Origin of the sequence: Bacillus sp. 16GRE42 (genome assembly GCF_019837435.1) — a bacterium.
Lineage (GTDB): Bacteria > Bacillota > Bacilli > Bacillales > Bacillaceae_G > Bacillus_A > Bacillus_A wiedmannii.
The window spans coordinates 922741-1038083 of sequence record NZ_JADAXF010000001.1; the positions used below are offsets into that span (position 1 = coordinate 922741).

Consider the following 115343-nt stretch of genomic DNA (forward strand, 5'->3'; position numbering starts at 1 on the left):
CCTAACAGCTGCAAACTATCATAAAAGCATAATAATACAGATTTCCCGTTACTTAATGTATTAAACGCTTTTGCTTTTCCTTCAACGAAGAAAAATAAATAATCTATCTCTTCATTTTCTCTACAAATAAACTCATTCTTTTTAAAAAATATGAGTTCCATATACGGTTTCATATCATTACTAAAAAATGAATCAATATTATTTTGTTTCATATAATGTGCTAATTTAATTGAATTACATACTTTCTTCATAGTTCCCCCGCCTTTACAACTACTCCCCATTGTAATCAAAATTTTCTCCTTCCACTATGACATATGTCATAGTAATACACAATTTCAGCATGATACAGTCATTACAAATATGAAATACAAAGGGGATATTACATTGTATAACTTTCTTTCTGTCTTTATTGGTGTGCTCATCGCCGTTATGCTTCCATTGAATGGGATTTTATCTGAGTTAATTGGCAAGTACACAGCGAGCGTTGTCATCCACCTTGTCGGTTTAATTGCAGTTATCTTCATTTTAATCATTAACAAAAATAAAATTTATTTTGATAAAAGCATTCCACTTTTTTTATATAGCGCTGGTGCGATTGGAGTATTCACTGTTCTTTTTAATAATATAAGTTTCTCCGTCCTTGGTGCCTCTATTACGATCGCATTAAGTTTACTCGGTCAATCTATCGCTTCCATCGTTATTGACCATTTCGGCTTATTAGGAATGAAAGTTGCAAAGTTTGAAAAGAAAAAACTAATTGGATTATGTTTCATCTCTTCCGGAATTATAATCATGACAATTTATTAATGGAGGCAAGAAAATGTTATATATTACTATCGCTATTTTAGCTGGTGTTTCTATCGTTGTTGCTAGAATTATTAACGCGAATTTAGCAGCGAAGATTGGAAATTGGGAAGGCACGTTTTTTAATTATATTACTGGATTATTTTTCTCTATGTTATTTTTAATTTTCAGTTCAGATTCATTTTATATTCCTAGCCATACGTTGCAATCTATTCCTATCGCTGTTTACTTAGGCGGATTAGTAGGCGTTATCGTCATCTCGTTATCGAACTATATTACGCCTAAAATATCAGCATTTTATTTAACGTTACTCATCTTTATCGGACAATTATTTGCGGGGACTATCATTGATTTCATCTTGTCACACGAACTATCAATGGGAAAAGTTGTCGGTGGCATTTTCGTACTAATTGGGCTAACTTACAATTTACTCGTAGATCGCCCTGTTAAAACTGTGCAGAATAACCAAGTTCAACTATAATACTTTACGCTTACCTATCATATATTAATAGAAAAGCTCTTTATACGAAGTAATAGAGAGGAGAATATTCTATTAAGAAAATCATTTTACTGCTCGGTAGCGCATTGATTATTTTTGGTATCGTATGGTTTTTAAACTCAGGGAAATCTATTCAAGATTTCTATACAGCAAATAAACCAAAGAAGAAAGCTACTATCATTTCAACTCAAAGAGACCCAAATGAGCCCCCTGTCTTTTTAGGAAAACAGGAAATAAAAGATATACATGTCGAGTCAATTAAAACAAAAAAAGATATCTTTCTCACAAAAACAGATGAATTAAAAACATTCATTAACAGTATGGATACCGCCAAAAAAGGAAAATTAACATTAGATGAAGAAGGATCAGATTTAATAGATTGTGATATGTGGATTACTTTCGAGGATGGAACTTATAAAAAATATTTCATATGGGTAGTTGATCATCACAGTAGTGAAGTAATGATCGCTCAGCAAGATACTCTTGATGATGTAAACCTTACGTACTATCAATTAAATGAAGATAATTCAAAAAAAGTTTATAACTTATTTAAAAAAATTATTTAAACGAAAAAGTCATGAGCAAATGAGCTCATGACTTTTGGCACTATATATATTCAGGGAACACTTTACATCCCTTTTCCTGCTCTATATCATGCCCAAAGAAAACAATTGGCTTCTCTTTTATCACAACTTCTTTTAAATGTTTAATTGAAGATAAAGCTAATTCTGGATCAAATCCAGCAAATGGCACTTCATTTTCAAAATTCTCTTTCGTATACGATGCATCAATCGTTAATAATACAGGACCGGATTTTTCTGTCTCAATTAATAGCGATTGATGCCCTGGAGTATGGCCTGGTGTATGCAATACTTGAACTCCTGGTACGACTTCATAATCCCCTTCAATGATTTTGTAGTTTAAATTCGGCAATATACATTCTTTCAAATATTCTTCGCTATGCTGCGCCGCCTCATATTCAGCACGCTGTACAATGATTGGTGTATTTATAAAAGCGCCATTTCCTCCTGCATGATCAAAATGCAAGTGAGAACTAATAATATAAAGAAGGTCATCCGGCTCATAACCAACCCGTTTTAAAATATTCACGATTCTATCTTCTTCAGTCATTTTCGGTAAAACCTGTCCTTCGACAAATGTACCGTTAAAAAGACCTTCATTATTAACTGCACTTTCTGGCATACCTGTATCTACTAAAATAGGCCCCTCTTCTGTCTCCAAAAGATAACACCATACAGGTAAGTTCAATAAATCTCCCGGTGTGAGCGTACTATTAACAGAAGAATGATCTAACATACAACGACCTGCTGGGATGAAATAAAGCTTTTTTACTGACATTATGTATCCACCTTTACATTTAATTTAAGATAAAGTAACACAGTAAATAATTCTGCTTTTTAGAAATAAACTCCTTCCACACTTTCATACCAGCATAAATAAAAAAGAGTGTACTTTTTTACATAATGGCATTTCACCATCTATAATAAAAGAGTAAATGACTCTTACTTTAATGGAGGGAATATAAATGAAAGCAATTGGTTTACATGAATACTTACCTATTGAAGAAGAAAACAGTTTAATTGATATTGAAGTTGAAAGACCTGTTGCTACAGGAAGAGATATACTCGTTAAAATTAACGCTATTTCCGTTAACCCAGTTGATACAAAAGTTCGCTCTCCGAAAGATAAAAAAGAAGATGTAGCGAAAATACTTGGCTGGGATGCAAGTGGTATTGTCGTACAAACGGGCGAAGGTTGTACGTTATTTAAAGAAGGCGACGAAGTGTTTTACGCTGGAAGCATTACGAGACAAGGTACATATAGTGAATACCATTTAGTTGATGAAAGAATCGTTGGTAAAAAACCAAAAACGTTAAGTGATGCTGAATCTGCAGCACTTCCTTTAACAGCTATTACGGCTTGGGAAGGTTTATTCGAACGTTTGGGAATTGATTATAATAAGAAAGATACAAATACATTTAAAAACATTTTAATTATCGGTGGAGCTGGTGGTGTAGGTTCAATTGCAATTCAACTTGCGAAATGGGCTGGACTGAATGTAATCACAACTGCATCTCGTAATGAAACAATACACTGGGTTGAAAAATTCGGTGCCGATTATATCGTTAACCATCACCAACCTTTACAAGATCAAATATTAGAGTTTGGGCTAAAAGATGTAGATTATATTTTCTGCTTAAACAATACAGATCAACATTGGCAAGCAATATGTGAGCTCATTAAGCCACAAGGAAAAATTTGCTCTATCGTAGAAAATGAACACCCTCTTGAAATGGGTATTTTAAAAAGTAAAAGTGCTACATTCGTTTGGGAGTTTATGTTTACAAAAGCGATGTATGAAACTGGCGACATGATTACGCAGCACGAACTATTAAATAAAGTAAGCGAACTTTTAGATGAAGGTATTTTAAAGACTACTTTAAATGAAACATTCACACCAATTAACGCTGAAAACGTAAAGAAAGCACATACACTGCTTGAAAGCGGAAGTACGATTGGGAAAATCGTTTTAGAGAAATTTTAATAACAAAAAGTCCGATTTTCATATGAGAAATCGGACTTTTTACTATCTTTATTTACTTGAAATCTCTTGATCATTTTGAACGTCTAACGGAGGTCGTTTCCCTATTCCGAAAGCATAGAAACTAATTGTTACGATAGCTAAGAAAACAATACCTACAACTAGTGAAATGCGTGTATCATCGTTAAACCACATTCCGATTAATACCATAATTAAAAAGGCAATTGTCAAATAGTTTGTAACAGGAGCAAATGGCATTTTGAACGGATGATCTTTCATCTCTGCCCCTTTTGCTTTTCTAAAGTTAATTTGACTAATTAAAATGACGAACCATGGTACCATACCAGGAAGTACACTCGCACTATATACATACACGAATAAATTTTTCGGTGCAATATAACTTAATACAACACCAACTGCTAAACCGATAATTACGCCAACTGTACCGAATAAAGGTACGCCATTTCCAGAAAGTTTCGTGAAATATTTCGGCGCTTGTCCATTTACACCTAACGTATAAAGCATACGACCCGCACTATAAATACCACTATTACAACCAGACATTGCCGCTGTAATAACAACGAAGTTAATCAGTCCAGCTGCTGCCGTAATACCAACCTTCGCAAAAGTTGCTACGAACGGACTACCAATTGTACTTAATTGATCCCATGGATACACAGTTACAATAACGAAAATAGCACCGATATAGAATATTAAAATACGCCAAATTGTACTTTGAATCGCTCTTGTAAGTGTCTTCTTCGGATCCTTCGCTTCACCAGCAGTAATACCAATTAATTCTACACCTTGGTATGCGCCAACTACAAGTGATAATGCAAAGAAGAATCCTGAAAAACCACCTGTAAAGAAACCGCCATTTGACCAAAGATTAGATATGCCAATCGCTTCTCCGCCGTTACCAATTCCAAAGAAAATAAGTCCAAATCCCGCAATAATCATTAATAGAATCGTAACGATTTTAATCATCGCAAACCAAAATTCAAATTCACCAAATGACTTAACAGAAATTAAGTTAGCTGCGCCAAGAATAACCATTGCGATTACGCCTGGTATCCAAGCTGGTAATTCCGGGAACCAATATTTCATATATGCTCCAACCGCAATAATTTCTGACATCCCAACGATAACCCACTGGAACCAGTTACTCCACGCTGTCATATAGCCAGCTAGCGGATGAATATACTTATGACCGAACGTCGCAAATGAACCTGTACTCGGCTCCATATACAACATTTCACCCATCGCACGCATAATGAAGAAGATAAAAATACCTGCAATTGCATACGCAAGCATTACTGACGGACCTGTCCATTTAATCGTGCTGGCTGACCCCATAAACAAGCCAACACCAATCGTTCCGCCTAAAGCGATCATTTGAATATGACGTGCTTCTAAACCTCTTTTCAATTCTTTGTTTGCCACTTCACTTCCCCCTCTTAGATGATTCATAGCCGCATTTTAAAACAAGATACTTTCCCCTAATTCCTTTCGGCCCTGAAAATGATGAAGCAAACGTCATTTCAGACTAACTTTAAAGCTATCCTAAAATCGTTTTTTGCCTCTTACAAAATTCTCAAAACCTTTCATCTTCCAATATTCTATAAATCTTAAAATTACTTACCTTATATTAATTCATTTGTCTGAAAAGTTCAATTATTTTTTCGGTAAATCATTATACATAGTCTGATTAATTTTCAACTAAATTAACAATAAAATACATCTATTCAATATGATTCCGGTATGAATATTATTACAGTATAAATAACCGAGGAAGATAGGGTCTCCTCGGTTTCATACCGCATATACTTCACTAATTATAGTTTGCACTATAATTACTTACACATGCAATTAACACATCACGCAAAAATTTAATATATTAGTAGAACTACATAGTAACTAGCTTCTCTATCCCATCTCCTACTTTAAGAAATACATCACTACACTTAAAACAATCAACAATACACCGGAAAGCGGAAAACTTTTCTCTTCAGCTTTTATCTTCCCCTCAACAATACCTTTAATTTTTGTTCGTATATCCACTAATCATCTTCATAAAATATAAAAGAGTCTCATTAAAAAATGAGACTCTTTTACCATTTCATATTTAAATCATTTTTGAAGTTTGTTTACCTAAAATAAACACTTTAGTAAACAACATCATGATAACTACTATAACCAGAAAATAAAGTGGCATCACCAGTAACGAGCCCGTATGCAGCTGGCTCATTCCCCAAATTGTCATTGTTACAATTACATAGTATCCTAAGCTAAACAATGCTCCGGCTGTACCAATGACATCTTGAAAATCTACTAATGCTAAACTTAAACAGTTAGGTAACGCTATCCCAATTCCTAATAGCAATATAAACATCGCTACTAAAAATCCAATCATATATATTATGTTTGGATTTGATCCCAGTGAAGTAATAACAGATAAAAGGATAGCTCCCCCAGTCATTACAAGACAACCGATATATATAATCTTCTCTGGTTTATATGTGGCAAGCAATCGTTTTGAAACTTTCGCTCCAATAATAGAAGCAGAAGCAACAACAATTCCTAGAAGTCCATACATACTAGGCGATAACTGAAAGTATTCAATAAAGATAAACGGCGCTTCTGCATAATAGCTAAATAAAACACCATTCGCTCCTCCAATTAATAACCCGTATGTTACTACTTTCGGATTTGTAATCAATCGTTTTAAAACAGAAAACACATTGATTTTATTCGTTATTGCGTTCGTCTTTGTTTCGGGAAGAGAAACAAACGTATACAGCAAAATTCCAATGCTCATAACTACTAAACTCAAAAATACGATTTTAAATCCAAACATTTGATCAAGAAAGCCACCAATTAATGGTCCTATCGCTGGAGTAAAAGCAATGACTGCCGAGATTTGAGCAAACATAACATGCCTCTTATGCCCTTCTACACTTTCACGAAGAATCGTTTGTGTAACAACAGAGCCAGCACTTGCTCCAAACGCTTGAATAAAACGACTTAGCAATAAAACTTCAATGGAATTTGCAATAAAGCATAAGAAACTACCTACACCATATATTACAATTCCAAATAACATTGCCGGGCGACGGCCAATTATATCCGATAACCATCCAATAAAAAATACACCTAAAGCAAATCCAGCGAAATACACACTAAGAGTTAACTGTACCTCATTATTACTTACATGTAGCGCCTTTGAAATGTCAGGTAAAGACGGTGTGTAAATCGTTTCACTAATTTGCGGAAATGCCACAAGAATAATCATTAACAAAATTGATGGTACTGAGACTTTTTTCATTTTTCATACCCTCCTATAACTTTGAAAATCTCAGAAATAAAAAGACTTTCCTAAGCTACGGAACAGGAGGGGCCATTATAGAAATTCGATCATAAAACAACAAAAAAAACACCTCAATTACGTATGTTAATACTTATAGGAGGGTAATATTAACATTAATTTTTAAATATACTTTTTCAATTATATTACATATTGCGGTTCTTTTTCTAGTGTTGAGTCTTGGAGGTTTTGTAAAAAAGACAACTTGATACCACTACCTTTTTATGGAATAATTATAAATAGTTTGAATTTACAGATCTGTTTATGAAACGATAAACTAGCATATTTTAATGTCGCAAAGCTTACAAACAGGAGGCCTTTCGTAATGATTGAAATTTTAAGGACAGTAATAAATTTCCTGATTGCTCTATTCTCAGGAGAATTACCAATTGTATATTATGTGTGGATTATTACCCTATTCCTAATTCAAATAAGCCAATCTACTCTGAATTATAAACTCTTTAATAAGAAAGATAATTTCAGCACTTATACATCGGAAGGATTACTTGCTTTTATTATTTTATTATTTGGAGGTATGTTAGTATCTAAGTTACTTGCTTACATAATAGACGATCCTACTATTAGTATGACAAATGTAACACATTATTTTATTTCTCTTATTATATTAACTATATTTGTCGTCATAAGCTGTCTTAAAGATTTTATAGAAACATCTATCAAAAATAAAAATTTGTCTCTTTTTAGCTTTTTAGTAGTTTCCTTAATAACAAGTATACTTTCATTCAAATTTTTATCACTTTTAATCGAAGGTTCTTTTTCTCTTTCTAAATCTTTTATAAACACTTTAATCATTCTTGTAACTATATCAATTCCTCTATTAATTGCCTTAGAGGAAAAGTATGCAGATGAAAAATAATTCTTGAATTTATAGTTTGAAATTGAGTGTCTATTCTTTTTTAACGGTATTACTATAAAAATAACAGTCATTGAATCGAAAATTAAGCAGAAATGAGGACTACAATTGAGCATTGAACAACAATTATATGAAGCAGTGAAAAATTTAATTGAACAAAGGTATCCGCATAATTGGGGCGGAGCTGCAGCAATCCGTGTAGAAGATGGATCCATTTATACAAGTGTGGCCCCTGACGTAATAAACGCTTCAACAGAACTTTGTATGGAAACAGGTGCAATTTTAGAAGCTCATAAATTTCATAAGAAAGTTACACATTCTATTTGTCTTGCAAGGGAAAATGAGCATTCTGAATTAAAAGTATTATCACCTTGTGGTGTATGCCAAGAACGTTTATTTTATTGGGGACCAGAAGTACTATGCACCATTACAAATTCTAAACAAGATATTATTTTCAAACCGTTAAAAGAGTTGCAGCCATACCATTGGAGCGAAGCATATCATGATGAATTTACAAAAGAATGGAGTACACGATAAAGTGAAGGTTACTCTCAAATAGCGGAGAATAAAGATTATTCACTAAAAAAGCACCGTCACAAATGACGGTGCTTTTTCTATGTAAGAGCTACTAGAAGTTTCCTTCTAGCCTACTCCCATTTATAAGTCCAAAATTGTTCAAGTTGCAGCCATTTTAACGTTGCTGCATCTTTATTTTTGATTTTTGCATGTGTTTCTTCTAACATCGCTTCTGTTTGTGAACGATGCGCACCTAGTGCAGCTAATTTATGCTCGAATACTTCACTAATATTATTTACAACATCCGGCTCACCTAATACAGCTTCGCGATTTCTCGTAATCGCAACTGCATGAATGACTGGACGTTCTTCTTTTTGCATACGTGATACAGCACGAACGACTGCGCGGCCAAATGCATCATGATCTGGATGTACGCCGTGCTCTGGATAAAATGTAATAATTCGAGATGGATTTACTTCTTGAATGATTGCTTCAATTTTATCTGCAACGAAATCAACATCTTCAAATTCTAACGTTTTATCATGAAAACCAAGCATTCTTAAATCTTGAATTCCCATCGCTTCACATGCATCTTTTAATTCTTTTTCACGGATATTTGGAATCGTTTCACGGTTAGCGAATACATTTTTCCCCATGTTACGTCCCATTTGTCCTAAAGTACCACATGCATACGTTACAGGTACTCCTTGATCTGTTAATAAGCGAATTGTTCCTCCCGCCGCAAATGCTTCATCATCTGGATGCGGAAATACAACAAGTACATGTCTCTCCATAAGTTTCCCTCCTTCTTACTTAAATGGTGTTAAGCTTAACTCAAGTGCAACTGCTAAGCGGCCTTGGTTATCATGCCCTGCTAGTAATAAACGCTCTTTATCGTCTACTTCCCAGTGCGTAATACCTTCTGCATATACCCAGCCATGATCCATTTTCAAACCAACTCGGTATGGATTCGTTCCAGTAATCTTCCCGCGCTCAAAGCGAATAATTGCATTTCGAATGAATGCTCCAACTGTCATCATCTTTTCGTTAAAGTGTGACGCATACGCTCCGTTCGTTGTTTCTAAATGAATATATACATCTTTATTTACAAAACGTTCAATTTCATTTTGAATAAGAGAACTATCTTTTACTATTTCCATCGGAATTCACCTCTTTAAACCATTTTACGCAAAAATAATGTAAATTGCTATCTCTATATTAGAGGACAACGCTCACTTTTCCTAATAATTTGCACTGTGTTTTTTATATTTTTTATATGATATGTAAAAATCATATTTTTTCCTTCACTTTGTTAAATAGTTTTCTTTCTTTTTTGAATTTGCTACAATATATTTTATCCCGTATTAATATAGCGAGATACATTTCGACAATTGAATACATACTTTAAAGAAGGTGACATGATTGGAACAATCAGCACATGAAGTAGCAAATTGGCAATATTATTTTGCAATTGCCGTATTTTTAATCACGTACGGATTTATTATTTCTGAGAAATTGAATCGTGCTGTAATCGCACTATTCGGCGCTGCTATTATGATTATTTTTGGAGTTGTAGATTTACATACCGCTTTCACATCACATATTCAATGGGAAACAATCACCCTTTTAATTGGGATGATGATTCTCGTACATATTACGAGTCAATCAGGCGTATTTGAATTTGTGGCTATTAAAGCAGCTAAGGCAGCTGGTGGAAAACCAATCCGCATTTTATTATTACTATCTTTATTAACCGCAGTTGGTTCTGCATTTTTGGACAACGTAACAACCGTCTTATTAATCGTACCTGTTACACTATCCATTACACGTATTTTAAAAGTAAACCCTGTTCCTTATTTGATTTCAGAAGTGCTATTTTCAAATATAGGCGGAACAGCAACATTAATCGGTGACCCACCGAACATTATGATTGGGTCAGCAAATAAGCATTTAGACTTTAATGCCTTTTTACTAAACTTAGCTCCAATCGTAATTATTATTTCTATTGTTACACTTGGCATTATTTACTTTATGTATCGTAACAAACTAAAAACAACACCTGAGCAAAATAAAATATTAATGGCATTGAACGAAAAAGATTATATTAAAGATCAAAGCCTCCTTTTAAAATCCATTTCAATTTTAGGACTAACTATTTTAGGCTTTGTACTTCATTCGATTATTCATGTAGACGCTGCGGTTATCGCGATGACAGGCGCTACAATTCTTATGCTAATTGGCGTAAAAGAACATGATATTGAAGATGTATTTGCCCACGTTGAATGGGTAACCATTTTCTTCTTCGCTGGATTATTCGTTCTCGTTGGCGGGTTAATTGATATCGGGCTCATTTCTTCACTCGCAAAAGAAGTGCTCGACGTAACGAACGGTGATATCGGTTTCGCTGCGATACTTATCTTATGGGTATCAGGCATTGCATCTGCAACAATTGACAATATCCCATTTGTCGCAACGATGATACCACTTATTCAAGATTTAGCTACAGGACTCGGATTATCTGTCGACTCTCCGCAAATTGAAGTACTATGGTGGGCGTTATCACTTGGGGCTTGCTTAGGAGGAAACGGAACATTAATCGGAGCATCCGCAAACGTAGTCGTTGCTGGTATTGCAAAACGTGAAGGACATGCTTTCTCGTATATGGACTTCTTAAAAATTGGTTTACCGTTAACTATTATTGCATTATTACTATCACATGTTTATATATATTTACGTTATTTAATGTAATAGTTGTAGTGGGTGAAATTATATCGATGATTCTACAGAGAATATCGACTTACCGACAAATAACGAAAATGAAAAAGGTATGCAGCTAAATTGCATACCTTTTTTTCGTTCACCAAAATATACCGATAATTGCTAATCCACCTAAAATCATACCGCCAATTTGTCCAACGATTGCTGGCGATAATTGAACACCTTTTCTCACTTCAACAACCGGTCTTTCGTGCCTTAGTTGCTGCACTTCACTTTGAAGTTGATGTACACTTCCGTGTAATTCTTTAATTAGTTCCTTCAATTCAGCGACCTCTTCATTTACTGGTTTTGCTTTTTCTAAATTCATTTTGCATAACTCCTTATAAAATCAATCAGTGCACTGTAAAATTTCGCCAATTACTGGTATATCTCCTGCATACTACATATATAATATGGAATATATTTTTAATCTTGCAGCTCTATCCATTCCTCCCGCAATATCCCCATAATGATACGATCAAAACATTTCCCATCTCTTTGCACCGCTTCTCTCATACAGCCTTCCATCTGAAAACCCATCTTTTTATATAACTTAATAGCAGCTTTGTTATAAGAAATAACATCAAGACCGACGCGGTGTAAATTCAATTCATAAAATGCATAATTTAATATAAGATTGATTGCTTCTCTTCCATACCCCTTCCCTCTATCATTTCCCTCTCCTATACCAATGGCTAATAAACCCATTCTGTTATTCCACTCTATGCCATGAATCGCCACAAAACCAATTAAGCGATCATCTTGAACTGTCCTTACCATGAAAGAAACACTATTCGATCTTCGTCCTTTTAATAGCCCATTACTTGCTATTTCTTGTATCGATTGCGGGAATGCTACATCTGTATCTACATTTCTTAAATACTCACTATCTTCTTGCCACATAGCCATTACTTCAGCATCCGCTTCTCTAATAGCTGATAATTTAATCGTTTTATTTTGAAAAAGATTCATTGTCATTTCAAACTCCCCCTTTATTAAATAACGGGGATACTTATTTCAGCCTATTTATCCCCTCGTTCTATAAACTGCTTTATACACGAGATACTTACAATAAGCGCTGACATTGGCACATCTCCTCTACATTAAATTACATTCATTGTATAATTTTTCATTTATTCTAACAATAAAAAAGACCCCCAAATTTAGAGGATCTTCCTAACAACGAATCGATATTATTTCGTAAACATTTTCTCCGCTTCATCCATTGCCATTTTGTTACCTAAAGCAGAATAGTCAAGCCATGGTTGGTCATTGATAATGTATACACGCTTGCCTTTAACAGCTTTTAAGTCTTTCCAAATTGGTGTTTCTTGAAGTTGCTTAAATGCAGCTTTTGCCTTATCATCTCCGTTTACAACAACGAAAATAGCATCTGCATCAAAGTCAGGTAATACTTCTTGTGAAATGACTTCGAAAGGACGGTTTCCATCAATTTTCTCTACACCGTTTGCAGGTTGCAATCCTAAGTCTTGGAATAAAATTGGCCCCATCGGTCTTTTCGTACTAAATACACGTAATTCTTTTGCAGTAACACGAATTGCCATTACTTTTTCGTTATTACCTAGCTCTTTATCTATTAAATTTTTTACTCGTTTTGATTGCTCTTCGTAATCTTGAATATATGTATCCGCTTCTTTCTCACGGTTTACAAGTTTACCAACTTGTTTTAAATGATCTCTCCACGTACCTTCATCTAAATTGAAAGTATGCGTTTTTGCAATTTTTTCGTATTTCGCTACATCTTTGCCAGCGTATTTTTCATCAACATAAATTTCAGATGGCTTTAATTGAAGTAATGCTTCCATATTTGGATCAGTTACAACACCAAGTTTCTTCGTATCTTTCAGTTGTTCTTTTGCATGCGGTAAGAAATCTTTTAAATCTCCACCAATTACAGAACCTACTGGTGTAATTCCTAATGCAAGTAAATCATTTGTTAAGTGAATAGACATTGAAGCAATTTTTGGGTCATTACTTTTTTCCGTTTTTTTCGTTGCCTCTTCATTAGCTTTCGTTTGACCACATGCTGCTAATACTAAAATACACATCATGCTAAATAAAATAGTAAGTTTCTTTTTCATATGTTCTCCTCTTTGAAGTATTTATTTTGTTTTTGTAAGTAAATAAAGAAAATACGGTGCTCCTAAAGCGGCCACTACTACACCAGCTGGAATAGAGTTTGGCTCAAATATAGAACGACCTATCGTATCTGCTAGCACTAAAATAATCATTCCGATAATACCAGCTAAAAGAAGAAAGTGTTGATATGTAGTACCTACTAACTTTCTGGCAATATGCGGAGCAACTAAACCGATAAAACCAATCCCTCCAGCCATCGATACACTCGCACAAGACAATCCAACCGCTGTAGCTAAAAGTAGTAACCGTTCTTTTTGAACAGAAACTCCAAGTCCTGCTGCCACACTATCACCTAGTGACAATGCATTTAACGTTTTAGATTTTAGCCATGCATATGGAGTTAGTATGAAAATCCAAGGTAATAATGCAAGGACATGAATCCAATCCCTTCCCCACACATTACCAACTAACCATCTAGAAGCGAATGTATACGTTTCATCATTTAACTTAAGAGAGAAAAATAACGAAATCGCACTAAATCCAGCTGAAACTGCAATACCAACAAGAATAAGTCGAATAGGAAGTAAACCTTTTGACCGATCACTCGCAAGTATAATAATTAAAAATGCAGCTAGCACTCCCCCGCCAAATGTAAATAACGGTATTAAAATCGATGCATTCTCATTAATAGAATGAAAGAAAGTAACAAATATAATTAGCCCGAAAGATGCACCTGAATGTAATCCGAGGATACCAGGATCGGCCAGCGCATTGCGAGATAACCCTTGCAAAATCGCACCAGAAATCCCAAGACCAATACCTGCTAACATTGTGATTATAATTCTTGGCATACGATAATCGTATAGCACTGTTGCGCTCTCAAAATCACCATAACCGAAAAGCGTTTGAATTACTTTGAGCGGCGCTATGCTCAATGTCCCTGTATTTAAACTAATTAAAATTACAGCGATACTAATACAACCGAAAATTGTAGTTACAGTAATAGCTCTCTTTTTATCCGTGTTTAAAATCTTCTTCACTTACAACTCCCTCCCAACTTTACGTGCTATATAGAGGAAGAACGGAACTCCAACAAGAGCTACCATAATTCCTATCGCAAGTTCTTTAGGAGGATTTACTGTTCTTGCTCCTAAGTCAGCTAAAACTAATAACATAGCTCCTAATAATGCTGACATAGGAATAATGAGTCGATAATTCACACCAACTAATTTTCTAGCAATATGCGGGATAACTAGTCCTACAAACCCAATAGAGCCAACAGCTGAAACAGATACACCAGCAAGAATGACTACTATAATCATCCCTAGTATTCTCGTTCGGTTCGTTTTTACTCCTAAATTCGTAGCAACATCATCCCCCATTGATATGAGTGAAATAGATCGCCCTAACACTGTCGCAAAAACAATCGTTATGAGAATAATAGGAACTAAAAATTTCAAGTGTTCCCACTTAACTCCTGCAACACCACCAGCGTACCAAAACGCTAAATCTTGGCTTAAATCATAATAAATTGCAACACCTGAACTTAACGAATGTAAAAGTGCGGCCATAACTGCTCCAGCAATCGTTAACCTCATCGGTGTTAACCCACCTGAAGTAGCCGATCCGATAATAAAAATGAGTACTGTACTTAAGACTGCTCCAATAAAGGAAACAATCATCAAATAGGAATACGGCATATGCGGGAAAAAGGCAAAACTAAGTGCTACTACAAACATCGCACCTGCATTTATTCCGAGTACACCCGCATCCGCTAAAGGATTTCGTGTTACCCCTTGCATTACAGCCCCAGCGACTGCAAAAGCAGCTCCTACAACCGCTGCGCCAATTACCCTTGGGAGCCTTAATTCATAAATAATTTGGTGCTGCGTTAATTTCGGATTATAATCAAAAACCGCTGCCCATACTGTTTGCAAATGAATATCCTTTGCACCAAATGCAACGGCCAAAAATATAGACCCAATTAAACATAAAATTGTTAAGCTCATGAAACATATGAACTTAATATGTATCCAGCGATTATTGCTAGCATATACAGCAGGCTTATGTAACATGTTTCATTTCATCCTTTATATTCAGTTGTTTTTTATAATTATTTTTTATTTATAATTATCATTGATAATAATTATCATTTTCATTTAGATATTATATCCTCACTTTTTTTAAATAGCAAACTATTTTTTCACTTTGTTAAATATTAAAATACTTATTACAATTCCTTTCTAAAACTTACAAATACATGAAAAATAGACTACTGGCTTATTTTTAAAATTGTAGTATACTTAGTCATTATTTCGAGTTTTCTAACAAAAATATCGAAGGTGACACAATGTTCTATATAAAACAACTATTACACTTCACTTACGAGCAAGCATTATCTTGCTTATTCCCAGTCGTTATTTTCTTAACACTAGCCCTTTCAAAAATAGTTTCTATCCCAGGGTTATACCGCTACGATTTCATACTCATCGTATGTCTTCTTATGCAGTGGATTATGTACAAGACTGGGCTTGAGACGAAAGACGAATTAAAAGTAATTACTGTCTTCCACCTCATCGGCCTTCTACTAGAAATATATAAAGTACATTTCGGTTCATGGAGTTATCCGGAAGAGGCATATTCAAAAGTTTTTGGAGTTCCACTTTACAGCGGTTTTATGTACGCAAGTGTTGCAAGTTACATATGCCAAGCGTGGAGAAGATTGCATTTACAAATGCATCATTGGCCGAAAGCTATTTTTGCCGTGCCGTTAGGAGCAATGATTTACTTTAATTTTTTTACACATCATTTTTCAAATGACTTTAGATGGGTGTTAACTGTTCTTTTATTCATCGTTTTCTTTCGAACATTTGTAGAATTTTCATTACGAGGTGTTACATATAAAATGCCACTCGTTCTCTCCTTTTTCCTTATTGGTTTCTTTATTTGGATTGCAGAGAACATCGCAACTTTTTTCGGAGCATGGCAATATCCAAATCAACGGGAAGCGTGGAATCTCGTTCACTTAAGCAAAATTAGCTCATGGTTTTTACTCGTTGTTATTAGCATTATGATTGTTACACAACTCAAACGTTTGAAGGAGTCCAAAAAATAACGCTGATTATGTAAAAACAGGTAGCCCATCACTCATTAGAGAGTGATGGGCTTTTTTAATAATATTTTTTAAACCGTCCTTATCAAAGGAGTTATAAATTACAAGAGCATACGCAATTGCACATTATGAACTAGTACTAGCAGAAGATGTTGCAGCAGATGAAGCAGCAATCGTTGCCATCATAGCTGCCTGTTGTGCTTGTATGAGGACTTCTATCATAGTTTGTAAACCTGTGTTGGTAGCTTTACTTTCCTCACCTTTCTGACTTACGAACAGTTGAATAGCAATAAGAATATTCGCATCTGTATGCCAACGGAATAATTTCTCTCCCTGCAATTTTTCAATCAACGCTTTAATAGCATGAACCTCTTTTTCTCCATCCTCAAGTAACGCTAGTAGCCCGATAGCTGGGTAATGCATCTGTTTCACTTTAACTTTTTCTTGTTTTAACAACTTCCATATGTTTGTACATGTTGCAACTAACATTTCTTCACGGACATCCTTCTTTAGTGAGAGGATATGACTTAAAAACTGAAGATCATTCCCTTTACGCAAACCAGCTCTCGCTAGTTTCTGATACAGACGTTCTACTCGGTCCATAAGTGTTTCTACATTCTCTGATTGTCCTGCTAGTAAAACTGCGAGCGGATAATCATTTGTACCTGTAAGAAAAAGATGATCCTCTTTCATGCGTTTATATACTTGCATCGAACGCTGAATGTGCGTGCCATGCTGTTCATTTTCTTCTGTTAAAAGCACAGCAGCTGCGAGATAAGTAAATATACTTCGGCTAAAACCACCAGCAACCAATTGTTCATATAAATCTAAAAACTTCCGAAAAGCTTTCTTGTAATCTGTAAAGTGAATATCTAATGTTGCGGCCACAACAAAGCGATGATAAGACTTTAAGTATGAAAACATCCCTACCTGATTCTTAATATAACTACTAATTTCTAAAAAACGTCCGAGATCAAACAATTTATCACTACCTGCATACATAGCAGCAATCATCATTCCTGTTCGAGAATCACTCGTTTTCCATTTTAGTTCTCCCTTTATCTGTGCATATGTATGTGTGTATTGCTCCAACTTTTGTTCTAATGTAATCATAGTATTCACCCCTATTTCTAGTTCTTCTCTATTATACTTATATTTCATACAGATTTTGCAACCTTATTTTTGTATTATCTTCAATATTTTTCTATTATGTAAAACAAAAAATAATAACTATTCCTACTTCATCAGTATCACGATGATAATCGTTCATAATCCTTCAAAAAGTTCAACAACAAAAAAAGATAGATAATAAATTATCTATCTTTTTTTGTCTTTATATTATTTAACATTACACCTGTATTGTGAAAAATAAGATTGTAACTACTTACACCTCAATTTTCACAAAACATCTGTGATTTCGTTTTTCATATGCAATTAAAACTAAAGAGCCTTAATAATACGTTCCATCGCCTTCATTTGCCCAATATGATCAGCTTCATGATATAGCATCATACCGTATAGCTCTCCTACTGTTTCCAATCCTAGGAATGGCTCTGGCAGTTTATTTTCAAATGCTTCTGCTGGAATTTCGTTAATACGTTTAGCTTGTTCTTTTAATTGAGCCGTTAACACTTCTAACGATGGTCCTTCTGTTTTCCATTTAGACGGTCTTGATCCATACCCAAACATACCTGGATATTCAGTTGGTAATTGTTTAAATTCTTTTCCAAACATGAAAACTTCTGCTGCCGTTAACACGTGACCAATATGCCAACGAATTGTATTGTTAAAACCCTCTGGCTGTGTATCTACAGTTTTATCATCTAACGTTTCCATAAATTTAAGCAGTTCCCCGCGCGTTATTTCAAATTGTTTTAAGCCAACTAGTCTATTCATTTTATCGTTCCCCTTCTTCATGTACCATTTATTATGAACTAAGAATGTTCAACTTATTAAAGTTTCACCTTGTTTAATCTATCAGAAACGATTAAGAAATACATCTAATATGCCTAGTAAAAATAATAAAAAGGTTCACCTCTCGTACATATAGAATTACTTACTACACAAATAGTTTAGTAAATAAAAGAGGAGTGTTAATTTCATGTTACATATTTTAAAACAACAATATAATCTTATTAGCTCTACAAGAGAAACTCTATTTACATTTTTGGAAGAAATTCCACTAGAAAAATTACATAGCACTGTTCCTAATTTCGGGAGCGGTAGTATTATAAAGACGCATATTCATGTAGCCGATTGCTATCGATACTGGCTTGGATCATTTGCATTCAAGCAAAAACGAGCAGATTTTTCATTCGCTAGTGATTATGAAATTGAGCATGCAGATGTGGAGAAAGTCCGTGCTAGATTTAAGTTAGTAGATGAGACTGTACAAAACTTTTTAGATGAATACAATGACCGTTGGCTCGAAAATATAGCAAATGAAGTGAAATGGCAAAAAGAACCTTGGAGTACAACACCGATATGGCTTTTAACTCATACAGAGACACATGAGTTTCATCATAAAGGACAAATTGTATCTATGGCTCGTCACCTTGGGTACACTCCTCCTGATACAGACCTTAGTTAATTCGATTATAAAAAAACTTGTTGATACATTTTGTTGTGTATAAAACTTTTATCATTTGTTTTAGGTATACCATATCATTATAAAATTCATGTAACATCAAAGTAAGACACATACTTTTCAAACAATACACAAAATAAAACTCTTCTTCCATGTAGAGCAAAAATATTTATATACTCTATCACCAAACTTAAGGAGAAATTTATAATGAGATTAGAGAGTGAAAGAATTTATTTAAGACCTCTTTGCGAACTAGATGCCCCAATTATATTAGAAAGTACGATGGATACAGAGATACGTTATATGACTGGAACCAAACCTACTTTTTCATTGGAACAAATAAAGACACATATAGCTCATATAAATAATGATTCGAGTCGCTATGATTTCGCTATTTGTTTACAAAGCAATGACGAAATGATTGGAGAGTTGTCGATTTTAGATATCGATGAGGAGAACAAAAGAGCAGGATTCAGAATATCAATGCTTTCAATAGCACTAACAGGACAAGGATATGGAACTGAAGCTATTACAATTGTTTTAAAATTTGTTTTTGAACAACTATATTTAAATCGGTTACAGTTAGAAGTATTTAGCCATAATTTACGCGGAATTAGAGCTTATGAAAAGATTGGGTTTGTAAAAGAAGGAACCTTACGTCAATCTTTATTTTATAACGATACATTCTCAGATGAAATTATTATGGCGATACTTAAAAGTGATTATAAAGAGATGTCATTGTAAATAACTGTTCTTAAACTATTAACAACTTGAAAGAACCTTACCACACTAAAATGCAATAAGGCTCTTTCATTTTTATATCAAATAACAACTCTTAACTCATGTATTATATTAATACCAAATTGTCTCCGCATAATTATATGCATCACTATTCGGAATGGCATGTTTCCCTTGTGCTTGTGCCTTTCTTGGATCTAAATCATATACCATTGGCGTATAACATGATGTTTGCCCTTTATTCACAACACCATTTCCTCCAGCACTTCCGCAAGTATATGCCTTTCCATCGGTTTTTCTGACTATCCTTGCATCAGCTTCGTTATTATAAACCGCTGCACGAGTTACAGTAACCTTTGCCCACGCTGTTTTACACGTCGTGCTAAATTTTAATTCCACATATGAATTAGAATCAATCCACTTCTTTTCTTTCGTTACTGCTGATTGATCACAGCTATTGTAGTAAGGGCTTTTCCCATCATATGAATGGTCTTCTGCAAATGCTTTATCATTATTCGTCGTACTAAAAACACTAGTTATGACGAGCAATGCCAGACAAAGACATGCGCTTACCTTTTTAAAAAGCTTCATAGAATTCCACTCCTTTATTAATAACGTCCAGTTTTCCCGTAACCATTATTAATCGTCACCGCTTCGGCATCAGCCGTATAACCAAAATCAGCAGTTAAATCAAATACCATTCCTGTATACGTGCTCGTTTGACCTGTTTTTATTGCTCCATTACCACTATTAGAGTCTACTGATTTTTGAAATACACCGTTTTTATATTTATTAATAACAGCGTAAGCATATATCCCTCCAGAAACGGAAGGTGCTGGTTGATCTAAAACAAGCTTAGACCATGCTGCGTGACATTTATTACTGTAACGTAAATACACTGTCCCTACTTTTTTACTCCCCTCATACACCGCTGTAGACTTTGCATTAAATCCATCTGCATCACACGTTGTACTGCCTCCGTATACTTTCGTTGTAGCCGGATTTTTCCCGTCATAGTAACTACTTAAATCAGTAGCTGCAAATGTACTTCCTTGAAAACTAAATAATACACCTACACTCGCTACACTTAACACACATACTTTCATTAACTTTTTAAACATTGCAAATCTCCTCCCCAAAAATAAGTACGTATCATAAAAACAAGCTATACCGCTATGTAAGCCCTCCTTTCATGCTTCCTAGAGGCATCTTACAGAAACGGATAAACGTTGTAAATTTCCTTATGATTATTGGAATATACGAAGAATTTTACTTATCTGTCTAAGAAAAAAAGTTGAGAAATACACATTTTATAGCATTCTTTATTTAAAACATAAAAGAACCGATACTTGTTACATGCAAGCATCGGTTCTTTATACAAAATTGCCATTTTTTCTTTTATATAAAATAAATATTTCTCCACTTAATCTGTTGTAAAAAACTCCCTCGTCACATCAATAAATTGCTGCAGTGGCGCTGTCATCCATTTATCTTTATGCCAAGCAATTTGTGTATAAATCGGTGAAATTGCATTTTCTAAATGTAACTCTTTTATCGTTCCCTCTCGTATATCTTTTTCTACTACTATCGCGGGTAAAACTGCTATACCTAAATCTGCAATAACACATTGTTTAATTGCCTCGACACTAACGAACTCAATTTTATTTGCTGGATACACATCTTCTGTACGAAATAGCTCTTCAAATAAAGTTCTATACGAGCAACCGAGTTCTGTTAACAAAAGTGTTTCCTTCTCTAAATCTTTTGTAGAAACGGAAGTTTGCTCGAGTAAATAATGCCCTGAAGCAGCTACTACTTTTAATTCTTCTTTCATAAGCGGCTCCACATGTAAAGCATCTTCTGTTTTACATTCGTCCAAAATAAAGGCAAGATCGACTTTTCCCTCCATCAATTGTTCCCTCGCATCTTTATTGGAATGTGCTGGTTTAAATATAAGCTTTATTTGAGGAAATTGTGCTTTAAACCTCTTTAATATAGAAGGAAGTCTATATGTACATTGGCTTTCTTGCGCACCGATTATTAACGTACCTGCTATTTCCTCATCATCTTTCACAGCCATTTTTGCTTCGTTACTGAGTGCAATCATCTTGTCGGCATATAGTTGAAACTTTCTGCCTGCTTCAGTTAAAAAAAGACGTTTTCCTAATCTTTCAAATAACGGCGTACCTAACTCTGCTTCTAACGTTTTAATTTGCGCCGTTACACTCGATTGAGCAAAGTTTAATTTCTTCGCAGTTTGCGTAAAATTCAAAGTGTCCGCTGCTACTTTAAATGTAATTAATTGTTTTATCTCCATTTATCGTCCCTCTTTTCAATCGATATTCCCGATTGATTTCATCGAAATAATCCTCTTTGTCTATTGATATTTGTATTGTATGATAAAGAGCATCGACAAACAATAAAAATGGAGGGATTCCATATGAAAGCACTTTGTTTCGAACAGTTCGGAAATCCGGATGTACTACAATATAAAGAAATACATGATCCAATCATAAATCCAAATGAAATTCTTGTCCGCACGAAAGCAATCGGTTTAAATTTCGCTGATATTTATAGACGCCGCGGTGATTATCATCTCGCTGGCAACCCACCATATGTATTAGGTTATGAAGGAGCTGGCGTTGTTGAAAAAGTAGGAGCTGACGTTACGAATATTAATCCTGGAGACCGTATTGCATTTGCTGATGTCCCATTTGCAAATGCAGACCTAGTTGCTGTTCCATCGGAGAAAGCAATTAAGCTTCCAGATTCTATCTCTTTTGAAACAGCCGCTTCTGTCTTATTGCAAGGTCTAACAGCACATTACTTAACGAAAGATAGCTATGAAATAAAACAAGGTGATATAGCTTTAGTACATGCCGCAGCTGGTGGTGTTGGGCAACTTCTTATTCAAATAATTAAACTACTAGGCGGAAAAGTAATCGGCCTAACTTCATCAAAAGAAAAAGCACAGATAGCTACGTTAGCTGGTGCTGATCACGTATTTTTATATACTGAAGCATGGCCTGCGAAAGTACTTGAAACAACAAACGGTGATGGAGTAAATGTTGTATATGAATCAGTAGGTTCTACATTAGAGGAAAGTTTTAGCGCAACTAAAACTGGTGGTACTGTCGTATTTTACGGAATGGCTGGTGGTAATCCTGCGCCCGTTGATCCGCGTATGCTTATGGATACTTCGAAAACTTTAACTGGCGGAGACCTTTGGAACGTGCTTACATCTTATGAAGAGAGAAAAGAACGCTCCTCTCAATTATTCGAATGGATTGCGACCGAAAAAGTAAAAATCACAAGTCCTACTACATTCTCTTTACGAGACGGTGCCCGTGCTCATGAATTATTAGAGAGCCGAAAAAGTACAGGGAAGATTTTATTAATTCCATAATCGTACTAATAAAAAAAGGAAGCTAGAATATATTTCTTCACTTCCTTTTTTAACGTTATTTATGTTCGATTTCGCTTCTTTTCAATTACCCAGTTATTTATATTTTTTCTGTCTATGCTTCTCTTTCTAGGCCCCTCATTTTTAAGTTTATATAATAAACAAATCTAAATATTAAAGGAAAAAACAAACCTCCAAATATCAACGATCCAATAAATACAGTATCAATAAAAGAAAAAACCAAAAATAATAGCATTCCAAAAAAATAAAATACAACTGCACTCCAATAAATAAAACGTGGAAACTTAGTTTGGAACGAATCACCTTTTTCACACGGTTTTCCAAATAACAAATGAACGAATTCAATCAACATAATCACTTCTCCATATAATTGTTAATATTCTTTTCTTCTTAGAACTGAACATAAATCACATACTATGTATCATTTTCTTTTAATTTTCCGACACCAAAGTTATTAACTATGTCGAATACGGTAGCCTTTTACTCATACATTTCATAAATGCAATAATATATTTTTATTTCAATACAAATCGTCTATCCCCTTTATCATGTTGCAATTCAAACAATACTGGATTACTAACAAATCTTTTTAGCAAAACATACGCCTCATAATCAGATATTTCATTAGGAATATTAATTCCACTAAATGATGTTGAGGTAATTAGTGTATGAAAATCATATTTAAATTCATAATCACCAATATACGCTAGTGCCAATTTCCCTTTCCATTCAATTTGATATGTCTGCCCTTCTAATCTAGTAAACTTAATATTATGAAAGGCTGACGCATCATGTCCAAGTAAATAAACGTCAAATGCAGTTAACTCTAAATCTAAGTCCTGCTGCTCATCTTCCGATAAACAATCAATTGCAAATCTCTTCCCATTTAGCGTATCCAAATTAAAAGGCGCCTCATCACTGCCTACACGAAACCCTTTAAAATCCCATTCTTCTGATGACAAAGTGCATCTATGGAAGTTGTTCCATACAATCTTAGCCTGCCAATCATCTTCTTCCTCATTCTCTTCATCTTCTTCATCCAAATCTTCCTCATCATAATCCGCGGTCTCTAAATGCAAATCAAAATACAAACCAGCCATACCATTTAACTCTTCTTCCTCAGCATATTTAAAATGTGCACTCCACTTAAAATTAACAATTCGATGACCATTAGGCCACGGGTTGTCCACAAAATATATTCGATCCATATTCACACATTCCTTACTTTGTTTTATTTCTCGTATACTTATTTTAGATTCCGAGATGAGATGAAATATAAAGCTAGACTAATGTCCCTCCAATACACTACAAACTAATTTGTTGTTCCTACTCCCTAATTATACCATTACAATAATTTTCACAGTTCTTTTTTAACAGAATATTACGATTATAGCTAATAAATGATATATTTAAAAATAAAAAGGAAGCTAGATTTCTCTACCTTCCTTTTCTTATTTTTATATTTCCACACTTTCTTTCCCTTTTGCAACGTAACTCATATCTCCAACAGACTCGACTGTGTATGTTCCGTCTTTATATACAACCTGGGTCACACTAGCATTTTCTACTCCAAGTTTTGTTTTGCTACTGTCTAACATTTCGATTAAGGTAGTAATCAAGAGCCCATGAACGACAACTAAAACATTACCGCCACCATTTGCAGCAGCTTCTTCACTAATTTTATCAATCTCTTCTTTTATACGAGTAGAAAATAATTCCCAATCTTCCGCCTGTTTCGTAGGGTCTGCTGCTCTAATAAGATTAATCACTTCTTGAATAGAAAACTTCATAAGTTCTTCTGGTGATGCAACGCCTGCAGCTTTTCCAACCACATCCCACATATTTTCAAGTTTTTCACCTTCAAAAATACCAAAATTTAATTCTCGTAATTTTTTTCTTTTCTCAAGTTTTAACTTTGATTGCTCACTATATTTTAATACTAAATTAGCAGTTTCAATCGCTCGGCCGCTATCACTACTATACGCATTCGTAAAATGAACATCTTTTAATCCTGTTCCTAAATTAGAGGCAACTTCAACACCTTTTTCTACTAACGGGGAGTCTGCCCAACCTTGCGCGCGATGATTCGTATTTAATATTGTTTTTCCGTGTCTTGTAACATATAACGTAACTACATTCTCATTGCTATCTGTTTCTCGATTCTTCATTCTATTCTCTCCCTTTACATTTCTATATCAATTTTACCACCTTAATTATTCATTGAGCAAAATATACGTAAGTGAATTTGCTAAATAAAAAAAGCTATCTTTCTGTATATCTCTACAAAAAGATAGCATCTTTTATGATTACATTTTTCAACTGATATTCCTACTCAGCAAAAGCACTCGAATACTGAACAACTCCTTCTACACCTTGCAGAGCGTTCTCACTTAGCTCAATCACCATAAACACTTCATCTGGCACTTCAAATGGTGCTTTTATATTCCACTCTCTTGCTTTCTTAAAACCAAATTTCGGATAGTATTCTGGATGCCCTAACACTACAACTGATCCATATCCAAGTTCTTTCGCTTTTTCTAACGCAGCTACAATAAGCTTCCCGCCGATTCCTTTTTTCTGATGGTCCCTAGCAACTGATACAGGTGCAAGCGCTAATGATTCTACAGAAGTTCCATCCTGTTCTATCGTAATTTTGGATAACAGAATGTGACCGACTATTTCCTCATCTACTGCAACGATTGATAACTCTGGAATAAATGCGTCACATTCTCTAATACGTTTTACAAGTTCATGCTCTTTTTTATCACTAAATTCTTCATGTAAAAATGCTTGTTGTACACCTTCTTCTGTTTTTCTATAATCGTTTTTTTGTTCTTGTCTAATCGTTACCATTCTATATTATCCTCTATTCTTTCTTATTTCTTTTTGAATTTTACGAAGCGCTTTTTTCGATCCGCGCTCTATATCATGCTGCATTTTTCTTTCTTTATAATCGACAAATACTGTATTTAAATCATATCCCTCTGGGTATAATTCCTTCGCCGCTACCTCTAACGTAATACGTTTTACATTCACTTCAACAAATTCACCGTTATAATATACAACGACGTTATAGAAATTATCTATTTCCTTATAGATAATACCAAAATCATCATAATCTAATACTTTTACACGATCGCCGATTTTATACTCGTAATGATTTTCTCTTTTTTCTTGCACAAATTTCGGTTTTCTAATTTTACTTTCATTCACTTGTTCTAGAGCGTACTCTTTATTCCCCATATACTCTTTCGCTCTTTGCAGTACACGCTCTCTTACGTTCATTTTATTTGCAATCCAAAGTGCATTACTTTCACCTGATTTTCCGATTACTAATTTATAAAGTGGTTCTAGCGTCTCACTATTAAATTGCATCGCTGCATTCATAAAATCATCATGCATTTCGGAGAATCGTTTGATTTCACCGTAATGCGTACTCGCAACTATAATACATCCTGCAAGATAAAACTCCTCTAAAATAGAAATTGCAAGTGCTGCCCCTTCATTCGGTTCAGTCCCGCTTCCTATTTCATCAAATAACAATAATGTATTATTATTTGATTCCCTCATAATCTCAGATAGATTTTTCATATGAGATGAAAATGTACTTAATGCATTTTCAATACTTTGATTATCACCAATATCTACAAATACATTTTCGAAAATAGCAATTTCTGTTTCTTTATCTCCAGCAATATGCAAGCCTGACATTGTCGCTAAAGTTAACAATCCGATTGTTTTTAGCACAATTGTTTTCCCGCCCGCATTTGGTCCTGTAATAATTAAACTACGATAGTTTTGACCGATTTCAAAGTGTAACGGTACTGCTTTCCCACTTAAAAGCGGATGCTTACAATTTACTAAATGAATGTAGCCATGATCATTTAATTTCGGCTCTATTCCATCGATTGATTTACTAAACTTCGCTTTCGCAAATACCATATCATATTGGCTAATTAATTCCATATTAATTTTTATATGATAAATACTTTCTACTACCATTCCTGATAAAGTCGCTAAAATTTGATACTCTTCCATCGCTTCTTCTGCTTTCAAACTTGCGAGTTCCGCATTTAACTTTGTAACCGTATGCGGTTCTATAAATACAGTAGAACCTTTAGCGGACGCTTCAACTATACTTCCCGCAACTTGATTTTTATAAGAAGATTTAATTGGAATCGTATACCTATCATCCTTCTTACTAATAAAGAATTCTTGAATGTACTTCTTATTTGCACTACTATTTAAAAACTTTGTTAAACGTTCTTTTATTTTCCCATCTACTGAATCAATGTTATTACGAATTCGTTTTAACTCTTTACTAGCAGCTGCATCAATACTATTGCCTTTAATGGAAAAGTTGATTTCCTCTTCAATACTTTTAAATTCAGTCATTGAATTTGCATAAGAAGCTAATACTGGCGCAAAAAATTCTTTATCTAACATAAACTTTTTAATCTTTCTACAGCCGCGTAAAAAGTCTGAAACACTTACTAACTCTTCAGGATCTAAAATCATCCCTTTTTCTAATTTTTGAATTGTACTAGCAATATTTGAAATACCGAAGAAAGGAACATGCCCTTCTGCATCTACTATAGCTCGTGCTTCTGTCGTTTCATTCAAGCGATTCCTCACTACTTTTATACTCGTACTCGGCTCTAATTTATCTAATAATTCTTTACCTAATCCACTTACACAATAAGATTTCACTATATCCTTTAATTCGTTATATTGTAACTTTTCAAAAGTCATCGTATTCATTTTGTTTCTCCTCACTTTGATTGATTTCTATCATAAATGAAGATACCTACTCATTAGATTCCAATGAGCCCTACATTATTCAATTACCATTTTTATACATTTAAAATATATACAAAAAAGCTGCGGGGATACCGCAGCTTTTACATTTACAAGGCATGAGTAATAACATATGAGGAAATAAGCCATAAAAACGGATAGCAATCCCCTTATTACACGCTTTATAAAGTATTGTAGGTATCTTCATAGGTATCGAAATAAATCCATGACAAAATTAGGGGTATGGTATACATAAAAATCCCCTGGTCTTATCCGATTTATTTCATTAAATTTTTCCTATTTAGTACCTACCGCACTCACAAAAAGCACCTCTCATTAATTTATATTATAGTCATTGAAATCTAATTTACTGAAATCATCATACTATATGTTTCGTGAGAAGTAAAGGTGTCAAACTATTCCCTTGCAGATTGTAAAGCTTTCATATAATCAACCTTTTTCTCAAGGGTCTTTTTCGCATCTTCAGCCGTTACTATATAATCTATCGCAATATGTAGTAATACATCCTTATTATCATTTGGCAACTGAATTGTTATATCCTCCACACTACTCTTACTATTTTCAATTGTTTTATTGAATTCTTTTATACTTCTTGCAACCTCCGCTAATGTTTCCATATGTACAGGATTGTTTACATCTGAAATAGTATTACTTCTAAAAACTGCCGTAACATAATGCTTCGGATGTTTCTTCGCTATTCTTTTCTCTGCATCCTTATCGAAAACAATATCTCCCGTCTGCATTTGTTCGAAAGTAAGTATAGTATTATTTCCTTTTTCTTCATAATATGTATTGAATCTTTCTCGTAAATCAATCGCTTCTTTTTTTATTTTATAGTTATCATTATTTACCTTTGGAGAGCTTCGTCCATCGAAGGATATTTGAAATTGCAAATGCGGTTCATCTACTTGCTGTACATAAGCGGTTCGTGTGTCCGGACCTAAAAAACCCTTACCTTGTTCGGGTATTTCAATTCGATCTAGTTTCACAGAAATACCATGCTCCGATTTTGTATAACTTTGTGCTTTTTGTTCAATTTCTTCATCCGATATATCACATGATGTTAATAGTAACAAACTAAACATTATGCTATATTTCATTATTGTTCTTTTCATATTGCCTCTCCTTTTGCTATTACTGCCTATACAAAAATGTCCTTATAGATTTTAAATTACGATTTATATAAAGAACTTCTTCTCATAACCACAAGTGTAAAAACACCCTTTTATTATCACTTTACACTTATAGTGTAATTTCACACTATATTTATTTTATCGTAAAGCAAATATAATATCTATGAAAATCACGTTAAAAACATACTAATATTTAGTTCTATAGCAATCACAATACAGTTTTTTATTGTATCGAACTTTAAAGTACTAACTTTAATTTCGCTGCGAAAAAATTAAATAAGCACCTCCGCTATTGCGAATGTCATTTACTTTCTCTAATACATTTAATAATTATGACAAGCAATCATAGGAGGTTACTATATGAGCGAACAATACATCATTTTACACGGACCTACTCTTGAACCCAATTTAATTGGCCCCACACTACCACCAATTCCACCATTTACATTCCCAACCGGACCTACTGGAATGACAGGACCTACCGGTGCGACAGGTTTTACTGGAATTGGAATAACTGGTCCTACTGGGGTTACAGGATCTACCGGAATTGGAATAACTGGTCCTACTGGGGTTACAGGATCTACCGGAATTGGAATAACTGGTCCTACTGGAGCAACCGGTTTCGGGATACTCCCCGTATTTGGAACAATAACTTCTGAAATAGGTATCGGTTTTTCAGCCGTAGTTAATACAAATGTTAATTTTACCGTTCCAGGACCTGTTAGTGAAACTACTCTAAATCCAGTAGACAACTCCATTACAATTAATACCACTGGTGTATACTCTGTATCCTTTTCAATCGTATTTGCGATACAAGCTATTTCGTCTAGTATATTAAATCTTACAATAAACGATTCTATTCAATTCGCAATTGAAACACGAGTTGGTGGTGGTTCTGGGGTAAGAGCTACATCCGCCAGAACTGATTTATTACCTTTAAACCAAGGAGATGTTCTTCGGGTACGAATAAGAGAAGCTACTGGTGATATTATTTATTCCAATGCATCTCTTGTTGTTTTAAAAGTCGATTAATTCATTTATTAAAATAAAAATCTAGGTATGATAACAATATAAAAAGAAGAGGAAGACTTATATTTCAGTCTACCTCTTCTTTTCTATCACCAATTCACTGCTGAACATATATGGAAACTGATCCTCCACTTACATGGAATTGTCCCCATCCGTCCTTATTAATTGTTACAGTATTTGTTTGATTACCCGTCATATCGTACCATACTTCCCCCGCGTTATTCTTTCCAACTTCCATCCACTTTGATCCTCCTGGTCCATCTGAGATTAATGTCGCTAAACCGGAATCCGCATGTACATCATCCCCTTCTCTTGTCCAGCCAATTACATCTGGATGGTCTAAATAATCACGCTGCGTACCATATGCAAAGTTTTTTCGTGCCGTCAAAATCGGATCAATTTTATTTTTTAATGCTGGAATTTCATAACTACTATTTCCGTTTGTCCCATAGTAATCACCATAGAAAACTGAAGGATACCCCTCTGCACGAGTTAAAATAAATGCATATGCCAACGGTTTAAACCACGGACTTACTACAGATTCCAATGACTGTCCAGGCTGAGAATCATGATTCTCAACGAGAGTAACTGCAAGTGCAGGGTGATTTTGCATTACTGTTCCATTTAAAATATTTCTCATATCATAATTCCCATTTCCTTTTGAAGCATAATGAAAATTGTAATGCAGTGGTGCATCAAATACAGATTGATTATAATTGACTTTCGCTAAATAATTATTTAAAGTTTGGATATCATTTTGCCAATATTCAGCCACTGTAAACATTTCTTTTCCTGTTTGCTGTCTGACATGATTTACCCAATCGCGTAAATATTCATGATCAATATGTTTAACAGCATCTAAACGAAAGCCATCTAAATTTAATTCATTCGCATACCACGTCCCCCAATTTTTCATCTCATTCGCAACATCTGGATGATCAAAATCAAGATCTGCATACATTAAATAATCATAATTTCCATTCTCGCTAGACACCTCCCAGTCCCACGCTTTACCTATACCCCTAAATTTATAAATTCGATTTAATTTCCTCCCTTCATCCCAATCCGTTCCGTCAAAATGATACCATTTCCATTTGAAATTAGAATAAGCTTCTCCGCGCCCAGGAAAGTTAAACCCCGTCCATGCATTAATTTCATAATCACCTGATACCTCAACATTTCGATTGTTACGGTCTACCTCAACAGCCGTTACATTTTCAGTATAATCTGCTCCACCTTTATGATTCATAACTACATCGCCGTATACATCGATGTTTTGCTTATGTAAAGCTTCAATTGCAGATTTCAACTGTGCTTTTGTCCCATATTTCGTCCGCACCGTTCCTTTTTGATTGAATTCCCCTAAATCATATAGATCATACGCTCCATATCCTACATCATTTTGCGTAGTTCCTTTATATGCAGGTGGTATCCAAACAGATGTAATTCCTTTTTGAGCTAAATTTTCAGCATTTGAATGCAAGCGATTCCAATGATTACCATCATTCGGAGCATACCACTCAAAATACTGCATTAACGTTCCATTGTTAACCGTATCTGCATACACTTTACTCCCCACATGTATACTAGGTAAAAACAAAACAACCGACAAGCCGACTACTGTTATTTTTTTCAACATATTTACACCATCTCCTTCAAAGAAAACGTTTGCATAGTTTATCGAAATTATTATAATATTCGTTCTACAATTAGTAAAGTAGTAATCTCTCACTCTCCCACATTATTTTTTAATCTAACTTCAAATATTCAACAAATACTTCAACGTAGTTTTTATTTCACATCTTATTCAAGATTGTTTACAATTTATCTATAAAAGCATAACGGAGGGATTTCTATGACGGACTTTCAAAAACATTTTTTTGCAAGATTACATATAGAAGAAATACACAAAATTTCATTCGAAGATTTACCTAACATTATGTACGCGATGGCACAAACTGTCCCTTTTGAAAACTTAAATATTCTCGAAAACAACTTTACAGAAATATCAAAAGAAAATCTAAAAGAAAAAATTTTAGTAAACAACCGTGGCGGTCTTTGTTATGAACTCAATCCTACTATGTATTACTTCCTTAAAGACGCTGGATTTGATGTTCATCTCGTTTCAGGAACAGTGTACAATGCTGCAAATTCTATATGGGCTGTTGATTCTGGCCATATCGCAACCGTTTTAACACATCATAATGAACTTTATTTAATTGAAGTAGGATTCGGATCATACTTACCTCTTGCACCTGTCCCTTTCTCAGGTGAAGTCATTCACTCCGTTACAGGAGATTATCGTATTCGTAAAGAAATGACCGAAAAGGGAAACTACATGTTAGAGATGCGTAAAAATAATGAGTTTTTGGATCAATCTTCTACTGATGATTGGACGTTAGGCTACGCATTTTATATAGAAGAAGTGGATGAAGAAAAAGCAAATGCAGCACAAGAAATTATCGTTGAACATGAGGGCTCACCATTTAACAAAGTACCTCTTATTGTAAAACTAACTGAAGATGGGCATGCATCTTTAACAAAGGATAGTCTGACAATAGCGAAAAACGGTAAAAAAACGAAAGAAAACGTTACAGATGTACAATATAAAAATCTTTTACATTCAAAATTCGGAATTACATTATAATTTTTTAAGCCTTGCCATTTTAGCAAGGCTTTTCATTTTCCAGCAGGGATTTTTTGCAATTTGTTGTATTTCATAGTTATATAGGAATATAACTACATATTTAGAAAGGAAATGATTATGACTGAACTTAAAGATCGACTACAAGTAGATGATAAAGAGAAATGGGATTTAACGGATATTTACCATACAATTGAAGATTGGGAAAGCGATTTTCATAAAATTGAAGTATTAACGAAAGAATTACATGAGTTTAATGGAAATATTCACGATGGCAATAGTTTATTAGCTTATTTAACAAAGAGTGAAGAAGTTTCTAGCATAATATCTTTAATGTTCGCTTATGCACGATTACAATCTGACCTTGATACACGCGATACTGACGCCCAATCTCTTGTCGATAAAGTATCACAATTACACGTGAAAGTAAGTGCGGCTAAATCTTTCTTTTCCCCATTCTTACTTAGCATAGATGAAAACACATTACATTCTTACATAGAAGAAGCAGAAGGCTTACAATACTATAAAGAAGATTTATTTGAATTATACCGTTATAAAAAACACGTATTGAATAAGGACCAAGAAGAGATTTTATCACAAATGGGTGAAGCACTCTCCTCCCCGCAGCATACATATGGCATGTTAAATAATGCAGATATACTATTTGGTGAAGTGACTACTAATGATGGAGAAAAAGTTACTTTAACGCGCGGAATGTATGCAAAGTTAATAGAAGATGAAAATCGTGAGAAACGTAAAGAAGCCTATAAAGCTTATTACAAACCATACGTTCAATTAAAAAATTCTATCGCTTCTACTTTATCTGCTGCTATTAAAAATAATGTTACTGTTTCAAAGCTAAGAAACTATCCATCAGCTTTAGAAAAGTCATTATTTGGCGACATGGTTCCGAAAGAAGTATATGAAAATTTAATTGAGACGACGAAAAAAAACATTCAATCACTACATACTTATAATGAACTTCGAAAAACAAAATTAAATGTAGATGAACTACGTCAATACGACTTGGGCGTTGACTTAGTAGCGGGTGTAAAACAAGACATTCCATATGACAAAGCGTTTGACATCATGATCGAATCACTAGCTCCATTAGGTGAAGAATATATTGAAACATTAAAAAGCTTTAAAGATAAACGTTATATCGACGTGAGAGAAACGCCAGGAAAACGTTCCGGTGCTTATAACTTTGGTGTACACGGTGTTCATCCTTTCATCCTTTTAAATCATCACGATGATTTAAATAGCCTTTTCACTCTTACTCATGAATGTGGTCACGGCATGCATACACATTACTCACACGGATACCAACCAAGAATTTCTGCACACTATACTATTTTTGTCGCAGAAGTCGCTTCTACAGTAAATGAAGTGCTATTAATTCATCATTTATTAAAAGAAGCAAAAGATGCTGATGTACGTAATCATTTAGTAAACCATTTCATCGATAAATTTAAAGGCACTTTCTTTACACAAATCATGTTCGCTGAGTTTGAAAAAATCACACATGAAATGGCACAGCAAGGTAAACCATTAAATGCCCAAGTCTTTAGCGAAGTTTATGAAAACTTGTTTAGAGGGTATAATGGCGACTCCCTCGTATTTGACGAAGAAGTAAAATACGGCTGGGCTAGAATACCGCATTTCTATCGTCCATTTTACGTGTACAAATATGCAACTGGATTCGCTTCTGCAATCCAAATTGCTGATAAGTTATTGAGCGGCGATCCAAATGCTCAAAAACATTATATTGAATTCCTTAAAGGCGGAAGTTCTGACTATCCATTAAACTTACTGAAAAAAGCTGGAGTTGATTTAACTACGCCAGAACCGATTGAAAGTGCACTAAATCGTTTTAGCTCACTTGTTGAAGAGTTTTCAGCATTATAAAAAGCATGCAGAGTATATACTCTGCATGCTTTTTTCATTTCGGTTACTTTATGCTAAATGTTGCTGCGTCACACAGTGAATCATGCCACCATACGCAAACAGCTCATTTACATAAATGCCGACAATTCTTCTTCCCGGAAACTGCCCTTCAATAATTTGAAGCGCTAACTTGTCATGCTCATCGCCATATATAGGAACCAATACAACCTCATTTCCAATATAAAAGTTTAAATATGAGCCCTTACAATCTGCTTCTTTTACAGCTTTTCTTGTCACCGTTACTGGTATAAGCTGAAATGGTTTTCCATCTATATTTCTTGCTTTTCGCAATTCTTGATAATGCTTTTCGTACGCCTCCAAAAGGTAGGATTCACTCTCCCCGAAAGGATCATATTCATAAAGAATTGTATTTTCATTTACAAAACGTGCTGCGCCATCAATATGGTAATCCGTATCTTCATCATAATTATCCTCACCGCGAATACCAGTTATCCATATAAAATTCGTTACCCCCAAATACTTCGTTAACTCCATTTCAATCTCTTCCTGACTTAGTGTAGGGTTTCGATTTTCATTTATAATAGAAGTTTTTGCCGCCATTAAGGTTCCATTTCCGTTTATCTCTATTCCTCCACCTTCTAGGCAGACACTAGATTTAACTTTTGGAATACTATACATCTTACTTATTTTTGCCGGAATAACAGCATCATTTTCATACGGATATTTATCTCCCCAACCATTAAAAACCCAGTGTGTTAAGCAGAGATTGCCTTCCTTATCTTTTACAAAGATCGGTCCATTATCTCTTATCCACACATCATCCGTCTCTTGAACTAAGAAATCAATTTTATCCATATCCACTTTCGCTTCCATTAACTTCGATTGGACATGTACTTTTTCTTCCTCATCATATACAACAATATGCACAATTTCTCCGTAATGAAGCTCCTTTGCCATCGTTACCCAAATATCATCTAGCTTAGCTCTGTAACCTTCACCTCTATGAGCTTTATCATGAGGCCATTGGAGCCATGTCCCCTCATGTTTCTCCCACTCAGCAGGCATATAAAATAAATTTTTTATCATACGTGTTCACCCCTTCTTTGAATGTAAGTTCAGTCTAAACTTTGACATCGTGTTAAGGTCAACAGATATATATTCATTTACTTGTAACTACTTTATAAGGTGTCTCTTTATTTCTCTTTGTGATACACTACTTCTCCTTGTAAAACCGTCACTAAAACTTTCGCATTCGGAATCTTATCGGCACTCATTTTAGTAATATCTTCATTTAGTAATACCATATCGGCTGATTTACCTACTTCAATTGAACCAGTAATAGTATCAAGACCTAATGCTTTGGCGGGCTTAATTGTATATGCATCAATAGCTGCGTATACATCAGATAAGCCTTTCTCTTCAATACTTAGTGCATTCGAAATCGTCACAAGTGGATTTAGTTCATTTACATCCCAATCACTACTAAGCGATACGTTCGCTCCTGTTTTCCAAATGCGTCCTAACGGCATAATTCGTTTCATCTGTTGATCTGAAAAATACGCACTTGCCCAGCTTTGTTTAGGATCTTCTGCAAAATCATGGCCTACTTGGAAATCAGCACTAATACCTAACTTAGCAAAACGATTTATATCACTATCTTCTACCATTTCAACATGCGTAAGCGTATAAGGCTGATTCGCCCCTTCTTTTTTCGCTGCTTCAATTGCATTTAAACTCTCTCTTACCCCGCCATCTCCAATCGCGTGAATGAGTGCACCGTAACCAATTTTATTAAGTTCCGTCAACCACCACTTCATCTTTTCTTCTGGAATATAGTTCAAACCGTACGGGGTTCCTTTAAACCATTCAAATTTATATTTTTCTAGTATTTTAGCTGTGCTGTTAATGCTAATTCCATCACTATACATTTTCACTTGATTAATAAGCATTCTAGATGATACATCATCACGCTTAATTTTTTTGAAATACTCCATTTGTTCTGCTTCATTTAAATTTGGATATACCCACGGACGAAGTACTACTCGCGACGTTAACTTTTTCTCATCATTAACTTTATTCCAAACGTCTAACCAGCCTCGTTTCCAATAAAGACGTCCATCACCGACTGTAGTAATACCATTCTTCGCCACCTCATCTAAACCGTCTAGCAAACCGTCATAATTTTTTTTAAAGAGATTGGACTGGGCATTCCATGCTTTTTCCATTACGATATCCCCTGCTGTATCATACAGAAGCCCGAAAGGTTCTCCTGTTTCTGGATCCCGGATGATTCTTCCGCCTTGCGGATCTTTCGTCTCTTTATTTATTCCCGCTACTTCCAATGCTTTTGAGTTAACCCATACAGAATGAGAAGTTCTTTCCATAATTAATACAGGGTTATTAGGAAATAACTCATCAAGAACTTGTAATGGCGTTTGTTGTTCTGATTTTTCGTCCATATCTTTTAACAACTCTTCCAAACTAAATCCTGTTCCACTTATCCATTCACTATCTTTCACATCTTTTTTACAAGCTTTTAAATACGATCGTTGTTCTTGCAGCGCAGCATCCGGTGAAACACTACAATTCCCTGCTGCTGGTGATTTTGCTTCAAAAATATGATTATGGTTATCCACAAAACCAGGAAGAATAAAACGCCCTTGTAAATCCACCACTTTCGTATCTTCATTTATAAATCCTTCTACATCCTTGTTTGAACCAACAAAAGTAATTTTCCCTTCTTTAACGGCTACAGCCTCTACAATGTCTTGCTTTCCATTTGAAGTATAGATTGTACCATTTTTAAACACTACATTTTTAGGCAACTGATTAGGTAGAACGAAGCTACCATTCTCACCTTCTCCTACTCCAGGAGTACACGCTGAAACCCATGTCACACTTAGAATCAGACAAATAATCATGATTGTTCTTTTCATATTCTTTCTCCTTTTTATTATGATGAATTACTTACATAAATAGAATAAGGATTGACATAATGTTAATGTCAATCCTTATTCTCAGTCTATTTTCATCACTATAAAACAAATTTGTGTCACATATTCCTCTACTAAACAATCACATTCAGGTCCGATACGATAAACTTAACTAAATCTATACAATTCAATCAAATTTACACAAGTTAGTGCTTCATCGTGTTCTCGCAACCCCGAAGGGACGAGGGGTATAACACTCCACACGAGGCAGTATCGTTACCTCCTATTATCAAGCATTTATTTTACCCATCTTGATAAATTTATCGACGCATTTACATCCCTATCGTGATGGCTATTGCACCCAACACAACACCACTCACGTATTTTTAAACTCCACTGTCCTTCTGGTTGAACTGAATGGTCGTATTTTACTCCGCAACATGAACAAATCTTGCTTGAGGCGAACCATTTATCAGCTTTTACATACTCAATGCCATACTTCTCGCACTTGTATGACAAACATTGAAAGAAGAAGTTTAATTTTTGAAATGAAAATGCTTTCGATAGTTTTTTGTTTTTTAACAGGTTTGAGATAGGTAAGTCTTCCACAACAATCCTCATTGGCTTGGTTTTCACCAATTTAGCTGTTGCTTGATGGATATGGTTATTTCGGATATTCGTAATTTTCCTAGATAACCGCAGGTGCTCAGTTTTAGCTTTTTCATATCCGGCAGATTGAATTTTTACACCTTTTTTAAATCTCCTAGACATATCTCTTTGTGCTGACTTTTTCCTTTTCAAAAGTTTTTTAACCTTGGCATCTTTGTTTATATTTCGTTCTTTCATGCCATTAGAAGCTACAAACAGCTCTTTTAAACCAACATCCACACCAATCGACTCATTGGTTAGTTCTTGTAATTCAAAGTCTTCTTGGAATCCTACACTAATCCACCAGTGACGACCATCAAAGGTAACTCTTGGATTGGATGGTTTTTTGTTTCTTGGTAGTTGTTGGCTTGTTTTCACTTTTCCAATAGACTGAATATGAACTACTTTCTTTCCTATAACCAGTCTTTCATAATTGGCATAAAATCCTTGGATTAAATCTTTTTTAGATTTATAAGAAGTGTGAGAACCATTTTTGTACTTTTTGAACGAATTTTTTCTCGCCGTATCAAAATCTTTTGAAGCCTGTTTAGGAACTTGTGCATTGATGTCTTTTAACCACTCATATCTCTTTCGCTTCTTGATCCTTGTAAATCGTTTCTGTAAAGCTAACTGTGAAACAGATTTTCCAAATAGCTTGTAGTATCTATCACTCATTCTTTTACAATAGTTATAAGCGAATCTTGCAGCACCAGCATGGTTTCTAAGCACTTTTTCTTGTTCAGGCGTTGGAATCAGTCTGACTTTCTTCGCCAATATCATCAGAATTTAACTCCTTTAATGAAAGATTTGTTCTTCTGAATAGTAGCGTGTTCCACCAGCATTTTCCTGAGACTACTCGGATGTAAACCTGTTAATTCCGATACTTGACTAACTCGTAAAATTTCATTATTATTCTTACCTCATTAAATCTATCGTAGCACATACGTTCGATAGGTTCAATGAGGTTTGATAGATTTAATTAAATGTATCTCGTTCAACTAAGGGCGCAATTCCTTAGCCAGTTCTCTTATGAACTTCTCATGTTTTCACATGAGCGCAGACTATATGTTTATCTCTTTAGAGATAGAGGATTTTTCCACCACCATAGGCTTGTGGTGTACTCTCGTCAGTTATACGAGATAGTCGTTGAACGTTCATCTTATCCATTTTGACTTAGATGATTCGAGGCGGAAGACCCATTGTTCTAATGTTTAGGATTTAACCTTGCACCATCTGATTGATTTTTTCTGCTTTCGCGACATTCACGCTCGCCATTTCTAGCCACGTTGTAGTTCAATCAGCTTTAGGGATTGCCCGCAGTTAACCCTCACTACTAGCCAATCACTTGACTAGCAGGGCTTACTGATATATTTAATTAACTTTAGTTATAATTGGTTAAATAAATCGTAACAGTTAGTTACCCTTTACGTAGACCTCATATGGTGAATCATCTATTACATAACCATTTCTTTCAATCCATTTTTCTAACGAAATATAAGCGTAACCTATATAGTCATAACTTCCATAATGCATAGTAGTAACGATTTGATGCGGATTTAATTTTTTTATTTCATATTCTTGTACTACATCTTTATTGTTCCCATGCATGACCGGAATCCTTAATTCAACATCACTTTCATTTGGAATATACTCTTCATCATAAAAGACCGTAGAGGGCGAACCAACTATTTGTAAGTTATGCTTTTGTACTTTTTCATATAAGTCATAAAAATAATCATCCATATCATCTATATTTATTTGCAGTCTTTGAGCAATTACTGTTATTTCATTTCTCATTCCAATAAATATATCGTAATTTCTATGACAAGCAGTATTTAAAGCATGATTCATATTTACCATTTCATTCATTTCTGAAATAACCTGTAAATTTTGTTTTACTTCATGAGATAACTCTATAATTTGTGCTTGCATATGTTTAATAAATGAATCTTGATCTGACGACTGCAGAATGATTTTAATTTTCGGTAGAGGGAACTTATACTCCCTTAACTTTTTTATTTTCAACGCTATTTCTAACTGCCCTTGCTCATAATATCTATACCCATTTTCCGGGTTCACATATGCTGGTTTTAATATATCCTCTTTGTCATAATGCCTTAGCATCCGTGTACTCATTTTACAAATCCGCGAAAATTCAGTAATTGTATACATATACTTACCCCTTGAATACATTTTCTTATACGCTTATTTTAAAACCAATCAAAAATCTTCCTAACTGAAAAATCTTCATTCTGATTGTTCAATCTTTTCATTTTTGAAGGTAACAAATGATGAGGACAATACCACGTTAAACAATTTATTGCGCCTCCCATTGTCGATATTTCTCCTACATGAATTTGAATAGCTTGTTTCTCCGTATGCTTTTGAATATATCGTAACACTTCCCGATCTTTAGCTAATCCAAACTTAGGAACGTAAATCGTATCACATGTTTCTAACATATTTATATACAACCCTTTTGCCGATGCTATTTCTTGATCATATTGTCCCTTTTCTGTATATGATGATGGAACAACTATAAATTCAGCTTCTGGCATTTGCTCTTGAATAACCTCTTGAACATTATATCTAAATTCATGATCTCCTAAAAAATCACTAATAAACATCGTATGTTCATCAATAAATTTAACCATTCCGTCTGCATGCGCAAGTACGTCCCCTTCTTCAGCAGGAATAATAATAACGCGGCTCACATCCAAATCCCATTCCAGTTGCTCTATAATTTCTTCTTCCGTCCAATCATCATTATCATCAAATATGCGTTCCGTTAATATAACAGTATCTTTTTTATTCCAAATAAGATTTCCACCGTCTAATATCAATGGAGACTTCACATATTCAAAGTCGTTCTTTTTCAACCATTTATTAAATTGTTGATCTAAATATCGCCATTGATCTTTCGGTAAGTAATTTGGTTGATATTTAAATTTAACTAAATGATTTATTACAACTGGCGCAACATCCCTTAACCAAATATCATCATACTCAAAAAAGCTTGTATGAAAGCCTTGCTCTTCAACGGATAAAGAAACAAGTTGATCAGTAAATGATTTATTTTCATTTAAATATTCATTAAAATAAATCAGGTCTTCATAAAATGGTCGATAATATTCATTTGATTTATCTGGTATTGCAGTAAAAATAATTCCATTATGTTTTTGTTCCATAATATTTACCTCGCTTTTTAATAATGGTTGAATAACTAATTTCACTATGCCAGCTATTTCCCTTTTCATAACAATTTTCGAAACGTGCACATTTCATGAATGGATTATAGCACGGAGAAATATTATATATTTATATAAAAAATATATAGCCGTGGTTGAGCGAAAAATTGACTCTTGACAGGGTTTTAAAATACAATAATAAAAATTCATATGAAAGTATGAATTTTAATAATAGAATCATAAGCCCTATCATTATGAAACTAGTTAATATTATTCCTTTCAATGCCCTTGCTCCTTTTTGCGAAAAATAAAACATGACAAAATAGATAAAGGTAACAATGTACCTATTTTGTCGGAAGGTTGCTGAATTTCAATCGATTATTTCAATTGAATTGGCTGCTGCTGTGTAACACAATGAATCATGCCACCATTTTTATACAGCTCTCTCACATCAATACCAACTACTTTACGATCTGGGTATAACTTCTGAATCGTATCGTTTGCGATTTTATCATTCGGATCATTATAATTAGGCACCAACACCACAGTATTACCAATATAATAATTGATATACGATCCTTTATAATCGAGAACTTTTCCATTTTCTAAAGCAACTTTATCTTTACTAAGCGGTAAGTATTCATACTTATATTTCTTTCCTGACGCATTTTTTGCATCTAACAACGTATCCATATCTTTGTTTGACAAACCCCATTCGGCTAGGTCATCTTCTTTCATCGTTACAATCGTAGATTTACCATGGAATTTAGCAAAACCATCAATATGAAAGTCAGTAATATCTAAATTAGGCACCCCGTCTAACCAAATAAAGTTTGTTACCCCAAGGTCACTTATATATTTTTCAATTTCCTTTTCTGATAAATCTGGATTTCTATTTTTATTCGTTACAGCACTCCGGGTTAATAATGCTGTACCGTTACTGTCTAATTCAATTGCACCGCCTTCAAGGAAAAAGTTCCCCCAATCAATCCTTTCGATCCCTAATTGTTTACTAACATTCTCACGAATACGAGCATCATTTTTATAAGGAGTTTTCTTCCCCCAACCATTAAATGCTGGATCTAATATTTTAAGATTTTTATTATTGTCATAAACAAAAATTGGTCCACTATCTCTTGCCCATACATCATCAGTAGGGGCGATAAAGAAATCAACTTTATCCATATTCAGTCCTTTATCTATTAAAAGCTTATTAATTCGCTCTTTCTCCTCCTCATCGTATGCAACAATGTGGACTTTTTCACCTTCAGTTAAAGAGCTTGCCATCTTAACCCAAATCGGTTCAACTTCCTGCTTATACTCTTCACCATATGTGTATTCATGAGGCCATTGCAGCCATGTACCTTCATGTTTATCTTTTTCATCTGGCATCGTATATTTCCCAACTTTTTTCTGTACCTCTACTTTTCCATTCTCTTTGCCTTTTACATTTTCTTTACCACCTTCAAAAGAACAACCACTAATAATCGTTGTAGATAATGTAGCTATTAAACAAAACTTTACTACTTTTTTCACCTTTTCATCCTCCTGTTCTTACCTCCAATAATGTAAAGCTTCACATAGTGTGAAGCTCAAGCTTTTTCTTCAATGTAAAAATTCCCAATTATTCTTTACAGTCATATCATTTAACTACCTATATGTATTTATTCAACTACCTTCCTTACCTACTTATTTAGCACGCTGAACTTTACGAAATAAAAAAATCGGTATTGATCATTACATATCAATACCGACTTTTAAAATTATTATTTTCCTTCTATTAAATCATTCGCCATTTTCCTAAACTCCTGATTAAACGTATCATTCATACCATTTTGTACGTTAGAGAATAATATGACAAACGTTCGTTTATCCCGGTTAAAGTTATTAAATGTATTCCAACCAGCTAATACACCATGGTTATGATAATAATCTGGATTAGTATAGAAACTAAATCCATATTTTCTTACAGGTGATGCAGTAAACATATCTGATACACTTTGTTTAGAAATCAACTTTCCATCCATAATAGCCTCATCTAATCTTTTCATATCTTCAACAGTCGTATACATTTCACCACACCCATACAACCAGTTCATTTTTAAGCGGGGTGCAGCTATTAACTCATTATCTTTTTTCATATAACCTTCTGCTAAGAAAATATCTTCAGGGAGAGTTGCACCCATTCCAGATTCATGCATTTCAACAGGCGTAAAAATATTTTCTTTCACATATTCAGCGAGCGGTTTATTCGATATCTTTTCTACAATATACGCAAGCACCATATAATTATAATCTGTATATTTCCACCCAGTCCCTGCAGAAAATTGCAATTTTTGTGCACCAATCCACGTTACTAACTTTAATCGTGACGCCGCATCAACCCTACCTTGTCCCTGATCTGGCAACCCAGACGTATGTGTTAACAAATTTCGTAACGTAATGTTTTTATCTGCCGGAAATGATGGAATATATTTATTTACATTGTCTTCAATATTTAATTTCCCTTTTTCTTTTAGCTGCATAATAGATATTGCAACGACTGTTTTCGTAATAGAACCAATACGATATTTCGTTCTCGGCGTTGTTACTACTTTATCTTTCACATTCGCATATCCATAACCTTTTCGTAAAACCACATGATCTTTACTAGCTACCAGAACACTCCCATTAAACCCTTTATCTTTTAAGTATTGATCTAGTTTTCCAGCTACAACTTCATAGCGTTTTTTCTCATTTGCATCAACTTCTTGCATATCGTCCTTTTGCTTACTATTTACATTAGAAAATGCCTTTATATCATATTTCTTACCTTTATGTGCATGTATTAGTGCAACGACACTCCCACAAAAAATAGCAAAAATAAAGAAAACGATTAACCATTTCTTTAACATACTAGGAACCCTCTTTTATCTAGTTTCAATTAACGTACATCCATTCTGTTCTATATCTTTTAATTTTCAAATATTTTATAATACTACCTATCTATTATTCACCTATTTAAACTAGATTCCTTTTTCTCATATTCAGTTTTTGGCTACTCTCTATTGTATTTCTTTCTTGCAAAATTTCCACCTTACAATCGGATACACCCTACTATAATTTCAACAGCTTATGTAACATTTGTTACACATAATAAAAAATGGAGTTGTTACGATGAAAAATACTGATAAACGCAATCGTTTAAATGATATGATGTTCCATTACAAAGTAACAAAAAATAACATAGTTTTAATTGAATATTACGGAAAACGAATTAAAGTATTAAAAGGAAATGATGCTGAAAAATTTTTAAACAAAATAAATCATGCACATAACGATACAGAAAAACAACTCATTATGGCTAAAGTAACAGGTAATTTCAAAAGAGGCAATGAACGTCATTGAAAACGAATCTCATTTATCTTTTGATTATACAACATATAAAAAAGAAATGTCGCACATTCGGCATTTCTTTAGATTTTCTTCATATAAAATTTACATTACTAACTTTCTTTTATTTTTTGTTTTTACTATATAAACTCACTGCCGAGATACATAGTAATAACACTATACATAACCACGCAGACGTATAGCCTTTTTCATCTACAATATAACCAAATAAAACAGGTGCAACAACAATCGCAATTTGATTGAATGTAAGTGCCAAACTAACTGTTATTCCAACACATTCTTCACTTGCCAATTCAGCAACTTCGACGATAAAAAGACTAAACCATCCAATTGAAAAGAAGCCTAACAATGCACTTACACCATACAATACTCCACTCGTTACTGTATGTATGCACATTACTAACAATAGAATCAAACCGATAGAAGCGCAGACAGCTATAAATAAAGGTATGCGCCGATTCCCCTTATAAAACAAATCACTACTAGCTGCTAATGCAACACGACCAATCATTCCAGAAAAGAACATCACTGAAAATACGGTTCCAGCTACAATAGATGTGATAGATTGTTCCTTTACTAAAAATTTCATAAAGTGCCCAACTAACACCATTTGCAATGAAATCATGCAAATACCCGTTATATAAATTAGATACAACTCTTTTTTGCATATCACTACTTTTAGCTGCGTCCAAAAAGAAATTTTAATATGTTCTTTCCTTACTTCCTCCTGAACATATGGCTCTTTATAAAACATAAAAAATAATAAACCTCCAATTATACAAATGCATGCCATACTATTTATCCCGTAGGTCACATTATATTGTATTGTAAGAAAAGGGATTAATACTCCTGCTAAAGCACCACCAATCGGTATACCCGCTTGCCTTATTCCCATCGCTAACCCACGATTTTCTTTTGAGAACCATTTTAAAATCACTTTACTTCCTCCTGGCTGGGAAACACTATAAAACATCCCTACTAATAAAAGTACAAATAACAGTCCATTAAATCCATTTACTATATTAGTTAGTAAAAGCGAACCTCCTAGCAAAAATGAACTTATAGAAATTAATAATTTTTCATTATATTGATCAAGTAGCCGACCGACAAACAGCATACAAAATAGCGGTCCAATATTTACAACACTTACTAACAATCCACTCTCCGTATTCGTAAGTCCATATTCTCCTTTCCAAAATAACGCCAAAACTCCAACACCATACGTTATAAGTGTCGCTGTTGTTTGAGCAATCGTCGCAACAATTAACATCATCCACTTATAATTTCTATTCATCCTTTCTTCGATTAACAAAATAATCCCTCCATCCACTTTCATTGTATGAAAGTTCTGATATCATATAAAATAAAGATTCATTATATAATCCATCAAAAAAAATGATACCTTTTCGGAGGGATACTACGTGGACATAAAAGATTTAACTGTATTTTACGAAGTTGCGAAGGAAAGTAATATTTCTCACGCAGCTAAAAATTTGAACTATGTACAATCAGGCGTAACAATGCGTATGAAACAACTAGAAAATGAATTAGGTGTGCCTTTATTTTACCGTAACGGAAAAGGTGTAACTTTAACTTCTAACGGTGAAATTTTATTAACATACGCTAAACAAATTATCCACTTAATGAATCAATCTATAAAAGCGGTTCAAAGTAATGGAACTGAGCCAAAGGGCACGTTGAAAATTGGATGTACAGAATCTACAACTGCGGTAAGGCTTCCCTCTATATTAACGGCCTACTATGAGAAACACCCAAAAGTCGAATTGATTTTAGAAACAAATACGACCGAACAACTAATTAGGCTAGTGTTAGAAAGAAAACTAGACGGAGCGTTTATAGCTGGCTCTACTCAGCACGCTGAACTTCATACAAGTGTATTTCGTGAAGAAGAATTAGTTCTCATTAGTAAAAAACCTTTACCCTCTCTTAAAGACATAGAAGATATGAATTTACTCGCTTTTAGTCACGGTTGCTATTATAGAAGTTTATTAGAAGACTGGCTTCAAGAAGTAGGAATCTCACCTAAACGAGTATTAGAGTATGGAACAATTGAAGCGATACTCGCATGTGTAAAATCAAATATGGGCGTAGCAATTATGATGAAATCTATTTTAAATGATCATGCACATAACTTATCATTCAATCCTTTACCAAATAGATTCAAAAAAGTTCCTACTACTTTTATTATTAGAAAAGATCTATATTACTCAGCTGCATTACAAAAATTTATGGAGATGATTCACAATGCGTGAAAAGAAAATACGTGGGATGAAGCGTAAAACAAATACGATGATAAAACGAATTGAAGAACATACAAAAACGTTCCCTTCTGCTTTCTATGACGATGAATATTGGTATATGCTATTACCAGTTTCTCAAGCTTTTATCAATTCATGTAAAACACCTAGCAAAGTAAAACGATTGTGTATACAAACCTTATTAAATCAAGCACAGCATTTAATAAAAATAAAACCGAGCGATACACATACATATCGAGTTGTTGTTTTAATTTCTATAGAAAATTTATGGAGATCGCAAATTATCGTATTTAAAAACGATGACTACTTTCAAAATTTTTTCAATAGAAATAATGAATTTCAAAAATGGATTTCTCTTTCAAATGAGTCTGATTTTTGGAAGACATGGGGAATTTCAATTTGTCCTACTGTCCAAACATTGCACTTTGAAGAAGTCATTTATAATGAGGATGCAATCGATGAAAAAGAGATTTGGTTTGTTGGAGAATTATCTTAAAAGGGGTACTTTCAAATGAAAAACTTCCCTTTTTCCACTTAATAAAATCGCTATATAATGAATTTATCATTTTACTATATAGGAGGTTTTCACATGGTAATCCCTAAATATCCTGATGTCCCTACTCTTACGAAAAAACAAATCTACCAAATTACAGAAATCACTTTTCTAAAAGAAATAACACCACAAAAATGTGATGCCATTTTCGTTTTCGGCGGTTCTCATTCTGGCAATTGGCAAACTCCACTAAAAGCTTATCAACAAGGTTTAGGAAAGCAAATTATCGTTACAGCTGGTACTAGTTTGCATGGCATGAAGCATCCGAGCTGGAATTACGGGGAATTGTCAGAAGCAGAAGTAATTGTAAATAAATTAATTGAACATGGCGTACCAAAAGACGCTATCCTATTCGAGACAAACTCCCTCCATTCTATTGCTAATGTAATTGAAGCGAAAAAGATTTTTGATTTCACAAAGATTAATCGGCTACTATTTGTATGCAAAAGTTTAGGAGCTGGTCGGCAATATAGAGTATTAAAAAAACATCTACCTAAAACTATTACTTGTATCCCATATACATTTGATACAAGTTTCGATGGTGAGTTTATAATGAATAGATATAATTGAATGGAAGATGAAAAGAGTCGCTCTATGATTTTTGGAGAATACTTGAGAAATGTTTGCTACGGTAGAAAAGGCGGTATTGAGCTACCTGAAAAAGAGGTTCAAGGTTTAGAGGAATATGTATCCTACTACTATAATCTAGCATAATAGAAAAAGGTATACCCAAAACGTCGGTATACCTTTTATGCTATCTTACTTATTTTTCTTTTAACACACTATGTAATCGATCAGGGTAATTTGTAAACATTCCTGTAGCACCCCATTTAATTAACAATCTCATATCTGGTTTCTCATTAATTGTATACGGGTGAATTAACAGTCCATTTTTCCTAGCCATTTTCATATATGACTCATCAATAATTAGTTCTCCGTTATCATTACGTAAGTTTGGTCCAATACCAACTGCATACTTTTTAATTTCTTGAAAATCATCATTCGTTACACTTTTCGGTTCATGTGTAATACTAGACCATTCAACAATCTCATTGTTTTCATTTGGATAATACCAAAGCAGTTGAACTAACGGAATATTTTTATTCATACTATGAATCTTTGTTAAACTATCTTTACTAAATGATTGAATCATAACACGGCTAGAAGACATGTTTTGACCTACTAAATTATATTTTTTTAATAAAGCTAATAATTTCTCTTCCATTCCTGGATACACATCTGGCGATTTTGTTTCAATGTAATACTTCATGCTTCTTCCGTACTTTTGGAAGATTTCTTCAAGAGTCGGAACTTTTTGACCAACATACTCTTGCTTAGCCTTTTCTGGATAAGCTTTATTGAACCAAGATCCTGCATCTAAGTTCTTTATTTCACTTAATGTTTTATCTCGTACTTCACCTGTTCCATTTGTAGTACGATCAACTGCTGTATCATGCATTGCAATCAACTGGCCGTCCTTAGTTAACTGAATATCTAATTCCAAATAATCCGCTTTCATTTTTTTCACTAGATCATAAGAAGCAAAAGTATGCTCAGGTGCATGTCCACTTGCTCCGCGATGTGCAATGTTTAAAAATTTATTCGTATTCCATTCATGCTTCCCTTCTGATTTCGCATGAACAGCTCCCCCAGCAAAAATACTTCCCATCGTAAAGAAAATAACTAACACGCTAATAATTTTTCTCATCCTTCTAACCCTTCCTACGTTGTAAATTTCAACAAGTTAATGAGATTTACACGAAATAGAAGATATACTTTCATTATTTTTATAAGCTTATATTAAAATTCCAATCTTACAAATACAATTCCCCTATGTTATTACTATACTATTTATTTTCCATATCCCTCCTATTCACATGTAACTCCTTATTGATTACAGTTCATCAATAAAAAAAGCCATAATTTATTTAGAGAACACTTCTGTATCCCTAAATAAATTTATGGCTTATCTCAAATATCTCCGGCCTCGATTAACTTGTCGAAATTAATCATACCAAACCTATTAATATTTGTGAATATTATTTTTCCAGTAAAATGAAGCATATAAAACAATACTTCCGTAGTTACTTAAAAATCACATAATAAATTACTCATTACCTCCTCCAGCATTACAGCTGGATTTACCACTGCTTTTTCCGAACGCCAACCTATAAAGCCATCTGGTCTAATTAGTACAACTCCTTCATTCTCTATCCCATATAATTCACGAAAAACATTTTCTTGAGCAATAAAGTCTCCACTTACCCCTACTCGATACATTTTAATAATTATTCCTAATTTAAATGAAACATCAAATACAGCTTCAACCCAAGAACTATTTTCTACTTCAGTAAGTAATACAAAATTGTTACCGAATAAGTCTAATATAGAAACCTTCTCCCCTTCATACATTCCAAAAAAATGAGGTGCTCGCGTTCCAGGTCTTCCGTTCAAATCTATGATATCCATTCTATGTGGAGTAGCTGGGTCATCTATTATTACTTTTGAACAATACTGATACCCGACAGTTACAGCTAAACCATCCATATTATTCAAACTACCTTCTTCTCTATTCGCAGCACGGAACAATAAACTACTCGCATACTCCGTCGTTAATTTTGCAACAGTGTATCTCTCTTCATGATATGTTTCCAACAATTTCTGTTTTGCTTTCCCTTTAATAACAGCCGCTAATTTCCAAGCTAAGTTATGCGCATCTTGTATGCCTGTATTTGAACCAAATCCTCCTGTTGGTGGCATAATATGTGCAGAATCGCCAACTAAAAAAATGCGATTATCTTGAAATTTTGTAGCAGTACTTTCAGTCGCTTCCCACGGTAAAACACTTACTATTTCTGACTCGACATTTGTGTTGCCAATTGCTGTGTGAATAATTTGTTTACAACGCTCTATAGTGAAATCCTCTGGTCGCTCTCCTTTTAATGGATCGTAGGATACATGGTAAATCCATTTTCTTTCGTTATCAACTGGAATAAGCGCACCAAGAACTTCCGGATGAAGTACCATAGAAAAACCAAATGCATCTCCTTGTATAAACTCATTTAAATCCGCTTCAAAATAAATATTCATATAATAGCCACCGATTGTACCTCGTCCCTCGGTACTTATCCCTAGCTGCTCACGTATTTTACTTTTTGCCCCATCCGCTGCAATTACATAGTCACAATGAATAATACTTTCTTCTTCCGTTTCACGATTCCGAATCGTTGCTATTACTCCGTGCTCATTTTGTTCATAAGAAACTAATTCATGATAAAAAGATAATTCTCCGCCTAATGTTCTCGCTTCTTGTAACATCATCTCTTCTAAAATAATTTGATAACAAGCCGTTTGTTTTGATGGACTAATCTCTTCTATTTTTTGAAGTAACTTCTCATCGTTTCCATACTGATTCGCCCTCATTTGTGCCAATTCTTCACTATTCACCTCAGCTATTGTATGAACTGCTATTCTTCCTCGGCAATTTTCTAACGCTTTACCCGCCAATCTAATTCTTTGTTCTAAACCTAATTCTCGAAATAACTCCATCGTACGAAAAGTGATTCCACCTGCTTTTGGATGAATTGCAGTAGACGGGTGCCTTTCAACCAGTAAATAATCCACGTTATGTTTTGCAAGGAATAGCGCAGATGCTAATCCTGATAATCCTCCTCCAACAATTAAAACTGGTACGTAATTCGATTTCATAAATTTACCCTCCATATCATTGTTCTGAGCTCAGTGACATAAATATAATCAAAAAAACAACAAAGATATAGACTTATATTTCATTTTAAATTATCATATAGATAGATTACGCCCCAAATTACTTTTACTTTTTCATATATCAATAATCTGCTTGCATTATGCATGTATGAAAGAGTAAAACGAAACAACTCACTTTAGTAAACACCAAAATAATAAAAACATTATAAGCGGTCGTAACCCTGTAAAGTTATAAGGGGTTACGACCGCTTATTTTTTAAAAATCCTTACCCTCTATCATTTATAAACAACGTATTATTAAATCATTTTTTATTTTTAAAACTTCATCCATTTTAATATGCTATTCTTTTCTATCCCCTACCATTTTCAACACATAAAATTTCATTCGTCTCGATTTTCTTTCCCAATATTGCAGCTCATACAACAATCATGTAGCATTACCGTATCGATGTAATGGTTCATCATCTTAAACCTTTCGACTAATTACCAGGAGGTACAGTGATTGAAATGAATAAACAAGAACAATTAAATGTTATAAAAAAAGATTTTATTGATTCTCAAAAAGTATTATTGGCAATTGGCGATGAAACACGTCAAGCTATTTTGTTAGTTCTCATGGAAACGGAATGTCAAACCGGATTACGTGTAGGAGAAATTACGAAACAAACACACCTTTCTCGACCAGCGGTATCACATCACCTTAGAATTTTACGAGAAGCCGATATTATTTTAATGCGAAAAGAAGGTACAAAAAATTTTTATTATATTGATATACGTACAAAATTAGGTGTATTAAAAAATCTTGTACTGGATATTGAAAAGCTATTGCACGACTTTTATTGAAATGTGGAGGTATAAGAAATGAAAGCAATGATAATTGATAAGTATGGAAAAGTTCCTATGCGTATGGCAGAGGTACCTACTCCTGAAATAAATGAACATGAAGTGCTCGCAGAAATTCATGCAGCTAGTATTAACCCAATTGACTTTAAAATACGGGATGGAAAAGTAAAAATGTTACTTAAATATGAAATGCCCCTAATCCTTGGTAATGACTTTTCCGGTGTCATCGTAAAAGTTGGATCAAAAGTGACTCGTTTTAAAGTTGGTGATGAAATATATGCACGTCCAAGAAAAAATAAAATCGGTACTTTCGCGGAATATATAGCCATTCATGAAGATGATATAGCTTTAAAACCAAAGAATTTAAGTTTTGAGGAAGCGGCGTCGATTCCACTCGTTGGCTTAACATCATATCAAGCACTACATGACATCATGCACTTACAAAAAGGACAAAAAATATTAATTCACGCTGGATCTGGTGGTGTTGGTACTTTCGCAATTCAGTTAGCAAAAATAATGGGTGCCACTGTTACAACAACTGCTAGTGAAGCTGGTTCCGATTTAGTAAAGTCTCTTGGCGCAGATGAAATTATTAATTACAAAACAGAAAAATTTGAAGAAATACTAAAAGATTATGATGCAGTATTTGATACAATCGGCGGGACAACACTTGAAAAATCATTCAATATTATAAAAAGCGGCGGCAACATTGTTTCCGTTTCAGGAATGCCAAATGCTCGTTTCGGTAAAGAGTTTGGTTCAGGATTTTTTAAAACATTCTTATTTTCATTAGCAAGTAGAAAACTTACTGCACTTGAAAAGAATCATAATGCGCAATATTCATTTTTATTTATGAAGCCAAGCGGCGATCAATTACGCACTATCGCAAATTATATTGAGGCAGGAAAAATCAAACCAGTAATCGATCGAGTTTTCCCTTTTGAAGATGCTCAAAAAGCAATGGAATATTCAGAGGCTGGAAGAGCAAAAGGAAAAATAATCGTAAAAATTAAGTAATAATAAAAACTCCATTTTTTTAAAATGGAGTTTTTATATTTGCTGTTAAATAGACATAGGGCAATGAAGTCCTTACAATAGATTGCAAGGGGAAATATCATATTATACTTTTAGCTAACTTTACAAAGAATACATACGTACAAATACATAATAAAAAAATAAACAAGGAGGAGATAAAATGACTAAAAATAATGAAGCTGGTTGGAATTTAGATAATAGTTATAAGACTTTACCACAATCATTTTATACAGAAATACCCCCTACTCCAGTAAGTTCACCGGAGCTAGTTAAACTAAATCATTCACTAGCAATATCTCTTGGCTTTAATCCTGAAGAATTGAAAAAGGAAGCTGAAATTGCTATTTTCGCTGGTAATGCACTCCCAGAAGGAGCTCATCCATTAGCACAAGCGTATGCCGGTCATCAATTCGGACATTTTAATATGTTAGGCGACGGTCGTGCTCTTTTAATTGGCGAACAAATTACTCCTTCAGGTAAACGTTTTGACATTCAACTGAAAGGTTCTGGCCCTACTCCGTATTCACGACGCGGTGATGGTCGTGCTGCACTCGGTCCGATGCTACGTGAGTATATTATTAGTGAAGCAATGTATGCACTCGATATTCCAACTACTCGCAGTTTAGCAGTTGTTACAACTGGCGAACCAACATATCGTGAAACAAAGTTACCTGGAGCAATTTTAACTAGAGTCGCTAGCAGTCATATACGTGTCGGCACATTTCAATATGCTGCAGCTCGCGGTTCTATCGAGGATCTTCAATCACTAGCTGACTATACGATAAAAAGGCATTATCCAGAAATTGAGGCTCATGAAAACCGATATACTGCATTACTACAAGAAGTCGTAAAGAAACAAGCAAGTCTCATCGCTAAATGGCAACTTGTTGGATTTATCCATGGTGTAATGAATACTGACAATATAACGATTAGTGGAGAAACGATTGATTACGGCCCTTGTGCATTTATGGACAATTACGACCAAGGAACTGTATTTAGCTCTATTGATACACAAGGTCGCTACGCATATGGGAATCAGCCATATATGGCCGCATGGGACCTTGCGCGATTAGCAGAATCTTTAATACCTATTCTGCACGAAGATGAAGAAGAAGCATTAAAGATTGCTCAAGACGAAATTTCAAAATTTAGCGTACAATATGAAAACAATTGGTTCCTTGGAATGAAAAAGAAATTAGGACTATTTAGCAACGAGGAACAAGATCAATCACTTATTGAGCAACTTTTAAAAATGATGGAGAAACATAAAGCCGATTATACAAATACATTCCGTTCATTAACTCTTCATACGATCGAAAATACAGCTCTATTTGAAAGTCCTGAATTTAACGAATGGTACAAACTATGGCAATCTCGATTAGAAAAACAAGAAGAATCGAAAGAAAACGCCTACGAAATGATGAAAAATAATAACCCATCCATCATCCCAAGGAACCACCGCGTAGAAGCAGCACTAGAAGCAGCTGTCACAAATGGCGACTATAGCGTAATGGAAAAACTTCTTGAAGCTCTATCAAATCCTTATGCGTATACTACAGATCAAGAAGAATACTGCGTTCCACCTGTACCGACGAATCGTCCTTATCGTACTTTTTGTGGGACTTGATTGTGTAATATCTTTTAATGTGCTTTCAATTATTGAAGGCACATTTTTATTTTATTCACCATTCACGAATGAAGGGATTATACTCCAACTTATAATTTGTACCCCTAACAAAATATCTTTTCTATTTTAGAATAACTATTTCCTCTTTTCTTTATGAAATGAAACAAAACACAATACCAATTATTCCGATTACCCTAATAATAAACTTACTTAACAAATGTTGAGAAATAATATTTCCACTTTTAAGTAGTATCATTTCTGTTATTATATTTTATAAGAATATTCAAAAGAGGAGGAACTTTTATGTTTACATCCACTAAAAGTGAACAAATCACACAACTGTTAAATGAATGGTACATAGAAATACGATCTAGACATATAAATAATGCAACTCGCCTTAAAGAGCAAATAGATATTAAAATTAATGAATTAAAAACTACTTCTCAAGAGATTGGACAAGATCAAAATCTTTTGCTTTATTATTCTTTATTAGACTTTCGTTATAACTATTTAATTGATAACTTAGGTGTATCTAAAGCAAGTTTTAATCAAGTTGAATCATTTGAAATCCCAACAAATAATTTCTTATCATATTACTACCATTTCTTTAAAGCAATTCATTCTGACGCAGTCGGAAACTATGTACTAGCAAAAGAGCATTATTATAAAGCCGAAGCTTTGCTTCAATATGTTCCCGATGAACTTGAAAAGGCGGAATTCTATTATAAACTAGGGTATTCTTACTACGATAATCAACAAGCACTTCAAGCTATCAAAGAAGTAACAAAAGCTAAAGATATGTTTTCTAATCAATCTGGATATGAACTGAATACGGCTTTTTGTGATAACATTTTAGGCCTAGCCTGCACATATTTAAAAGAATGGGAACTAGCCGAAGAGCACTTTACAGCTGCAATGGATCAATTCCAAAAAATCAGCGAAAAAAGATTTATTTTAATGGTTCGACACAACTTAGGATGGATGTATGCAACACAAAATCTCTCCGCTTTAGCTATTCGTTATCTTTCGGAAGTTGTTGAACAGTCTCCAACTCACTATAAAGCTATCTATGTTAAAGCAAAAGAACATTACAAAATAAATCAGCCTGATATCGCTCATGACCTTATTGAAAAAGGAATAAATATTTGTAATAAATTAGAACAAAAAGAATATCAACATCGTAATTTCATTTTAAGAGAAATGAACAATAATTCACCAGCTGAAGAGTTAGAAAAAGTAATTCTAGCAGGAATTTCTTATTTTAATAACGAAGAGCTATATGATAATGTTCAAGAGTATTATGAAACTCTAGCAACTAAATTTCATGAAGAAAATCAACACTCTAAAGCAAGTGAATATTTTTATTTAGCATTACAAGCAAGACAAAAATCTTTTGAGAAAGGAGCATTAAAATGAAAAAAATACTATTGAGTCTGATGGGAATTATCACTCTATTAACTTTAACAACTAATGTAGTAAGTGACAATTCATCTAAAAATTCTGACATACAAAGAGTTATGTTATCAGAAGGCGACGGTGGTGGTTGATTTTTATAAGCTTTTATGAAATACTTTTGCAATTCCCACTAAAAAAGAAGCTTATATAAACACAGCTTTCTTTTTAGTGGGAATTCATTTAATAACATTCAACTCTAAATGCTTTGACTAATATACTCACTACCTCATTATTAAACCCATATTTTTTTGATAAAATTAAAAGATTCTTTCATCGCCCCTCTTACTTATTACAAAAAACTTCTCATCAACTCCGCAATCCCCCTACTCCCCTCACTACCAACTTTCTCAAGTTCCTCCACAACTAAATTCCGTCTCTCTACAGAATGATTTTGACTTAACTTCGCTTTTCCTTCTATTTTATTTATCTTTATTTTAAAGCCCACTATACCTTTACTTAATCCTGCCATATAATTCGAATCTACCTCATTTAGCGAGTAGGTACTCTGTGGATCTTCATATTTATGTACTAAATCTTGAAGAGAATCTATTAATTCCTGTTCATCCTCAACAATTTCCAACTCTCCATATACATGCACTGTAACATAATTCCATGTTGGTACTGCATCGTTTGTTTCATACCATGAAGGCGATATGTAACTGTGTGGCCCTTGGAATATAGCTAGTACTTGTTGATTCCCACTATCATTCCACTGTTCATTCGGACGTGCGAAATGGCCATGTAAAGTTAGAGTCTCCATATTTAATAACAACGGCAAATGCGTTGCATATGGTTCCCCGTTATGTTGAGAAAATAATGTCGCAAAGCTATTTTGTTCAATTATTTCGTACTTCATTTCTTCATCTTGTATTGCGAAATATTTTGGTATGTACATAAGCTCCCTCTTTTCCGGTCTTTTATTTCTCATTATATTTAAGTCTCGTAGCATTCAACAGGGCCAGTTTGTATTTGTTTTACAATGGCAGCTTTCAATTTAAAAAGAATAGGCCGCATGTACTCAATGCGACCTTAGTTTATTTCCTCCAGTATACTTGTAATAAATGCCGTCTTACCTTCACTATAACTGGATCGATTTTTTGATTCTCTTGCTAACTCTTTCTTTAAACATCCATATTCAACAGCAACATCGGCATGTTCACGAAGGTAATCCCGAAACGCTATATGTCTTCTTAACTCTTCGCTATTTTTGTCACACACATACAAATGATGTTCCATCCAAACTGTACTTTCCCCGTTCCATGGAACGAAAGCGTCCTTTCTGCCAAATACCTCTCTTCCTTCGAAGCTCCAGTCTGCTTGATGGTAATACCCTATCGTTTCAAGCCCTTTTACTACTTCAGGAAAAATTTCGTACTCTTCTATTACTATATCAATATCTAATATTGGTTTTGCTGCAAGTCCTTTAACAGATGTACTCCCAACATGTTCAATGGACAAAACAAGTTCTTTTATTACATTATTAATGAGCGATTGTAGTTTATAAAATTCACTTTCCCATAGGATATTATATTCTTCGATAGTTATTCTCTGTTTCAATGTATCTCTCTCCCCAAAACAATTTATAACCTTTGAATATGAGTATCTTTAAAACCCGTCTCATATTTCAATCCATATCCAAACATTCGATCCATCCCAATATGTGCTGTCCATATTAAGCCAATCATTATAACGGTATCTATCTTAAAATAGACACCTACGATAGCTATTAATATGGATATAATATATGTGTGACATATATTATAAATTTTAGCACCAACACGATTATTTATACCATACGCTAACATGGATACATCCGGCGCTAAAAGGAAAGCAAAAAATATAATCCAACTAAATTCATATATTGAATACGCATAAATTGTGGCTACGAAAACAACTATTCCTTCAAAATGTACAATACGTTTTTGCATTCTTTATCATTCCTATTTTTCTATATTTACCGATAAATTTTCATCACTGAAAGTATTCTTTGCATTTTTCGACCGGATGGTTGCTAAAATCGGTCCTGCAATGTTATGCCACACTGCTGCTAATACACTTGGAAGTGCGGCAGCTGGTCCAAAATGTGCTGTTGCCAGCGCAACACCTAGGCCTGAATTTTGCATTCCCACTTCTATTGAAATAGCTCTTCTTGTCCCTTCGTCTAGTCTAAGTACGAACGCTGTTACATATCCGAGTAAAAAACCAAATGCATTATGAAGCATCACTGCAATAAAGATAAGAAGGCCTGAAGAAATAATGCTACTTACATTCGCTGAAACAACTGCAGAAACTATAATGATAATTGCTACAACTGATATGAAAGGAATAACAGTCATTCCTTTCGTAACAGTTGTAGGGAAAAACTTCTTCACTACTAATCCTAAAATAATAGGTAGGATAATGACTTGTACTATAGAAAGAAACATAGACATAGCATTCACTGGCATCCATTGTCCTGCAAGTAATAATAAAATAAGAGGTGTAGCAATTGGTGCTAGTAACGTTGATAATGACGTCATTGCAATAGACAACGCTAAGTTCCCTTTTGCTAAATAAACCATAACATTTGATGCAGTGCCACCCGGTACTGAACCGAGTAACACTAATCCAGCTGCTAATTCGGCTGGCAGATTCATAACGTAGGCTAGTACGTATGCGACAAGTGGCATAATAATAAACTGAGCACATACACCGATAATAACTGGCAATGGTTTTGTAGCAATGATTTTAAAGTCAACAGCCTTTAATGTTAATCCCATCCCAAACATAACAACGCCAAGTAAAATTGTTATGTAACTAGTTAACCCGAGAAATGGTCCAGGAATGAAATATGCAATAGCTGCAATACAAATAACCCAAAATGCAAAATACTTTCCAGCTATAGTACTTATCGCTTCTAGTACTTTCACCCAATCATCTCCTATCCTTCAACTGAAAAACTTTATTCGGATTCAAAATATTTTGCGGGTCAAGAGCTTTCTTTATTTTTTCCATTACGAGTAATGCCGCCCCATGTTCCACTTCTTGATACTTCCGTTTTCCAATCCCAACGCCATGTTCTCCCGTACACGTTCCACCTCGTTTAAGAGCATATAAAACGATACTTTCATTTATTTCATCGCCCTTTTCCACTTCTTCTTTATCGTTCGGATTAATCATTAAGAGCACGTGGAAATTCCCGTCTCCTACATGACCAAGAATACCACCGACAAGACCTACTTTATCTAATGTCTCTTTCGCATGTTGGATTGCACCAGCTAATTCTGAAATTGGTACACATACGTCTGTACTCATAAGCTTTTTACCAGGATAGCTATGAACGTAAGAATATGCTAGATTATGCCGTGCATCCCATAATTTATTTCTCGCCGCAGTTTCCGTTTCAAAAGCAACTTCTTTACATTTATGATCAAAAACAATTTCCTTCGTAAATTCTATATCTTGCTTTAGCCCTGCTTCATTACCGTGAAACTCTAAAAACAGCGTAGGCTCTTCTCTGTAACTTGTTTCATTATAATGATTTACTTGTTTCATAGATAATTCATCTACAAGTTCAATTCTCGCAATTGGAATACCCGCTTGTAATATATTAATAACAGCTTCTACTGCATCATTTATAGTTGGAAACGATGCTCTCGCAGCCATAACATGTTCTGGTATGCCGTATACTTTTAACGTTAACTCTGTAAAGCATCCAAGCGTACCTTCTGACCCTACGAAAACACCATTTAAATGGTAACCTGATGATGACTTCGCTGCTAAATTTCCAGTATGTATTACTTCCCCATCAGCAAGAACGACTTCTAAATCACGAACTTGATCACGCATTACCCCATACTTAACTGCTGTCGTTCCGCTTGCATTTGTAGCAGCCATTCCACCTAACGTTGCGTCTGCTCCTGGATCTACACTAAAAAACAATCCATACTTTTTCAATTCTTTATTAAGCTGAGAGCGAGTCACTCCCGGCTGTACTCTCACAAGAAAATCTTTCTCTCTTATTTCGAGTATTTTATTCATGAGCGAAAAATCCATTGTAATTCCTTTTTCATATGGAATAACATGTCCCTCTAAACTAGAACCTACCCCAAAAGGAACGACAGGTTTTCCATGCTCACTCGCTACTTTCATTATCCTACTAACCTCTTCAGTCGTTTTCGGAAAAGCAACTACATCAGGTAAACTACTAGTATGATAAGATTCATCTTTACTATGTAACTCTCTTACTGTCGTATTTACAACTACTCGATCTTCGGGAAGTACACCCTTTAATTCATTTACTAAACGCTCTACCGTTATTTCCATCGTATACTCGCCTACTTCCTATAAATTTGAATTACAAAATATGTTAACTATTTTATAAATAATAATCCGAAAAATTAAATAATTCAAGTTTTATACATATGAAATTCGTTTCTTACTGTCGAATAAACAAAAAGAACTTGCAATAACTATTGCAAGTTCTTTTCTATAAAACTACATTTTAAATGACTTCTTTATTAACAACATAAACCAAACTAAAGTAAATGCCATTAACGAATGGGAAAATCCTACAATATAAGTTAACCCTTTAAAGTCCGCTCCATTTAGTTGAAGCAGCCCTCTCGCTGCCAATGAACCTAACATTAAAATTAATGCAATATTATGTAAAACAAACCACTTATTAAAACTTTTCGCTTCATGAAACGCGAATACTTTTGCTAATCCTAAAGCAATTAAAAAGAAGAAAAAGCCGAGTACAAGTGTATGTGTATGCAAAAGATTTAACAAAGTAGATCCTACAATCCCTTTATACTTTCCATACTCTCTAGCGAAAATTCCTGATAATAAACCGATAATCAAATACGTAAACGATGCATTATATAATTTTTTCATTATGTACCTCCTTGAGTAGAATGTGTAGTGTGTCATATTTAGTAATAATGATAGTTATATAGTAAAAACTCCTAGTTACCTAGGAGTCATTGTATAAGTATCTCACTCTTTACAATCAATCCTAATTATAAAATATCCATTTATACAAAACAAACGAACTTTATGTGAACAAGTAGAGCATAATGAAAATATGTTGCACTTTTGTATTTCGCAATCCATACTAATTGTTATAACTATTTAAGGTGGTGCAATAGATTGATAGTTCTTGAAACTGAACGACTCGTTCTTCGCTGGTTTGATATAAAAGACGCTCCATTTATTCTAGAATTAGTAAACGATCCTGCATGGATCCAGTTTATTGGTGATAAAAGGATTAAAAACTTAGAAGATGCAACCAAATACATCTTAAACGGACCCGTTGATATGTATAATAAAATGGGCTTTGGTCTTTACTTAGTTGAACGAAAAGAAGATCTCACTCCACTTGGTATGTGCGGACTTATAAAAAGAGATTCATTAGAAGATGTTGATATTGGCTTTGCCTTTTTAGAGAAATTCCGTTCAAAGGGGTATGGCTTTGAATCAGCTTCTGCTGTAATAGACTACGGTGTACAGAACCTAGGTATGAAACGAATTGTAGCCATTACTACTATTGATAACATCAATTCAGGAAAGCTTTTAGAAAAAGTAGGATTGCAGTTTGAAAAGATAATTTCAGACTCAGGAGAAGATTTAAAGTTATTTGGGTATAACGTGTAAAAAAGGTCGCCATGAATGGCGACCTTTTTACTATTTCACTTCTACTGTATAATTCCCTGTTCCCCCGCCATATTGATACACATGTAAATAATAGTTTCCTGGATACGTGTAGTAACTTCCTACTAACTTATTCCCTTCTTGCTGGGCATACGTAACATAATTATTTAAATCCGCTTCTGAATAAAGAACCCAGTTTACTCCGATATTATTTTCCTTCGTTACATTAATTTGTAGGTTTTTCGCAGTTTCCACATTTATTTCAAAGTAATCACTCGTATCACCGTTTCCTAAACTAGCACGTAAAACTTGATTTAACTGCAGTTTATTTGCTGTTTGGAATGAATTATTTGGCTCTTTTTCTACACTGTTATCTTCTTTCTTTTGAACCGTTACATTCGTTGTAACAGTATTCGTTAATCCTTTGTCATCTGTTACTGTTAATTTTGCCGTATATGTTCCTTCTTTTGTATACACATGAGTCGGATTTTGTTCATTACTTACAGTACCATCACCAAACTCCCATTTATAAGCAACAATTTTCCCATCTTCATCTTTTGATCCATCGCTTTTAAACGAAATTGCTTCATTTATATTTCCACTATATGGACCATTTATAACTGCAATTGGTGCTTTATTCACAGCACCTTCTTCTGTATTGATACCATGGAATACAACGTCATATTCAAATTGTCCTGATGCATTCACACGATAATTCACAAAGTACGCTGTTACTGTTTTATAGCCTGTCCATTCTTTTGCACTTAAACGTTTTAACGTATCATTCACGTTTTGTGTAATTGTTTTCCAGTCTTCATAGTCCCCTTTCGCAGTAGTACCTGTATACGTTCCTTGTAGTGTAAATGTATTAAAGAACTGTGATTTATTTTTCTTAACTGATACATTGCTTAATTTTGCTTCTGCTGTAATTTCTGCCGCAATATCTGAAACTGGTTTTGGTGCATGAGTTGCTAAATAATCATCTGATACTAATGGAACATTATATTTCTCACGGTTATCGACTAACATTTGCATATAGTCTTGATACTCTTTATTTAAATTCGCATCTTTACTTAATGCAGAACGGTATGCATCATATGCTGTTACATCATTTTTTCTAATAAGATCATGAACTTTGTCAAACATATCGTACCTCTTATTGTACATGTACGATTGTAAAGCGAAGGAATAATTGTAGAAATCCCACGTTCCATACTTTGCATTTAACGTTCGTTCTGCCGTATAACGTTCTGCTGGATTTGAAGATATCCCTCCTATAATACTCTTTCTCGGTACAACATTATCTGTTCTCGTTGCCCCTGCAAAAAACTCCGCATTCCCTTCTTCAAACCAGGATAATCTCTCGTTCTCATACATCTTACCTTGTCCCCAAAGCCCTGGTACTTCATATCTACCTTGCAAGTAATGCGTGAACTCGTGTCGGAACAATTCTTCTAAACTATAAATACTTTCTTCTGGCGTACGTTCATAAGTAAAGAACGTACCTGTTCCTTCTATATAAAGACCTCCGTTATTCGTTTCATACCCGTACAATTGACGGTTAAATTGATACTCAGCTGGACTATTATAAATAACCATCGTTAATACATCATCAGGATTTCCTTTTTCTAAAGGTTGATCACTTTCAACCGTACGATGGAATTGTGCCTTCACTTCTTTTGCCGCCCAATATAGACGTTTTACCTTTTCTTCTGTCACTTTATCTCCAGCTTTTAAAACAATTGCACCATCATCAAACGTATACGTTTTCGGCAAATACTTTTTCTTCCCATCTTCTCGTATTTGATCTAAATTAACAACATTTCCATTTGCATCTTTCCCGCCATAATTCGTCGCGATTTGCTCAGCCGCTACGAAATATTGCTCTCCTAAATACGGATACATTTTCATCGCGTCTGTTACAACTTGCAATCCTTTCGTTCCTGTACTATGGAACGTACCAACTCTACCTGTATAATAAATACCATTATTAATTAACCAACCACTCTTCTCTGTCACCGTTCCAATTAAAGCAAAACGACTTAATTCATTAATATAGCTATCAATTTTTTGGTACCATACTGTATCTTTCGATGCTTTTCTCGTATCGTACAAATACGATTGAATGTCGTAATCAACACCTTGCATAATATCGTAAATCGCATTTCCAGCTGATAGATTGTCTACCAATGTAGAAAAATTATCGTTATATTGTTTGAAAATCTTTGCAGCTGATGTTATCGTTTCCACATCACTCGAAGCATTTCCTATTAATTTTCCGTATGATGATACAACTCTATTTTGTTCTAACGTACCAAGTTTAAAATTCGGGTTATTCGCAATCGTTTTTAATGCAGGTAAGCATGTATCATGATAGCTCCGCTCATTTAGTTTACTTAATTCTGTATGATAAAATCCTAAATAAAACCCTGAACGTAATACCTCTACTAAAGTCTCAATCCCTTTGGAATCATCTTTCGTATAAGCTTGTCCTTGCTGCTTCAATTTATCAATAATTTCCTGCATCCTACTATCATTTTGATAGAATGCAAGACTATCCTTATTAAACTGAAATAGACCCGTAATTTGCTCCCAATTGATTGTTACAAGTAAATCTACTAACTGCTGATTGCTTAATTGATTTAATTCAGCAATTGTATACGTTTTCGCTGCAGCTAATTGCTTACTTTCCTTTTTCACTTCAGGCGGTCTTTGCGACAAATCAGCAAATTGTAGCCTTTTCTCAAAAGACTTGCTTTCAAGCATTTTTGATGAATGAGCTAATTCTTGCACTGGTAGTTGTACACCAACTGGCTCCATTTTGAGCACATTCCGATAAGAAACTTGCTCTCCCTTTGTACTTTCTGCCAATGTGCTCCCTTGAAAACTTCCTAACATTAAACTAGCAAAACTTACCCCTACTAACACTTTTTTTGAATAGCCTTTCATGCTCTCCCCTACCTTACATTTTTTAGTGTCCTGCACCATTATTTTACTATTCTTACTTTTTATTCTGTATTGAGAAAAAATAAGGGAACGTTCACACATGTATCCATACCGCGCAAAATTAACACTTGACTTTATGTGAATTTTATATCAAAAAAAGATAGATAATAGCGAAATTCCTGCTATATCTATCCTCGTTTTCAACGCTATGATTTTAACTTTATAAACGTAACTTCCGGTAATGTTTGCATATGCTGAATAAATTCATTCTTTTCTTCTGACGATATATTTTTCAGCTGCATCCCTACCTTATAAACTATTTCCGTACCTCGCTGTAAAGCTTCCACTTCATATGACAGTATTGGAATGCCTTTCACTTGAAGCATTTCTACTATTTGCTGTACCGCCTCATGTTTATTTATACACATTTGCACTGTTATATTTTGCGGAAATAAAAATTGCACCTTAAAAATACGACTCACAATCTCTAAACCAATTAAAACGAGAATCGTCGCTCCAATGCCTACTACATACATGCCAGCCCCTATTGCTAATCCAATTCCTGCTGTAGCCCATAAACCAGCCGCTGTCGTTAATCCTTTCACTGCCTGTTTTTGAATAATAATTGTACCTGCACCTAAAAAACCTACTCCACTAACAACTTGCGCTGCAATACGGCTCGGATCAAGAGCCATATGTTCTTCATTCATAATATCTGAAAAAGCATATTTCGAAACGACCATTATTAATGCACTTCCTACCGCTACTAGGAAATGTGTTTTTAATCCCGCTTCTTTTGATCGAATTTCCCTTTCAATACCGATTATTGCTCCTAACAAACCCGCAACACCGATTCGTATAATTAAATCAATATTCACACTCACGAGCCCTTCCCCCTTTCATTCATTATAGATAGATAAAACAAAAATTATCACACACATCCATTTATCGATATAAAAACATTTCATTAAAATATACTTAATATCCTAGGTGATTTATGTTAATATTTTCAATATTAACATAAATAGAATTCAGCCCACTTTTTATACGAAAAACCATAAACTTTACTTTCCATTTAAAAACGGGATATGGATTGCATAAAATGAGGTTGAGAAAGTTTAGAAAACGCTTACATTTTGCGCCGTGTTTTTTTATACATACTACATAAATAAAGGAGCTTACTAACAATGAACGTCTCTTTACTTACACCTACTATCGATTTACAAGAAGAATACTTAGATTTTTATAACGAATGGAAAGATAGCGGTGAAACGATGATTCCGTGGGTTATCTCAAAAGATCCCTCTAATTTCACGGCAATGATTCAAGAACTTCACGATGCACATAACGGAATAAACCTCCCTGAATCTTGGGTACCAGACTCTACGTATTGGCTCGTTACAGATGAAAATAAAATTGTAGGAGCTGTTAATATACGTCATAGTTTAACCGAACATTTATTTAACGCTGGAGGTCATATCGGTTATGGCATTCGCCCTTCTGAAAGAAGAAAAGGTTATGCTACGAAGTTATTAGAATTATCGCTAGAAAAAACGAAGGAATTAAACATCGAGAAAGTACTTGTCGTTTGTGACGAAGTGAATACAGGATCAGAAAAAACAATTTTACATAACGGCGGGCTTCGTGATGATGATTTCATTGAGGAAGATGGAAATGTAGTAAGAAGATTTTGGATTAAGCTATGAAAAAGTCATCCGATGAAAATAACCTTGTTATAGAGAAATATAGTAGAAGTAATGAGCTAAAAGTAAAACAATTTATTGATTTATACAATGAAGACTCTTATCTATTTAACTTATTACGAGATAATAAAACAAGATGTGCGTATGTTGCCTACTATAAAAAAGATGTAGTAGGCATCTTTCTCACCTGGAACAATAACTTCCATCCATACTGCACATACTTTCGAATATATACGAACCCTTTCTATTCAGTGCTACACATAGAACAAATTTTATTAACCGAGATTCTAAAACGAGAAAACTTCAAATTACCATTACAAACCTCTATATGGGAAACATCGGCTCATTTAAAAGACTATTATGAAGAACATAATTTTACGGAAATCCGAAGAACATATATGCCGATATTAGACGTACGAAAAATCATAGCTATCGATACAATGCTTCATTCAAATTATGATGTACAAACCTTATCAAACATCTTGTCTAATAATAGCTTCTTTGAAAAGCTAGCTCACTTAGTAAAAACGAATTATGAGGATACTCACTTAGCAAATCCCGTTGCCTCATACCCGCTCGAAACTTGGAAAGAACAGATCTTAACTGATGATGTGTTACTAGATGGGAGCTTTGTAATGATAGATGAAGAGAATAAAATTATTGCGTACTCTTTCCTCCATACATCAGAAAAAGAGAATACGGTAGAACTAGGATGGTGTGGGACTCACACTACAGAAAATTTATCCTTACTGAAACTTCTCGTTTTCAAACAAGCTATGTATGCAAGTGAACATGGTTATTCTTTCATTCAAGGTGAATTCGATTCAACGAGTATATATGCAATGGAGATATTAAAATCCTTTCCTTTCAATCCTTGTGCTACTTGGATTACGTATCAAAAAGAAGTCGGAAAGTGATTATACACCTTCCGACTTCTTTTATGCTGTCTCTATTTCAAACTGCACTGTAATACCACTAGGATCTACTACTGTAAATCCGTTTGTACTTTCGTTTACTTTATGTTGTTTTTCTATTAATCTTTCTTTCACTTCATCTAACGCTTCTTTATGCGGTAATACAATTGTATATACCTTAAGTCCAGTTGCATACGCTGGTGGATGTGGATTATTTACTCCGTTCCACGTATTTGCACCGATATGGTGATGATATCCTCCTGCAGACATGAATAAGCAGTCATCTTCACGTTGTTGCACTTCAAATCCTACTGTCTCTACATAAAACTCGTGTGACTTCTCTACATCCGCTATTCGTAAATGTACGTGCCCAACGACAGTATTAGCAGGCAACCCATCAACCTCATAATCAACGAGTGTTGCCAGTTCTTTTAAATCAAGCGGCGTACTGCCTCCTGCTCCTTCTCCCCATTGATCGCGCGGACGGTCTGCATAAATTTCAATACCATTTCCCTCTAAGTCTTGTAAATAAAAAGCTTCGCTATACGTATGATCACTTGCACTATTAAACCTTGAAATTGGTAAAATTTCATTTGAATATGTATAACGCCCTTCTTGCTCAGCCGGGCTATCAATTACATTCTTATTTCGAATCACACCAAATAATGCCGAAGCAAACGCCTCACGAGTCGGAACTAAAAAGGCAACATGATATATACCAGTCGTACGTGGTTCTTGCAGTACCCCGTCCTCTAACTTTTCAAGAACAAGTAACGTGTTCTTTCCACCTTTTCCTGATAAATATGCTTTATTCGCCTCTTGCTTAATTACTTCTAATCCTACTACATTCTCATAAAAAGCAATTTGACGCTCTAAATCTTGCACTTTAAGTTCAACATGACCAATACGTGTATTCGGATGAATTTGTACCATGAATAACTCCATCTCCTTATCCCGATATTTCCCTATTTCATATAACCGTTACTATGAAGGATACAACTAAAATCATCCTATGTAAATAAGAAAAGTCAGAATTTATACACATTTTTATTTTCATAATAAAAAAAGCCCCCTCTTCTAACTTTCAGAAGAGGGGGCTTTTTAACTCTTATTTCATTTTATGTACTTCAGCAACTAACTTTCCGCCCTGAATGCCCATATAAAGTTTCACAGGTGCATCATTCGTGTTTTCAAACACTAAGTCTAAGTATGGATATGCAATTGTAGCATCTCTTCCTTGTGGAACATAACCTACCGTTTTAGAATGTGTCGTTCTCTCTACCATTTTCAAACCAGCTTGATCTGCTGCATTGTATAATGTTGATGATGTTTGACAAACACCACCGCCGTATCCATCTACTAATTTACCATCTACAATTTCTTTTCCTAATTGATACCCTTTATCTGGCGTTGTATCACCAATTAATGCATTGAAAGAGAAACTGTCTCCTTTTGCTAATACAACTCCATTTATGCTCGCTGCTGACAAACGGATATTCTCAATACGGCCACCTGCTGAGCCACCTAAATTCGTTTCATATCTACCAATTACCGTACCACTTCCTTGCGCATCACTTAATGTTGCGACAGGCTTTTTCTCAACAATAGGTAATTGATATGAAGAATCCCACATACCAACGTTTAATAATTTATTTACTAGCTCTTTTTCCATTAATTCAAAAGAAGGCTTTCCTTCTTGCCAACTTCCGTCAGATGCTAAACGTGAAGGAACCATCTTTTTGTCAACGTTTTTACCAACTTCCTTAGCAACCTTCTCTACCGATTTTTTAAATTTTGCTTCATCTTCAAAATAACCTAGACTCGATAAATCTAGCTTTTTCACTTCCGTACCTGTACGACCATCAACTAAACTAATAGAATCCTGTACTTCTGCTTTAGCCTCTACCGTGTGGCCACCAATGTCACTTACTAATGCAACATCACTTACTTTTGTGCCACAACCACTTACTACAGCTACACATAACACCCCAACTAATATACCCTTTACTTTACGGAACAATAGACTCTCCCCTTTTTCCAAACATTACTTTTATGTATTATTTCATTTTTATGTATGTTTTGTTACAATCATTTTACAATATATTTATAAAATGTTACAAGTTATTTTTTACTCTATATAAATTACTCTTTTCTTTTGTAAATGTCTATACATATTTACATAAAATTTTGAGTTTGATAGAATTGTAACTTTTATGTAACCCCACCCCATTATCCAGTATATACCATAAAACAAAAGAAATACAAATGTAAAAACTCCATATTCTTATTTATAAAGAAACATCCCGTGAGCATAAATAGGTATTTGCCGTGCCACACTCCGCTTTTACACATACATTATGGTGAATTAACCTATTTTAAAGAAATGGAGGATGTTTTTATGTACCCCTACAATCCATACGATCCCTATAACCAAAATGGTTATCAGCCTCAATATGATTTACAAGCACAATACCAACAATATATAGATCCAGCAGAACAAGTTAATCCATATGATCAAAATCGACAATTCCAACTTCCAATCTCTTTTCCTGGTACTGGAAACCGTCAACTAGAAAGACGAGTAAATGAGCTTGAGCAAAGAGTACGTCAATTAGAAAACACGGTTGAGCGTCATACACGTAGATTAAACCGCTTAAACCAACGTTTACGTACAATTGAAAACAGACTAAACATTCCATTTTCAGCATTAGAAGACGGATTTTAATTTCAAAAGTAAAAAATATATAAGGAAGGGGCTCACCCTTCCTTATATAAATTGACGAAAGTTTTTTCCATCTCTATACTGATAAGAGTTAATGAAATGAAACAAGGTGATAAATATGGATTTTGAAATAAATTATCTTTCCTTTTATGTTGTACAAGTAGAAGGAAAAGGTGAAGCTGTTGATAAACGCTACAAACATTTTCAAACGTTAGACGCTGAAGAGTATGAAGATAGCTCCTTAAAAGAATTTTTAAATGGTGAATTATTAAAAATTTCAAAGCGAAAAGTAGAACGTCATGCGAAAACAGAACAAGCTCCGACAAAGATCGGTCGCTTCATTGTAGAAGAAGGGCACGAACTTGATTCAAACCCTCATTACAACCTCTTTAATCGCATTCGCTTTGCGGAAACAAAGGAAAACTTCAAAGATATGAGTGAACCTCTCGTTTATACATATCTGGACACAAGCGCTGTACGCGGTGGTGTATTTTTAATTGCGCAAGCAAAACTACGCAAATACTTTGATGATCCATTCGTTTTCGTTATGAAATGTGACTTCGAACCGAAAGTCGCTTCTATTTCAGATGAATCCACACTGATTCGTAACGTTGAAATGGCCATCACAACAAAAAACATGAAATCTATCCAATATCCGTACATGCCTGAAGAAGGTATGGTCGAAGTGGGTGAGCTAAAAATTCACCAAGCATCACACGCCCGCTACTTTGAAGACTTCTTAAAATTCGTCGAGTACGAACGCTCTATGCCTGAAATTATGAAAACACAAGTAATGGACATGGTATACGACCAAATTGAAGATGTATTTGAAGAAGGTACGGAAGAACGCGAACAATTCGACCAAGCAATGGAAGTATGGGCTGCCAGTCCGAAACGCGAAATTATGGAACAATTTTCAACCGAAGAAGTAATGGAAGCTACTGCTCAAATCGTCGAGCATGCTCCTGAAGTGGAATTAAAGCTAAAAGCAGATCATATCTCTGTGAAGGCCCTGCTTGCTGATTTCGGGGATCAAATACATATCGCAAAGGTAAATGATCGATACGTATTAATGATTGAGGCTGATACACTTACGTTTGAGAAAGGCTTCTCTCCGATTGAGTTTCTGAAGCCAGATGAATTGCAAGATGTGATTGAGCGGATTGAGAATAAGCAGCAGTATTCTTATGATCCGAACGGAATTGAATAAAGTGAAACTTTAATCAGTGGGGGTTTTGTTCATCCCCACTGATTATTAGTTGAGCCAATCGGGCTTTTACGGGCAGTTGCCCCCCCACCTCACTTCGTTGCTTCAGCTGAATTTTAAGGTGGGGGGGTCTTACTGCCCGTTAATGCGGGATAAATCCTTCCATATATCTATTTTTACTGAGCGCTGTTAATAAGCGCTTTTTTATTTTGAACTTAGTTGACGTTTATATTAAAAACCGATTCTACTAAGAAGCGGTTTTTCTACTTTATAACAAAATATGTTTATTTTTAATCCAAGATAACAATTGTTGCAGAATCCAGCAGATTCCTTCCTTGTTGTACAAGCGTATTTCCATTAGAGTAGTCACTATGTATGTTGGTAAAATGAAAATTTCACTTCACTACCTCAAATTTATTGTACTCGTAAAAAGATAATTGAAAACGATATTCTGGATGCTCTCTCACCCAATCGTAAGCTTCTTCTAAAATATCCATTTTATTTTGTAAGTCATTAAGTTCACTACATTCGTCCCTTTTCTGTTTGCACAGAGGGCAGAATCCATTCACTATTTCGGCACTCGTCGCCCTAATAGTTTTACTTTCTAAGTCAACTACTAGACGAAGAAGAAGAAGAGAATGCTCTTCTTTTGTAGTCACGGTCATTTCAGCAATCCCATCCTCATTCCAAAAGACTCCGTTTAATTCCATCTGTACGGCGACGTCTTTAATATCCAAGTCTATCACTATCACACCTCCCTTGTATAAAACTCATATTTACTCTTCGATTTTAATCTTTAATACACCACGCTTTAAAGATATATTAAGCTTTTTCCAATTCTTCTTCTTTGCTATGAAAGGAAGTGTACTTACTGCTAATAGCGTGGTAAATATTATCCCAAAAACTAAAACTGTTACAATGTTAAAGATTGCTTCCATTTAACTCTTTCCTCTTTCATTTCTATGGGCTCTAATTTTATGAATGTATTTAAAAATTCTTACCACACCTTAATTTTCAAAGCAATTATAATGGTCCAATCACAACAAATCAATTCCTATTTAATATGAATACTTTATTCATCCATCAATACAATGACGTTAAATTTATGTAGCTAGAAATAGAGGAGAATGTCATTTAACCTCTACATTCTCCTCCATCTCAGCCAAATACCTAATCTGTCTTTCCGCTTTTCTAACCGCCGTACGAAAATGCTTTTTCAAAAGTTCTACTGTAGCTTCACTTATATAATATCTTTCCGTTATACTTTCCCACGTGTCACTACTTTCAAATGTACTCCAAACGAAAGGACGCTCTGTATTTTTTCTCATTTCTTTAAATACCCATTTTCGCATCTTTTTTTTCGCTTTTTCTGTTAGTTTTCCGTTCTCTACAAGTTCAAGCTCACCATGTCTTTTGTACCGTTTATGAATGTCTCTCTCGCTATATACTTTAAGAAGTATATTCGCTGTATTCTCAGCATCCGCTAAAGCTCGGTGCTGCTTCCCTTCCCACGTTAAACCGAGCTGTTCTACTGCAAATTGTAAACTTGGTGTATGCTCAAATAACTCTTCATACGCTTGGAAAACAAACTTCTGCAAATCAAATTTGCTCTCTTTTTCCATACATGGGCATTCTACACCGTATAACGTACAATCATGAGATAGAAAACGATAATCTTCTCTACCCCATGAAACAAATATAGAGTCTTCTCCGATAAATTGAATAAATTTCTCTATAATTTGTGGGAATTTCTCCACACCAATTAAATCTTTCTTTGTAATTCCCGTTAATTTTGTCGTATGACGAGTGAGTCGTGCACTCGGCTTTACTAACTCCGAAAATTCTCCAATTACCTTCATTGTACTTGCTTCTATTTTTACAGCTCCGATATCAACTATCTCTGACGGATCTTCTGATTTATACGGCCTGAAATTTCTCTCTATATCGAACACAATAAAATGTGTAGCGTTTTCCAATTTATTTACCTCTTTCTAAATTCCTTTTCACACACATACTCTATTTTCAGTATTTATTTATTCATTCATGCACTTTATGCATGAAATACTTCGTCTAATAAACGAAAATTTAATCTCATTATTATATGTACATAGGAGGTTATTCAATAAAAATGCAAAAAAAAGAAGGGCAAGCCCTTCTTTTTTCCGTAATTACTTCTTGTTTACGTTTGTAGCTTGAGGTCCACGGTTACCTTGTTCTACTTCGAAAGTAACTTCTTGACCTTCTTCTAAAGATTTGAAGCCGTCGCCTTGGATAGCTGAGAAATGAACGAATACGTCTTCTCCGCCTTCAACTTCGATGAAACCGAAACCTTTTTCTGCGTTAAACCATTTTACTTTACCGTTTTGCATTTAAAAAATCCTCCTACAATGTACCTATATGTACATATTCATTTTCAACCACTTTACAATAATACTTCAAACATTAAAAAACTGCAACCCCAGAGGAGATTTAACATTGCTATCCTCCTCGGAAGTTACAGCTCATTTAAATCTCTATATTATTAAAAGTAAAATGGTTTAAAGTAACTATATCATATCAATATAATAAAAGTAAAGTTTTTTTTGCTATATAATTTTTTTCTTCCATTGCATCGCTTTTGATTCACCTGATCCAGCTACAACATAACCCTCTTTTTGGTTAACGATGCGCCAGCCATGCCCTTTAACTGAGTCACATACTGTAACAAGTTCTTCTTCTAGAAGTACACGACAAACCGTACTAATCCCCGCCTTATTTTGCGTTGACGTTGTATATAGCACATGTTGATCTACACTCAAGGCTAAATAGCTACTTGCTTTCTGCTCACTTTGACATGTATGCCAATATGTTTTTTCACTCTCAATACTTTCATCTATTTTACAAAAAGAAATATTCCCGCTAATACCCTTGCATGATCCACTCGCTGCTACTATATAAGAATTGTGTACAGTCAACGCTGAGATCATCTGATTCATCACGATTTTAATCCTCTTTAATTTACGTGTCTCCAAATTAAAGAGCCAAACACCACCATATTTAGCATGTATTTTCGTACCGATAAATAAGTAATGTTTATATAAAAATAACGATCGAATAGATGGTGCCCCGCCACCATACTCAAGAAATGGATGAATGGTTTCCCATGTCGAACCAAAATCATTAGAATGATACAACGTTTTATCTCCATGAGCAATGACTGTTCCTTGTACATTACTACAAACATTCCAACTCGTTGCTTTTGTTGGAAAACGCTGAACCGTCCAGTTCTCTCCACCATTCATACTACGAATAAAAATCCCTTCGTCACCTACACCATACACTACATTATCTTCGCTATGTAAATCCCTAATTCGTTTTTGAAAACCATTTAATATTTGTTTCCATTCTCCGTCTCGTTCAATAAATAAGCCATTATATGTAGTAGCTAACATAAGTTTTCCATCTCTTAACTTTGTAATAGCGGTTGCACTTAACATTGTCTCCACGTTGACACTCCCATTCTTAGAACTTCTCAGCAAATGCAATTGCAAAATTACTGCATTTTTCAACATCCTCTTCATCTTCTGGAGCTAGTTCGATTTTCAATCCTTCTTGCACAAGCTCCGCACCGCGTTCTACAAGTCTTTCTTCAAATATCGTTACCGCTTCACAAAATAGTTCATACGCCGTATCACCTGATCCGAATACCGCTACTTTCTTCCCTGATAAATCTATATTTTCTAAGTCCTCATGGAAATCTTCCGCCTCAAACGGTAATTCACCATCGCCCCACGTATAAGATCCTAAAATGATTCCATCATAGGCTAATAATTCTTCAGCATCCATGCCTTCCATTTCTTGCAATACTACTTCATGATCAAAAGCATCTAAACTAACTTTTATTAAATCAGCAATACTCTCTGTATTTCCTGACATACTTGCATAAGCTATTAAAATTTTTGCCACTTCGGCATCCCCCTCTTACAATAAATGATTCTCATTCTCATTATATTAATAATGAGAATCAATTTCAATTATATTTTTCATTTTTATTTATTCCATACAAAAAAGCACAGATGACTATACAATCACCTGTGCTTTTTTATTACTTTTTAAAAATACCAAACGGCTTTCCAACTGGTAATACAACTTTACCGAAGTGTGTATTTAACACTGCTGCTGCTGAACCATAGAAAGATAATAATGAAATACATAGTTCAGAATACGCTGCTAAATTATGCATTGCATGCGGCATAACACCTAAAGTACTTAATGAAAGACCAATAAATAAGAAATCAATAAGGACGAAAATCATAAATAATACTTTATGTGTTTCCATTGCACCAATTGTCATAAAGATTGTGAAAATCAAATATCCAATAAAGGCTACACCCAGCTGTTTTGAATCTGCAGCTTGTGCTAATTTTTCGCCAAATACTCCAAGTTGAATTAACCAAGTCATTCCAACACCTAACCAAAATAGGCCGTATGCACCGAATGCTGTTGTACCGAACGTATTGTTATGCTTTGCATCGTGAATGCACGCAAAGATTTGTGCAAATCCTCCTAAAAAGATTGCCCACGGTAATACAAGTGAAACGCCATCTGTTAAGCCTAACTTTTGAGATGATGCTACAAGTGTTACCATCGCTAATCCAAATAGACCAATTCCAGATGGATCTGCTGTTGTCATTTTCACATGATGTGTAGTAGATTGATTGCTCATATAAACCTCCTGATTATAAACATACTCGAATACAATACTTAAATCAGAAGACTATGTCAATGGTTTTTTTTGTATGTTGTCAGACCTTACTTTTTATAATGATTGAATATGCTTCCGACCACTTCATACGGTTTTATATTCACTTTTTCCAACTCGTGTATCGGCAACCACAACGGAATATAACTCCCTCTATCTTTCAGCTTGAATTCTTCAGCTTTACCACTTCCGAAAACTCCATCTATAATATGGGCATTAAAATAATACTCCGTACCTTTATACTCCACCTTTGCAATCAGTTGCTCCACTTTTATATGTACCCCTAATTCTTCATAAATTTCTCGCTTCGTTGCTTCTTCAGCTGTTTCTCCTTCTTCAATTCCTCCGCCTGGAAAAACATAATATGTTTCCCCTTCTCGAATACGTTTTATAAGAGCAATTTTCCCTTCCTGCACAATGATAGCCCCGCCGCGATTTCTTATCATTTTATTACCTCAATACGAATCGCAACTGTTCCCCACTTTTTTTCTTGTTCTTTCGTATATATTTTGTATGTACTTTCTAGCATTTCCTCTAAACTATCATTTTCACAATCCAATAATTTTTTATCAATTTGTTCGTACATTGCTTTAAAGCTTTCGTATCGTTTTATTTCCGTCACTTTGACAGTCATCGTTGCTGCTGTCGTAAGGTTCGTAAATACAATATGATCGCCTTGTTTTATAAGTTGACGTTTTGCATCGTATAAACGTACTTCATATACTTTTTTCCAGATTTAATTGACTGAAAAGGTTTATTATATAATCCCATTTTGTATATCATTCATTCCACTCCCTTTTTATTCGTTGCACCTACTAATTGTGTATTACCAATTCATACAACACAGTTCGACTTATTCCAAGTTGCATATAATGTTCCATATCCATTACTTGCTTTAGAGAGGATGCTAAATTTGTTATGTTATTTTTAAATCAAAAACCTGAATATAATAAATATGATATTGGTGATTATACTTATAGTAAAGTAGGTCCAACCATTTTTTCTTGGAATGATGAAACGAAATTAAAAATAGGTAAGTTTTGTTCATTAGGAGAAGAAGTCGTTTTCATACTTGGCGGTGAACATCGCGCAGACTGGATAACAACTTACCCATTTAATGCATTTTTTAATGAAGGAGCACATATTACTGGTCATCCTTCTTCAAAAGGTGACATCGTAGTCGGCAACGATGTATGGATTGGTTATCAATCCTGCATTTTATCTGGTGTTACAATTGGTAACGGAGCCATTATTGGGGCAAAGAGTGTTGTCACAAAAGACGTACCTCCATATGCAATTGTAGCTGGTAATCCTGCAAAATTTATTCGATATCGTTTCCCGCAAGAAACGATTGACAAACTAGAGAATCTTGCATGGTGGGATTGGGATATTTCTGTAATAAAAGGAGCCATTCCATTTCTACTTTCCAACAAAATCAACGAGTTTTTTACCTCGCCCGAAAATGAATCTATGTGATTAATACCAAAAGAGCATCCTGAAAGAATAGGATGCTCTTTTTTGTTTTATTTTTTATGTTCGTGCAACTGATTACACGGAGAACATTGAAATGGAATTTTATCTAAGCAATTAAAGTTTGTTTCACAAATTTGTTCGATCGTTGGAGCAAATAGAATGATAACCATATTACTTTCTACTATTTGTGTAACAGGTGGCAATACTGTTCCTACTTGATGTTCGAAACGAATACTCGCTTGATTTATATAATTTTCTGAACCACTTGGCGCGCTCTGAACTACTACTTGGAACGAGACTGTGCGTGCTTCACCTGGATTTAAACTTCCTATAAGAAATCCTGATACTGGATTTACATTTGGCACTAGCGTATTATCAACCTTTACAGTTCCAAGAACAAATCGAACACTACTATCTAACATATCTTGAAAACGAATATTTTGTATGATAGTATCCCCCGTATTTGTAATAACTGTCGTAAACGTAATAACATCTCCTATTGTTGCTGTTTGATGATCCGCTGTTTTTACGACTGTCGTTGAGACATTTTGAGGAATAAACGGGATAACAACTGTATTGCTATCACCTTCAACTACTACAGGCGATTCATTTGGATTCACAGTTGCAAACCCACTCGCTGTCGCTGTATTTGTAACTAAGTTATTGATTTGCCCTCCTGTTATTACAACTTGGAAATTAATAATAGCTGCATCATTTGGCTGAAAATCACCTAACGAAATACCAGTATTCGGATTAGCAAATGGAAAAGGTACATCATTTACTGTTACCGTGCCATTTATAAATAACGTATTCGGATCAATGATATCCGTTAAAACAATATTCGTCACAGGAACTGTACTATCATTTATAACAGCAATTCCGTAAGTGACAACATCTCCTACCATCGCTACTTCAAAGTTTGCTCCTTTTGCAACAAATAAGATTGCAGTATTTACTGTTACAATAACTGTATTACTCGTGTCCATCACTGTAACTGGCGGCTCTCCTGGTACTAAAATATATTCTGCTGATGCCCCAGCAACGTTCACTACTGTACCACCATCTGGAAAACTCATAATCGTAGCTTCATATGTTACAATCGCCGTCTCACCGACTGGAATGTCTAAAATCGTAAATCCAACCTGCGGATTTACTCCCGGACGCGCTACTCCATTTATCGTTACACTATTTGGTACAAAAACAGCTTCCGGAGATAGTACATCAATAAATTTAACATTCATTGCATCAGCCGTACCAGTATTTAATATGCGAACACGGTACGTTACCGTTTCTCCTACTCCAACAATTGAATGATCTACTTCTTTCAGCATATCTAAACTGCCTCTATTTACTGGTGTGACTGTCGTATTACTTGAATTCGTAATTGTAAACGGTGGTTCTCCTGGAATCAATTCGAAATCACCAGTTACTCTCGCTGTATTCATAATACTACTAGAAGGCGGAATTGCGATTACGTTTACTTCAAATGTGATTAATAAGCTATCCCCTACTGCAAGATCAGGTAATGAAAAGCCTACAAAAGGATCTAAACCTACTTGTGGAATCCCATTTATTTGCACACTTCCTGCAACGAATTCTAAACTAGGCGATGGGACATCAATAAACTGAACATTCGTCGCAGTTACCGTTCCCGTATTTGTAACTTGCACACTATACGTTAACGTATCTCCTAATCGCGTTGCTTGCTTATTCACGGTTTTTATAACATTAAAGCGCCCTCTATTTACCCTTGTTATCGTCGTATTACTCGGTTCAGTTACTACAACAGGTGGCTCTCCTGGCACTAAAGTAAAGTTTCCTGTTATATTTGCAACGTTCGTAATTGTTCCTGATGACGGGATGGTTGTAACTATCGCTTGAAACGTCACTATAACGGTTTCACCAACGAGTATATCTCCAACTCCAAATCCAGTAATCGGATTTAAGTTTGGTTGCGAAACTCCATTTACCGTTACACTACTCGATACAAATGACGCTCCTGCTGAAATTGTATCAATAAACTGAACATCATTTGCTGTTACTGTTCCTGTATTCGTTATTTGAACCGTATACGTTAATACATCTCCAACGAGAGTAGCTGCTCTATTTACTTGTTTAATAACATTAAATCGTCCTCTATTTACAGTTGTGAGCGTTGTGTTACTTGGCTGATTTACTATAACTGGTGGTTCTCCTGGTACTAATATAAAGCTTCCAGTAACATTTGCCGTATTGGCAATTGTTCCGTTTGATGGAACACTAACAACGGTTACTTGGAATGTGACTTCTACACTTCCCCCTGGATTTATATCTGGCAGCGGGAATCCATTATTAGGATTGAACCCAGGTTGTATCACACCACCTATCGTTACACTATTCGGCACGAATGCTATAGAGGAAGGTAATACATCACTATATTGAACATTCGTCGCCGTCACTGTTCCCGTATTTTGAACTACTGTCGTATATGTGATTGTATCGCCTACTGCAACAATCGGCTCACTTACTGATTTTAAAACATTCAAACCAGATTCATTTATTTCGGTTAATGTCGTGTTACTTGTCGTCGTCTCAGTAATAGGCGGTTCTGTTTCACTTACAGCAAATGTAGCGGTAACGTCTACAAAGTTAACAACTGTACCACCTTCTGGTATGCTCGTTACCATCTCTTGATATGTGACAAGCACAAAATCATCTACAGGTATATCTGGAACTGTAAAGCCGATGAACGGATCTAATCCCGGTGCTGGTACCCCGTTTATGCTCACACTTCCCGGTACAAATGCTACACCCGCGGAAGTAGTATCTATAAATTGAACATTCGTCGCTGCCACTGTTCCAAAATTAAAAATCAATACATCATACGTTAAAATTTCTCCTACAATCGCTACTTCTTTATCTACTAGTTTTAACGGAAAAATAAACGCTATATTAATTGTCGTAACGACTAAATTTGTTAATATCGTTTCCGTAATCGGTGGTTCCTGCGGATTTGGTTGTGAAGTAAATGTAACGTCTGCATCATTTAATATGACTTCATTATCTGGAATTTCTGTAATCGTCACTCGGAACGTTACCTCAATACTTCCACCATTAATTAATAATGGAGTAACTGTAAATCCTATTTCTGGATTTACACCAAGTTGCTGCACCCCACCTATCGTTACACTATCTTCTACAAATGTCGTTCCTTCTGGTATGACATCTTGGAAGAACACATCTGTAACAGGTATAATTCCTACGTTTGAAATTAGCACGGTATACGTTAATACATCCCCAACCGCTCCAGTTGCAACGTCAACTGTTTTTGTTGCTGTTACTTCACCAGGAGGAGGTAACGGTATCGTAACTACTGTCGTATTACTTGAATTTGTTGTTGTTACAGGGGGCTGTAAAGGATTTAATAAGAAAGTAGCTGTTGCAGATGCGGTGTTTAGTACGGCTCCACGCGTGGATGGTGCAACTACTGTTACTTGGAACGTTACAGTCAATGATGTGCCAGCAGCTATATTAGGAAGCGTAAAACCTATATTTGGATCAAATCCAGGTTGAGGAGTTCCATTTATCGTTACACTATTTGCTACAAATGTTGTTTCTGAAGCAATTGGATCAATGAAAGAGACATTCGTCGCTGTTACCGTTCCATTATTTCTAATGACAACAGAATACGTGTAAATTTCTCCAAGTGCCGCTTGTTGTACAGATGAAGATTTTTGTATATTTAACTGCGCTGTGTTTACTTGCGTCACGACGAAATTGCTATTCGTAACAGTTGTTATTGGAGGATTGGCTGGATTTATAAGAAAACTTGCAGTAACGTTCGATTGGTTTCTTATATTTCCACCACTCGGAACGCTCGTCACTGTAACTTGAAACGTAATCGTAGCCGTTTGCCCGACAGGAATATTTGGTACTGGGAAACCTGCCATAGGATCCGCGCCTTGCTGAACGACTCCATTTATCGTCACACTATTTACTACAAACGCAGTACCAGACGGAATTGGATCTTGAAAAATAATATTCGTTGCAGGAACAGTTCCTGTATTTTGAATACGAATCGTATACGTTAACGTATCTCCTACACCTGCTTGTGGTGTAGTTACACTCTTTATTACATTAATTGATCCTACATTCACTCGTGTCACAACAATATTACTAATCGTTACAATTGTAATTGGCGGCTGCAAAGGACTTACTTGAAAATCAGCTGTTACATTCGCATTATTCGGAAGAACTCTATTTGGTGGTACACTCGTGATCGTCACTTGAAAAGCAACTGTTACCGTTCCTCCTACTGGAATATTAGCAAGCGGAAATCCAGTTGTTGGGTTTAAAACTGGTTGAGACGTTCCGTTTATTGTTACACTATTTGCTACAAATGTTGTTCCAGATGGAATTGGATCAAGGAATGATACATTTGTTGCTGCTACTGTTCCACTATTTTGTATACGAACTGTATACGTTAACGTATCCCCTACACCTGCTTCACTAGCACTTACGCTCTTCATTACATTTAACCCTGAAGAATTCACCACTGTCATAACAGTATTACTTGGCACTGTTACAGTAATTGGTGGCTCTGTTGGATTTACAAGGAAATCTCCAGTGACATTCGCATTATTGACGACATTATTTCCTTGGGGAATTTCATCAATTAATACTTCAAACGTAACAATTACACTCGTGCCAGTAGGCAAATTATTTAATGGGAATCCAAGTTCTGGATCTGCCCCTTCTTGTAAAACACCATTAACCAATACACTATTTTCAATAAATAACGTCCCTTGCGGAATTGAATCTTGGAAAAACACATTTGTAGCTGTTACACTACCTGCATTAATTATTTCGATTGTATATACTAAAACATCCCCTACCGTTGCAACATCCGTATTCACTGCCTTCACAACTTCAAAGTTCCCTGATTGTACTGTTGTATTCACAACATTACTCGGAACATTGATTGTTACTGGTGGTTCACTCGGATTCACTTGAAAACTCGCTGTTACATTTGTTTGATTTAAAATATCTTCATTTTCTGGATCCTGTACAATTAATACGTCAAATGTGACTACAACTGTTTGAGCCGCAGGAATATTTGGAAGAGAAAATCCTGTATTTGGATTCAATCCACTTTGTGGTACTCCATTAATTGTTACAGAATTTGCAACGAATGAAACAGCGGAAGGAATAGGGTCTTGGAAAAATACATTTGTTAACAGTACGTTTCCTGTATTTTGGACGGCAATTGTGTATGTTAAAGTATCCCCTACCGCCGCTTGCATTGTATTCACTTCTTTTATTACATTTAAACCGCCTGTATTAACTTGTGTCACAACTGTATTCGTTTGTCTATTAATCGTTATCGGTGGCTGATTCGGAATAACGACGAAATTAGCAGACACATTTCCACGATTTGCAATCGTACCTCCTGATGGTGTAGATGTCACTCGTACTTGAAAAGTCACTGTCCTACTTCCGCCAGGAGATATATTCGCTACGGTAAACCCAGTCGCAGGATTTGCCCCAGGTTGTGAAACCCCATCTACAGTCACACTATTTAGGATAAAAGTCGTTCCAATTGGGATTGGATCTTGAAAAATAACATTCGTCGCAAGTACATTCCCGGTATTCTCAATTGTAACGGTGTACGTAAGAACGTCATTAACTGTCGCAAAAGCTCTATCTACTGTTTTTCTCGTTCTTATATCAGCTATATTAATTGTAGTAAATACAGTATTACTTGTCGCTTGGCCTGAAATTGGTTGCTGACCAGGCACTGGAATAAAGTTAAATGTTACACTCGCACGGTTTGGAATTGGATTTACAAGAGGATTAGATGTTACTCGAACTTGAAAGCGCACTACAGTCGTTTGCGAAGCATTAATACTTCCAAGATTAATACTACTTGCCGGATTTGCTCCTGGACGCGCTACTCCATTTACCGTAACACTATTTGTTATAAACGTTGTTCCAGCAGGTATACTATCAACAAAAATAACATTATTTGCAGCGACATTCCCATCGTTGGTGACATTCACTGTGTACGTTAATACATCATTAATTGTTGCCGTCTGTAGATCTACAGATTTTTGTAAACTTACATTTGCGCGATTTATCGTCGTCTGTACTGTATTTGAAGAAGCTGTACTTGTGATAGGAGGACTTCCAACAAAAGGACGGAATTGGTATGACACCATCGCACGATTTGAAATTGGATTCGGATTCGGGAATGACGTAACTCTCACTTGAAACGTGACAACTCTTTGAGCATTATTCGGTATCGTTCCTAAATTAATTCCACTAGCTGGATTGGCGCTCGGCTGAGTTACTCCACCTACTGTAACACTGCCTGCTATAAACGTAGTTCCATTCGGAATACTGTCTTGTAATACAACGTTTTCTGCACTTCCTGTCCCTGTATTCGGAACAGTAATCGTATAGGTGAGAATATCACCTACTGCTGCAACGGTTTTATCAACAGATTTAACAGGATTTATAATTGGCCCTGTCGCATCAATTTGAACACCAAAACCAGCTGCAGCATATCCATCTCCATTTGTAACGAAGCGAACAGTCGCTGACGTTTGATTATTTACTAATGATGACGAGGCATCTACATTCGTAATATCCCATCCTTGTCTTCGGACGGCTAAAGCTATCCCTAACGGCTGATTCAAATTTCCAAAGGTGCCAGTTGTATCTAAATTCCCACTATCATTACAAATTTGTGACTGAAAGAAATTATTTGCGGGATTTCTCGGTCCGAATAAAGCAACTGTAGCATTCGCATTCGGTCCAAAGCGAAGTTGATCTCCAACAATGTTAGAATCACCTTCTTGAGCAGTTACAAGTACTCTTCCTGTAACAGAACCTGTAGATGGAGTTGCGAAACCTGAAATAGTAGCATCAACTGGTGGTGATGAAGCATCAATAATTTCTTGGCCTGCATACACTGACAAATTCCGAAGTGGTAAACTTGTATTTTGATAAACTACCTCAAGCGTCCAACCAGCTGAACGACTAACCGTTGGATCAGCAGAAGTTCTTGTAGCCGGTACAGCACCCGTTGTATATGTTCCCGCTCCCCCTGTATTAACAAGATTCGTTACGTTAGCTGAACGTACGTAATAAAACTGGTTCCCTACTGAACCTTGCTGCGCAGTTGCAGGATCTGGTGTAACAGAAAACGTTCCTGCCGGTGTTGTAAATGTAATGTTATCATTTAAAAAAGCTGAAACATCCTCTGTATCGGTCCGGTATGTGCCGGCCCATACTAGTTCTGCGTATAAAATACTACTCCCTGCCGGAAGATTCAAAATTGCACTTGAAGAATTTAATGGCCAGTCATTCGTCGTTCCTGCTGGGAATCCAGGTACTTGGAGCGATGTATTTACCGTTGTAAATACATCAATCGTACCGAAATTATTATTTGGTGCAGGCGATGTAGGACTTAGTCCTAACGTGTTCCCAGTGAACGTGACGGCACCAGTTACTGTTGTTGTAAAGCGATTCATAAAAGGCACACAATCATCTCATTTCAATTATAGTAAAAAGTGCTCTATACTATAAAATGTAGACAAACTATACAATGTACGTTGTCCAACAAAATTCCACATATATGGAGAGGAGTTTACTACACTATGCGCTACGTTATCATAACAGGAACTTCACAAGGTTTAGGTGAGGCAATCGCCACACAATTATTAGAAGAAAATACAACCGTCATCTCTATTTCTAGAAGAGAAAATAAAGAGCTTACTAAACTCGCAGAGCAAAATAACAGTCATTGCATTTTTCATTCCTTAGATCTTCAAGATGTACATAAATTAGAAACTAACTTTAACGAGATCCTTTCATCTATGAAGGAAGACAATATATCATCTATTCATTTAATTAATAATGCAGGCACGGTTGCACCAATGAAGCCAATTGAAAAGGCAGAAAGCGAGCTTTTCATTACAAACGTTCAAATTAATTTACTTGCACCGATGATTCTTACCTCTACTTTCATGAGATATACGAAAGACTGGAAAGTAGATAAACGTGTTATAAACATTTCATCTGGTGCAGGAAAAAATCCTTATTTTGGATGGGGCGCTTATTGTACAACGAAAGCTGGTGTAAATATGTTTACACAGTGCGTAGCAACCGAAGAAGCAGAAAAAGAATATCCAGTAAAAATCGTCGCTTTTGCACCTGGTGTTGTTGATACAAGTATGCAAGCACAAATTCGTGAAACAAATAAAGAAGACTTCATAAATTTAGACCGCTTCATCGCACTAAAAGAAGAAGGAAAACTACTGTCACCTGAATACGTTGCGAAAGCAATTCGTAGCTTACTAGAAACTGAGAATTTCCCGCAAGGTGAAGTCATTCGAATTGATGAATAACAAAAAGGCACGCTCTAATAGCGTGCCTTTTCATTTTATTTCTCTAAAAATATAAGTACAGACTCCGCAATTTTTTCATAACCAATTTCTTGATAAATTTTATTAGACGTAGGGTTTGCTAGATCAGTATATAACGTAGTCGTCTTATATCCTTCATCTAACATACGTTGACTAAGTGCAGCGACACAACTAGATGCGTACCCTTTTTTCCGCGCTTCTTTCGGTGTATATACGAAATTAACTGTTATATTGTTTGTAGTTGGTCTCGTTTTTGCAGCTACAGAAACAAGCTTCCCATCTACTTCTAAACCAAATAGACGACGGTTCGTAATTAATGTATGAGCGGTTTGTTTCGCTTCTTCTTTCGTAGTAGGAAGCCTTACATCTTCGCAAAATTGATAAATCCACTGTTCTATTAATGGTAGCTCATCACTACCTATTTCTCGAAAATCCCCATCCTCGGTCCACTTCTTCTTAACTTGTTGTAATGCATACACACCTTGCTCCATTACAACATTCGTTTTCTTATTTTCTAACACGGCAGTCTCTTCCGCTAATTTCTGTACAATTTTCTTATTACCAATCAATCCAGGAACATTTGAATATACTTTCGTTAATTTTTTTGCAAGTTCCACGATATCCTCTTCCGCAATTTCAGACGTAGCAACAATGATTTGTTTCTTTTCTTCTGTTTGAAGAAATACAACTACAATTTCTTCCTCTTGTTTTGCTACCCCCATAAATATCGGTTGTTGGACCATTTGTAATACACCTAATATGAGATTATTTTCCTGCTCATTCTTTTCTAAAAATGGTGTAACCTCTTCTTTAAAATTAAGAATCTCTTCGTATACATGTAATTGAATCATCGACAATCTCTTCCCTCTATTTATAGTTTCATTAAGTATTGGCGATTAATTCATTAAATCCCTCTTTTACGATTCAATACTATGCGAAGTTAACATATTCAAATCAGTTTCAGCTTGTAAAATTCTCTGTTTTTCTTTTTCAAATACCTCTTCTTCTTTTTGAAATGACTCTTTTCGATTTTTAATCATACGCTCCATTTCTTTTTTACTCGGTCCACCGTATACATTTCTTTTTTGAATAAATGCTTCTGGCGATATAATTTCATTCCACTCTTTTTCCAATAAATGTATTTTGAATTTTTCTTGTAAGTATATATTTACATCTTTTAAATGTAATTCATGCAGCTCCTTTTGCTGCTCCAATGACATATTCGCAATAACACTCGCTGCATGATGCGCATGCCGAAATGGAATGCTATAGTTTTTTGTTAAAACATCTGCGAAATCAGTTATCGTAATTGCATGTTTATAAGAACGACTTTTCAACGTTTCTTCTTCTACTTTCATCGTTCGAATCACTGCATTCATAATACAAAAAACACGAATGGTCTTTTCAATTCCTTTATATAAATACGGCTGCAAATCATCTTCTGTATCGACAATATCACCAAATGGTGTATTATGAATCATTTGAAATACTGTAAATGCTTCTCCTAAAGCGCTACTCGTAATCGCACGGGCGTGTTCAATGGAAACTGGATTTCGCTTTTGCGGCATAATGCTACTTATTTGTACATATGGCTTTGCAACAGTAATACCATCATATTCTTTCGTCGCTAATAATAAAAAGTCATGAATCCATCTGCTCGTATTCGTCATAATTACCATAAGTAACGAGCTAACTTCTAATAAATAATCCGCTCCAGCAACAGCATCATATGAGTTCTCAATTACATTTGTAAACCCAAGTAAATTGGCAACTCGCTCTCGTTTAATTGGGAAACTTGTTGTGGAAAGAGCGGCAGCTCCCATTGGAGACTGATTTATAAGTTTGTACGTTCGTTTCATTCGTTCTAAATCTCTCTGCATCGTATCATAAATAGCTAACGTATAATGACCAAATGTTGTGGGCTGCGCTGGTTGTGTATGTGTATAAGCTGGCATAATCGTTTCCTTATGATCAGCAGCAAGTTGTAGTATACTTTCTTGCAATAACAAATGATGCTCCATTAGTCGTAGTACATATCGCCTTAAACTCATACGATACATCGTTACACCCATATCATTTCTACTTCTACCAATATGCATATTACTTACAAAATCGCATTTCGCTTCTTGAGAAATTAAATGTTCGACTAGAAAAAAGAGATCTTCATGCTGCTCTGTATATAGCAATTGATCTTTTGGAATTCCCTCTATCTTTTTTAGTGCGTGTAATATAACTTTAGCTTCTTCCTTTTTCATTAAATTTTCTTCAGTCAGCATTGTAATATGTGCTTTATGCACTTGAAACATATCTTTTAATAAGTAATTTCGTTGAAAATGAAATACATGTTGTAATACACAATCCACATATGTTTTCCCAGGGAAATCAGCGCCTTCACTCTTTATAAACTCTTCTTTACTTTGTTTCATCACCTTTTCCCCTCTCACTTAAGTATTACTACCCATCATACCCACAGAGAGTAAAAAAGTGCTTGTACATAAAAATAAACTCGGTGCTCTCTGCACCGAGTTTACTTAATAAAAGTCGCATCATACTTATCACTTTGCAACACTTGGAAATGTAAGTTTGCTAAATGTTTCCGTATTTCTGCACTGTCGTCCTCATTTAAATTATTGGCTAAAAACACTATTTCTGTACAGTTCCCGCGTTTATCCATCGCATAAACTGCTTTTGTAACTGTCCATGGCGTATAACCATTCTTTTGCCCTGCATGTCTAAATGTTTTACGGTATTTTTTAGCACTCATATCCGTTTCAACGATATTAGCCCACACTTTTTCTTCGGCCTCTGTTAGGCCACCTTTATGATTTGCCTTTTGAAGCAGTACCATATAATCGTTTGCAGAAGCTGCTGGTAATCGATCTGACCAAATTTTATCGTAACGTTCCTCTAAATAAAGAGGTATTTCCTTCTGTAATAATGGCCCCTTCTTTTTTAAGCGTTCATGAATAATCATGGCATATTCACGATATTGTTCTTGAGACATTTCTTTTAACTTTTTCTCTATTTTATATTTCGGAACATGTAGTTCTTTATGCAAATATCCAGGGATGTATAAAGATGAAACAATCGGAAATAGCGGCTGATGTGCTGGAAGGGATAAACTTTGTAAATTTCGATTAATATTATCTAACCCTAACACTTCCATTAAATATTCAGCATTCGCATTCGAACTAAACTTAACCATTCCTTTTGCCACTTCTTCTAAAGAAACTGCCTCTTCTGTTATCTTGTCTGTCTTTTGCAAATACCTTTGCCATCTATCTTGTGCACCGCCATCTGTATTCGGCACATAATAACGATTTATATCATTAATGGAAACGAAACTAGATGGATCAATTTTTCCTTCCGTAACTTGTTTCGTATATTCAAGCGCCACAATTAACTTCATCGTACTAGCAACTGGCAATACAACATTTGGATTTACAGAATAAACAACTTTATCATTTCTCTTCACGAGAAGCGCACTATTTTTTTCATCTTTATGTTCTTCAATAAAGGATGCGATATACTGTGCATCATCATTATTTGAACTCCACACTTTTTTCACTAAAAAATTACCCGATATTAGCAAAACGAAAATACCCACAATCACTGCGCATACTATAGTTTTTTTCAAGTAAAATTCCTCTCCTATTGTATAACTCTTCTCTATCTATCTCTTACAAACAAAATAATGGAGATGATTATTTTAGTAATCATCTCCATTATTTTAACTTGTATTCTCCTATTATGTCTACGTCATAATTTTCACGAAGTCTTCGAGAAATTTTTTATAATGTAATGACCAACCAATTCGCACCCAATTCTTTAAAGATTTTGCATCAGGTTGTGGACGGAAATCAGCAATACTTTCTCCCTTTGCAATCCCTACTGTATCCACATCGACACGACGGTACACATAATCCAAAATAGACGGATTCGCCGCAACCATCATTGTAACAACGTCATGTACTGGGCTACCTGTTATTTTCGGATTTAACTTTTTATACGCTTTATAATAATACGTAAATATCGGTTCAATTAATTTATTAAAATTCGTTTTAGAGTGTTTCGTAATATATTTCACCATTTCTGGCGTAATAATTGCTTCAGATGTAACGTTAAGTGGCACTAATGTCAAATTCTTGGCATTTTGCATAACTAATTGTGACGCAATCGGATCACCATGAAAATTCGCCTCTGCGACTGGTGTCACATTGCCGGGCATTAAAAAAGCACCACCCATTATATAATATTCTTTCACATACTTCATCATCGGCTTTTCTAAAATAAATGCTGTCGCTAGTGTCGTTGACCTACCAGCATCAACAATGATTAATTCTCCTTTATACTTTTCAAGAATATCAAAAAAAGCACAAAAAGGTTTTATATTTGGCAAAAAAGCTTTTGGAGGTTTAATTGGCCCTAAGCCGTCTGCCCCATGAATTTCTGGATAATACGTTGTAACATCTCCGGATAAAGGAATTTTCGCACCATTAATAACAGGTATATCCTCCCGCCCTGCCATTTGCAGCAAATATGCTGCATTACTTGTCGCCTTTTCTTGTGTTACATTTCCATATCCGGTTACAACACCAACAATATCAATATCAGGATGCATAATTCCATACATGATGGCTAAAGAGTCATCAATTCCTGGGTCTCCCAAAAATAACACTTTTTTCATCGACCTCAACTCCATCCCCTCAATTGTTATTAATTTATGAATAACCTTACATATACAGAATAAAAAAGAATAAATTCACACAAAAAAACGTAGTCCTCTATAAGGACTACGTTCTTCCTCTAACCTATACTGTTTTTCTTCACAGCACTCATACTTCCAATGATATAAGCGATAAACGCAAAACAAATTGGGAAGACAACTGTATGTATACCGAACGGATTTGGATAGAAAAGATGAATACACATATATGAGCCTACCCCAACTAAAATAGAGGCAAGCGCTCCTGTTGCATTTCCTTTTCTCCAATATAACCCTAATACAATTGGCCAAATGAATGCTGCTTCTAATCCACCGAAAGAAAATAAATTTAACCATATTAAAAAATCTGGTGGTTTAATTGCTGCTGCATAAACAAGCAGCCCTACGATACCAGTAATCCACAAACTTCCTTTTCTGATCGTACTGTCTGCTGCATCTTTATTTATGTAATTTACGTATATGTCTTTAATAATTGATGAACTTACAAGTAACAATAACGAGTTTACTGTAGACATAATTGCTGCCATTGGCGCGGCTAAAAAAACTCCGGCTAACCAAGGTGGCAACACTTCCATCGCGAGTAGCGGCATTACTTTATCTGGTACCGTTATACCCGGAAGTACGACTCGTGCAAATACACCTGTTAAATGCATACCAATCATAATTGTACCTACAACAACCGTTCCAATTATTAACGCTTGATGCATAGCTTTTGAATTTTTATAAGACATGGCACGCACGCTAATTTGCGGTAAACCAACAACACCAATTCCAATTAAAATCCAAAATGATGTCACATATGATTTCGTTAAACTACCATCCGCTCCGAATGGTGTAATTAAATTTGGATTGATTTGAATAAGCTCCTGCATAATCTTTTCAATTCCACCACCAGCAATGACAGTAGCAATTAAAATGATTGTCGTTCCAACTAACATAATGATTCCTAATAACGTATCTGATAAAGCAACTGCACGAAACCCACCAATTAATACGTACACAAGTACAGAAAAAGTAAATAAAAATAGTGCTGTTGTATAAGATAGACCCGTTAGCGATTCAATTAATCGTCCACCGCCGACCCACTGAGCTACTGTTGCTGAAAATAAGAAGATAATTATACATAACGCAGAAAGTATAACAACTGCTTTATTATTGTATCTTCCCTTTAAATAATCGATAAGAGTAATAGCTTCCATCTTCCTAGCGATAATTGCAAACTTTTTACCGATAACCGTTAAAACGATATACCCTGTTACAACTTGAATCGCAGATAATAATACCCATCCGAGGCCCATATTGTACGCAATACCTGGACCACCAATAAAGCTACTAGCACTACCGTACGTAGCAATCATTGTCATCGCTAATAATAAACCGCCAAGTTCACGCCCACCAAGAAAATATTCTTGTAAAAATTTATTATTAGCAGTCGCTTGTACGCGTCTTGAAGCATATACACCAATTAAAAACACAACGATAAATGAAATTATCATTGGAATGATTACATACCAATTCATCTATTATTCCTCACTTTTTTCTTCCTCATCGAGTGAAATATCTTGAAATACAAAACGAACAACTAAACTAAGTAAAATAACCATAACGACAAATCCAACGATACAGCTATAAAAAAACCATGCTGGAAAACCGAATACATATGTATATTCACTTGGATTTTTACTACCAAGCCCATAAGCAAATCCGTACCATATTATAAAATTAATAATAGCAAGTCCAAGGCCAATTAACGCTTCTCTATGGGCGATTCGAAAGCGTGGATCATCATGATAATCCTTCATTTTTCTCCCTCCTCTCACGATGTATTATTGTACCATTGTTCTTCTAGTTTTTCCTACTAGAAAGCAAAAACAAGCAGGATTTTTTATAATCATATAGAAGACTCTCTTACATTACATATTTTTTACAATTGTAACACAAATGAAATTTGAATTTTCAGTATTTGTTAATTATGATTAAAATTAGAGGCTTTCCATCTAGTTCCCACATCCTTGATTTCGGAATAAACGCCGTCTCGTACTGCGTTTACATTATATTTTCAAGGGGGTTATACAATGAGTCAACTAGCTGTAAATCTTCATGAAAAGGTAGAAAAGTTTCTTCAAGGTACAAAAAAGTTATATGTGAATGGATCTTTCATCGAAAGCGCTTCCGGTAAAACATTTAAAACACCTAACCCAGCAACCGGCGAAACACTTGCTGTCGTTTCTGAAGCGGGTCGCGAAGATATTCATAAAGCTGTCGTTGCAGCTCGCATGGCTTTTGATGAAGGCCCTTGGTCTCGCATGAGCACTGCTGAGCGAAGCCGTCTTATGTACAAGTTAGCTGATTTAATGGAAGAACATAAAGAAGAGCTTGCACAGCTTGAAACGTTAGATAACGGAAAGCCAATTCGTGAAACAATGGCAGCAGACATACCACTTGCAATTGAGCATATGCGCTATTATGCTGGCTGGGCTACGAAAATTGTCGGTCAAACAATCCCTGTTTCTGGTAATTTCTTTAACTATACACGCCATGAAGCTGTTGGTGTCGTTGGTCAAATTATTCCTTGGAACTTCCCACTTCTTATGGCAATGTGGAAAATGGGAGCAGCGCTTGCTACAGGATGTACAATCGTTTTAAAACCTGCAGAACAAACTCCACTATCCGCTCTATACTTAGCTGAATTAATTGAAGAAGCTGGATTCCCGAAAGGAGTTATTAATATCGTTCCTGGATTCGGTGAATCAGCTGGGCAAGCACTGGTTAATCATCCACTCGTTGATAAAATTGCATTTACTGGTTCTACTCCAGTCGGTAAACAAATTATGCGACAAGCATCTGAATCATTAAAACGCGTTACACTTGAGTTAGGCGGTAAATCACCAAATATCATCTTGCCAGATGCTGATTTATCTCGCGCGATTCCTGGTGCACTTTCTGGTGTTATGTTTAACCAAGGACAAGTATGCTCTGCTGGATCACGCTTATTTGTTCCGAAGAAAATGTATGATAATGTCATGGCTGATCTCGTCCTCTATTCAAAAAAACTAAATCAAGGTGTCGGTCTTAACCCTGAAACAACAATCGGTCCTCTCGTTTCCGAAGAACAACAAAAACGTGTAATGGGCTACATTGAAAAAGGAATTGAAGAAGGCGCTGAAGTACTTTGCGGAGGAAGTAATCCATTCGACCAAGGCTACTTCGTTTCTCCTACAGTATTCGCTGACGTAAATGACGAAATGACGATTGCAAAAGAAGAAATTTTCGGTCCAGTTATTTCTGCAATACCTTTTAACGATATTGATGAAGTAATTGAACGTGCAAATAAATCACAATTCGGCTTAGCGGCTGGTGTGTGGACAGAAAATGTTAAAACAGCACACTATGTTGCAAGTAAAGTACGTGCTGGTACTGTATGGGTAAACTGTTATAACGTCTTTGATGCAGCATCTCCATTTGGAGGATTTAAACAATCCGGTCTTGGCCGTGAAATGGGATCTTACGCATTAAATAACTATACAGAAGTGAAGAGCGTTTGGCTCAACTTAAATTAATGAAAAAAGAACCTGGCCTATCCGGTCAGGTTCTTTTCATTATGTATTCCTTTAAACTTGTAGTCCTCCGCTCACATTCAATACTTCTCCTGTAATATAGGATGCGTATTCTGATGCTAAAAAGGCAGCTGCGTTCGCAATATCTTCTGGCGTTCCAATTCTACCAACTGGAATCGCACCGACCATCTTTTCTTTCACTTTATCTGGTATCGTTTTTGTCATATCTGTATCCATAAATCCTGGGCAAATCGCGTTACACGTAATGCCGAAACTTCCAACTTCTTTCGCTGCCGTTTTCGTTAAACCTACAACGCCTGCCTTCGTAGCCGCATAATTTGCTTGACCTATGTTTCCTTCTCTACTAATTGAAGATATATTAATAATGCGTCCATACCCTTGTTGTCTCATGTAAAGAAGCGCTGGTTGCATACAATAAAAAACACCTGTTAAATTTACTTGCAGTACTTGTTCCCATTCTGGTTTCTCCATTTTATGTAACATAGCATCTCGCGTAATTCCTGCATTATTTACTAAAATGTGCAGTGTACCAAATGTTTGGACAGCGTATTCAATTAAGGACTTCGCATCATTTTGATTACTCACATCACAACGATACTGCTTCACTTCATATCCTTCATCTGATAATTCACGTGTCGTTTTTTGTAGCTTCTCTTCATTTACATCGCTAATTAATACTTTAGCCCCTAGTTTTGCATAAACCCTTGCAATCTCTTTTCCAATTCCCTGTGCAGCTCCTGTTACTACAGCTGTTTTCCCATTTAAAAACTCCATCCCTATCCCTCATTTCTATTACTTATACTGTATATTTCGGCTCTTTACTTCCCAATTCCTCTTTGTATAAAAAAGTCTATTTGTGTCAAACTAACTTTGCAACGTCGCATAAAACACAAGGAGATTGTGTCGAATGAACAAAAAAAATTTCAAGCAAAACAAAGCTGCTGATGGCATTGATGTTGAGTTCTCTCGTGAACTCGCTGACCACAATGACTTAGAAGCAAACGCACGTGCAAATGCCGCTGATGCACGTCAAAAACGCCAGTCAACAGAAAAATAAGGAACGCACAACCTTATTCTTTTCAACAGGGACCTACTACCCAACAAAAATAAACCGAGAGATATCTCTCGGTTTATTTTTGATATTGTTTTATATAATGTGCCAAAGTAAGTAGCGGATATATATGAGCGTAGCTATGGTAATAAATATAAAACCCACCTGGTAAACCTGTTCCGGTAGGATATTTTTCATTCACATAAGGATTCGCAAGCAAATATGAAATACCTTTTCGAATAGCTGGTGTTTCTTTATCATAGTAAGAAATGAGAGCATCTAACGCCCATGCTGTTTGGGATGGTGTACTGAATGGTAAAGTAACGAACTTTTTTTCCACACTACTGTGGCACGATTCCCCCCACCCACCATCTTCATGCTGTATATGTTCCAGCCATAAAGCTGCTCGTTTCATTGATGGATTGCTAGATGGAATTCCGAGTGACCGTAAACCAGTCATAACAGCCCACGTACCATATATATAACAAATCCCCCATTTCCCATACCATGATCCATTTTCTTCTTGCACATTCATTAACCAATTTATCGCACTTTGTTTTTGTTTCTCAGGCAATTCATTTTGCGCGTATGTCCCGAAAAGCTCTAACACTCTTCCTGTAATATCTGGTGTAGAGGGATCTGTAATCATATCGCTTGCATTTTCGATTGGTAAATTTGCTAATAAATTACTCGTCACACCTTTTTCAAACGCTCCCCAACCACCATCATTATTTTGTAATCCTTTAACCCAATTGACCCCTTTCTTCCAAGCATTATCTACATTTTCGTTCCCTCTACTTCTTGCCAACGCTCTTAGCACAGCTGTTGTATCATCGACATCTGGAATTGTCGTATTCACATCCGAAAAACCCCAACCGCCTGGAGTCAGCGCAGGAGCATGTACGCTCCAATCAGCTTTTTTTGTATGCTGTTTTTTTAATACATACGCTGCTGCGTGTTGAATCATCTTATTATCTTTCGAAGTGTAGGCCTCTTGTAACGTATAGCTGAGTAAAGCCGTATCCCATACAGTTGAAGGAGAGTTTTGCAAATGATTCCCTCTTTCCATCTTCCATATATAAGATGTTATCCCTGCTATAGCTTTTTGAATCATTGATGATTGAAGAGAATGTCCTAACGCGAGTAAAGCATAAATCATATAAAATGAGGCAGTTGCGTAACTATATAACGTTCCATTTTCATCAATACGCTCTTTCATAAAACGTTCGACTTCCTCATATCCTTTATGGTGTAAAGAAAGTGGATACGATATGATTTGTTTTACATCACTTAATAACGTTTGAAACAACGGAGACCGCTCCTCCCGAAACCATTCCCCGCCCCCGCCTGCGATATGATTTAAATTTGGCAGTAACTTTTTTCCTACTCGAAATCTTTTATTTAAACAAACCATCATCGGAATTAAATGGATACGTGCTGAGCTACTCAATTCAAATATACTGAGGGGTGAATCATTTTGCAGAAACATAATAGGTGTTGGCAAATGAAAAAGCGAAGGGTATTCATATTCTCCATGAATTGCTAATAAAAACTTCGTCATAAAATGAGCACGCGCCACGCCTCCACGTTCCTTAATAAACATTTCGGCCCGCCTCATATTCGCATCTTCTTTTGTATATTTTTTTGAAGCTAGTAAGGCAGCATAAGATTGAATTGTAGCAGATAAATTGCCACCCACTTCATCTTCATACAATTTCCATGTTCCTTCATTTGTTTGAAGTGATGCTAATCTTTTTACAAACGGTTCTATTTCTTTATCTCTACCTAATAATTTTAATAAAAAAATCATATGGCAATCTGTTAATGGTGCTCCTTCAAAACAAAACTGCCACGTACCATCTTGCCGTTGCATCGTTTGAAGTGCAGTTGTTCTTCTCGCTATTTCTTCATGCACTTTTTCATATAATAACAAGTTACTCACCCACCCTTTCGAAATCCGTATAACGATATTCAAAAAGGTAGCTAAATATGTATGAAAACAAAGAAAAACAGAACATATAAAATGTTCTGCTCATAAGCAATATCCCACTCCGACAATAATCCCTACTAAAGCACCGACTACTACTTCATACGGTGTATGCCCGACAAGTTCATTTAACTTCTTATATTCTGTTTGTCTACCGTGAAAGAACTCATTCAATATTTTCGCTTGTTTACTAACTGCAAGTCTTACTCCTGAAGCATCATACATAACAATTATTGCAAAGATAGCAGCAATAGCAAATAAGGTACTTTCCACACCTTCCACAACGCCAACACCTGTCGCAAGTGCTGTAACAGTTGAAGCATGAGAACTCGGCATCCCACCTGAAGCGAAAAACTTTGCAAAATCAAATTCACCCGTTTTGAATAATTTAAAGACTACTTTCGTTAATTGTGCTAGAAACCATGAAATTACAGCGGCCATAAGCGGATCATTATGTAAAATTGTTTCCACGTTCTCAGCTCCCTACTGACTATAATGGAAATCTATATAGTAACAGTATAAAGAAAAATGCGTAGAAAATACTACGCATTATGATACTTTTGCTGATTTATTTTTTATAAATTTCGGTTGTTTCTGCACTAAAAACTTTGTTTTCGCTATTGAAAACACAAATAATGCAACCCATATACAGAAAAATGCCATCATATGAGTAGATGTGAAATGTTCACCAAATACGAATACACCTAAAATTAAACTAATCGTTGGTGCAATATATTGTAAAAATCCTACCATATAAAGCGGAATAAGTTGTGCTCCTTTTGCAAAATAAAAAAGTGGTAAAGCTGTAACGATACCTGCTCCTATTAATAGTAACGTCGATAACATGGAAATAGATCCAAATGAACCGAATCCATGCGCTCCTGTCATAACGAGATAGATAATCGCAAACGGCGTCACTAACATTGTTTCCATCGTAAGACCAATTGTCGCATCATAGTTTAACAATTTTTTCGTTAATCCATATAATCCAAATGAAAAGGCAAGTGATAAAGAAACCCACGGAATAGATCCGAAACGCACTGTTAAAATGATAACCCCTACTCCAGCTAAACCAACTGCAACATATTGCCAAAAGTTTAACTTTTCCTTTAATACAACTGTACCAAGTAAAATACTAATAAGCGGATTAATATAATATCCAAGACTTGCTTCAATAACATGATTATGATTAACGGCCCATATGTAGACAAACCAGTTTCCGCTAATCAAGACTGAAGCTATTGTTAATGACATTAATAATTTAGGTCGTTTAAAAAGATTCACGAACTCCCCAATAAACTGACGAAATCTCTTCGTAACACCTAATACAAGTAACATAAAAACGAACGCCCAAACAATGCGGTGTGCTAATATTTCATCTGCTGGAACTTCCTCAACCCATTTCCAATAGATTGGTAGGATTCCCCACATCGTATAAGCACCAGCCGCATATATAATCCCTTTTTTTTGCTGTGCTGATTGACTCCCCATCTTCCCTTTTCTCCTCTTCTCGTTTTTCTCCATTATACGGTCCCGCATGCTCACTTTACCAATAATCAATCTGCAATTCTTTCGACATTTCTCATACAGCAAAAAGTAAACATACTGTTATAACGACAAGTAACGGTATACCGAAAACAAATTTCTTTTTATGTGTTTTATGGTGAAACATATACATACCAATCCAAGCACCAACTGCGCCTCCAGCTACCGCTGATAAAAACAACGTACTTTCTGGCGTTCTCCACTGTTTCTTCTTCGCTTTTCGTTTATCAAGCCCCATAAGGCTAAAAGCTATAACGTTAATAATAATAAAATAAATCCATTTCATCGCTTTCTCTCCCTATGAAAAATCCGCTTAATGGTAACATGAAAAAACGATGGAAACAACTGAAGAACTCTTTTTATTAATTAGTTACCTTTATATTTAAATAACCAACTAAAATTGCAGTTAAAGCAATTAAATAGAAAGATATTATGAGCAGAATCTTATATTGCCTTCCCTTCATCCACTACCATATCATCGAAAAAACTTCTCTCAATCTCTTTTTCATCAAAATGCAGAACTACAATTAGTCCTACATATAAAGAAACGAAATTTAGAAACCATTTCCCATTATCATCTTTCTTAGCTAAACATTTAAATATCTCTTGAAATTGCATACGTTCATCTGCAGCAACAACCGGGCGCACACCAAAATATTTCAATACGAAATGTAGGTTCAGCTGCACGGATAATGATAAAATATATTTTAATATCTCCGTATACTCCGCACTATCTTTTTGACTATACAACTTCACAAGCTTTTGATGTAAAGTAGAAATCGATAATTCTTCTTCAGTCACTTTAGTTGCTTCTATCGTTTCAATCATCTTTTTCATATCCATTACATTCATCCCTTCTGCAAAAAAACAAAAGCCAAAGCGTATTTATTTTATAATCAGCAATAATTGAGTATTTCTCATCTCTCGTTCATCTTCACTAACTAAGTCATACTTTTTTAAAAGATGAAAGATATCATTTAATATTTCCTGTGAATGATTCCCTCCCAAAAATCCCTTTAACTCTTTAAAAATCACTTCCGGTAAAAAACTCTTCTGACTTTCAAGCTTATTCATTACATCTTCCATAGAATGATCGATATTACACGCCATACTAAACTTCCCCCTCTATCCTCTATAAATAATATCCTCCGCTAACGATGTAAACACTTCTCCTACAAGAGACTCTTCATCATATACAGATGAACCGTTATTTTCTTCTCGTTTTGCAAAAGGTATTTGTGCAATCACTTCTGTTTGCAATTGTTCTGCAAGCATTTCGCCGCCACCTTTTCCGAAGAGATAATTTTTCGATCCATCTTGTTCTTCATAATAAGCCATATTTTCTACAATACCTAAAATCTCGTGTTTCGTATGTTTTGCCATAACACCTACTCTAGATGCTACGAATGAAGCTACGTTGTGTGGTGTTGTAACGATAATTTCTTGCGCCTGCGGGATCATTGCTGCAACATCAATAGCTACATCTCCTGTGCCAGGTGGTAAATCAAGAAGTAAATAATCTAATTCTCCCCAGTGCGTATTCGCAAGGAAATTTTGAATCCATTTATTTAACATCGGTCCGCGCCACATAACTGGGTTATTTCCTTCCGTAAAAAATCCCATCGACATAATTTTAACACCGTGACTAACAACTGGAATTGCTGTTTGATCAATCATCGTCGGTTTTTGATTCGTTTCCATCATAGCTGGAATGCTAAAACCATACATATCTGCATCTAATATCCCCACTTTTTTGCCCATACGAGCTAAAGCAGTTGCAAGGTTAATTGTCACCGTTGATTTTCCAACTCCACCTTTACCGCTCGTTACAGTAATAAATCGTACCCCTGAATCAAGGCGAAGCATGCTCGGCATTCCAGTTTCTGTTCTACTATTTTTCTTTAACTTCTCTGTTAGCGCAGCTCGTTCTTCTTGTGTCATAGAACCAAATGTCAAATCTACTTTAGATGCACCAATTGCCTGAAGAGACTCTTCCACATCTTGTTGAATTTTTACCTTTAATGGACAACCTTGAATCGTTAGCACTACTTCAAGTTTAACCTCTGTTCCATTCATTTGTATATTTCTAACCATATTTAATTCTACAATACTTTTGTGTAACTCCGGATCCTCTACATGTTTTAATGCGTTCATTATTTGTTCTTGAGTAATCATAGAACTCATCCCTTCTCGTATTCGAATTTATATACAACATCTTCTTGGCGAAAAAGCTTATTATCCCCCACTAACGGGCGGGATTAATGCGACTATATCTCCAGCTTTTATCATCTCTTCATCCGTTACAAACTCTTCATTAACAGCCACAATCACTCTATCAAGCGATTGTAAGCAATAGCTTGCTTTGAACCATTCTTTTAATTGCTGAACTGTCATTTCTTGCTTTTCTAAAATTACTAGTCGATCCGATCCAACTTCCTCACGTAAATTTGCGAACAATAAAATTGTAATCATCTTCTCATTCTTCCTTCTTCGGTTTTCCATCCGGATATGCCGTATTTTCAAGTTGATCTCCAATCCACATCGTTCCATCTTCCCAAAATTCTTTTTTCCAAATTGGGACGATTCGTTTTATACGTTCAATCGCGTATTCATTCGCTTCATACGCTACTTTACGATGCGGTGATGAAACTGCAATAACGACCGCAATATCCATGATTTCTAACCGCCCTACTCGGTGCGTAATTGCTACTTTTGCGTCCGGCCATTTTCCATTAATTTCTTCATCAATTTTCGTAAGTTGTTTTACTGCCATCGGTTTATATGCTTCATACTCTAAATGTAATGTTCGTTTTCCTTTTGTTAACTCTCTCACCGTACCAATAAAAGTTGTAATTGCACCTGCTTCTCTTCTTGCGACTTTATTCGTTACTTCTTCAACTACAATCGGTATATCTACAATCTCAAATAGCGCTTGTCCCATTAGAAACACCTCTCACTTTATAAAATGCCCAAGGCCATTCACTACCTTCGTTATCTTCCAGCAAGAGAACATCTACGAACATATCTTTTTTATAACCTCTCGTACCACCTGGAAGTACAATAAATATATTTGTCTCTGATAGAGAAGAAACCGAGCTAGATTTATCAAACCCTGACGGATAAGCAATTAATTGCCCTTCGTTATATGTCAGTTTTGCTCGCACAAATCTTGTAAATGGATTTGGTTTTAGAAAATCTTCTCCTAATAACGCTTTTTCTCTTTTTACATGTGCTTTCTCACTAAACATATACGTCCGAATACACGGTCTTACAAATAATTCAAATCCTACGTAACAAGCAGATGGATTTCCTGATAAACCAAATAATAACTTGCCATTTAATTGCGCTACAGTCGTAACACTTCCTGGCCGCATTGCAACTTTATTGAAAAGAACCGATGCACCTAACTTTTCGTAAATAGCTGGTAAATAATCGTAATCCCCTACTGATACACCGCCTGTTGTAATGAGCATATCCACTTGGCTTAACGCTTCTTTTACAGCTGTGAAACATGTATGAAAATCATCGCTAAACTTCCCAAAATATTTTACTCTTCCGCCCGCTCTTCGAATTTGAGACAATATCATATACGTATTACTATTTCGGATTTTCCCTGGCTGTAATGAATCATTTACATCCAGTAATTCACTACCAGTCGCTAACAATCCAATTACAGGCTTTCTTGCCACTGGTACCTCACTATATCCGAACGTAGCAAGCAGAGCAGAAATACCTGGATGAATGTATGATCCTTTTTTTGCAAGAACCGTTCCTTTACGAGCATCTTCACCTTGAAAAGAAATATTGTCGCCCATTTTGAATGATCGCTCCACTTCCATATAATTGTTGCCAGCTTCCTCATATTGACGAGTCAACTCTAACATAACAACCGCATCACACCCATTCGGAATTTGTGCTCCCGTCATAATTCGAACTGCTTGAAACGGACCTACTTTCTCGTGGAATATTGATCCCGCACCAATTTCACCAACTACTTCAAACACAATTGGCGTTTCATAACTTGCTACATTCGTATCTTCTGCTCTAATAGCAAATCCGTCATACGGTGAACGATTGAATGAAGGTACATCATGGTCAGCTACTAAATCCTCCGCTAATATACGCCCGTAAGCTAATTCAATAGGTAGTAGCTCCTTTAATCCCTCATTAGCAAATCCCATTACTTTACGAACAGCTTCTTCAACCGTAATTGGCACTCTTCTTTCCATTATTGACAACCCTTTCTATTAACCGAATACGCGATAATATAATTGTTTCGCTTTCGAAATATCATTTGTACCATGAATGAAAACACGACCATCCTGAAAAATAACGACGCGGTAATCATCTAATTGGCAAGATAGTAAATACGGATTCCGATCTACTTTCCCCAGTTTTTTTAATACGTTTTCTATATCGTCAAAATCGTACTTCCTATTTTCTACTGGCCTAATTTGCACTGTATTTCTTCCGCATAAAGCAGCTACCTTCGTTTGGTTTTCGTATGATAAATAAGGATAAGTTCGATTCGAACCGCACGAAGGGCAATCGTCTGTTTTTATTTTCCCTAGTTTTATAAAATGATTTTGATTACTCCATATATCAAACATGAAAAATGTTTTTCTAATTGCTGAGAAATCTCCTACTAAAATTTTGAATGCTTCCGCCACTTGATATGCTGCGACAATTTGAACAGTCGGGCTAATAATTCCAGCTGTATCACATGTCACACCTGTAACAGGAACGTTCTTCAGCACACAATGTAAACATGGGGTCTTTTGCGGAATAACTGTATAACTCATACCGTACGATCCAACGCAAGAACCATATACCCACGGGATATTATGTTTTTGTGATAAGTCATTTATTACAAATCGAATATCAAAATTATCTGTTGCATCAATTATTACATCTACATTTTTTAATAGGTCTTCCATGTTTTCTGCACTTGCATCCATTAAGAAGGCATCTATGTGTACTTCCGAATTAATTCGCTCTAACCGGTTTTTAGCAGCAATTGCTTTCGGCATTTTTTCTCTCGCATCTTGTTCAGAGTACAATTGTTGCCTTTGTAAATTACTCCATTCAACGTAGTCACGATCAATAATCGTCAACTTACCAATACCTGCACGTACGAAACTTTCAGCACTTGCACTTCCTAATGCGCCTGCTCCTACAATTAACACATGTTTATTTCGAATTTTTTCTTGCCCTTTACTCCCAATTGGTTTGAACAACTGTTGTCGTGAATACCGCTCAGCCATTACATACCCTTCCTCTCACGAGCTCTATTTCATATTAGAATGTTGTTTTTGATAACAAGCAAAGTAAGCAAATCCAACAAATCCAGCTCCTCCAATTACATTTCCAATAAAGACAGGAACAAAATTTCTAGCAAGGTCCATCCACGTCAGATGACCTGCAAAAATAACTGCTGAGATGACAAACATATTTGCTACCACTTGCTGAAATCCAATCACTACAAATGCCATAATGGGAATCCAAATTCCGATTATTTTTCCGACAAAATCACTCGTTCCATAAGCGAGCCAAAGCGCCAGACAAACGAGCCAATTACAACCAATTGCTAAAATTAAAGTTCTCCCAAACGATTCATGTAACTTTCCTTCTGCTATCGCTACCGTTTTATTTAAATAATCTCCCTCTGTTAATCCGCCAAGATGACCGAAACAATACGCTACGAAAATAGCTCCCACGAAATTCATGAAAGTAATCCAAATCCAGTTATTTAATACACTTACCAATGTAATTTTCTTTGCATATAGGGCCATAGACAGTGACATCATATTTCCAGTAATTAATTCTCCTCCTGCTAATACGACGAGCATCAGTCCAACAGGAAAAACCGCTCCTCCTAATACATTGACTAAACTCCCCCAGCGCTCAGGTAAATTACCTAAAACGCGAATGTTAAGTAAAAAACCGAGCGAAATAAACGCTCCTCCTAAAAAACCGAGAATAAGCATTGCTGGCAACGTCTGACTTACTTTTTGAACACCGGCCTCAATTACGAGTTCAGCAATTTGTTCCGGTTTATGAAATGCCATTACTAATTCCTCCATTTTCTCCAAATAAAAAAGCAGCTTCAAAAAACCTCCTCAAAATAAAGGTTTTTGAATGCTGCTTAATTTCTCTGCACATCTTTTACAGAGATATCAATCATCATTTTTACTATAAAATAGAAAATCTACAAACGTTGCACATTTTCCATTTTGTATATACTTCATCATAGCGTCACTTTTATATATCAACCACCAATATGTGACATTTCAATTTTAGGTATTCTTTTTTTACTTGTATTATTTAAGCGTTCATCTGAATAACGATCTTCTCTATTGTTCCATATATCGCGTACGATATATGTTATTTCCTCGTCAGTGTATCCAGATCGAAGTAGTTCTCTCAAGTCATTTCCTTTAGAAGCGAACAAACAAGTATATAATTTTCCTTCTGCAGAAATACGTGCTCTCGTACATGATGAACAGAAGGAATCTGTTACTGATGAAATAATACCTATTTCTTCATCACTTCCAATATAACGATAGCGAGTAGCAACTTCACCTGCATAATTCGCTTCTATCCGTTCTAATGGCATAACTTGATGAATGGCATCTACTATTTCTTGTTTCGAAACGACCTCTTTTAACTCCCAACCGTTATAATTCCCAACGTCCATATACTCAATAAAACGAAGAATATTCTTATTTTCCTTAAAGTATTGCGCCATCTGCAAAATATCTTGTTCATTTTTCCCTTTTTGAACGACCATGTTAATTTTAATTTTCATACCAACTTCAGCTGCAGCCTGTATTCCTTCCAGGACCCTTTGCACTTTGCTTCTATTACCATTCAAATAGAAAAACCGATCTTCTTCTAAGGAATCTAAACTAACTGTCACACGTGATAAACCCGCCTTATATAAATCAGGAGCAAACTTTTTCAGTAGTGATCCATTGGTTGTTAAACCGATATCCTCCACACCATCTATTTTATTAAGACGCTCAATAAGCTGCGGAAGACCTCTTCGAAGTAACGGTTCTCCGCCCGTAATTCGTAACTTTCTTACACCTAAAGAAACAAAAATACGTGTTATCCTTTCAATCTCATCAAAAGATAAAATTTTATCATTAGACAAAAACGAATAATCCGGACCAAATATTTCTTCTGGCATACAATAGCGACAGCGAAAATTACAGCGATCAGTAACAGAAATACGTAAATCCTTTAAAGGGCGTTGTAGTTTGTCTAATGTGACAGATTTCATCTTTATTGCCTCGCTTTTACTTATTTTATATTTATAACACGCTCTGGATGCGTATATACATTTAAGGATTGATTCCGAATAAACCCTATCGTAGTAATACCTAATTCTTCTGCTAGCTGCAAAGCCAACTCGGTTGGAGCTGATTTTGACAGTATAATTTCACAACCGATCTTTGCAACTTTCAATAATATTTCCGAAGAAATACGACCACTAAAAACAATAATTTTATCTTTTATAGAAATATTATTTTTTAAACAATAACCGTAAATTTTATCTAACGCATTATGCCTACCGATATCCATTCGGCTTAAAATAATGCCATTCACATCGCACAAAGATGCATTATGAACGCCGCCTGTATGACGAAATGTCTCCGCAGATTGCTGCATTTCTTTCATTAACCGAAAACAGTCCTCTACATCAACCTTTACATGGATACCATTCATTTTTTTAGCGCTTAGTGCATCATTTGCAAAAACAAACCCTTGTCTACTCATACCACAACAGGAAGTAATATATCGTTTATTTTGCATTTGTTCATAATACGGATTTACTTTTGTCGTTGTTACATGTACAAATCCTTCTTTTTCCTGTACCCATATGTCATCAATATCTTCATACTTCCGAATGATTCCTTCAGATGCCAAGAACCCGATTACCATGTCTTCTATATATTCTGGAGTACTAACCATTGTAACAAACTCCTGTCCGTTCATTTTGATCGTGACTGGAAACTCTGTTACAATGCTGTCCTCTATATGCTTAAACGCCCCTTGTTCATAACGGAAGATTTCTCTTTCTACCTGTATCGGTTTCACGATCAGTATCCTTCTCTCACGTTATATTTTTATCAAAAACAAATACCGAAACTGCAATATCCTCTTCTACTTTCATATCTGAAAATAAATTCACTAATTTCGCTCCAACAAGTTCCTCCAAATGTTCACGGGAATTCGCAGCATACACTTCTTGAATCATTTTCGTTCTAGCCATATGAACCATTTCCGCACCGTCCATCGTACTTGAAATGAATTTTTCAGTAGGTGTTAAGTTTCCATAAAGGGTTGCAATCGCCATATTTTCAGCAAATACAGTATGAATTCTTTCTGGCCCTTTTCCGAAAAGTTCTTTTCGAAGTTTTCGTATCATATCATTAAATTCATGTACTTTTTTTGACATACAATTATACCTCCCAAAAGCCTCATTTTACTTTATTATATATTTTACCAAAATGATCCTTCCGCCCAAACTATTTCGTACAAACATTTGGGCGAAATAGTTCACTTCATGAAGTTTATTCGTCTTTTAACCCTTTCCCCATACCTTTTAAGAAATGAAGTCCAAACCCGATAGCACGGTTAATGTCTGGGTCTTTCAATACTTTCATAAGATCGAATACCCCTACTTTTTTGTTACTCTCTAGATGTTCATTACCTTCTTCTAGTCCTACTAATAAGCTACCTATAAGCTTTTTCGTAAGCCCCGGATCAAGTTCTGTTAAAGCACCCGCAGCACCCATCATATTATTAATTAAATTTGTAACAGGCTCACGAGTCACTTGGCCAAGAACAATCTTTGCGATTGGTTCTTTCGCCTTTAGCATAGAATTTGCAGCTTCTAGCATTCCGATGTCATTTAATTCCCCAACAATATTAAACATTTGCTTTAAAGCTTCTTCATTATTAGCTAGGAGCTCTTTTAAATCATCTAATTTTTGCTGTTTTATTTCTTCCTCAGTTAATTCTTGTTTTTGAATCATTTTTATAGGTGCAGCCATATTTTTCTCCTCCTACTTATCCGTTAAATGCACATACCCTGGACGTGCCCACTTACGATTTACCTCAATACCAGCTTGAGGATGGCGTTTTTTGTTACGCGGGTTCGCTTTTGGCATCGGATTTGCGCCATCAACTTCTAGCACTTCCATACGCACTTTCGTTTGTTTATAAGCAGGTGTGTTCGTACGTACGTCCACAGCAGGACCTGTTAAGAAATTAATTGCTGTTTCATTATCTGTAGAGTTCATCGGTAAATATAACTCATTCGCTTTTACACGGTCTGTTACAAGTGCACGTAATTTTAATGCTCCAAAAGGAGAGACAAGGCGAACTAATGAACCTGTTTTCACTCCACGTTCTTTTGCAAGTGCTGGAGAAACTTCAACAAACACACCAGGTACTTTCGTTTGAATACCTGTTGATTTATTTGTCATATTCCCTTCATGGAAATGTTCAAGCATACGACCGTTATTAATGTGAAGATCGAACTCCGCTGGGAATTCAGCTGGACGTACCCAGTCAGCAATTGCAAAACGAGCTTTTTTATCTGGGAAGTTAAATCCATCTTGGAACAGAAGTGGTGTATTCGTTCCATCAAAACTTCCCCAATGGAAACTATTCCATCCTTCAAGTACTTCATAATTTGCTTGTGAGAATAGTGGTGATAAACTTGCCATTTCAGCAAAAATTTCACTTGGATGGCTATAATTCCAGTTTGCACCTAATTTATTCGCAATCTCCTGCACAATCCACCAATCTGGCTTCGCATCTCCAAGCGTAGGAAGAACTTGATACAATCTTTGTACACGACGCTCTGTATTTGTGAAAGTACCTTCTTTCTCAAGAGACGGTGCTGCCGGTAATACAACATCTGCATATTGAGCAGTTTTAGATAAGAAAACGTCTTGCACAACGAAGAAATCAAGGCTTGATAACACTTCATGTACGTGGTTCGCATTAGAGTCTACAAGAGCCATATCCTCTCCGACAAGATACATAGCTTTCATTTTCCCTTCATCAATTGCGTGAAGCATTTCAATATTATTAAGACCTGGTTCACTATTAATTTTCACTCCGTAAGCCATTTCAAATTTCGCACGTTCCATATCGTTAGTAACGTGCTGATATCCAGGAAGCCATCCTGGTAAAGTACCCATATCACAAGCACCTTGTACGTTATTATGGCCTCGAAGTGGATATGCACCAGCACCTGGACGACGATAATTACCTGTTGCAAGCAGTAAGTTTGAAATCGCAGCGGAAGTATCCGATCCACCTGTATTTTGCGTTACTCCCATACCCCAAAGGATACATGTACCATCTGCATCACGAATCATTTCAGCCATTTGAATAAGTGCTTCTTTTGAAATACCAGTCATTTCTTCTGCATATTCAAGTGTATATTCTTTCAGACTCTCTTTGAAATCTTCAAAGAAGTTTACATTCTCATCAATAAATCGTTGATCGTGCCAGCCTTGGTCAATCATATATTTCGTAACAGCCATTAACCATACTTGATCTGTTCCTTGTTTTGGACTAATAAAGATGTCTGAACGCTCTGCCATTTCTGTTTTACGAAGATCAGCCACAATTAATTTTTGTCCGTGTAATTTATGCGCACGTTTAATACGTGTAGCTAAAACTGGATGACCTTCTGTCGGATTACAACCTACAATAATAACAAGACCGGATTTTGCGATATCTTTAATCGTTCCAGCATCTCCACCCATACCAATTGTACGGAATAATCCGTCCGTCGCTGGTGATTGACAATAACGTGAGCAGTTATCAATATTATTCGTTTCAAATACTTGTCGAGCTAACTTCTGAATTACATAATTGTCTTCATTCGTAATTTTAGATGAAGAAATAAAACCGATAGCATCTTTACCGTATTCTTCTTTAATAGATCCTAATTTACTTGCAACTACATTTAGTGCTTCTTCCCATGTAGATTCAACAAACGCTCCATTTTTACGAATTAAAGGTTTCGTAATCCGTTCCTTAGAATTTACGAAATCCCAACCGAATTTTCCTTTTACACAAGTAGAAATTGCGTTAACTGGCGCATCAGAAGAAGGCTGTACTTTAAGAATTTTACGCCCTTTCGTCCACACTTCAAATGAACAACCTACACCACAAAATGTACATACTGTTTTCGTTTTCTTCGTACGAGTATCACGCATGGCCGCTTCCACTTCTGATACCGCAAAAATTCCGCTATATCCAGGCTCAACTTCTTTAATTAAATCTACCATCGGTTCAAGAATATCTGGTTTTAATCCCGTCATAAATCCAGCTTCACCGAGCATCGTTTTCTCCATTAAAGCATTACAAGGGCAAATGGTTACACATTGACCACAGCTCACGCATGAAGAATCATTAATATTTACTCCTTCATCCCAAATAACTCGTGGGCGTTCCGCTTCCCAGTCTATTGATAACGTTTCATTTACTTGTAAGTTTTGACATACCTCAACACATTGACCGCATGCAATACATTGATTAGGATCGTAGCGATAAAACGGATGCGTCATATCAACTTCACTTGCATCTACTTTTGGTTCATAAGGATATTTTTGATGTTCAATCTCCATTAATTCTGCTGTATTATGCAGTTTACAGTTCCCATTGTTGTTGTCACATACTGTACAGTATAATAAATGATTTTCTAGTAACCGATCCATTGCCTCTGTTTGTGCTTCTTTGGCATGAGCAGAATTACGTTCAATGTTCATACCTTCTGTCACTACTGCCGAACAAGAGCGCACTAACTTTCCGTCAACCTCTACAATACAAGTGTCACATGTTTGAATAGGATCTACTTCTGGCACGTAACAAATTTGCGGATGTTCAATCCCGTTCTCATTAATAACACCCAATATCGTTGAACCAGGCTCCGCTGTATACTTTTTTCCGTCAATTGTAATATGAACCATGTTGTTATTCATGGTCTTTCCCCCTTTTTGAGAATAAAAAAAACTCCACCACGAAAATATACGCACCACATTTCGGCACGTTATTATCATGGTGGAGTAGTTTATTAGCACATCTTGCTAAAATACCAATCCATTTATTCATAAATAAAATGATAGATTCATAACAGGTCATATCACGATTCCATCTTTAACACTATAATTATAGCGTTAAAGTTAAAAATATACAATATAAAATTTAAACTACGCATATGTCAGCACGGAACTATCCATAATAACCCATATAAAACATAACAAGGAGCAAGCGAACAAATGGGGTCTTTTAATAAATGGATACATGGTGAAAAATCTTTCTTTGCACAAGAACAAGCTGATCACCTATTAAATAAATCTATCTCTTCCTCTCTTTCCCTTAATCTAAAGCACTTGTCCAAACTTTTTAGCGGTATTCCAGAATTAATTACACGCACTTTCCCGTTAAAAAACGGAAAAGAAGCCGCTCTCATATATATGGAAGGACTTGTAGATAAAACTGTTATTAACATTGATATTCTTCGCCCCCTCCTATTTAAAGAGTGGAATGAGGACGATTTTTGGGAATCTTCAGTTACAATCGGAAATGTAAAAAAAGTTCAGCAATGGTCAGATATTGAACAGTCCCTTTTACATGGTAAAAGTATTTTATTTATTAATGGACAACTTACAGCGTTAGAACTAGATACGCAATCGGCGCCAAAAAGGAGTATTGAAGAACCTACAACAGAAACTGCCATAAAAAGCTCACACGAAGGATTTAATGAGGTAGCGAGCGACAGTCTTGCACTTATTCGTCGATATATTCCAAATCGCGAATTGAAAGTGAAGGAATTCACTGTTGGTGAACGAGCTACTTCAAAGGTTTTTTTGCTGTACTTAGCAGACGTTGCAAACGAAGGCGTTGTACAAGAAATGGCATGCCGCATCGAATCAATCAAAGTGGATGCCATTATTACTACCGGAGAATTAGAAGGGTTTGTTGAAGATAATTCCTATACTCTCTTTCCGCAATTATCAATAACCGAACGCCCTGATACAACGGCCCATCACATTTTGGATGGACGAATTGCTGTTGTTGTAGACCGCTCACCCGGCGTATTAATTGGACCTATGACCTTTTCATCTTTTTTTCAGACGATAGATGATTACAGCTTCCGGCCAATGATTCCATCTTTCATACGACTACTTCGTTTTACCGGACTATTTATTGCAATATTTGCTCCAGCTCTTTATATTGCTATGATTTCCTTTCATTATGAAGTGATTCCACTTAAATTATTGTTAACAATTGGAGAATCTCGAGCTAAAATTCCTTTCCCCCCTATATTAGAAGCACTTTTGATGGAATTAGTACTTGAAATGCTCCGCGAAGCTGCGGTTCGGCTTCCTGGTCCCGTTGGACAAACGATTGGAGTCGTAGGAGGGATTGTCATTGGACAAGCTGCTGTTCAAGCAGGAATAGTAAGTAATGTTATGGTAATCGTCGTATCTATTACTGCAGTCGCTTCTTTTATCATCCCTAACATGGAAATGTCAGCAGGAATTCGGCTTCTTCGCTTTCCAATGATGATAACCGCTTCTTTGTTTGGGGTCATTGGAATTATGGTCGGGATGGCAGTTATCATCATTCATATTCTTTCTATGGAATCACTTGGTGTTCCTTATGGTAGTCCTTTTTCTCCGTCATTTGCTTCGGATTTAAAAGACATTCTTGTACGGTTACCATGGAAACTAATGAAAAAACGACCACTATCCCTTAACTTAAAACAAGAGAATCGACAACGCGATATAGAAGAAACGGAGGAAGATAAGTGACAAAGCGTGCAAAGAGGGAGATTAGTTTATTTCAATACATTTTAACAATTAGTGGTGTTCAAGTAGGGTTCGGTGTCCTTACACTGCCACGTGAAGTTGCGCAAGGGGCGAATACAGATGGCTGGATGTCTATTATAATAGGATGCGCTATCACTACTTTAGTCAGTCTATGTATTGTAAAAATTATGGAAAAACATCCCGGGTATACTTTACTTGATGTGCTAACTCGTTATCTTGGGAAGTGGCTAGGAAGAGTAGGAATGATTTTTTGGATTTTATATGCTGTTCTTGCAGCTGTATCCTTAATTTTTTCCCTCTTATACGTTATTCACATTTGGATTTTACCTAGATCTCCAATGTTTTTAATCATGATGTTATTATCTATCCCAATGGTTATGCTCGCATGTAAAGGTGTTCTTATTATTAGCCGCTATGCTGTTTTTACTGTCTTATTTACACTCTGGATGCCATTGCTATTATTTATCCCACTTAAAGACGGGCATTGGGTTTATCTTCTTCCTCTCCTTAAAGAGGGATGGCTACCGGTTTTCAACACAGTAAAATCAACTATTATTGCCTTTCTCGGATTTGAGTTTGCATTCGTCCTTTATCCTTATCTCAGTAATAAGTCATCTGCCAAAAAAGGGATTGTTCTTGCGAATTTGATTACGCTATTTGTCTATCTTCAAGTCACGTTTGTCTCTTTTGTTTATTTTAGTCCGGATGGTATAACAAAGTTTTTATGGCCCACTCTTTCTCTTGTTACACCATTTCACTTTTCATTTCTGGAACGGTTTGAAATTATCTTTTTGTCATTTTATCTCTTCATTATTTTTGATTCTTGTATTCCCTATATTTTCACTGCTTCAGATGGAATCAATCAATTACTTAACAAAAAAGGGAATTCATTGCCTGTTTGGTTTTTATTATTCGGGTGTGTTTTCGTTTTATTCTTTTATATCCCATCCTCGTATCAAATAAGTGCATTGCGAGAATTTTGGGGAACTGCAAGTTATTTTATCGTATTTCTATTCCCAGTCGTATTTCTCTTATACATGACACTTTATCAGCATTGGAAAAGGAGAAAAATTTAAATGAGACGCTTTATTCATTTCACTATACTTTGCTTTCTCATAATCTTTTTAACAGGTTGTGGAGATCGGCTCGACTTAGAAAAACAATCGATTTCATTAATTTACGGTTTTGACGCAAAAGCAAAAGGAAAATTAATTGTGTACCACGTAAACCCTATTTTTAATGAGGATGTAGAGAAAAAGTACGAAACTCATGAAGCGAAAGTACGTACGCCTCGAGAAGCAAAAGCCACGTTTAATAGTTCAAGTAGTGGCTTAGTGTCTACAGAAAAATTACAGCTCATTTTATTTAGCACGAAGTTTTTAAAACAAGAAGGAGCTATGCCTTACCTTGATGTTTGGTATCGAGACCCTAAAAACACAGGAAATATGCGTATGGTTGCAGTAGACGGTCCAATTTCTTCAGTTATATATAATAACTTTAAAGATAAGCCTGCACTTCCTGAATATTTAACAGATTTAATTAATACGAACAAACTATACAATCGAACCGTGTTTACGACATTCCATGAATTTCATAGGCAAACTTTTAATAAAGGTATAACACCTGCTATCTCAGAAATAAAAAAAGGGAAAAAAGATGTGATTGTTACCGGCTCTGCACTATTAACTTCTCGTGGAATCTATAAAATGTCTTTAAATCGATATGAAAGTGCCCTTCTTCTTATGTTGCAAAAGAAAGCGAATATACCCGTTTCACTTACCCTGAAAATCCCTTCTCATTCAGTTGAAAGTAATAGTCATCTAAAAGATACCGTCGGCGACGATTTCGTAACAATAAATGTTCTTAGCATCAATCGTGATATCCATACAGGCTATAACGATAACCACTTTAAATTTAATATTGCAATGGATTTTAAAGTTTCCGTATCTGAACTTACATTCAACATGGATATAGATAAAGATAGAAAAAAATTAACTTCACTTATTACAAAACAACTAAACAAAGATTTAAACGATTTAATCCACAAAATTCAAAAACAGCAACTTGATCCATTCGGATTTGGTGATTATGCGAGAGCGTTTCAATATAAGGAGTGGAAAACGGTTGAAGACGATTGGCCGAGTGCCTTTTCAAAGGCTAATGTGAAAGTAGCACCTACTATTAAAATTTTAGAGAATGGGATTATTAAATAATAAAAACACGCTACCTGTTCTTATAAGTAGCGTGTTTTTATTTACATTACAATTATTATTTCAATGGACTATACTCTATT

The 115343-nt window shown here is 35.3% G+C and carries 111 protein-coding genes and 3 pseudogenes (2 of these 114 only partly in view); 35 read left to right on the forward strand and 79 right to left on the reverse strand.

The window, feature by feature from the left end:
* Window positions 1–251: the 5' end (the start) of a transcriptional regulator YeiL gene (yeiL, locus tag ILS93_RS04770; RefSeq protein ID WP_064475987.1), read on the reverse strand. It extends 442 nt beyond the left edge of the window; the window shows 251 of its 693 coding nt (coding positions 1–251); its start codon is at window positions 249–251; the stop codon falls past the left edge of the window.
* A 109-nt stretch (window positions 252–360) separates the two neighbouring features.
* Between yeiL and ILS93_RS04775 the strand changes: the two genes are divergently transcribed.
* From ILS93_RS04775 to ILS93_RS04785, 3 genes are all read left to right on the forward strand, one after another.
* Complete coding sequence (locus ILS93_RS04775; protein WP_002096403.1) at window positions 361–807, forward strand: DMT family transporter; 447 nt, start codon at window positions 361–363, stop codon at window positions 805–807.
* 13 nt (window positions 808–820) lie between these two features.
* Window positions 821–1285: a DMT family transporter gene (locus ILS93_RS04780; protein WP_000965801.1), complete on the forward strand. Its 465-nt coding sequence runs from the start codon at window positions 821–823 to the stop codon at window positions 1283–1285.
* A gap of 89 nt (window positions 1286–1374) precedes the next feature.
* On the forward strand, window positions 1375–1869 hold the full coding sequence (locus ILS93_RS04785) for a hypothetical protein (protein WP_141547152.1): 495 nt from the start codon (window positions 1375–1377) through the stop codon (window positions 1867–1869).
* 40 nt (window positions 1870–1909) lie between these two features.
* On the opposite strand, the gene aiiA is transcribed toward ILS93_RS04785, so the two are convergent.
* Window positions 1910–2662, reverse strand: coding sequence for a quorum-quenching N-acyl homoserine lactonase AiiA (gene aiiA, locus ILS93_RS04790; RefSeq protein ID WP_088047454.1), 753 nt, complete (start codon window positions 2660–2662; stop codon window positions 1910–1912).
* 187 nt (window positions 2663–2849) lie between these two features.
* Between aiiA and ILS93_RS04795 the strand changes: the two genes are divergently transcribed.
* A complete protein-coding gene (locus ILS93_RS04795) occupies window positions 2850–3869 on the forward strand; it encodes a zinc-binding alcohol dehydrogenase family protein (protein WP_088047455.1) in 1020 nt (339 codons plus the stop codon).
* A gap of 48 nt (window positions 3870–3917) precedes the next feature.
* Here ILS93_RS04795 and ILS93_RS04800 read toward each other — a convergent pair whose 3' ends face one another.
* Both ILS93_RS04800 and ILS93_RS04805 read right to left on the reverse strand, forming a co-directional pair.
* Window positions 3918–5309 (reverse strand): amino acid permease, encoded by a 1392-nt coding sequence (locus tag ILS93_RS04800; RefSeq protein ID WP_064475941.1) that lies wholly within the window; start codon window positions 5307–5309, stop codon window positions 3918–3920.
* A gap of 682 nt (window positions 5310–5991) precedes the next feature.
* On the reverse strand, window positions 5992–7191 hold the full coding sequence (locus ILS93_RS04805) for a multidrug effflux MFS transporter (protein WP_064475942.1): 1200 nt from the start codon (window positions 7189–7191) through the stop codon (window positions 5992–5994).
* Window positions 7192–7555: 364 nt separating this feature from the next.
* Here ILS93_RS04805 and ILS93_RS04810 point away from each other — a divergent pair, with 364 nt between their 5' ends.
* A complete protein-coding gene (locus ILS93_RS04810; protein WP_064475943.1) occupies window positions 7556–8107 on the forward strand; it encodes a DUF5823 family protein in 552 nt (183 codons plus the stop codon).
* A 105-nt stretch (window positions 8108–8212) separates the two neighbouring features.
* On the forward strand, window positions 8213–8641 hold the full coding sequence (locus ILS93_RS04815; protein WP_098101897.1) for a cytidine deaminase: 429 nt from the start codon (window positions 8213–8215) through the stop codon (window positions 8639–8641).
* Between the two features lie 110 nt (window positions 8642–8751).
* On the opposite strand, the gene bshB2 is transcribed toward ILS93_RS04815, so the two are convergent.
* Entirely contained in the window at window positions 8752–9414 is a 663-nt protein-coding gene (gene bshB2, locus ILS93_RS04820) for a bacillithiol biosynthesis deacetylase BshB2 (protein WP_000439468.1), read from the reverse strand.
* 15 nt (window positions 9415–9429) lie between these two features.
* The gene (locus tag ILS93_RS04825; RefSeq protein WP_000407039.1) at window positions 9430–9780 is read right to left on the reverse strand and encodes a YojF family protein; all 351 of its coding nucleotides are present in this window, start codon (window positions 9778–9780) and stop codon (window positions 9430–9432) included.
* Between the two features lie 262 nt (window positions 9781–10042).
* Between ILS93_RS04825 and ILS93_RS04830 the strand changes: the two genes are divergently transcribed.
* Window positions 10043–11368: an ArsB/NhaD family transporter gene (locus ILS93_RS04830; protein WP_222660060.1), complete on the forward strand. Its 1326-nt coding sequence runs from the start codon at window positions 10043–10045 to the stop codon at window positions 11366–11368.
* 109 nt (window positions 11369–11477) lie between these two features.
* Here ILS93_RS04830 and ILS93_RS04835 read toward each other — a convergent pair whose 3' ends face one another.
* The 5 genes from ILS93_RS04835 to ILS93_RS04855 all read right to left on the reverse strand — a co-directional run bounded on the left by ILS93_RS04835 (window position 11478) and on the right by ILS93_RS04855 (window position 15552).
* Window positions 11478–11705 carry a coiled-coil domain-containing protein gene (locus tag ILS93_RS04835; protein ID WP_001047302.1) on the reverse strand — a complete coding sequence of 76 codons (228 nt, stop codon included), beginning with the start codon at window positions 11703–11705 and terminating at the stop codon, window positions 11478–11480.
* 98 nt (window positions 11706–11803) lie between these two features.
* Window positions 11804–12355 (reverse strand): GNAT family N-acetyltransferase, encoded by a 552-nt coding sequence (locus tag ILS93_RS04840; protein ID WP_064475946.1) that lies wholly within the window; start codon window positions 12353–12355, stop codon window positions 11804–11806.
* A 215-nt stretch (window positions 12356–12570) separates the two neighbouring features.
* Window positions 12571–13479, reverse strand: coding sequence for an iron-hydroxamate ABC transporter substrate-binding protein (locus ILS93_RS04845; RefSeq protein ID WP_098101896.1), 909 nt, complete (start codon window positions 13477–13479; stop codon window positions 12571–12573).
* Window positions 13480–13500: 21 nt separating this feature from the next.
* Window positions 13501–14517 (reverse strand): FecCD family ABC transporter permease, encoded by a 1017-nt coding sequence (locus ILS93_RS04850; RefSeq protein WP_088107058.1) that lies wholly within the window; start codon window positions 14515–14517, stop codon window positions 13501–13503.
* Window positions 14518–15552 carry a FecCD family ABC transporter permease gene (locus ILS93_RS04855; protein WP_098101894.1) on the reverse strand — a complete coding sequence of 345 codons (1035 nt, stop codon included), beginning with the start codon at window positions 15550–15552 and terminating at the stop codon, window positions 14518–14520.
* 275 nt (window positions 15553–15827) lie between these two features.
* On the opposite strand from ILS93_RS04855, the gene ILS93_RS04860 reads away from it, so the two are divergent.
* Entirely contained in the window at window positions 15828–16592 is a 765-nt protein-coding gene (locus tag ILS93_RS04860) for a DUF817 domain-containing protein (protein ID WP_098101893.1), read from the forward strand.
* Window positions 16593–16715: 123 nt separating this feature from the next.
* On the opposite strand, the gene ILS93_RS04865 is transcribed toward ILS93_RS04860, so the two are convergent.
* Both ILS93_RS04865 and ILS93_RS04870 read right to left on the reverse strand, forming a co-directional pair.
* Complete coding sequence (locus ILS93_RS04865) at window positions 16716–17750, reverse strand: DUF4003 domain-containing protein (RefSeq protein WP_098101891.1); 1035 nt, start codon at window positions 17748–17750, stop codon at window positions 16716–16718.
* Between the two features lie 279 nt (window positions 17751–18029).
* Entirely contained in the window at window positions 18030–18506 is a 477-nt protein-coding gene (locus ILS93_RS04870) for a DinB family protein (protein WP_141669124.1), read from the reverse strand.
* A gap of 184 nt (window positions 18507–18690) precedes the next feature.
* Between ILS93_RS04870 and ILS93_RS04875 the strand changes: the two genes are divergently transcribed.
* Both ILS93_RS04875 and ILS93_RS04880 read left to right on the forward strand, forming a co-directional pair.
* Window positions 18691–19179 (forward strand): DinB family protein, encoded by a 489-nt coding sequence (locus ILS93_RS04875; RefSeq protein ID WP_064475951.1) that lies wholly within the window; start codon window positions 18691–18693, stop codon window positions 19177–19179.
* A 204-nt stretch (window positions 19180–19383) separates the two neighbouring features.
* Window positions 19384–19920, forward strand: coding sequence for a GNAT family N-acetyltransferase (locus tag ILS93_RS04880; protein ID WP_064475952.1), 537 nt, complete (start codon window positions 19384–19386; stop codon window positions 19918–19920).
* A 108-nt stretch (window positions 19921–20028) separates the two neighbouring features.
* Here ILS93_RS04880 and ILS93_RS04885 read toward each other — a convergent pair whose 3' ends face one another.
* The 3 genes from ILS93_RS04885 to ILS93_RS04895 all read right to left on the reverse strand — a co-directional run bounded on the left by ILS93_RS04885 (window position 20029) and on the right by ILS93_RS04895 (window position 22231).
* Window positions 20029–20505, reverse strand: coding sequence for a DUF2690 domain-containing protein (locus tag ILS93_RS04885; protein ID WP_060631718.1), 477 nt, complete (start codon window positions 20503–20505; stop codon window positions 20029–20031).
* A 17-nt stretch (window positions 20506–20522) separates the two neighbouring features.
* Window positions 20523–21035 (reverse strand): DUF2690 domain-containing protein, encoded by a 513-nt coding sequence (locus tag ILS93_RS04890; RefSeq protein ID WP_000473756.1) that lies wholly within the window; start codon window positions 21033–21035, stop codon window positions 20523–20525.
* 302 nt (window positions 21036–21337) lie between these two features.
* On the reverse strand, window positions 21338–22231 hold the full coding sequence (locus tag ILS93_RS04895) for a LysR family transcriptional regulator (RefSeq protein ID WP_064475953.1): 894 nt from the start codon (window positions 22229–22231) through the stop codon (window positions 21338–21340).
* Window positions 22232–22354: 123 nt separating this feature from the next.
* Here ILS93_RS04895 and ILS93_RS04900 point away from each other — a divergent pair, with 123 nt between their 5' ends.
* Entirely contained in the window at window positions 22355–23320 is a 966-nt protein-coding gene (locus tag ILS93_RS04900) for a quinone oxidoreductase family protein (protein WP_078183030.1), read from the forward strand.
* A 112-nt stretch (window positions 23321–23432) separates the two neighbouring features.
* On the opposite strand, the gene ILS93_RS28650 is transcribed toward ILS93_RS04900, so the two are convergent.
* The 6 genes from ILS93_RS28650 to ILS93_RS04925 form a co-directional block, all read right to left on the reverse strand.
* Window positions 23433–23690, reverse strand: coding sequence for a hypothetical protein (locus tag ILS93_RS28650; RefSeq protein WP_098103398.1), 258 nt, complete (start codon window positions 23688–23690; stop codon window positions 23433–23435).
* Between the two features lie 163 nt (window positions 23691–23853).
* A complete protein-coding gene (locus ILS93_RS04905) occupies window positions 23854–24546 on the reverse strand; it encodes a hypothetical protein (protein WP_078183028.1) in 693 nt (230 codons plus the stop codon).
* A gap of 249 nt (window positions 24547–24795) precedes the next feature.
* Window positions 24796–25506 (reverse strand): histidine phosphatase family protein, encoded by a 711-nt coding sequence (locus ILS93_RS04910; protein WP_064475955.1) that lies wholly within the window; start codon window positions 25504–25506, stop codon window positions 24796–24798.
* Window positions 25507–25666: 160 nt separating this feature from the next.
* Window positions 25667–26191 carry a GNAT family N-acetyltransferase gene (locus ILS93_RS04915; RefSeq protein ID WP_098103397.1) on the reverse strand — a complete coding sequence of 175 codons (525 nt, stop codon included), beginning with the start codon at window positions 26189–26191 and terminating at the stop codon, window positions 25667–25669.
* Between the two features lie 6 nt (window positions 26192–26197).
* Window positions 26198–28099, reverse strand: coding sequence for an endonuclease MutS2 (locus ILS93_RS04920; protein ID WP_222660062.1), 1902 nt, complete (start codon window positions 28097–28099; stop codon window positions 26198–26200).
* Window positions 28100–28551: 452 nt separating this feature from the next.
* Window positions 28552–29271: a hypothetical protein gene (locus ILS93_RS04925; RefSeq protein ID WP_098103395.1), complete on the reverse strand. Its 720-nt coding sequence runs from the start codon at window positions 29269–29271 to the stop codon at window positions 28552–28554.
* 378 nt (window positions 29272–29649) lie between these two features.
* On the opposite strand from ILS93_RS04925, the gene betA reads away from it, so the two are divergent.
* On the forward strand, window positions 29650–30321 hold the full coding sequence (gene betA / locus ILS93_RS04930; protein ID WP_222660064.1) for a collagen-like exosporium glycoprotein BetA: 672 nt from the start codon (window positions 29650–29652) through the stop codon (window positions 30319–30321).
* 94 nt (window positions 30322–30415) lie between these two features.
* Here the strand turns inward: betA and amyS are convergent, their stop codons facing one another.
* Window positions 30416–31957 carry an alpha-amylase gene (amyS, locus tag ILS93_RS04935; protein WP_098103393.1) on the reverse strand — a complete coding sequence of 514 codons (1542 nt, stop codon included), beginning with the start codon at window positions 31955–31957 and terminating at the stop codon, window positions 30416–30418.
* A gap of 216 nt (window positions 31958–32173) precedes the next feature.
* On the opposite strand from amyS, the gene ILS93_RS04940 reads away from it, so the two are divergent.
* Together ILS93_RS04940 and pepF are read left to right on the forward strand one after the other, a co-directional pair.
* Complete coding sequence (locus tag ILS93_RS04940; RefSeq protein ID WP_098103392.1) at window positions 32174–32965, forward strand: arylamine N-acetyltransferase family protein; 792 nt, start codon at window positions 32174–32176, stop codon at window positions 32963–32965.
* Window positions 32966–33082: 117 nt separating this feature from the next.
* Complete coding sequence (pepF, locus tag ILS93_RS04945; RefSeq protein WP_098103391.1) at window positions 33083–34870, forward strand: oligoendopeptidase F; 1788 nt, start codon at window positions 33083–33085, stop codon at window positions 34868–34870.
* Between the two features lie 48 nt (window positions 34871–34918).
* On the opposite strand, the gene ILS93_RS04950 is transcribed toward pepF, so the two are convergent.
* From ILS93_RS04950 to ILS93_RS04980, 8 genes and pseudogenes are all read right to left on the reverse strand, one after another.
* Entirely contained in the window at window positions 34919–35956 is a 1038-nt protein-coding gene (locus ILS93_RS04950; protein WP_088047101.1) for an agmatine deiminase family protein, read from the reverse strand.
* Window positions 35957–36063: 107 nt separating this feature from the next.
* Entirely contained in the window at window positions 36064–37806 is a 1743-nt protein-coding gene (locus ILS93_RS04955; protein ID WP_098103390.1) for an amidohydrolase, read from the reverse strand.
* Between the two features lie 81 nt (window positions 37807–37887).
* A pseudogene (locus ILS93_RS28925) lies at window positions 37888–37971 on the reverse strand (MerR family transcriptional regulator); the annotation flags it as partial.
* 129 nt (window positions 37972–38100) lie between these two features.
* A complete protein-coding gene (locus ILS93_RS04960; RefSeq protein ID WP_222660066.1) occupies window positions 38101–39231 on the reverse strand; it encodes an RNA-guided endonuclease InsQ/TnpB family protein in 1131 nt (376 codons plus the stop codon).
* Between the two features lie 633 nt (window positions 39232–39864).
* Window positions 39865–40623 (reverse strand): MerR family transcriptional regulator, encoded by a 759-nt coding sequence (locus ILS93_RS04965; RefSeq protein ID WP_098102225.1) that lies wholly within the window; start codon window positions 40621–40623, stop codon window positions 39865–39867.
* Between the two features lie 38 nt (window positions 40624–40661).
* A complete protein-coding gene (locus tag ILS93_RS04970) occupies window positions 40662–41639 on the reverse strand; it encodes an agmatine deiminase family protein (RefSeq protein ID WP_098102276.1) in 978 nt (325 codons plus the stop codon).
* 378 nt (window positions 41640–42017) lie between these two features.
* Complete coding sequence (locus ILS93_RS04975) at window positions 42018–43175, reverse strand: agmatine deiminase family protein (RefSeq protein ID WP_098102227.1); 1158 nt, start codon at window positions 43173–43175, stop codon at window positions 42018–42020.
* A 230-nt stretch (window positions 43176–43405) separates the two neighbouring features.
* Window positions 43406–44533, reverse strand: a complete 1128-nt coding sequence (locus ILS93_RS04980) for a serine hydrolase domain-containing protein (RefSeq protein WP_064476903.1) — start codon at window positions 44531–44533, stop codon at window positions 43406–43408.
* Window positions 44534–44795: 262 nt separating this feature from the next.
* Here ILS93_RS04980 and ILS93_RS04985 point away from each other — a divergent pair, with 262 nt between their 5' ends.
* The gene (locus ILS93_RS04985) at window positions 44796–45026 is read left to right on the forward strand and encodes a hypothetical protein (RefSeq protein WP_098625487.1); all 231 of its coding nucleotides are present in this window, start codon (window positions 44796–44798) and stop codon (window positions 45024–45026) included.
* Between the two features lie 109 nt (window positions 45027–45135).
* Here ILS93_RS04985 and ILS93_RS04990 read toward each other — a convergent pair whose 3' ends face one another.
* Entirely contained in the window at window positions 45136–46368 is a 1233-nt protein-coding gene (locus ILS93_RS04990) for an MFS transporter (protein WP_222660068.1), read from the reverse strand.
* An 85-nt stretch (window positions 46369–46453) separates the two neighbouring features.
* On the opposite strand from ILS93_RS04990, the gene ILS93_RS04995 reads away from it, so the two are divergent.
* The 3 genes and pseudogenes from ILS93_RS04995 (at window position 46454) to ILS93_RS05005 (ending at window position 48578) form a co-directional block, all read left to right on the forward strand.
* Window positions 46454–47305: a LysR family transcriptional regulator gene (locus tag ILS93_RS04995; protein WP_103655096.1), complete on the forward strand. Its 852-nt coding sequence runs from the start codon at window positions 46454–46456 to the stop codon at window positions 47303–47305.
* Window positions 47298–47807, forward strand: a complete 510-nt coding sequence (locus ILS93_RS05000; protein WP_064476906.1) for a DUF3916 domain-containing protein — start codon at window positions 47298–47300, stop codon at window positions 47805–47807. The genes ILS93_RS04995 and ILS93_RS05000 overlap by 8 nt, the downstream gene beginning before the upstream one ends.
* A 93-nt stretch (window positions 47808–47900) precedes the next feature.
* Window positions 47901–48578: pseudogene (locus tag ILS93_RS05005) on the forward strand (YdcF family protein).
* A 49-nt stretch (window positions 48579–48627) separates the two neighbouring features.
* On the opposite strand, the gene ILS93_RS05010 reads toward ILS93_RS05005, so the two are convergent.
* Both ILS93_RS05010 and ILS93_RS05015 read right to left on the reverse strand, forming a co-directional pair.
* Window positions 48628–49572, reverse strand: coding sequence for a glycerophosphodiester phosphodiesterase (locus tag ILS93_RS05010; RefSeq protein ID WP_222660070.1), 945 nt, complete (start codon window positions 49570–49572; stop codon window positions 48628–48630).
* A gap of 380 nt (window positions 49573–49952) precedes the next feature.
* The gene (locus ILS93_RS05015; protein ID WP_258126389.1) at window positions 49953–51572 is read right to left on the reverse strand and encodes an FAD-dependent oxidoreductase; all 1620 of its coding nucleotides are present in this window, start codon (window positions 51570–51572) and stop codon (window positions 49953–49955) included.
* A 516-nt stretch (window positions 51573–52088) separates the two neighbouring features.
* On the opposite strand from ILS93_RS05015, the gene ILS93_RS05020 reads away from it, so the two are divergent.
* From ILS93_RS05020 to ILS93_RS28655, 5 genes are all read left to right on the forward strand, one after another.
* Window positions 52089–52433: an ArsR/SmtB family transcription factor gene (locus tag ILS93_RS05020; RefSeq protein ID WP_064476909.1), complete on the forward strand. Its 345-nt coding sequence runs from the start codon at window positions 52089–52091 to the stop codon at window positions 52431–52433.
* An 18-nt stretch (window positions 52434–52451) separates the two neighbouring features.
* Entirely contained in the window at window positions 52452–53450 is a 999-nt protein-coding gene (locus ILS93_RS05025; protein WP_064476910.1) for an NADP-dependent oxidoreductase, read from the forward strand.
* A 178-nt stretch (window positions 53451–53628) separates the two neighbouring features.
* Window positions 53629–55095 carry a protein adenylyltransferase SelO gene (locus ILS93_RS05030; protein ID WP_064476911.1) on the forward strand — a complete coding sequence of 489 codons (1467 nt, stop codon included), beginning with the start codon at window positions 53629–53631 and terminating at the stop codon, window positions 55093–55095.
* A 303-nt stretch (window positions 55096–55398) separates the two neighbouring features.
* Window positions 55399–56511, forward strand: coding sequence for a Rap family tetratricopeptide repeat protein (locus ILS93_RS05035; RefSeq protein ID WP_222660075.1), 1113 nt, complete (start codon window positions 55399–55401; stop codon window positions 56509–56511).
* Window positions 56508–56642, forward strand: a complete 135-nt coding sequence (locus ILS93_RS28655) for a hypothetical protein (RefSeq protein ID WP_016086905.1) — start codon at window positions 56508–56510, stop codon at window positions 56640–56642. The genes ILS93_RS05035 and ILS93_RS28655 overlap by 4 nt, the downstream gene beginning before the upstream one ends.
* Window positions 56643–56839: 197 nt before the next feature.
* On the opposite strand, the gene ILS93_RS05040 is transcribed toward ILS93_RS28655, so the two are convergent.
* The 6 genes from ILS93_RS05040 to ILS93_RS05065 form a co-directional block, all read right to left on the reverse strand.
* Complete coding sequence (locus ILS93_RS05040) at window positions 56840–57445, reverse strand: FMN-binding negative transcriptional regulator (protein WP_222660077.1); 606 nt, start codon at window positions 57443–57445, stop codon at window positions 56840–56842.
* 134 nt (window positions 57446–57579) lie between these two features.
* The gene (locus ILS93_RS05045; protein ID WP_064476915.1) at window positions 57580–58107 is read right to left on the reverse strand and encodes a GrpB family protein; all 528 of its coding nucleotides are present in this window, start codon (window positions 58105–58107) and stop codon (window positions 57580–57582) included.
* Between the two features lie 23 nt (window positions 58108–58130).
* Window positions 58131–58478 carry a DUF4260 domain-containing protein gene (locus tag ILS93_RS05050; RefSeq protein WP_088047060.1) on the reverse strand — a complete coding sequence of 116 codons (348 nt, stop codon included), beginning with the start codon at window positions 58476–58478 and terminating at the stop codon, window positions 58131–58133.
* Between the two features lie 12 nt (window positions 58479–58490).
* Entirely contained in the window at window positions 58491–59459 is a 969-nt protein-coding gene (locus ILS93_RS05055) for a bile acid:sodium symporter family protein (RefSeq protein WP_222660079.1), read from the reverse strand.
* A gap of 4 nt (window positions 59460–59463) precedes the next feature.
* Window positions 59464–60855 carry an FAD-binding oxidoreductase gene (locus ILS93_RS05060; protein ID WP_222660081.1) on the reverse strand — a complete coding sequence of 464 codons (1392 nt, stop codon included), beginning with the start codon at window positions 60853–60855 and terminating at the stop codon, window positions 59464–59466.
* Between the two features lie 171 nt (window positions 60856–61026).
* Entirely contained in the window at window positions 61027–61425 is a 399-nt protein-coding gene (locus ILS93_RS05065; protein ID WP_088047057.1) for a DUF2871 family protein, read from the reverse strand.
* 255 nt (window positions 61426–61680) lie between these two features.
* On the opposite strand from ILS93_RS05065, the gene ILS93_RS05070 reads away from it, so the two are divergent.
* Window positions 61681–62184, forward strand: coding sequence for a GNAT family N-acetyltransferase (locus ILS93_RS05070; protein ID WP_222660083.1), 504 nt, complete (start codon window positions 61681–61683; stop codon window positions 62182–62184).
* Window positions 62185–62214: 30 nt separating this feature from the next.
* Here ILS93_RS05070 and colA read toward each other — a convergent pair whose 3' ends face one another.
* Both colA and ILS93_RS05080 read right to left on the reverse strand, forming a co-directional pair.
* Complete coding sequence (gene colA, locus ILS93_RS05075) at window positions 62215–65130, reverse strand: collagenase ColA (protein ID WP_222660085.1); 2916 nt, start codon at window positions 65128–65130, stop codon at window positions 62215–62217.
* A 203-nt stretch (window positions 65131–65333) separates the two neighbouring features.
* A complete protein-coding gene (locus tag ILS93_RS05080; protein WP_098102246.1) occupies window positions 65334–66011 on the reverse strand; it encodes an MgtC/SapB family protein in 678 nt (225 codons plus the stop codon).
* A 303-nt stretch (window positions 66012–66314) separates the two neighbouring features.
* On the opposite strand from ILS93_RS05080, the gene ILS93_RS05085 reads away from it, so the two are divergent.
* Together ILS93_RS05085 and ILS93_RS05090 are read left to right on the forward strand one after the other, a co-directional pair.
* Complete coding sequence (locus tag ILS93_RS05085) at window positions 66315–66833, forward strand: GNAT family N-acetyltransferase (protein ID WP_064476929.1); 519 nt, start codon at window positions 66315–66317, stop codon at window positions 66831–66833.
* The gene (locus ILS93_RS05090) at window positions 66830–67747 is read left to right on the forward strand and encodes a GNAT family acetyltransferase (protein WP_222660087.1); all 918 of its coding nucleotides are present in this window, start codon (window positions 66830–66832) and stop codon (window positions 67745–67747) included. Before ILS93_RS05085 ends, ILS93_RS05090 begins: the two co-directional genes overlap by 4 nt.
* A gap of 21 nt (window positions 67748–67768) precedes the next feature.
* On the opposite strand, the gene ILS93_RS05095 is transcribed toward ILS93_RS05090, so the two are convergent.
* Both ILS93_RS05095 and ILS93_RS05100 read right to left on the reverse strand, forming a co-directional pair.
* The gene (locus tag ILS93_RS05095; RefSeq protein ID WP_142315019.1) at window positions 67769–68677 is read right to left on the reverse strand and encodes a VOC family protein; all 909 of its coding nucleotides are present in this window, start codon (window positions 68675–68677) and stop codon (window positions 67769–67771) included.
* 175 nt (window positions 68678–68852) lie between these two features.
* Window positions 68853–69764, reverse strand: coding sequence for a VanW family protein (locus ILS93_RS05100; protein WP_064476932.1), 912 nt, complete (start codon window positions 69762–69764; stop codon window positions 68853–68855).
* 363 nt (window positions 69765–70127) lie between these two features.
* On the opposite strand from ILS93_RS05100, the gene ILS93_RS05105 reads away from it, so the two are divergent.
* Window positions 70128–70469: a hypothetical protein gene (locus ILS93_RS05105; RefSeq protein ID WP_116480664.1), complete on the forward strand. Its 342-nt coding sequence runs from the start codon at window positions 70128–70130 to the stop codon at window positions 70467–70469.
* 115 nt (window positions 70470–70584) lie between these two features.
* Complete coding sequence (locus ILS93_RS05110; protein ID WP_000345047.1) at window positions 70585–71676, forward strand: DUF3900 domain-containing protein; 1092 nt, start codon at window positions 70585–70587, stop codon at window positions 71674–71676.
* Window positions 71677–72068: 392 nt separating this feature from the next.
* On the opposite strand, the gene ILS93_RS05115 is transcribed toward ILS93_RS05110, so the two are convergent.
* The 9 genes and pseudogenes from ILS93_RS05115 to ILS93_RS05155 form a co-directional block, all read right to left on the reverse strand.
* Window positions 72069–72419 carry a hypothetical protein gene (locus tag ILS93_RS05115; protein ID WP_142315020.1) on the reverse strand — a complete coding sequence of 117 codons (351 nt, stop codon included), beginning with the start codon at window positions 72417–72419 and terminating at the stop codon, window positions 72069–72071.
* 30 nt (window positions 72420–72449) lie between these two features.
* Entirely contained in the window at window positions 72450–72611 is a 162-nt protein-coding gene (locus ILS93_RS05120) for a hypothetical protein (RefSeq protein WP_098095241.1), read from the reverse strand.
* A 192-nt stretch (window positions 72612–72803) separates the two neighbouring features.
* Window positions 72804–73649, reverse strand: a complete 846-nt coding sequence (locus ILS93_RS05125) for an exonuclease (RefSeq protein WP_222660089.1) — start codon at window positions 73647–73649, stop codon at window positions 72804–72806.
* 192 nt (window positions 73650–73841) lie between these two features.
* Window positions 73842–74042 (reverse strand): cold shock-like protein CspB, encoded by a 201-nt coding sequence (gene cspB / locus ILS93_RS05130; protein ID WP_001179147.1) that lies wholly within the window; start codon window positions 74040–74042, stop codon window positions 73842–73844.
* Window positions 74043–74258: 216 nt separating this feature from the next.
* A complete protein-coding gene (locus ILS93_RS05135) occupies window positions 74259–75158 on the reverse strand; it encodes a WD40/YVTN/BNR-like repeat-containing protein (protein ID WP_000449520.1) in 900 nt (299 codons plus the stop codon).
* 16 nt (window positions 75159–75174) lie between these two features.
* A complete protein-coding gene (locus ILS93_RS05140) occupies window positions 75175–75618 on the reverse strand; it encodes a flavodoxin (protein ID WP_001062763.1) in 444 nt (147 codons plus the stop codon).
* 139 nt (window positions 75619–75757) lie between these two features.
* Complete coding sequence (locus tag ILS93_RS05145) at window positions 75758–76378, reverse strand: acetate uptake transporter (protein ID WP_000070921.1); 621 nt, start codon at window positions 76376–76378, stop codon at window positions 75758–75760.
* A gap of 86 nt (window positions 76379–76464) precedes the next feature.
* A complete protein-coding gene (locus ILS93_RS05150) occupies window positions 76465–76860 on the reverse strand; it encodes an NUDIX hydrolase (protein ID WP_064476935.1) in 396 nt (131 codons plus the stop codon).
* Window positions 76857–77197 (reverse strand): annotated as a pseudogene (locus ILS93_RS05155) (ASCH domain-containing protein). The gene ILS93_RS05150 and the pseudogene ILS93_RS05155 overlap by 4 nt, the downstream one beginning before the upstream one ends.
* A gap of 135 nt (window positions 77198–77332) precedes the next feature.
* Here ILS93_RS05155 and ILS93_RS05160 point away from each other — a divergent pair.
* Window positions 77333–77890 carry a CatB-related O-acetyltransferase gene (locus ILS93_RS05160; protein WP_000898178.1) on the forward strand — a complete coding sequence of 186 codons (558 nt, stop codon included), beginning with the start codon at window positions 77333–77335 and terminating at the stop codon, window positions 77888–77890.
* Between the two features lie 47 nt (window positions 77891–77937).
* On the opposite strand, the gene ILS93_RS05165 is transcribed toward ILS93_RS05160, so the two are convergent.
* On the reverse strand, window positions 77938–85410 hold the full coding sequence (locus tag ILS93_RS05165; RefSeq protein WP_222660092.1) for a DUF7507 domain-containing protein: 7473 nt from the start codon (window positions 85408–85410) through the stop codon (window positions 77938–77940).
* Between the two features lie 117 nt (window positions 85411–85527).
* Between ILS93_RS05165 and ILS93_RS05170 the strand changes: the two genes are divergently transcribed.
* Entirely contained in the window at window positions 85528–86277 is a 750-nt protein-coding gene (locus tag ILS93_RS05170) for a (S)-benzoin forming benzil reductase (protein WP_001271045.1), read from the forward strand.
* 35 nt (window positions 86278–86312) lie between these two features.
* Here the strand turns inward: ILS93_RS05170 and ILS93_RS05175 are convergent, their stop codons facing one another.
* The 6 genes from ILS93_RS05175 to ILS93_RS05200 form a co-directional block, all read right to left on the reverse strand.
* Window positions 86313–87146, reverse strand: coding sequence for a GNAT family N-acetyltransferase (locus ILS93_RS05175; RefSeq protein ID WP_064476938.1), 834 nt, complete (start codon window positions 87144–87146; stop codon window positions 86313–86315).
* A gap of 66 nt (window positions 87147–87212) precedes the next feature.
* Window positions 87213–88721: an argininosuccinate lyase gene (gene argH / locus ILS93_RS05180; RefSeq protein ID WP_064476939.1), complete on the reverse strand. Its 1509-nt coding sequence runs from the start codon at window positions 88719–88721 to the stop codon at window positions 87213–87215.
* 101 nt (window positions 88722–88822) lie between these two features.
* Window positions 88823–89932 carry a serine hydrolase gene (locus ILS93_RS05185; protein WP_000751361.1) on the reverse strand — a complete coding sequence of 370 codons (1110 nt, stop codon included), beginning with the start codon at window positions 89930–89932 and terminating at the stop codon, window positions 88823–88825.
* A 117-nt stretch (window positions 89933–90049) separates the two neighbouring features.
* Window positions 90050–90982 (reverse strand): nucleoside hydrolase, encoded by a 933-nt coding sequence (locus ILS93_RS05190; protein ID WP_222660094.1) that lies wholly within the window; start codon window positions 90980–90982, stop codon window positions 90050–90052.
* 119 nt (window positions 90983–91101) lie between these two features.
* Window positions 91102–92541: a sodium/pantothenate symporter gene (gene panF / locus ILS93_RS05195; RefSeq protein WP_001104842.1), complete on the reverse strand. Its 1440-nt coding sequence runs from the start codon at window positions 92539–92541 to the stop codon at window positions 91102–91104.
* 3 nt (window positions 92542–92544) lie between these two features.
* Complete coding sequence (locus tag ILS93_RS05200; protein ID WP_000656242.1) at window positions 92545–92823, reverse strand: YhdT family protein; 279 nt, start codon at window positions 92821–92823, stop codon at window positions 92545–92547.
* Between the two features lie 273 nt (window positions 92824–93096).
* Here ILS93_RS05200 and dhaS point away from each other — a divergent pair, with 273 nt between their 5' ends.
* The gene (gene dhaS, locus ILS93_RS05205) at window positions 93097–94581 is read left to right on the forward strand and encodes an aldehyde dehydrogenase DhaS (RefSeq protein WP_064476941.1); all 1485 of its coding nucleotides are present in this window, start codon (window positions 93097–93099) and stop codon (window positions 94579–94581) included.
* A gap of 51 nt (window positions 94582–94632) precedes the next feature.
* Here the strand turns inward: dhaS and fabG are convergent, their stop codons facing one another.
* The gene (gene fabG, locus ILS93_RS05210; protein WP_000395032.1) at window positions 94633–95373 is read right to left on the reverse strand and encodes a 3-oxoacyl-ACP reductase FabG; all 741 of its coding nucleotides are present in this window, start codon (window positions 95371–95373) and stop codon (window positions 94633–94635) included.
* 133 nt (window positions 95374–95506) lie between these two features.
* Here fabG and ILS93_RS05215 point away from each other — a divergent pair, with 133 nt between their 5' ends.
* Window positions 95507–95656: a YfhD family protein gene (locus ILS93_RS05215; RefSeq protein WP_001035806.1), complete on the forward strand. Its 150-nt coding sequence runs from the start codon at window positions 95507–95509 to the stop codon at window positions 95654–95656.
* A gap of 73 nt (window positions 95657–95729) precedes the next feature.
* Here ILS93_RS05215 and ILS93_RS05220 read toward each other — a convergent pair whose 3' ends face one another.
* From ILS93_RS05220 to fdhF, 17 genes are all read right to left on the reverse strand, one after another.
* A complete protein-coding gene (locus tag ILS93_RS05220) occupies window positions 95730–97583 on the reverse strand; it encodes a terpene cyclase/mutase family protein (RefSeq protein WP_064476942.1) in 1854 nt (617 codons plus the stop codon).
* Between the two features lie 99 nt (window positions 97584–97682).
* A complete protein-coding gene (locus ILS93_RS05225; protein WP_000447816.1) occupies window positions 97683–98108 on the reverse strand; it encodes a divergent PAP2 family protein in 426 nt (141 codons plus the stop codon).
* 78 nt (window positions 98109–98186) lie between these two features.
* Complete coding sequence (gene rarD / locus ILS93_RS05230; protein ID WP_088047043.1) at window positions 98187–99128, reverse strand: EamA family transporter RarD; 942 nt, start codon at window positions 99126–99128, stop codon at window positions 98187–98189.
* A gap of 91 nt (window positions 99129–99219) precedes the next feature.
* Window positions 99220–99468, reverse strand: coding sequence for a DUF1294 domain-containing protein (locus ILS93_RS05235; protein ID WP_000871331.1), 249 nt, complete (start codon window positions 99466–99468; stop codon window positions 99220–99222).
* Window positions 99469–99626: 158 nt separating this feature from the next.
* Window positions 99627–100025: a nucleoside triphosphate pyrophosphohydrolase family protein gene (locus tag ILS93_RS05240; protein ID WP_064476944.1), complete on the reverse strand. Its 399-nt coding sequence runs from the start codon at window positions 100023–100025 to the stop codon at window positions 99627–99629.
* A 42-nt stretch (window positions 100026–100067) separates the two neighbouring features.
* A complete protein-coding gene (locus tag ILS93_RS05245) occupies window positions 100068–100292 on the reverse strand; it encodes a hypothetical protein (RefSeq protein ID WP_064476945.1) in 225 nt (74 codons plus the stop codon).
* A gap of 15 nt (window positions 100293–100307) precedes the next feature.
* Entirely contained in the window at window positions 100308–101357 is a 1050-nt protein-coding gene (locus ILS93_RS05250) for a P-loop NTPase (RefSeq protein ID WP_064476946.1), read from the reverse strand.
* Between the two features lie 60 nt (window positions 101358–101417).
* Window positions 101418–101654: a molybdopterin converting factor subunit 1 gene (moaD, locus tag ILS93_RS05255; protein ID WP_064476947.1), complete on the reverse strand. Its 237-nt coding sequence runs from the start codon at window positions 101652–101654 to the stop codon at window positions 101418–101420.
* Between the two features lie 4 nt (window positions 101655–101658).
* On the reverse strand, window positions 101659–102123 hold the full coding sequence (gene moaE / locus ILS93_RS05260) for a molybdopterin synthase catalytic subunit MoaE (protein ID WP_064476948.1): 465 nt from the start codon (window positions 102121–102123) through the stop codon (window positions 101659–101661).
* On the reverse strand, window positions 102104–103411 hold the full coding sequence (moeA, locus tag ILS93_RS05265) for a molybdopterin molybdotransferase MoeA (protein WP_222660096.1): 1308 nt from the start codon (window positions 103409–103411) through the stop codon (window positions 102104–102106). Before moeA ends, moaE begins: the two co-directional genes overlap by 20 nt.
* A gap of 18 nt (window positions 103412–103429) precedes the next feature.
* The gene (locus ILS93_RS05270) at window positions 103430–104446 is read right to left on the reverse strand and encodes a molybdopterin-synthase adenylyltransferase MoeB (RefSeq protein WP_064476950.1); all 1017 of its coding nucleotides are present in this window, start codon (window positions 104444–104446) and stop codon (window positions 103430–103432) included.
* Window positions 104447–104470: 24 nt separating this feature from the next.
* On the reverse strand, window positions 104471–105250 hold the full coding sequence (locus ILS93_RS05275) for a formate channel (protein ID WP_029439229.1): 780 nt from the start codon (window positions 105248–105250) through the stop codon (window positions 104471–104473).
* 200 nt (window positions 105251–105450) lie between these two features.
* Window positions 105451–106467: a GTP 3',8-cyclase MoaA gene (gene moaA, locus ILS93_RS05280; protein ID WP_222660098.1), complete on the reverse strand. Its 1017-nt coding sequence runs from the start codon at window positions 106465–106467 to the stop codon at window positions 105451–105453.
* A gap of 20 nt (window positions 106468–106487) precedes the next feature.
* A complete protein-coding gene (fdhD, locus tag ILS93_RS05285) occupies window positions 106488–107285 on the reverse strand; it encodes a formate dehydrogenase accessory sulfurtransferase FdhD (protein ID WP_000802678.1) in 798 nt (265 codons plus the stop codon).
* 16 nt (window positions 107286–107301) lie between these two features.
* Window positions 107302–107646: a Na-translocating system protein MpsC family protein gene (locus ILS93_RS05290; RefSeq protein WP_000039582.1), complete on the reverse strand. Its 345-nt coding sequence runs from the start codon at window positions 107644–107646 to the stop codon at window positions 107302–107304.
* Window positions 107647–107761: 115 nt separating this feature from the next.
* Window positions 107762–108244 carry a helical membrane plugin domain-containing protein gene (locus ILS93_RS05295; RefSeq protein WP_064476952.1) on the reverse strand — a complete coding sequence of 161 codons (483 nt, stop codon included), beginning with the start codon at window positions 108242–108244 and terminating at the stop codon, window positions 107762–107764.
* A 12-nt stretch (window positions 108245–108256) separates the two neighbouring features.
* A complete protein-coding gene (fdhF, locus tag ILS93_RS05300) occupies window positions 108257–111196 on the reverse strand; it encodes a formate dehydrogenase subunit alpha (RefSeq protein ID WP_064476953.1) in 2940 nt (979 codons plus the stop codon).
* Between the two features lie 297 nt (window positions 111197–111493).
* Here fdhF and ILS93_RS05305 point away from each other — a divergent pair, with 297 nt between their 5' ends.
* From ILS93_RS05305 to gerSC, 3 genes are read left to right on the forward strand one after another with little or no spacing between them, the layout of a single operon-like run.
* Window positions 111494–113032, forward strand: a complete 1539-nt coding sequence (locus ILS93_RS05305) for a spore germination protein (protein WP_222660100.1) — start codon at window positions 111494–111496, stop codon at window positions 113030–113032.
* On the forward strand, window positions 113029–114126 hold the full coding sequence (locus tag ILS93_RS05310) for an endospore germination permease (protein ID WP_222660102.1): 1098 nt from the start codon (window positions 113029–113031) through the stop codon (window positions 114124–114126). Before ILS93_RS05305 ends, ILS93_RS05310 begins: the two co-directional genes overlap by 4 nt.
* Window positions 114127–115263 (forward strand): spore germination protein GerSC, encoded by a 1137-nt coding sequence (gene gerSC / locus ILS93_RS05315; protein ID WP_064476956.1) that lies wholly within the window; start codon window positions 114127–114129, stop codon window positions 115261–115263.
* A 68-nt stretch (window positions 115264–115331) separates the two neighbouring features.
* Here gerSC and ILS93_RS05320 read toward each other — a convergent pair whose 3' ends face one another.
* Window positions 115332–115343, reverse strand: partial view of an APC family permease gene (locus ILS93_RS05320; protein ID WP_098103038.1) — the final stretch only. It continues 1371 nt past the right edge of the window; only the last 12 of its 1383 coding nucleotides appear in the window; its start codon lies off the right edge, out of view — the gene reads right to left on this strand; its stop codon occupies window positions 115332–115334.

Bases quoted from the DNA above. Each gene is read 5' to 3' on its own strand.
- ILS93_RS04775 (WP_002096403.1), top strand. From the start codon at position 361: ATGAAATACAAAGGGGATATTACATTGTATAACTTTCTTTCTGTCTTT.
- ILS93_RS04780 (WP_000965801.1), top strand. From the start codon at position 821: ATGTTATATATTACTATCGCTATTTTAGCTGGTGTTTCTATCGTTGTT.
- aiiA (WP_088047454.1), bottom strand. From the start codon at position 2,662: ATGTCAGTAAAAAAGCTTTATTTCATCCCAGCAGGTCGTTGTATGTTA.
- ILS93_RS04795 (WP_088047455.1), top strand. From the start codon at position 2,850: ATGAAAGCAATTGGTTTACATGAATACTTACCTATTGAAGAAGAAAAC.
- ILS93_RS04805 (WP_064475942.1), bottom strand. From the start codon at position 7,191: ATGAAAAAAGTCTCAGTACCATCAATTTTGTTAATGATTATTCTTGTG.
- ILS93_RS04810 (WP_064475943.1), top strand. From the start codon at position 7,556: ATGATTGAAATTTTAAGGACAGTAATAAATTTCCTGATTGCTCTATTC.
- bshB2 (WP_000439468.1), bottom strand. From the start codon at position 9,414: ATGGAGAGACATGTACTTGTTGTATTTCCGCATCCAGATGATGAAGCA.
- ILS93_RS04825 (WP_000407039.1), bottom strand. From the start codon at position 9,780: ATGGAAATAGTAAAAGATAGTTCTCTTATTCAAAATGAAATTGAACGT.
- ILS93_RS04835 (WP_001047302.1), bottom strand. From the start codon at position 11,705: ATGAATTTAGAAAAAGCAAAACCAGTAAATGAAGAGGTCGCTGAATTG.
- ILS93_RS04840 (WP_064475946.1), bottom strand. From the start codon at position 12,355: ATGACAATGAATCTTTTTCAAAATAAAACGATTAAATTATCAGCTATT.
- ILS93_RS04845 (WP_098101896.1), bottom strand. From the start codon at position 13,479: ATGAAAAAGAAACTTACTATTTTATTTAGCATGATGTGTATTTTAGTA.
- ILS93_RS04855 (WP_098101894.1), bottom strand. From the start codon at position 15,552: ATGTTACATAAGCCTGCTGTATATGCTAGCAATAATCGCTGGATACAT.
- ILS93_RS04860 (WP_098101893.1), top strand. From the start codon at position 15,828: ATGTTCTATATAAAACAACTATTACACTTCACTTACGAGCAAGCATTA.
- ILS93_RS04865 (WP_098101891.1), bottom strand. From the start codon at position 17,750: ATGAAATATAAGTATAATAGAGAAGAACTAGAAATAGGGGTGAATACT.
- ILS93_RS04870 (WP_141669124.1), bottom strand. From the start codon at position 18,506: ATGAAGAAGGGGAACGATAAAATGAATAGACTAGTTGGCTTAAAACAA.
- ILS93_RS04875 (WP_064475951.1), top strand. From the start codon at position 18,691: ATGTTACATATTTTAAAACAACAATATAATCTTATTAGCTCTACAAGA.
- ILS93_RS04880 (WP_064475952.1), top strand. From the start codon at position 19,384: ATGAGATTAGAGAGTGAAAGAATTTATTTAAGACCTCTTTGCGAACTA.
- ILS93_RS04885 (WP_060631718.1), bottom strand. From the start codon at position 20,505: ATGAAGCTTTTTAAAAAGGTAAGCGCATGTCTTTGTCTGGCATTGCTC.
- ILS93_RS04890 (WP_000473756.1), bottom strand. From the start codon at position 21,035: ATGTTTAAAAAGTTAATGAAAGTATGTGTGTTAAGTGTAGCGAGTGTA.
- ILS93_RS04895 (WP_064475953.1), bottom strand. From the start codon at position 22,231: ATGGAGATAAAACAATTAATTACATTTAAAGTAGCAGCGGACACTTTG.
- ILS93_RS04900 (WP_078183030.1), top strand. From the start codon at position 22,355: ATGAAAGCACTTTGTTTCGAACAGTTCGGAAATCCGGATGTACTACAA.
- ILS93_RS28650 (WP_098103398.1), bottom strand. From the start codon at position 23,690: ATGTTGATTGAATTCGTTCATTTGTTATTTGGAAAACCGTGTGAAAAA.
- ILS93_RS04905 (WP_078183028.1), bottom strand. From the start codon at position 24,546: ATGGATCGAATATATTTTGTGGACAACCCGTGGCCTAATGGTCATCGA.
- ILS93_RS04910 (WP_064475955.1), bottom strand. From the start codon at position 25,506: ATGAAGAATCGAGAAACAGATAGCAATGAGAATGTAGTTACGTTATAT.
- ILS93_RS04915 (WP_098103397.1), bottom strand. From the start codon at position 26,191: ATGGTAACGATTAGACAAGAACAAAAAAACGATTATAGAAAAACAGAA.
- ILS93_RS04920 (WP_222660062.1), bottom strand. From the start codon at position 28,099: ATGAATACGATGACTTTTGAAAAGTTACAATATAACGAATTAAAGGAT.
- ILS93_RS04925 (WP_098103395.1), bottom strand. From the start codon at position 29,271: ATGAAAAGAACAATAATGAAATATAGCATAATGTTTAGTTTGTTACTA.
- betA (WP_222660064.1), top strand. From the start codon at position 29,650: ATGAGCGAACAATACATCATTTTACACGGACCTACTCTTGAACCCAAT.
- amyS (WP_098103393.1), bottom strand. From the start codon at position 31,957: ATGTTGAAAAAAATAACAGTAGTCGGCTTGTCGGTTGTTTTGTTTTTA.
- ILS93_RS04940 (WP_098103392.1), top strand. From the start codon at position 32,174: ATGACGGACTTTCAAAAACATTTTTTTGCAAGATTACATATAGAAGAA.
- pepF (WP_098103391.1), top strand. From the start codon at position 33,083: ATGACTGAACTTAAAGATCGACTACAAGTAGATGATAAAGAGAAATGG.
- ILS93_RS04950 (WP_088047101.1), bottom strand. From the start codon at position 35,956: ATGATAAAAAATTTATTTTATATGCCTGCTGAGTGGGAGAAACATGAG.
- ILS93_RS04955 (WP_098103390.1), bottom strand. From the start codon at position 37,806: ATGAAAAGAACAATCATGATTATTTGTCTGATTCTAAGTGTGACATGG.
- ILS93_RS04960 (WP_222660066.1), bottom strand. From the start codon at position 39,231: ATGATATTGGCGAAGAAAGTCAGACTGATTCCAACGCCTGAACAAGAA.
- ILS93_RS04965 (WP_098102225.1), bottom strand. From the start codon at position 40,623: ATGTATACAATTACTGAATTTTCGCGGATTTGTAAAATGAGTACACGG.
- ILS93_RS04970 (WP_098102276.1), bottom strand. From the start codon at position 41,639: ATGGAACAAAAACATAATGGAATTATTTTTACTGCAATACCAGATAAA.
- ILS93_RS04980 (WP_064476903.1), bottom strand. From the start codon at position 44,533: ATGTTAAAGAAATGGTTAATCGTTTTCTTTATTTTTGCTATTTTTTGT.
- ILS93_RS04985 (WP_098625487.1), top strand. From the start codon at position 44,796: ATGAAAAATACTGATAAACGCAATCGTTTAAATGATATGATGTTCCAT.
- ILS93_RS04990 (WP_222660068.1), bottom strand. From the start codon at position 46,368: ATGAAAGTGGATGGAGGGATTATTTTGTTAATCGAAGAAAGGATGAAT.
- ILS93_RS05000 (WP_064476906.1), top strand. From the start codon at position 47,298: ATGCGTGAAAAGAAAATACGTGGGATGAAGCGTAAAACAAATACGATG.
- ILS93_RS05010 (WP_222660070.1), bottom strand. From the start codon at position 49,572: ATGAGAAAAATTATTAGCGTGTTAGTTATTTTCTTTACGATGGGAAGT.
- ILS93_RS05015 (WP_258126389.1), bottom strand. From the start codon at position 51,572: ATGAAATCGAATTACGTACCAGTTTTAATTGTTGGAGGAGGATTATCA.
- ILS93_RS05025 (WP_064476910.1), top strand. From the start codon at position 52,452: ATGAAAGCAATGATAATTGATAAGTATGGAAAAGTTCCTATGCGTATG.
- ILS93_RS05030 (WP_064476911.1), top strand. From the start codon at position 53,629: ATGACTAAAAATAATGAAGCTGGTTGGAATTTAGATAATAGTTATAAG.
- ILS93_RS05035 (WP_222660075.1), top strand. From the start codon at position 55,399: ATGTTTACATCCACTAAAAGTGAACAAATCACACAACTGTTAAATGAA.
- ILS93_RS28655 (WP_016086905.1), top strand. From the start codon at position 56,508: ATGAAAAAAATACTATTGAGTCTGATGGGAATTATCACTCTATTAACT.
- ILS93_RS05040 (WP_222660077.1), bottom strand. From the start codon at position 57,445: ATGTACATACCAAAATATTTCGCAATACAAGATGAAGAAATGAAGTAC.
- ILS93_RS05050 (WP_088047060.1), bottom strand. From the start codon at position 58,478: ATGCAAAAACGTATTGTACATTTTGAAGGAATAGTTGTTTTCGTAGCC.
- ILS93_RS05060 (WP_222660081.1), bottom strand. From the start codon at position 60,855: ATGGAAATAACGGTAGAGCGTTTAGTAAATGAATTAAAGGGTGTACTT.
- ILS93_RS05065 (WP_088047057.1), bottom strand. From the start codon at position 61,425: ATGAAAAAATTATATAATGCATCGTTTACGTATTTGATTATCGGTTTA.
- colA (WP_222660085.1), bottom strand. From the start codon at position 65,130: ATGAAAGGCTATTCAAAAAAAGTGTTAGTAGGGGTAAGTTTTGCTAGT.
- ILS93_RS05085 (WP_064476929.1), top strand. From the start codon at position 66,315: ATGAACGTCTCTTTACTTACACCTACTATCGATTTACAAGAAGAATAC.
- ILS93_RS05090 (WP_222660087.1), top strand. From the start codon at position 66,830: ATGAAAAAGTCATCCGATGAAAATAACCTTGTTATAGAGAAATATAGT.
- ILS93_RS05095 (WP_142315019.1), bottom strand. From the start codon at position 68,677: ATGGTACAAATTCATCCGAATACACGTATTGGTCATGTTGAACTTAAA.
- ILS93_RS05105 (WP_116480664.1), top strand. From the start codon at position 70,128: ATGGAGGATGTTTTTATGTACCCCTACAATCCATACGATCCCTATAAC.
- ILS93_RS05110 (WP_000345047.1), top strand. From the start codon at position 70,585: ATGGATTTTGAAATAAATTATCTTTCCTTTTATGTTGTACAAGTAGAA.
- ILS93_RS05120 (WP_098095241.1), bottom strand. From the start codon at position 72,611: ATGGAAGCAATCTTTAACATTGTAACAGTTTTAGTTTTTGGGATAATA.
- cspB (WP_001179147.1), bottom strand. From the start codon at position 74,042: ATGCAAAACGGTAAAGTAAAATGGTTTAACGCAGAAAAAGGTTTCGGT.
- ILS93_RS05145 (WP_000070921.1), bottom strand. From the start codon at position 76,378: ATGAGCAATCAATCTACTACACATCATGTGAAAATGACAACAGCAGAT.
- ILS93_RS05150 (WP_064476935.1), bottom strand. From the start codon at position 76,860: ATGATAAGAAATCGCGGCGGGGCTATCATTGTGCAGGAAGGGAAAATT.
- ILS93_RS05160 (WP_000898178.1), top strand. From the start codon at position 77,333: ATGTTATTTTTAAATCAAAAACCTGAATATAATAAATATGATATTGGT.
- ILS93_RS05170 (WP_001271045.1), top strand. From the start codon at position 85,528: ATGCGCTACGTTATCATAACAGGAACTTCACAAGGTTTAGGTGAGGCA.
- ILS93_RS05175 (WP_064476938.1), bottom strand. From the start codon at position 87,146: ATGATTCAATTACATGTATACGAAGAGATTCTTAATTTTAAAGAAGAG.
- argH (WP_064476939.1), bottom strand. From the start codon at position 88,721: ATGAAACAAAGTAAAGAAGAGTTTATAAAGAGTGAAGGCGCTGATTTC.
- ILS93_RS05190 (WP_222660094.1), bottom strand. From the start codon at position 90,982: ATGAAAAAAGTGTTATTTTTGGGAGACCCAGGAATTGATGACTCTTTA.
- panF (WP_001104842.1), bottom strand. From the start codon at position 92,541: ATGAATTGGTATGTAATCATTCCAATGATAATTTCATTTATCGTTGTG.
- ILS93_RS05200 (WP_000656242.1), bottom strand. From the start codon at position 92,823: ATGAAGGATTATCATGATGATCCACGCTTTCGAATCGCCCATAGAGAA.
- dhaS (WP_064476941.1), top strand. From the start codon at position 93,097: ATGAGTCAACTAGCTGTAAATCTTCATGAAAAGGTAGAAAAGTTTCTT.
- fabG (WP_000395032.1), bottom strand. From the start codon at position 95,373: ATGGAGTTTTTAAATGGGAAAACAGCTGTAGTAACAGGAGCTGCACAG.
- ILS93_RS05215 (WP_001035806.1), top strand. From the start codon at position 95,507: ATGAACAAAAAAAATTTCAAGCAAAACAAAGCTGCTGATGGCATTGAT.
- rarD (WP_088047043.1), bottom strand. From the start codon at position 99,128: ATGGGGAGTCAATCAGCACAGCAAAAAAAAGGGATTATATATGCGGCT.
- ILS93_RS05235 (WP_000871331.1), bottom strand. From the start codon at position 99,468: ATGAAATGGATTTATTTTATTATTATTAACGTTATAGCTTTTAGCCTT.
- ILS93_RS05240 (WP_064476944.1), bottom strand. From the start codon at position 100,025: ATGGATATGAAAAAGATGATTGAAACGATAGAAGCAACTAAAGTGACT.
- ILS93_RS05245 (WP_064476945.1), bottom strand. From the start codon at position 100,292: ATGGCGTGTAATATCGATCATTCTATGGAAGATGTAATGAATAAGCTT.
- ILS93_RS05250 (WP_064476946.1), bottom strand. From the start codon at position 101,357: ATGATTACTCAAGAACAAATAATGAACGCATTAAAACATGTAGAGGAT.
- moaD (WP_064476947.1), bottom strand. From the start codon at position 101,654: ATGATTACAATTTTATTGTTCGCAAATTTACGTGAGGAAGTTGGATCG.
- moaE (WP_064476948.1), bottom strand. From the start codon at position 102,123: ATGGGACAAGCGCTATTTGAGATTGTAGATATACCGATTGTAGTTGAA.
- moeA (WP_222660096.1), bottom strand. From the start codon at position 103,411: ATGGAAAGAAGAGTGCCAATTACGGTTGAAGAAGCTGTTCGTAAAGTA.
- ILS93_RS05270 (WP_064476950.1), bottom strand. From the start codon at position 104,446: ATGGCTGAGCGGTATTCACGACAACAGTTGTTCAAACCAATTGGGAGT.
- ILS93_RS05275 (WP_029439229.1), bottom strand. From the start codon at position 105,250: ATGGCATTTCATAAACCGGAACAAATTGCTGAACTCGTAATTGAGGCC.
- moaA (WP_222660098.1), bottom strand. From the start codon at position 106,467: ATGAAATCTGTCACATTAGACAAACTACAACGCCCTTTAAAGGATTTA.
- ILS93_RS05290 (WP_000039582.1), bottom strand. From the start codon at position 107,646: ATGTCAAAAAAAGTACATGAATTTAATGATATGATACGAAAACTTCGA.
- ILS93_RS05295 (WP_064476952.1), bottom strand. From the start codon at position 108,244: ATGGCTGCACCTATAAAAATGATTCAAAAACAAGAATTAACTGAGGAA.
- fdhF (WP_064476953.1), bottom strand. From the start codon at position 111,196: ATGAATAACAACATGGTTCATATTACAATTGACGGAAAAAAGTATACA.
- ILS93_RS05305 (WP_222660100.1), top strand. From the start codon at position 111,494: ATGGGGTCTTTTAATAAATGGATACATGGTGAAAAATCTTTCTTTGCA.
- gerSC (WP_064476956.1), top strand. From the start codon at position 114,127: ATGAGACGCTTTATTCATTTCACTATACTTTGCTTTCTCATAATCTTT.